Below are 115,343 nucleotides of genomic sequence, written 5' to 3'. Positions count from 1 at the left end.
TCAGCATCGAAGATGCTCAAGCACTCAGCAAGAAACATGAGCTTCGTTGCCGAGTCATCGAAGTCGATGGCAAACCACGCCCCATGACACTCGACCTCCGACCAGATCGACTCAACTTCCACGTCAAAGATGGAAAAGTCACCAAAGTCACCCGTGGTTAATACCCGCTCGCACACAGCATCTCAACCATTGCGCGCATCGCAATAAAACTCCGCGATTAATTCAATTTACGCAACCAAGGTTTTAGTCTTAGATGCGCAGGTCAATTCTAACTCCCCCCAACAACTGAACAACATTATGGCTGAAAATTACTTCAACACACTTCCGCTTCGCCGCAAGCTCTCTGAGCTTGGCGACTGTCACTTCATGGACGCATCTGAGTTTGCTAACGGCACCAAAGCCGCTGAAGGCAAGAAAATCGTAATCGTTGGTTGCGGTGCTCAGGGTCTCAACCAAGGCCTCAACATGCGCGACTCCGGTCTCGACGTGTCCTACGCACTCCGCGACGCAGCAATCGCTGAAAAGCGCCAGTCTTTCCTCAATGCCTCTGAAAACGGTTTCGCCGTTGGCACTTACGAAGAAATGCTTCCGACTGCTGACATCGTGATGAACCTTGCTCCAGACAAGCAACACACATCCGTAGTCGAGACAGTAGTCCCACACATGAAGGAAGGCGCTACTTTCTCCTACGCTCACGGTTTCAACATCGTTGAAGAAGGCACACAGATCCGTAAGGACCTCACCGTGATCATGGTGGCACCTAAGTCACCTGGTTCTGAAGTACGCGAAGAATACAAGCGCGGCTTTGGTGTTCCAACACTCATCTCCTGCCACGTTGAAAACGACCCAAGTGGCGAAGGCATCGAGATCGCTAAGGCTCTCTGTGTAGCACAAGGTGGTCACCACGCAGGTGTACTCAACTCATCCTTCGTTGCTGAAGTGAAGTCCGACCTCATGGGCGAGCAGACCATCCTCTGTGGTCTCCTCCAGGCTGGCTCCATCCTCTGCTTCGACAAGATGGTAAAAGAAGGCATCGAAGAAGGCTACGCATCCAAGCTCATCCAGTACGGCTGGGAAACCATCACCGAAGCACTCAAGCACGGTGGCATCACCAACATGATGGACCGCCTCTCCAACCCTGCAAAGATCGTTGCTTTCCAACTTTCTGAAGAGCTCAAAGGCCTCATGCGCCCACTCTTCTACAAGCACATGGACGACATCATCTCCGGCGAGTTCTCCTCCACCATGATGGCTGACTGGGCAAACGACGACATCAACCTCCTCACATGGCGTAAGGAGACTGGTGAAACTGCATTCGAGAAGTCCACTGCATCCGGCGACATCTCTGAGCAAGACTACTTCGACAAAGGCATCGTCATGGTGGCTATGGTCAAGGCTGGTGTTGAGCTCGCTTTCGAAGCCATGGTTGATTCTGGCATCCAGCCTGAGTCTGCATACTACGAGTCACTCCACGAAACTCCACTCATCGCCAACACCATCGCACGTAAGAAGCTCTTCGAAATGAACCGCATCATTTCCGACACAGCTGAGTACGGTTGCTACCTCTTCTCACACGCTGCAGTGCCACTCCTCACTGACTTCGTTGAAGACCTCAGCCTCGACGTGATCGGCAAAGGCCTCGAGTCCTCAGACAACTCTGTCGACAACAGCCTCCTCGTTCAGGTGAACGCTCTCATCCGCACCCACGAAGTGGAAGAGACTGGCGAATTCCTCCGCGAAGGCATGGCCAACATGAAGAAGATCGTTTAATCGACCTTCCCATCATTCTCTACCAAAGGGCATCGCAGCAATGCGGTGCCCTTTTTTATTCCATCGCAGAGACACCCTTCGCTCTGCCTGCCCTTGCACCAACAAAAAAGCTCCGCCGAAACCGACGAAGCTTTTGCATCAAAATCTAGAGAAGCGTGAATCAATCTACTTCTGAACTTCCGCGTAGGCCCAGTCGAGCCATGGGATAAGCGCCTCGAGGTCCTCGCTATTCACGGTAGCACCACACCAGATACGAAGCCCTGCAGGCGCATCACGGTAGGCACCGATGTCATAGGCAGCATCCTCAGCAGCGAGTAGCTTGACCATCGCCTTCACCTTATCGGCATCGAGATCGAGGCTGAGACAGACAGAAGTGGAGGACGCAGTGGCTGGATCCACCGCAAGGTTGCTGACCCAGTCGCGCTCAGCCACGAACTTGTCGATCACCGCCTTGTTGGCATCCGCACGGCCAATCATGCCAGTGAGACCACCGATGGAATCCGCCCAGTCGAGCGCATCGATGTAATCCACCACAGCGAGCATCGATGGTGTGTTGATGGTTTCACCGCGGAAGATACCCGCATTGATAGAGTCGCCTTTGAGGAGACGGAAAATTTTAGGAAGCGGACGATCCGGCTTGTAGGACTCGATACGCGCTACTGCCTTCGGGCTGAGGATCACCATCCCGTGACCACCTTCACCCCCAAGCACCTTCTGCCAGGAATACGTAGTCACATCGAGCTTCTCCCATGGAAGGTCCATCGCAAATGCTGCAGAGGTCGCGTCACAGATCGTGATGCCCTCACGCTCGTCCGAGATCCAGTCGACATTGTCCACGCGCACCCCTGAGGTCGTACCATTGTAGGTAAAGACCACATCGTTCTCAGGCTTCACCTGAGTGAGGTCTGGAAGCACGCCGTAGTCCGCTGTGATTTCATTCACTTCAGGGAGCTTGAGCTGCTTAGTGATGTCAGTGAGCCACCCCTTACCGAAGGACTCCCAGTGGCAGACGTCCACCGCACGCCCGCCAAGTGTGTGCCAAAGAATCATTTCCACCGCACCAGTGTCAGAAGCAGGCACGATACCGATGAGGTAGTCATCTGGCACATTGAGAATCTTGCGTGTCTTGTCGATTGCCTCCTGCAGCACAGCCTTGCCAATGGCCGAGCGGTGCGAACGACCGAGACACTCAGTCTTCAGATTAGCCAAGCTATAGCCTGGTCTCTTGGCGCATGGGCCTGATGAAAAATACGGGCGATCTGGTGTGGTCGTTGGTTTTGACATTTTCTTGAATGGTAATGCTTGAAAATCGAAATTTTGCTAAAGAACTGCTACTTGCTGAATCAACCTGCGTCAATCTTGAGTTCCAGCAATATTGCTATTCCCTCAAATTACCAAGGCTTCAACTATCGCCACCTCTCACTTTGCGCGTAGCGCTCGTGCTTCGCTAGTCACTCTCGGACTGCGGTGGCTCGACAACGCAGCGTGGAGGTACTTGGTTCAACGCGCGCGGTGCGGAGCCAGCCCCAACGGGGCGCCCCATACCAGCCTAGGGTCAGGCGCAGCCGCAACCCTAGGCTTCCTCCCCACCACCATACAGAGCCCTGAAGGGGCGACATAAATACCACCCTCTAGCCACGTGAACTCAAGTCACATCAAAACATGACAGAAATCACGTGCGATAATTCCGCCTCACTTGATTAACAGCTAACATGATAGGGCGCAAATGTGGGCACCAAACCTTCAAATCGCGTGGCCCGAAGGCTCTATACGCGACAACCCTTAATTAGCGCTTGAAATGCTAACAACTAGTGTTTACAACACTAATATGAATCAGCATGAGCTTGATCAAAGTCTACAACATCTCTCGGACCTTCTCCATTTAGAAGGTGTCAATGAGTACCACATTGTCGTTTGCGGTGGGTCGGCTCTCATTGCATGTGAACTAGTTCTCCGCACCACGAAAGACATAGATATTTTAGCGCTCATAAGAGATGGCAAATTGAGTAACCCCGCACCGTTGCCAGAAACTCTAGTCAGTACAGCAAATAGAGTGGCTATTGACCTGGGACTCCCTGATGACTGGCTAAACAATGGTCCAAGTAGCGGGCCCGGCGGACTCTTTCAGGTAGGACTCCCCGATGCGCTAGAAGACCGCCTAACGATGAAGAGCTACGGAACTAATCTGCACGTATCCTTCGTAGGACGCCTCGATCAAATCTGCTTCAAACTTTATGCAGCGGTAGACCAAATGGGCAGTTACCACGGCCAAGATCTAGCAAAGCTAAACCCAACACTCGTTGAACTCGAATTTGCGATCACATGGGTCAAGACTCAAGACAGCTCAGAGGGGTTCCTGAGCATGCTCAAACTATATTTAATGGAGGTAGGTCACGATGATGCAGTTCAATACATATAAACAACAATGGCTCGAATCCATTCTACAGACACTTTGGACCGACTGGGCCAAGCTCGGAGTCGCAGGCTACACAGCGAGCTCACCCAAAGGCACAGTGGATCATATCATCGACCCAGAAGCACTCATACTGATCACCAACACCTTTGGCCGCTGGGATGCCCGACTCTTTGATGAAATGCTGTCGTGGCTAGCCCTCAATGGAGACCTCATCAATGTCAAACGACTACAGGGATTGAGCAAAAAATTTCCCTATCCAGAAGTACTCAGCGCTATTGCAGTGAAGACATCCCCACACCACAGCGCATGGGCCCGATTAGAAGCTAATCATGCGTCTCGCACGAAACTCTTCTACCTCACTCCCGCCAAGCCACTCCCACTCCCAGAAAATATCGACCCAGAATTTGAACACGCAGGGCTACTCAGAGCACCATTCCATGATCGCAAGATGGCAGCAGAATGGACCCCACATGAACCAGCCGCCAGTGTCCTCAAATTAAGATCGCTCTTCGGCATCAATGCTCATGCTGAAGTCCTCAACTACTACGCCGACGGACGAAAAGTGCACGCCAGCAAAGCCGCCAAAGACCTAGGGTTCTCACAACGAGGCATCCAAGAAATCCTCACTCAAATGACCCGAGGCGGCGGCATGAAGACATTCACCGATGGACGAAAAAAACTCTTCCAAATCAATCCCCTCACCTGGACCGGACTCCTCCCCGCAGACCTTCAATGGAAAAACTCCACAAGCTGGGGCGCGCTGCAATGCCATCTCTGGTCCTTGCTGCACCACGTAGACACCCCGAAAACTCTAGTCCTATCCTCAGTCATTCGGAGTGCACAAGAATCCACAGCCACACAATTCCCAGAATTCTCAGACAACGCACTCTCCAGCTTCAAAGCAGAAGAATACATCGAGCAATGGCTTCAATGGCACAGATCAATCACAGAGATTACTGAATAGCCCCAACAAATCATCGGGACTCCGAACCCAGAAATCTGTAGTCACTGTGATCGCGTGCGCCACAGGCCTTATACGCGAAAACTCCCAACTTCAACTGTCGGGCCCAGCCCGACCACCACCTTAAAAACCCATCCAGCTCGCCCTCTGAGCCGAAGCAATGCTCAGCTCTCCATCCCCAAGCTTCCCATTCCTGAACCTGACTCTCTAGAACCTCACATAGGATTTCCAACTCATCCAAACCTAGGGTGCATTCTACATTTTTATCTACCATCCCCCATCCTAGGGGAAACCTAGGTTTGAAGTGTGAGCACAATAGTAGGTGATAAGTGATCGTTAGTTACGCTACGAAGTGAAACGTAATTGCAAATTTAGATTTATGTAAAAGGAGCCTCCATGCTCATAAATTTCACCATATTTGTGTCTAGTCGTTGATGGGGTCTCAAACTTCACATTATGCAGCAAATAATCCTCAAAAAGATTTTTTCGAAGTAGGTGATAAGAAACTAACTCTCCATCTTTTTTTACTACAATATACCCCCCAGTGGCCTCGTGAATTCCGTCCCATTGTTTTGCGGTCATCATCCCTAGAGCAGATTCGGTTAAATACCGCTTAAGCTTATAGGCATAGAACGAAACTGAACTACAATCACCTGGATAATTCAGCGGATTTACAACATCTAACCTGGAAACAATTTCACCAAGCTGGGTACCCTCTCCCATATAATAGTAGCGCAATGCTTCACTGAGAATGTGGGTTAAATCTCGATCCAGCAATAAAAGGTTATTTTGATAGTGGTCTCCAATCACTCTATCAAAATATAGTGTCACTCCACATTCCTTAAGTGCCTGTAATCTGTCTCTCACCTTTGAACGTGAATCAATCTCATTAAGCTTCAGCACAGTCTCTTCTGAAAGATCTCCACTCAATCTGTAGCGGAAGTTGGTGTTATCCTTGGAGGCGTTCACTAGCGTACTTGGAGAGCCTAACTGCGACTTCACACTAAAACCTAACTTCAAGTCGGTAACAGTATGATGATCATGAATCGTGACATCAATATCAGCCTTTTTCGATGAGTCCGCCTTAACAGAATCTATCGAAAGAGCTTTTAACTTCTCCAAAAGATTACTTGATACGGTCTCTTTGCCTTTAAGTTGCAAGATTTCTTCGAGAAGAAGCGCCGAGCACGTAGAAAATTCATCAATTGCTTTATTCGCAATATGTTTACCATCAGAATGAATACCTATTACACCACCCTCCCTAGAGTAAAACTTTTCAAATAATACGTCCCCCACCTTTTCACCGCGTGAGACAGCTACCACCCGATAGGGCTCATCATGAGAAGGAGACAAATCGTGAGCCCCTTGCACTAACCTTCCATCAGCCAATAACTTAATTAAGACGTATGGTTCAGACCACTCTCCTTTGTTGCCCCTCATGAAAACACCCTTCCAACAATGTTTTTTGCGGTGGCTTTGATAGCAGGCACAGCCACCGAATTACCTAACTGTTTGTATGCACTTGCATCCGCGACAACTATCTTGAATTCATCTGGGTACCCCTGAAGACGCGCCCACTCGCGTGGAGTCATCCTACGGATGCCTTCTCTATTCACCTCACCTTTGATTTTAGTAACTGGCGTGAAATTTGTAAGGCGGTGGTCGATAACGAGATTCCTCTCTCTACCCATTCCTCCGCAAACAACTGCATTAGCAACGCCATTATCTGAAATGATTTCATAGCCGAAACCATTACCTTTTGCTGCATGTCGTTCTTTGTGAGCCCTGAGTGTAGAAAGATACTGAGTGGACATATAGTACTTCACCGAAACTTCATCGCTCTCTTTGACGTCAGCAAACTTAGGCGTAGTACCGATGCGTTCAGGGTATTCAAACGTCTTAACTCCTGTATCAGTTCTAAAACCAACTATAAAGATACGCTCTCTGTTTTGCGGCACCCCATAATCCTTAGCGTTGAGAACTTCTGGATCAGGAACAAAGTAACCTAAATCTTCACGCAAGGTCCGTAGAATCGTTGCTAAGGTTTGTCCTCTCTTGTGGCTGATCAGGCCCTTAACATTCTCTAGAAAAAAAGCCTTTGGTTTCTTCTCCTTAATGATCCGAGCAACATCAAAAAATAATGTTCCCCTAGTATCTTCAAAACCTCCACGCTTGCCAGCTATCGAGAATGCCTGACACGGAAACCCTGCACATAAAATGTCATGATCAGGAATTTCCCTTTCATCAATTTTAGTAATATCTCCATATGGAAAGTCACCATAATTTGCTTCGTAAGTCTTCTTTGCCGAGGGATCCCATTCACTAGAAAACACACATTCCCCGCCCAATTCTTGCATAGAGATTCTGAAACCTCCAATACCCGCGAACAGATCAATAAACTTAAACCTAGGGTTCTTAGGAGCAGGGAATGGTATATCTAACCCTTCTAGTTCTAGTTGAGATTGAAATAAATCGCCCTCGGAAAGTCGACAACTTGGTTCAGCTTGCAATCCCACATGTGATCTTAAATCTGCATGGCCATCACTACTAAGCAACGCTGGCTTGCTATTGGGATGATCAAGGAAATGAGTCACGATCGCTCGTTTCTCTTCTGCGTTTTCGAGCACCTTAGATTCTAGAAGTTGATCTAGAATTTTACTATATTTGAACTTAGGCACTCGTAACCTCCTTAACTAATTCAGCTAGGTCAACATCAAGAGCCTTCGCTATCTTGAGGCTTGATAGAACTGTTGGATTTCTATCTCCACGCTCTACACCACTGACATAGGTACGGTCTAGACACGCTTGGTGCGCTAATTCCTCTTGGGAGATGCCTTTTTCTTTTCGAATAAGTCGTATATTCTCGCCAAGTCTAACAAGAGCTGGTTCTTTATCCTTCATCATTAAGGATGCTAAACTAACCTAAATGATGACTATAAGACCACGGACTATAAGTATCATTTTACAAGTATTTCACTCATGAATATCGGAAATATCACGCAGAATTCCATTCAATCGATATGGGACAATTTTGGCTGGATGCTTATTCTGGCTGTGGTGATCTTCGTGCTAAAGGAGATCTTTAGCCTTCCGACTATTAAAGGTCGTATAGGCGAGGGGTTGGTGAATCGTAGTTTGAAGAGATTGCCTACAGCAGATTACAAAGTGTATCACGATCTCTATCTGGATAGGCCTGATGGCGAAGGCAGCACTCAAGTAGACCACCTGGTGGTATCCCGATTTGGCTTGTTTGTGATTGAGACCAAAAACTACCAAGGTTGGATCTTTGGTGATGAGAAGCATCGGCAATGGACCCAGCAAATCTATCGCAAGAAATCGAAATTCCAGAACCCCTTACACCAAAACCAGCTGCACATTCGTGCGCTAGAATGTTTTTTAGGCCTCGAACGAAATCATTTCCACAACATCATTTACTTCACTGGCGACTGCACCTTCAAAACCAAGCTCCCAGCCAACGTGATGAAGCGAGGGCTCCTAGCATTTATCAAAGCTCATCAAGAAAAAACCCTCAGATCAGACACCCTAACTGCGTCGCTCAAGCAGCTCGACGAGCTAGTCGCCAGCTCAGACAAAAAGCAGCTTGCGATATCCCATAAGCGACAATTACACGAGAGGAGGCATGCATCGCCAAAGAGTATTACTCGCAAACAGAATGTGTCATCACAAACACAAGGCGTCTCACAGGCCAAGCGTGCAGGCACGCCCCTGAGCAGCAACCGTCCGCCAGACAATCTACAGATAGTTGAGGATGAAGCAACCGCTCAGACAGCTGCCCCACTCTGCCCCAAATGCCAAATTCCCATGCTCCACAGAGAAGCCAAACGCGGTGCTAATGTCGGAAAACAATTCTGGGGCTGCGCCAACTTTCCAAAATGCAGATGCACAAGTTAAGCCTACCTACCTGATGCAGGTCCCCACTAGTGGATGCCGAGGAAACCTAGCACGCGTGTTTCGAGCATGAATTGTGGCTTCCATGGGGTGCCACCATCGATGAAGCCGACGTGGCCGCCGCGTGGGTAGAGTTCGTAGGTGATCTGATCGCTGAGCTCCTTCTCATGCGGGACGACTTCATCGGTCATGAAGGGATCGTCGATCGCGTGCATGATCAAGGTGGGTGTGCTGATCGCTTTGAGGAACTGGAGTCCACTAGAGCGTCGATAGTAATCGTAGACATCGTCGAAGCCATGCAGTGGCGCGGTCACGGCATCGTCGAAGGCATGAAAGGTCTTGAGCTGGAGCAACGCGTCTCGGTCGAGCGGCATCGTGCCTTTCAGGCTCGGGCGCTGGATCTTTTCTTCCGTCTTGGCCACGAGGCGCTTGATCAGGTGACGTTGGTAGACCTTGGAGAATCCATATTCGAGGCGCTTGGCACAGGCTCTGAGCTGCAGCGGAGCTGATACCACCACCGCTTTGGATATACCTGAATCCTCCCCCGTTTCACCAAGATGCTTGGCGAGGACATTGCCGCCGAGGCTGTAGCCGACGGCCATCACTTCGGCATCGGGCATCGCCTGCTGCACCGCGGCGAGGCTGACACGAAAGTCCGCGCTCTCGCCACTGTGGTAGCTGCGCGCCAAGCGATTCGGCTCTCCCGAGCATGATCGATGGTGGTGTAGGACAGTGGTGACTCCTAGCTCTTGGCAAGCCCGCATCAGGCGCATCACGTAGGGTGAATCTGCCCCCCCTTCTAGCCCGTGCAATAACACGAGCACCCGCTCGGCGCCGGGCACCTCACACCACCCGAGGTCAATAAAATCTCCGTCATCCAATTCGATCCGTTGCTTTCTCAAGTCCGGCCCACTGGCTGGAAGTAAGGTCGGCAAGATCGTCTGCACATGCGGGCTCCTCGCCCACCAGGGTGGCCGAAATGAGCTCAGAAGTGTCTGTGGAAGAGCTGTCATCAATCTTAGGCGCCTTGCACAGAATCTCGCACCCACTGGAGGTAGGTCTCGGCTCCACCATCCAGAGCCAGCTTAATCACCTCTGGGCATTCGTAAGGATGTAGTTCGAGCACCATTGCCTCCAGCTCAGCATAGGCTGCCGGCGTGGTTTTAATCACAGCAGTGACCTCTTCTTCGCGTTCAATCTTTCCTTCCCATTGGTAGATCGACTCCACCCCCGGCAGGAGGTTGACACAGGCGGCGAGCTTCGCCTCGATAAGCTTGCCTGCAATCTCTCTCGCAAGATTACGATTCGGAAAATTGACCAATACCAGCTGCACCTCCATGCCCAGCAAGCTAGACGATGGCAGCGCCTGCGACTAGGCCAAAATATCGCCAATCACATGCGCCTTGTGCACCCCGGTGAGCTTTTGCTCTAGGCCTTGGAATGGCACGGAAAGTTTGCGATGGTCGTAGCCTAATAGATGCAGGATGGTGGCATGCAAGTCATAGGTGTGCACTGGATCTTTGACCACGCGGTAGCCAAGCTCATCGGTCTCACCATAGGAGAAGCCCTTCTTCACCCCTGCATGACCCCCCCTACCATTGCGGTTCAACATTGGTCGAATGCCGTCGCCAATGCTAATTGGATAATCCTTCGGATAAGATGATATTTTCAGATGAGGTTGACACTAACCGCTCGATCGCCTTGTATAGGCGCTGTGCCAATTTGACGCACAACAAACGCTATGAAAGACGGCTTTCTCGACAAGCTTATCACACGCTTAGACCGATTTTCCCCGAGCGAGGTACAAAACCTCGTCTCACGTTTGGTGCGTGAAAAAGGCTTCTTAGAGAATGTGTTTGAGTCGCTACGCGAAGGGATTTTCATCCTCTCCACCGAAGGCGTCATCACCTATGCCAACGACTCGGCCTGCCAATTCTTCGGGATCGATCACAGCAAGCTACAAGGCAGCCACATCCAACATGCGATTCGCGGGCTCAAGTGGGAGAACATCGCCAACCCAGAATCCACCACGGTACGCGACCTCCAGGTCTTCTACCCCGAGCAGCTCACGCTCAACCTCTACACCTCACCCATCATTGGCAACATCGAAGGCAAAGATGAGCACATTGGATTTGTGATTTTGATTCGAGACATCACCCAGTCGACCCTCGAGACCGAGGAGAAGATCGAGTCGGAGAAGCTCAACATCCTCACCATGCTCGCTGCTGGCGTTGCCCACGAGATTGGCAACCCACTCAATTCGCTCGACATCCACCTGCAATTACTGCGCCGCAAGTTAGCCAAATCAGCAGCAGCCGACGACGAGACATTGCAGCAACTCCTCGACACCGCCCAACAGGAAATCAAGCGTCTCGATGGGATCTTGAAACAATTCCTCAATGCCGTGCGCCCGACCACGCCCGTCCGCGAGCCCAGCCAGCTCCACCAGATCCTTGAGCGCACCCTCGAGTCACTTGCCGCAGAACTTTCCGACCGCAAAGCGAAGGTCACCTTGGATCTCGCAGACAAGCTCCCCTTACTCAACCTCGATGCCAACCAAATCCAACAGGCATTCTACAACCTCATCCGCAATGCAGCACAGGCACTCCCCGCCTCAGGTGGCGACATCACCATCCGCTCACACGCAAGCGATAGCGAGGTGGTTCTGAGCATCTGCGACAACGGCTCTGGGATCTCCCCAGAGCACATGGGCTCAATGTACGAACCCTATAAGACAACCAAAAGCTCCGGCACCGGCCTCGGGCTCCTCGTGGTGCGCCGCATCATTCGCGAACATGGCGGCGATCTAGAAATCCAAAGTGAGCTTGGCGTCGGCACAACCGTCAGTATCCACCTGCCCAGCCGTGACCGCACACCACTCTTGCTCACGGACCACGACGACACCCCCATCATCGACTTAGATCATTCACACTAATGCAAACCGACGCCACACTTCTGATCGTAGATGATGAACGCGCCACTCGCGACGGGCTGCGCATGGCCTTAGAGGATAGCTTTGATTGCTATGTCGCCTCCGACATCCGCGAGGCGATGAACCTCCTCAACCAAGAACCAATGCAGGTGGTGCTCACTGACCTGCGCATGGGAAGCGATAATGGCATGGACCTCCTCGACGAGATCCTGAAATTACCCAATCCCCCAATCGCCATCATGATGACCGCCTACGGGTCAGTCGACACTGCCGTGGAAGCCATGCGCCGCGGCGCCTGGGATTTTATCACCAAGCCACTCAACATTGATGAGGTCGAGCTCATGATAAAGCGCGCGCTCCGCACCCGCAAACTCGAGTCACAAAACCTGGCGCTAAGCCAAGAAAACAACCAACTCAAAGACGCCCTCAAACACTCGAACCCACAAGGAAAACTCATCGGCAATTCCATGGTCATGCAGGCGGTAAAACGCTCGATCGAACAGATCGCCCCCAGCAAAGCCACCATCATGATTGAAGGTGAATCGGGAACAGGTAAAGAAGTCGTGGCCAATGAAATCCACCGCCTCAGCAAGCGACCCAAAAACACAATCGTCACCGTCAACTGCGCCGCGCTCTCACCACAACTACTGGAAAGCGAGCTCTTCGGGCATGAGAAAGGCGCCTTCACCGGCGCCACCACGAAACGTATTGGACGCTTCGAACAAGCCAATGGAGGCACCATCTTCCTCGATGAAATTGGCGAAATCGATGCCGCTACTCAGGTCAAGCTCTTGCGCGTGCTCTCCGAACGAAACATCGAACGCGTCGGCTCAAGCACCTCCATCCCAGTCGACGTGCGAGTCATTACCGCCACCAATAAAAATTTAGCGCAATTAGTGCAGGATGGAAGCTTCCGCGAAGACCTATTCTTCCGCCTCAACGTCGTACCCATCCAGCTGCCAGCGCTCAGAGAACGGCGCGACGATGTCCCCCTCCTGGCCCACGCATTCCTCAAACAACTCGCCCACGAGAATGACAAAGCCATAGACCGTATCGACGAAGATGCCATGTTAGCGCTCATCGCCTACCCATGGCCGGGCAACGTCCGCGAACTACGCGCCGCCATCGAGCACGGGGTTGTAATGTGCAATACCAACTCAATCAGCAGACAAAACTTGCCGTGGCAGATCCAACAATTTGCACAACAGTCGGCACCCGTCATCGACATCAACGACGACACAAAGCATTCGGAAGCTCACCCAGCCCCCGCTCTAGGCGTCGAGAAATCGCCTCTAGCAGCATCAAATACTTTCAATTTGCATGAGATTGAATTAAGCACCATTCAAGCGGCATTGCGCCAAACCCAAAACAACCGCACAGAAGCAGCTGAATTGCTAGGGATCAGCAGACGCACCCTCCAGCGAAAAATCAAACAGCATCAGCTCTAAGCATCCATTTCCCGACACATGAACAATCTAGTAAAAAACCACTCTCAGGCATTGATAGGCCGCGCAATCTTCGTGATCGCAGCACTTTCTATCATGCTCTATCACGTCACCTTCAACTTCAACGGCCTGACCAGCCCAACGGGTATCGACCAAGCTCAAGTAGCACGTGAGGTAGCCCAGGGACAAGGCTACACCACCAAGTTCATCCGCCCCCAACAGGTCAAACAACTGCAAGATCACGGCAAGGAAATCAATTTCCACCAAATGCCAGAGACCTACCACTCACCACTCAACATCCTAGTAAATGCCGGTATCCTTAAAATGATCGGCGCGGACGACATAGAAAACTACCTGCTCGGTCCGAACGATAAGTTTTACATCCCAGATCAAGCGATCGCCATCACTTGCTCGATTTTCTTCCTAATCGCCATTGGCATCAACTTCCTACTGATTAGTCGCATCTTTGATACCAAAATTGCAACAGTCACTGCGGTGATCATGCTCACCTCCAGCGACTACTGGGCCATCGCCCAGTCCGGCTTACCTCAGATGCTCATGCTCACCCTATTTTCGACAGCCATGTACTTGGTGTGGAAATCTGTAGAGCGTCAGAAAGCAGAACTAAACCCCACCTTCACCGCCACGCTTGCAGCCTTTTTCTTTGGCCTCCTCGCCCTCACTCACTGGCTCACGATTTGGATTTTCATCGGCTACCTGATCTTCGCCATCTTCTATTTCCAGCCTCGCGGTGCGGTGGCTCTCGGGTGCGCCACACTATTCATGGTGTTCATCGCCCCCCCGATCGTCTACTACACGATGCAAACTGGTGAACCTCTCGGCACCGCATTCCATGCAATCCATGGTGCTCAGGGCGCTGCCGATGTCGCCATGCGCCAGATTGACAACGTGAGCTTCAACGTGAAAAACCTCCTATCGGCGACACTCCACGAAGCATTACGCCAAGTGACCGAACTCGCCACCTACCTCGGCGGTCTCGTGCTAGCTCCCGCTTTTTTCCTCTGCCTGGTTCACCCATTCAGAAGGGCAACCATCGCAGACTTCCGCTGGGGCATCCTCTTGCTTTGGGTATTCGCCGTCATCGGCATGTCCATCTACGGCCTATCCAAGAGCCCCCTGGAGCCTAACTTACTCTACGGTCTCTTCGCTCCATTGATGACTGCATATGGGATCGCCATGGTAAGCATCATCTGGAGCCGCTCACCACTCAGCACCCAAGGTGGCGTCCTTGGCAACACCCACCTGATTATCATCGCCATCCTCGCGGCTACCCCTCTCTTCTTAAAAGTAAAAAACCAAGTGCGCAGCCGCAACGAAAGCCCCGTCGTCAATGGTGTCCATGCCTTCAGCTTGAATAGCCAACTACGAGCAGTGACAAAGGAAACGGACCTCATCGTCTCAGACCAACCATGGGCAGTGGCTTGGTACGCAAACCGCAGCGCAATCTGGACACCGATCAACTCAAAAAACCTCACCGCACTTGAAACCGTAGCCGAGAGCCGTGGTTCATTGATCTCAGGACTCCACGTCACTGGCGTCAGCTACCGCGGCCTCGACATCACCCAAACACTCTACAAAAACAGGGACCTAACGGCCCTTTGCATCGCGCCATGGATGGCTAACTTCACCCAGGTTCGACAAAACCAACTCCTCGCCAACAACCCAGCTATCGCACCATTGATCGGTCCAAGCCAAGGTAGCTACAAGTACGTCTACCCACTCATCAGCGCGCGTTTCGAACCCTCATTTTATTACGCACGTGAAGATGTTTCCCGCAATTGATTGACCAATCAAAGAGCATCATCCATCCTTCAGCCATGGCGAAAAAAGCTGCTAAACCCTTTGAATCATCACTCGCTGAGCTTGATCAGCTTGTGGAACAAATGGAATCTGATCAACTCCCTCTCGAGGAACTCATCAGCCACTACGAACGTGGTGCAGAACTTATCAAACAATGTGAATCCACCCTGAAAGCCGCAAAAATGCGGCTTGAAACGATTCAAAATACTGGCAGCAATAGCCCTGCAGCAAACGAGCAGCAACCTTCTACCCAATCCACACTTGCATCCCAAGATGACGACGAGATCAGACTCTTCTAACCCCGACAACGCGCTCCCGCGCTTACTCGCTAGCATCCAAGGTCCGGATGACCTCAAAAAACTCCAACGCGATGAGCTCCCTGAGCTTGCTCAAGAAATCCGCGATGTTCTCATCTCTCGTCTATCAGTCACAGGTGGCCACCTCGGGCCAAACCTCGGCGTGGTCGAATTGAGCATTGCACTCCACTACGTATTCCATTCACCAGAGGACAAATTCACCTTTGATGTTTCCCATCAAGGCTACGTCCACAAGATGCTCACTGGCCGCGCCAGCGAAATCCACACCATCAGAACCTATCAAGGTCTCAACGGCTTTTTACTGCGCACTGAGTCTGAGCATGACTGCTACGGTGCGGGACACGCTGGTACCGCCGTATCATCCGCACTCGGCATGGCTTCCGCTCGAGACCTCGCTGGGAAAGACTTTGATGTGGTCGCAGTGGCAGGTGATGCTGCCTTCACCTGCGGCACGACCCTAGAGGCTCTCAACAACATCTCTGACGCCACCAAAAAGTTCATCTGTGTACTCAACGACAATGAATGGTCTATCGATAAAAATGTTGGCGCTCTGGCCCGCTATTTCAACGATCTTCAAACAAGCTCCACCTATTCTTCTGTACGCGTCAAGACTGCCGACATCCTAGAAAAACTAGGCGGCTCAGGTGCTCGTAAATTTGCACACAAGATCGAACAAGGTGCCAAAAACCTCCTCGCCCCAAGTGTCGTCTTTGAGGAATTTGGCATCCGCTACTTCGGGCCGATCGACGGCCACAATGTGCAGCTACTCGTCGACACCTTCGAATACTTACGCGACCAAGAAGAACCTGTCATTCTCCACATTATTACAGAAAAAGGTCGAGGCTACACTCCAGCACTAGACAACCCTGGGAAATTTCACGGCCTCGGTGCCTACAAGATTGAAGACGGCTCCACCGCTGCAGCCTCGCTCCCGACCTACTCAGAGGTATTCGGCCGAGCCCTCACCGACTTCGCCAAGGCTGACGAGAAAATCACCGCCATCACAGCGGCTATGCCCGGCGGCACAAAGCTCGACATCTTCAAAAAGGAGCTCAACGAGCGCTACTTTGATGTCGGCATTGCTGAGGAACACGCCGCACTCTTCGCATGCGGCCACGCCTGTGAAAAGCTGCGTCCATTCCTCACCATCTACTCCACCTTCATGCAGCGCGCCTACGACATGATCATCCATGACATCGCGCTACAGGAACTCCCCGTGAGAATGTGCATGGACCGCGCTGGCCTATCCGGTGACGACGGCCCCACCCACCACGGACTCTTTGACATCGGCTACCTTCGTCACATCCCAGGTATCATCCACATGCAGCCGAAGGATGAAGAAGAATTCGTCGACATGCTCTGGACCATGGCACAATACGACGACGGCCCAACCGCCATCCGCTACCCCCGTGGTGCAGGCGTGGGAGCCAAGCCGAAAGCTGAGCCACAATTACTCACGATTGGTGAAGCTGAGCTCGTACAACAAGGGACAGACGTCTGCCTTATCGGACTTGGCAACATGTTTGAAATGGCAGAACAGACCCGCGACATCCTCGAAGCCAAGGGCTACTCAGTCACCCTCATTAACCCACGCTGGATCAAGCCACTCGATGCTAAGACCATCTCAGAGCAAGCTTCCAATGCCAAGGTGGTCTGCACCTTCGAAGACCACGTCCTCGGCAATGGTTTTGGAGCCAGCGTGATCGAGCTACTGCATGATTCAAACATCGACACTCAAGTCGAACGCATCGGCTGGCCAGATGCATTTGTCGAGCACGGCAAGATCGACATCCTGCGCAAGCTTCACGGTGTCACGGTCGAAAACGCAGTCGACAAAGTGCTCAAGCACGTCTGAGACACATTGCTATCAATTTCATCAGCCCGGCAGCTCACAGAGTTTGCCGGGCTTTTTTTCATTTATCTCGATGCGCGGCGGATTCTGGAGCATGACGGCTCGGCGTTCGTTAGAAGGAGCTTTTCAGCATTTTTCTCATTGGCAAGATCCCCCACTCCAGTACTCTTTCATCTGTGAGCTATCAGGTATTCGCTAGAAAGTATCGTCCCAAAACCTTTGAAGACGTCCTCGGCCAGGATCATGTGATCCAGACACTGCGCAACGCAATCGAGCAAGACCGACTCGCTCATGCCTACTTGTTTGTTGGGCCACGTGGCACCGGCAAGACCTCCACTGCGCGAATCCTCTCCAAGGCACTGAATGCTCCCGGTGGCCCAAGCATTCGCTTCGACCCAGATTCAGAAATCGCTCAAGAGATCGCCGAAGGCCGCTCGCTCGACGTCATTGAAATTGATGGTGCATCGAACAATGGCGTCGAACAAGTACGTGAACTGCGCGACAATGTCCTCTTCGCCCCGAGCAAGTGCCGCTTCAAGATTTACTACATTGATGAGGTGCACATGCTTTCAAATGCCGCCTTCAACGCACTCCTGAAGACACTGGAAGAACCACCAGATCACGTCAAATTCATCTTTGCCACCACCGAACCCAACAAGATCCTACCTACCATCATCTCACGCTGCCAGCGCTTTGATTTGCGCCCGATTGGCACCGAAACAATTGCGCAACAGCTGCAATTCATCGCCTCGAACGAGGGCGTCACCCTCTCCGACGGCGCTGCATGGGCTGTAGCCAAAGGAGCCGATGGCGGCATGCGTGATGCTCAATCGATGTTTGACCAACTCGTCGCCTTCTGTGGCAACGACATCAACGAAGCCAATGTACTCGATGTCTTTGGTTTCACCTCGCGCGAGACCGTCGCGACGCTTTGCCAACACATCCTTGGCAAGAACACCAGCGGGGCACTCCAAATTCTCAACGAACAAGCTAAGGCCGGTAAAGCGCTGAATCAGCTACTTGACGAGACGATCAGCTGCCTGCGCGCACTACTGGTGGCTAAAGTCGATGCCAATGCGACCAACGAAGGCATCCCCCAACAACTCTGGGACACACTCCAACAAAGCTCGAAGCATTGCAAGACCGAGCAACTCCTTCAAATCATCGATATTTTCGCCGACACCGAAGCGAGAATGAAGTGGGTCACCAACAAAAAGCTCCACTTTGAGATGGGAGTGATTAAAGCCGTTCAATCGCTGAATAACATCCAAATCAGCGATGTGATCAAAGCTCTAGCAGGAGCCCCAGAGCAGCCACCTAGCCCCTCAGCTACGGCTGAAACAGTAGCGCACACCGAAGCAGCTGCCGAAGCACCAACTACTGAGCAAAGGTCAGAGTCGGAACCTCTTACCCCCCAACCGGAAGCGCCAACAACGGCCACCACTCCTGAGGTAGCCAAACCCACTGAAGCAATTCCCGAATCACCCACGGAAGCACCTGCGCTCCCACCACAGGAAGACCCCGCTCCAGAGCACCGTGCAGCAGCACCTAGCGAATCCAAACCGGAGCCCGATCAAGCAAGCGAACAACCAAAACGCCGCACCACCAAAGAAACCTTTGCCGCATTCGATAACCTCATCGAGAGCGCTCCCGAAGTCTCAGAGCAGCCCCCCATGCCAGAGCCTCAATCTGCTCCTGCACCGCAGGCCACCAGCCAATCGTCTTCCAAGACTGAAGCTAAGGCTGACCCAGCAGACGAATCATCCCCAACATTTGACGAGGATGCATTTTACAGTGACCCACTCATTAAAAATGCACTTGAAATTTTCGAAGCAACCATCAAACCAATCAAGTAAATGAATATCAATAAACTCATGAAGCAGGCCCAGCAAATGCAGGCTGGTATGCAAAAAGCACAAGAAGAACTCGCCCAGAAGACAGTAGAAGCACAAGTCGGGGGCGGAAAAGTAACCGTCGTCGCAACTGGTGCTGGCGATGTCGTAGATATCAAAATTGACCCAGCCATCATTGACCCTGATGACACAGAGTTCCTTCAAGACCTCGTACTCAAAGGCGTGCAAGAAGCGATCACCAAAGGCAAGGATATGGCTCAAGGTGAGATGTCTAAACTTACTGGCGGCATGAACATCCCAGGCCTTGGCTAAGACCCCCTAGCAATCCCAAGCTCTCACTACGAAGCACGCAGTTGACTGCGTGCTTTTTTTATCGTTGCAGCTTGGCCGAAAAAAAGCCTGCACCAATGATGATGCAGGCTTTTGCAAAATGTGTGGTGAGTCTGGGCTTAATAGACGTCGCGGCAGTAGCGTTTGTCCTTCTTCAATTGCTTGACGAAGTCCACTGCTGCATCCTCGCTGAGGCCACCGTGTTGCTGAGCAATCGTGTGAAGTGCCGCGTCCACATCCTTAGCCATGCGTGATGCATCACCACAGACGTAGAAACTTGCTTCATCTTCACTGAGCCACTTCCAAAGTTCTGCACCAGTTTCTAGCATGCGATCTTGGACATAGATCTTTTCCTTCTGGTCACGTGAGAATGCTGTGCTGAGCTTGGTGAGCACGCCAGCTTCCTGCATTGCAGTGAGCTCATCCTTGTAGAGGAAGTCATCTGCTTCGTGCGGGTTGCCAAAGAAGAGCCAGTTGGCACCAGAAGCCTCACTCACTTGGCGCTCTTCGAGGAAGGCGCGGAATGGAGCAATACCAGTACCCGGCCCTACCATGATGACTGGCTTAGTGCCATCTTCCGGTAAACGGAAAGCATTGTTGGAGTGCAAGAACACCCCTGGCTTCACGCCACCAGAGCGGTCGGAAAGAAACGTAGAACACACGCCACCACGGTCGCGGTACTTACTGTGGTATCGTACGATACCCACCGTCAAGTGCACTTCATCAGGATGCGCGTTCGGGCTTGAAGAAATTGAGTAAAGTCTTGGTTGAAGCTTCTTGAGGGCTCCAACAAATTCTTCAGCATCTTCGAAGTCTGCGGGATGGTCAGTGATGAGATCAATCACCTCGCGTCCCCAACAGAAATCGTCGTAAGCAGCTTTATCATCGCCTTCAACCAGAGCGCGCAAGAATGGAGAACCACTACGTTGCTGCCAATTCTGGATGAATGTCTTGTTGAGATTGCGAATATCGTACCCTTGAAGGAGAGCATCGCGGAGTGGGCCTTCGCCACCACCAGGAAGCGGCACTTCATCTGTCGGCTTGAACGGAAGATTCGCAAGAATCTCATCTACCAATGCCTCATCATTGCGTGGGTAGACACCCAAGGCGTCGCCCACTTCGTACTCGAGCCCTGAACCCTCGAGCGATAGCTCGATGTGGTGGGTCTCACGCGGTGTGTTTGGCGTGTTGAGATTCTCATTGTGTAAAATGGCAGACGGGAATGGGTTCTTCTTGCTGTAGCCTTCTTCAGAGAGGTCATCGGCTTCAACAGCCACAGGAGCAGCTGAGGCACCAAGTGCATCCATCACCCCCTTCTTCCACGCGTCGTACGGTTCGTCAAAGTCAACATCACAGTCCACACGTGGCAAAATACAGGTGGCACCAAGCTGAGCAAAACGCTCGTCAAATTCGATACCACACTTACAGAAGTCCGGGTACTCAGTATCACCGAGTGCCAGCACTGAGTAGTTCACGCCTTCTAGGCTAGGAGCTTCATCACTGAGGATCCACTCGTGGAAATCTGCTGCATTGTCCGGTGGCTCACCATCACCATAGGTGGAAGTGATAATAAGGACATTCTGCTCCTGGGCTAGCTGCGCTTTATCATACGAACCAAGGTCATTGAGCGTCGGGGTGAAATTCATTTTACCCATGGCCTTAAATAGCTTCTTGCCGAGAGCCTCGGAATTACCAGTTTGCGACCCCACAAGAATGGTCACGGGTACAGCCGGAGCTGAGCTCTGGCCATTGAGTCCGCGCCCAGAAGTTAGGTCGTTGATGAAGTTCCCAACCAAACCATTGAGCCATTGGCGCTGTTCAGCATTAAAGGGTGCATCATCAGGAATATAATTCTGCTGTGACATAATAAAAAAATTCTCTTAGATTTGTTTCGCTAAGGACGCACAAAATGCTGCAAAGATTTCCAGCATGCAAGCATTGATGCACAATAATCGCGCATTATTTTGGCTCCAGCACCCGTGAGCGCAGAAATTCAGCCAAACTTATGAATTTTTGAATGCCTCGGCCATAAAACTAGCCGCAATAGATTGCACCCGCTTTAAAACTAAGGGCACTTGACTCCTACTTTGCCTTGCGCGGGCGTGTCCCCATAATCAAACGAGTCGCCACGATCGGCAAGGCGGAGATAGCTAAGGCTGCCAAAGCAATTTTCACCCCAGGATAGACTCGTGCCTTCCCTTTGGACAACCCCTCAATCGCCTCTGAAACCACCACCTCTTTAGGAGTGTAGAAGAATTCATTGCCAGGGATCTTGTTGGATTGATCACCTCGCATCGCGACCTTCCCAAATTCGGTGTGCACTGGCCCAGGACACAGAGCGAGCACGTTGATGTCGTGCCCTTTCAGCTCCAATCTCAAGGCTTCAGAAAAGCTCGTAACATAGGCTTTACTGGCCGCATAAACAGCGAAATCAGGAATTGGTAGAATGCTTGCCAATGAACTCACATTCACCACATCTCCTCCACCATGAGCAATCATGTCCGGAAGCACTGCCCGAGTGATGTGCGATAATGCCGTGACATTGAGCTCAATCATGCGCTCAATCTTAGGCCAATCAGCTTGGGCAAATTCGCCGTAATCCCCCATCCCAGCATTGTTGATTAACAAATCAGGCCTGGCGCCATGATCTTGCAATAACTGGATGAATTCCTCGCGGCGTTCGCGATTCACCAAATCCACAGTAAAGTGAAGCACATCCAAGTGTGGATTGATGGCTTTGAGGTCGCTTGCTAGCTGAAGCAAGCGTTCCTCGCGGCGCGCGATCAATATCATTTGGTCGCAGGAATGTACCAATTGCTTGGCAAATTCCTCACCGATGCCGGCGGAGGCACCAGTAATCATGACGGATCGATAATGGGGTCTATCGTGCATGCTTGTTGGAGGGAATTCGTTTGATGACAAATCTGTCATTCAGAGCCAATTATGCAGATGGCTGCTGCGCATTTTGGTCTACTTCAACAATGCGAAGTGGGATGCGAGTAATAAGCTCTTCATCCACGCTGATATCGATGGAGTAAATACCGTCCTCAGGGAACTGAAGCCCCTGAAGGTTAAGAATGAGGTTGCGTGTCATGAATGGCACGTCATCTGGAAGGTCGATTGGCATGTCAGCCACGATTGGCATTTTTTCGTCGATCCCCTGGCCATCAGCATCGATGATGTTCACGGTGAACTTGTGTTGGCCACGATCTTCTGGGGTGATGCAGAGACGCATTGCAAGGCAGCAATGTGGGTGCACTACTGGCATTTGCGGTGCTGCAAGAGTGTCAAATGTTCCATTGATTACCATCTTGCCGTTGTAGTCAGCAGCGAAGTCACAGAGAGTTGCAATTTGAATATCCATAATACGTTTTTACTAAATTGATTGATGCCCCATAAAATAAGAGCAAAGTAGCTATGCCAGATTTCACTCCAAGGTAAAGCATCAGTTTTAAGATTTTCAGAGACGATGGGAGGATGACTTTTTCCTTGAGTGAATTGGCTTTACCTAACATCTTCTAAATAAAGATGAATGGCCTATCAGCAGCTAATCAGACATACCTATTACCCAATCATTTATGAAATTAAAAACCACAGCCCTCGCCGCATTTTCTCTAAGTCTCAGCCACCTTGGTGCTGAAAGCATTGGAGTGAACACCAAGGCTGCCAACTACAAAACAGGCACACTTGATGACTACCGTGACTATATCGAGCGTTCAGTAAAAGCCTACCACCCTGAAGCGGCTAAGGCGTTCTCGCTCGACAACTTGATGGATTTGATTGGCATCCCAATGAGCACTGGCTACGCACAATCGTCCACACCTCAGGGCACTGAGTGGATCAATGCCTCACAAATGAACATTGGCAACAACTACAATGGTATCTTGGCCTTGATGTTTCAATCTAAACACCAAGAGCAGGTAGTTTCTAAAATAGCTCCTGCAGGGAGCGACGTCGTCTTCCAAATCCCGCTCAACATGGCTCAAGTGGAGCCCCTGATCCTCGACATGGTAAAGCTTTTTAGTGATGAAGAAACCGTCCAGGAGGTGAAAACTTCCATGCAAGAAGCCGTTCCTGGCATGGACATGACCACCGAAGAGTTGCTCGCTAAAATCGATCTCCGTCTCAGCATGGTGCTAGATTTGGACCCGACTAAACAACTACCAACCCCGATGGGAACCTTTGACACGCCCAAGCTCATGATCCGCTTAGACGGTATCACATGGATTTGGGAAAAGTTAGGCCCTCAAATCATCGGTGGCTCTGGTCTCCCATTCTCTCTCGACGAACAAGATGGTGTCCTCAGCTACACAATACCCGCGGAGATGGCACCACAGTTTATGGGATTTCTCCCAATCATTGTTGTCGACAAGAACAACGATCACATCTGGATTTCAAGCACTCCAGAATTCTACAAAGCATGTGCATCAGGCAAAAATACGCTGGCCGAGAGTACTGACTATCTCGAAACCATGGATGGTATCCCGAAGAACGGCATCATCAGCTCCTACCTCTCAAAGTATAGCTGCGACTACATCAGCAAGATGTTAGCCGCCTTTGAAAGCAGTGGTATGTTCGAGGGCGCAGACGCAAACACACAAGCACAACTGAAGCGCGCCACTGATCTACTTTCTAAGGTGCAGCACGGCTTTGCCTCCACAGTCGTAACCAACGCACAAGGCATCCTCACTGTAGAACGCCATGTGCAAAACACCGACCAACAACTTCTCCAAGCACTCTCAGATCTTAAAGAGCTCGAGGCGCTTCATTCCCAAGAAGCGGAGGCTACCGAAGAGACGCAGAAAGCGGAGAGCGAATAAACGTATCCACGGCGAAAGTCACTCCACAGAGCCTACCGAGATGCTGACATCCTGGTAGGCTTTTTTTAGCTCCTAAGCTCCCACCTCGTGGGGCATGACACGCCAGCAAAGTACAGCAACGACAAGCAGCCGAATCGAGTCCCCTGCTGCTGTGCTTCAGCGGCCCAAATTCATCATCACTGACATCCCGCTCACGCGAATGAGGTTCACCTTGTGTGAGCTATCTTCTGCTGCCAGCTCTGCAGGTTCTGTGGTAAACGCTCCAACTTGTGCCGTTGCTGGCACAGGCGCCTGCGCGCTGGCATTGACCGTTTGGCCATCCACCTCAATGGTGAATGAAAGGAAACCAAGCCCAAAGGCTTCATCATCAGGATCCACATTTTCCACAGTGAACGACTTCGACTGAACGATAAAAACGGGATCCTTATCAGCCTTGGTGACCCCAGCAACCTGAGCATCACCATCACCCCACATCTGAGCAACCCCAATCTTGACATCCTTAAACACCGATTGAGGCTGAAAATTTAATGTCGCCTTAAGCGTCTCACCCGGATCGATGATTTCTGTTGAATCGTCATCACCACTCACCCCGATCAAAAAGGTGCTGGGAATAATGCCATCCTTGGTCTCAAAATCCACAGAGAAATGAGCCGTTTCATAACCCTGGCCTCCGACCGTACTCAGGTCGACCGTGTAGGCATAATGTAATGTGAGCTTCCCACTTCCATAGTTGGTCTGTCTCACCAATTTAAATTGGTTCCTACCATCGCCCGGGTCTCTCGTCTTGTTGTCATTGAACAACATATCGGTCGGGGTAAAGGTGGCTGCAGTTGCGAGAGTCGAAGCAAGCACGCCTCCTATCAATGGTGAAAATTTCTGCATGGTAGCTTAACTTACGCCAAGCAATGGATGGATCCATCGGATCTCACATAAATTGAGGATGGATTCAAGGCATGCACTGCAAAGCCTGATTCGGGCGAACCATGCCACAATTCAATACTCCCTTGTATCCCTATTCCTTATGAGTTCTCTAGACTCAGAAAAACAAAACCGCCTGAGCACCAAACAGCACTCAGGCGGTCACATTGATTCCCTTCAGGAATTATGCCTTTTTAAGAAGTGTCGAACCAGTCATCTCTTCGGGCTGGGCGACTCCCGCCATATCCAAGAGAGTCGGCGCGACGTCGGCAAGGATTCCATCCTTAACCACAAATTGATCGGCATCTTCAGCAACATATATCGCATGCACGAGGTTCGTAGTGTGCGCAGTATGCGGCGAACCATCGGGATTGATCAGCTTTTCGCAGTTGCCGTGGTCAGCGGTGATGAGAAGCTTGCCGCCAAGTCGAAGTGTTTCCTTCACCACGGCCTCAACACCTTCATCAATCGTCTTGCATGCTTTTTTACAGGCCTCAACGATACCGGTGTGTCCAACCATGTCTGGGTTGGCAAAATTCAAGATTACCAAGTCATAGTCTTTGAGACGCGCTACCAATTTTTCAGTCACTTCTGGAGCACTCATTTCTGGCTGCAAATCATAAGTTGCCACTGCTGGGGAGGACACAATTTGACGATCTTCACCTTCGAATGGTTCCTCAGCCCCACCATTGAAGAAATATGTCACATGTGGGTACTTTTCAGTCTCAGCAATACGGAGCTGCTTGAGCCCAGCCGCTGAAGCAACCTCACCGAGCACATTGCTCATGCTGCTAGATGGATACACCACCGAGCAATCGTATGATTCATCATACTCCGTCATAGTTACGAAATGCACCTTCGGGTGCACCTCTTTGTCAAAATGATCAAATGCCTCACCGTCAAGAAAAGCATTAGATAGCTGACGAGCTCGGTCCGCACGAAAGTTGAACCAGAAAACCACATCCCCGTCATTGACTCGTTGGGTGTCAGCATCGTCGAGGATCAAGGGCTTGATAAATTCGTCAGTCTCACCAGCCTCGTACTTCGCAGCTAGCACCTCGCTAGCTGGAACATCAATCTTCTCACCTCGCCCAAGCACCAATGCATCCCAGGCTAACTTGTTGCGCTCCCAGCGCGTGTCACGATCCATCGCAAAATAACGTCCTACCACGGTGACAATCTTGGCATTGGTACCGGCAATCGCTTCCTCCAATGCCTGCATGTAGCCAACACCACCAGTAGGCGATGTGTCACGACCATCGGTGATCGCGTGAATCGCAATCTTTTCAACGCCCGCTTCATGTGCCGCTTTCACAAAGGCGACTAAGTGCTCTTGGTGGCTGTGCACACCTCCGTCAGAGACCAAGCCCATGAAATGTAAGGTCTTACCTTTGGCTTTGGCAAAAGCTTCTTTCACGGCATCCAATCCAGGCATTTCACCATCACTGATCGATTTATTGATGCGCGTGAGGCTCTGATAAACGATCCGTCCTGCTCCTAAATTCAAGTGACCCACTTCGGAGTTCCCCATCTGCCCATCTGGCAAACCCACATCCATGCCTGAGGCACTAACGAAGGCCTTCGGGTAGCGTTCCAACAACTGGTCGTGGAATGGTGTGTCAGCGAGTATGGTGGCATCCCCATCCCGGGCGGCGGTTTCTGTTCCACCTGGGTTCACCCCCCAGCCATCGCGAATAATGAGTACTACTGGTTTCTTAGCCATGTTGCTGCGCTTATAGGACTAGAATGCAGAGTAGAAAAGCAGAATCCTTGCCTCAGGGGATAGATCCTTGCATTCTGCCGATTGCTGACCAATCCTGCACCTATGCACGGTCAAATGCTCCTCCTTGGCATCAAAGGGTTTGAACTTACCACCAATGAAATCCACTACCTTAGCAAGATCCAGCCAGGGGGTTTTGTCTTGTTCAGCAGAAACATTGAATCTCCAGAGCAAGTGCGATCACTCACCGACTCCTTAAGAGAGATCTGTGACATCCCTCCGATCATCGCTATCGATCAAGAAGGTGGCCGCGTCACCCGAACCAAAGGCATCACCCCCATCCCACCGTCTGCAGATGAAATGCGCCGCGCTGGCAAGATTGATGCTATCGCGTGGCATGGTATCCAAACTGGCCAGATCCTCTCACAATTAGGGATCAATATGAATCTAGCTCCCGTATTGGACATCAGCTATGAGCCCGACTCAGATAATGCGCTGGCTGGGCGATGCTACGGCCTCGATGCACAGGAGGTCATCAACAATGCAGGCGTGTACAACCGCAATCTCAGACGCACCAAAACTCTCACCTGCGGCAAGCACTTCCCATCCTGTGGTGTTGCTGATGTTGACCCACACCACAAGCTACCAATCTCAAACAAGACCATCGATGAGATGCTGGCTAGCGACCTCATCCCGTACACCGCACTCTGGCCAGAAATGAATGGCATTCTGACTGGGCACACACACTTTTCCGCCATTGACCCTGAGCAAGCCGACCTGCCGGGATCACTCTCCTACAACGTCGTCACCAAACTCCTACGTGAGCAACTCGGCTACAACGGCCTCGTCATCACCGATGACCTCGATATGGGCGCGATCATCAACACGTACGGCCGTGGTGCCGATGTCAAAATGGCCATCGAAGCCGGCAATGACATGGCCATGATCTGCCACCAAACAGACACTGCAGAGCGCGCACTCGAAGCCCTCCAAGAACTCCCATACCACATGACCAAAGCCACCTTCAAGCGGATCAAAAGAGTCAAAAAGAAAATACCCAAAACCTACCCATTCAGCCAAAGTCGTTGGGACATCCTCAAAAAGGAGGTCATGGATCTCCGTATCGAAGTCCTCGGCGAAGAGAATGCCCACAAAGAAACTGACACCCGCTCGAACTCACGCAGCCCGGTAGAGGATTATTAAACGCATTCCAGATCATCGTAACATCCATCCAAAAATTCAGTGAAGTCTAACCGCACATCCGGCTCAGTCGCAATGGACGACTACCTCGAACAAATCCTCCACCTCATCGAGGAAAAGGGATACGCGCGCCCGGTCGACATCTCCAAGAACCTTGGGATCTCTCAAGCCTCCGTGACCAACATGCTCCGCCGCCTCGACTCAGAAGGCTTGGTGAACCATGAAAAGTATCGAGGTACGATTCTAACCGAGAAAGGCCGCACGATTGCCGATGCAATCATCACCCGCCACGCAGCACTGACTGAGTTCCTCAGGCTATTCGACATCGATGAAAGCACCATCTACAACGATGTGGAAGGAATGGAACATCATGTTTCAAAGTCAACCCTCAACGTGATCACCTCCATCGTCGCTGAGCTCAAGGAGAATCCAGATCTGCTAGAGCGCTTGAAACGAGCTCAGCAAACATCCTAGTGCAACAAAAGTTAGCCCACCAATGCATCAACCCATTTACATCTGTGGATCGACTGCCAGTGGAAAGTCTGCGCTCGCAATTGAGATTGCCAAGAGGCTCGATGGTGAAGTCATCAACGGCGACGCCTATCAGGTGTATCAAGGCCTTGAAATCATCACAGCCGCCCCTAGCGCAGAGGAACTAACTCAGGTACCGCACCACCTATTCTCCGTCATCGACACAGGTGAAGAATTTGATGCCCAACGCTACCGAGAACTCGCACTTCCGGTGATAAAGGACGTACAGGATAGAGGTAAAACCCCGATCGTCGTTGGCGGCTCTGGTATGTATCTAAAATTCATCACCCACGGCCCATCACCTGTGCCCCCTAGCGATCCCATACTCCGTAGTGAGCTCGAGGCGAGAAGCGATAGCGCGTTAATCGATGAATTACAACGAGTCGACCCGGAAGGCGCAGCTGCCACCAACCTTCAAAACCGTCGCTATGTCATCCGAGCGCTGGAGATCTGCCTACTTTCAGGCAAGAAAATGTCTGAGATCAAGAATGATTGGAACGCAGAAAGCGACGCCATCAATGCCACTCTCCGTGGGGCGCTTCTGCAATGGGACGCTGAAGCACTGCGTCAACGCATCCGCCAACGCACAAAGATCATGCTAGACTCAGGCGCTATTGAAGAGGTTAGACAACTCATCGAGCCGTCGCTCACATGTGAGAAAGCCATCGGCATCCGCCAGATTCGAGGCTACCTCAACGGCGAAATCAGCCTACAAGAATGCGAAGACCAGGTTTTTTATGCCACCTGCCAGTACGCCAAACGCCAACGCACTTGGTTTAAAAAAGAACACTGGCTCACGCCACTCCCATGCGATGACAACGTGCACACTGGCCAGCTCGCCGACCTCATAGAGTATTGAACATAGACTATTTGTGTTCAGTCAATGGGCTGCTAACCACGAGTACATGTGAAGCGACTACGACGCTGGACACGTGCGGGGCATAGCGAGACGAATGCACAGGACTGTCTTGAGCATCGACCACCAAGCACGGACTTTTCTTGAGCCCTTTGTCTTCACGCGAGCAAATATCATTCGCCCAATAGTCACGCGTTGGCACACACAGTCGCCCTTCGCACATTCTTCCACCCCAAGGGTCGCAGTATTGAAACCCAAGCGAACGTTCCCCTTCCGACACAGCCGTCAGAGTCACGACATGGCTCGCAACCACACCCCAACGGTACCCACCTCTACGTTGGCTGATCTTTTGGAAACGTGAAAATATCAAAATCGGAGTGTAGCCAAATTCTAGCGATTGATGAGTCACCTTGAAGAAGTGCTCCGACAATGCCTGATAAGTATCTCCCTCGCTTCGAAACAACGAGATTAAGGTCAGCTTCGGTAGACCCAGTGAAGTGTGAAGCTCGTTGATTCCATCACGGAGGTCATCGGGGCGGATACCATTCTTCATGTCCCAGCGCCGCTTGCGATAAGAATAGGAAGAGAAACGTTTAAAGTACTTTCGATAATGCCACTGAAACCTCTCCTCTACCCCAGCGGGAATCGATTTAAAATGCTCCTGCCACGCGTCAGAACTTAAACGCTGCGCATTCATCAAGCTCACAATCCCACAGGTGTTTTCCTCCAGCTCCAGTTGGTCGTAGCATTCAAAAGCTTCACTCATGCAAAGCCCAATCAACCAAATCCATAGAATGCGTAACACCCCACCATTGGGCATCATTCTATGCTCAATAGAAAGAATATTCACCCAAGCATCTCGCGGATGCCACCAATGAGGCTACGACAGTAAGGAACCACCTAGCAAATCTCATCTCATGTAAACCAATTAATATAACACGCCTCAACTCTAGCCATCCGGGTAACAGGCACAATAGGCGTGTAGGCAGATACTCGTCGCCGTCGCTACATTGTAACTGTAAGGAAGCCCCCACACTGGTATCTCTACCACGTGGTCTAAGATATCTAAGGTTTCTTGGTTCAGCCCCTCGCGCTCAGACCCCACGACCAGCACCGTCTTGTGAGGGAATGGGAATCCCAGTAAAGGCTGAGAATTCGTAGTTTGCTCAAGCCCCACCAACTTGTAACCTTCCTGCTTTAATTTTCTCAAACTGGGAATGAGCGTCCTCCTCGTGGTGAGGTTGACATTCTCGGCCCCATCACGCGCTATCTTTGGATTGATTTTAGCATTGCCAGTGGCAATGACCTCGGTAAGCCCCAAGCAACCAGCCGTGCGGACAATCGTTGAAAGGTTCGCATGCGTTCGCAGAGGTGATAAAGCAATAATTAGCGGGCGAGCTTGCTGAAGTTTAGCCGGTGGCTTATGGCGAATGTGCTCAAACTTTTTAACTTCACTCATCAAAGCCTACCTCGTTCAAAGATCGAGGTGAACCGTTTCTCATTGTTATCATCTTTCCAAAGTAAGCATCGATCCAACAATAGATAGCAAAATAATTGTTTATTTACCGCCTCGGCGGTATTCGATCAAACACGGTTCGCCCTCCAACTCGATATCAACATTGATATGCTCTATTTTTAGGTCTTCGAGTAAGTCACTCACAGCGCATTTGGTTCGGTATATCTCCTCACGGGTACTACCTTCCTCCATCACAATATGCGTCGAAAACACATGATGCTCCCCCTCAAGCGTCCAGCAATGTGTGTGATGAGATCCCTTCACCCCCTTGAGTTTTTGAAGTTTCTCGGTAAAGGATTCCAGATCAAACCCTGCTGGCGCGCGTTGCAAGAAATACCCCAAACTTTGCTTCAAATTGCGTACCACATTCCACAAAATAAATAATGAGAGCATGATGGACAACAAGGGATCAATCTCAGGACGATCCCACACCATCAACAACCCAGCCCCAACCATCACAGCAATCCAACCAAGGACATCTTCAAATAAATGCCAGCGCGCCATTTTTTCATTCATCGTTTGACCACCACTCAACTTGTATACTGCTAGGCCATTGAATATAATCCCCAATACTGCCATGCCTAGCATTCCTAAAGCGTGGACTGGCTCAGGGTTCGCAAGCCGCTGCAGCGAGCTGAATAGAATGAATGCCAAACCAGTCAGCAACACCCCACCAGTCACCAATGAACCCAGCATCGAAAAACGCCTGTATCCATAGGTGAATTGATTATTCGCCCCCTTGGTAGAAAGTTTTTGCAAATACCATGCAACTCCCAGTGAAACGCAATCACCAAAGTCATGCACCGCATCTGCTAAGATCGCTATGCTATTGGTCCATAATCCCCCAATGACCTCAATCAAGGTGAAGATCAAATTGAGAAAAAACACCAACCTCAGACTCTGAGTAGCATCGTGGTGATGGTGGCTGTGTGACATCACCCTCTAAAGTATCCCACAATGTCACCAAGCTCAAAACTAATCCCCCACACCAATACGCATTCTGACACTTCTGTCACGCTTACCCATCTTGACATTGTTGCATGAATTCTATAATTCCAAGTTCATGGAATTGTGTGATGCAGTGAATCAGCTGGCAGCCTTAGCTCAGGAGACTCGATTGGAAATCTTCAGGCTCCTGGCACGCCAGAACCAATCAGGGTTGGCCGCAGGCGACATCGCAGAATCGCTGCAAACCCCAGCCAACACGATTTCCTTCCACTTAAAAGAATTAGTCACAGCTGGCATGATTCAATCACAGCGCGACGGGCGCCACGTCTTTTACAGCATCAAGGCTCAAGGCCTGCGCGATTTATTAGCATACCTCACCGAGGATTGCTGTGGAGGTAACCCAGAAATGTGTCACCCCATAAACTAAGTTTCCAAACTATTAATCACGATCATACTATGAAAAAAATTGGCATCAATGGCTTCGGCCGCATGGGGCGCCTCGGCTTCCGCGCAGGCTTTGACAACTCCGACTATCAAATTGTTCAAGTCAACGAGATAGGTGGCACACTAGAGACATCGGCACATTTGCTGGAGTACGATACCGTACACGGTCGCTACCAACGCGACATCTCGCACAGCGGTAACGAGATCATTGTGGATGGTCAAAAGGTACAATTTAGCCAACACAAAGCCGTTGCAGACGGCGATTGGTCAGCTTGTGATATCGTCATTGATTCCACTGGTGCACACCGCACCGTAAAATCCCTCGAACCCTACTTTGCACAAGGGGTGAAGAAGGTTGTTGTCGCAGCTCCAGTCAAAGACGAAGAAGCACTCAATGTCGTGATGGGGTGTAATGACGAGCTCTACGATGCGGCAAGGCACCGGATCGTGACAGCAGCATCCTGTACCACCAATTGTATCGCGCCTGCAATCAAAGTAGTTCACGAAAACATCGGAATCGTTCGTGGCACCATCACCACACTCCATGACCTCACCAACACGCAGGTGATTGTCGACGCCCCGCACAAAGACCTAAGGCGTGCTCGTTCAGCCGTCAATTCACTGGTACCTACCACAACAGGGTCTGCCACCGCCATTACCATGATCTACCCTGAGCTCAAAGGTAAGCTCAACGGCCACGCGGTACGTGTGCCACTCCTCAACGCATCTCTCACCGATTGCGTCTTCGAGCTGAGCAGAGAAGTCACCGTTGAAGAAATCAACGGACTCCTCAAAGCTGCTGCAGAAGGCCCACTCAAAGGCATCTTAGGCTATGAGGAAAAACCGCTTGTCTCAGCGGACTTCACCAATGACACCCGCTCGGGGATCATTGATGCCCCTTCCACCATGGTCGTCGATGGCACCATGCTTAAACTATACGTTTGGTACGACAATGAAGTGGGCTACGCGAACCGCATGATGGAACTCGTCGAGAAAGTCGCCCATTCTCTCTAAAGAAGTCCGAGACAATCGATCAAAGATAAGCCAATCGATACACCATGAACAAGTCGACCTACGCCTTGGTGACCCTCGCCTATTGGGTTTTCATGCTCACCGATGGAGCTCTGCGCATGGTGGTGCTGCTGCATTTCCACGCGTTAGGCTACTCGCCGGTACAATTGGCATTTCTCTTCCTGCTTTACGAATGTGCAGGCATCGTCACCAACTTGATCGGCGGCTGGGTTGGCTCTCGCTACGGTCTCAGGCGCACACTCTTTATCGGCCTAGCACTTCAAATTGTGGCTCTTTGTTCACTCACTGTGGTCGATTCTAGCTGGACTGGAGCACTCGCCGTCGCCTTTGTGATGGGCGTGCAGGCACTCGCAGGCGTTGCCAAGGACCTCACCAAAATGAGCTCTAAGAGCGCCGTGAAACTCATCGTCAATGACGAGCAAGACTCTGATGGAAAACTCTTCAAGTGGGTTGCGGCACTCACTGGCTCAAAAAATGCCATCAAAGGCGTGGGCTTCTTCGTCGGCAGCTTATTGCTCACAAGCTTGGGCTTCGATAGCGCACTCTACATCCTAGCTGCAATGCTAGTCGCGGTACTTGCTGCCTCGCTGATTTGGGTAAAAGGCAGCTTTGGCCAGTCCAAGAAAAAAACCAAATTCACCCAGCTTTTTTCAAAGAGCTCGGCGATCAACCGCCTTTCATTTGCCCGTTCTTTCCTGTTCGCCTCGAGAGACGTTTGGTTTGTCGTGGGCTTGCCGATTTTCCTGCACGATGTTCTTGGTTGGGATTTCTGGCAAGTTGGTGGATTCATGGCATTTTGGGTGATCGGATATGGTTTCGTGCAGGCCTTTGCTCCGAAGATCACCAAGAGCCGATCGAAAAATGCGCTGACCCTTTCACATACTGTGCATGCCGCAAAAGTATGGATTTTTGCTCTCTGCGGTATCTGCGCATTGATGGCTCTGGCCGTTAGCTACGATTTTCACCTCACCGTGACTTTGATCGGAGGCCTCTGCATTTTTGGTTTTATCTTTGCAATCAATTCCTCAATCCACTCCTATTTGATCCTCGCCTACACAGACAGTGATGATGTGTCACTAAACGTTGGTTTCTATTACATGGCCAATGCTTGCGGTCGTCTACTCGGCACTTTGCTATCGGGTGCCATGTATCTCCTAGCAGGACTGCCGGCCTGCCTCTGGACAGCTGCGGGACTCACCCTTGTGGCAGCGGTCAGTTCACTACGACTACCAGCCAAGCTTAACTCATAAGTTCGGCTCCCTGGTGGTGGTCATGGTTCAACGCTCGGGGCTCTATTCTTAGTTGCCATCTGTGGTTGCGGGGCTCAGCATGCCCCCACCATCATGCATTCACCATTGAAACGGTTTATCCTAGCATTTGTTAGCTACTGCGCGCTCATCCTCCCCACGCACGCACATGTGGTAGAACAGCTATTCCTAGATTTCCAAGCTGATGCAGAACGCTGGGAGATCGAGCTGCGCTTTGACGCAGGCTATGCCCTGCCTGAAATGCGAGCCAACCAGCAAGCACTTCAACCAAAATATGAATGGCTCGAGGCACAATCGCCAGCAGCACTCGAACGCCTCAAACAGGAAACCGAAAAGTACATTCGTGAATGTTTGTCTTTTGGATGGGAAACAAATCCCGACCAGCCGCCCCTCGTGCAGCCCTTCAGCACAAAGTACCCAGCTTGGGCCACAACGCCGCCTACCTTTGAGCAACGTTTCACCGATGTTGGCTATGCTTACTACAGTGTGATCCTTAAGGGAGTGCTACCAGATGAACCTGGTGGGCTTATTCTAAGCATCGCAGATGGTGATCACCCAGACTTCGTCCTGGGCTATGACCTAATGGGCGAAGACCGCGTACTCACCACCTTCCCTGGACAGTCAATTCTGATATGGAACCACGAGGCCTCAGTTCCCCCGATACAGGACAGCTTCTATCACTTCGTTCTGTATGGTTTTCGACACGTCATACCAGATGGCCTAGACCACGTTCTTTTCATCGCAGCGCTATGCTTCATCGCGCTGCAATGGCGACCACTTCTGGCACAATCTCTCATCTTCACCCTCGGTCACAGCATCACATTGGCTCTGGTAATCATCGATTGGATTCCAGCACCTAACGCCATCACTGGCCCATGGATTGAAGCCTGTATCGCCGCTACCATATGTTATGTGGCCATTGAAAACCTTCGCTCTACCAAGGTGCAACTGCACCGGCTACTCACCGTATTCCTCTTTGGTCTCATTCACGGCCTTGGTTTTGCGTCGGTACTCAGCGCTGGTATTCGCAACTCAAACTCCGTTGTTCTTCCTCTCATTGCAGCCAACCTTGGAGTAGAGCTCGGGCAAGTCGCGGTGATCGCTAGTATCTTTCTCCTGTGCTTCGCCATCCGCAACAGAACAGCCTACCTTTGGCTTCGTAAAGGCGCCTCGCTCGCGATCGCCGCGATCAGTGGCTACTGGCTCATCGAACGTGTCATACTCGCCCTCAACAGCTTCTAAAAAAACGAGGCTAGAGAACAAGTTTGGGTTGCCGCCAATAGGGGTTTCATGGCTACAATGCAGCTGTGGACTTACTTACCATTACCCAACTCAAACAAAACGCTGGCGACTCCCCCATTGCGGCTAGTGTGGATGCGCAGCTTCAATCTTGTGTGACTAAGACCACCAAATCGGGTAAGCCATATTTGGAGATCACACTCGCTGATGCCACAGACCAATTCACCCTCAAAATCTGGGAAAACCTTCCACAATTCCATAGTGCTCAAGACCTCCCTGCCGAATCCTTTCTGCGCCTGTCTGGTGACTGGACACAGAATCAATACGGATTGGATGCGCAACGGTGGGATTTTCGGCCACTCAATGATAGCGAGACGGCCGACCTACTCACAGGCGACCCAGAAACAAGTCTCCGCCAGCAAGTTGACTGGGATGCCATCGTAGCATTCTGTGACGCCATTGCCGATCCTCGATTACATGCTCTCACCCAACAATTCATCGAGCGTTATGCAGTCCAATTCCGCCGCACCGCTGCAGCTCGTAAAAACCACCACGCCCGTCGTGGGGGGCTAGTCGAGCACGTCGCGCAAATGATGCGCAGCGCTCAGGCTCTCTCCACGGTCTACCAAGACCTCAACCTCGACCTCCTGATCACAGGCATTCTTTTTCATGACTGCGGAAAAATGTGGGAAAATACCTACCCCGAAAACGGCTTTGCTCAACCCTACGATCTTCAAGGTGAGATGCTCGGCCACATTCCCTTGGGGATTGACTTAGCCAGCAGGCTTTGGACTGACCTTGAACAACAGCATGCAGCACAATGGAGTGAACTCTACCCGCTTAACTCAGAAGTTCGCATCCACTTACTTCACCTCATCGCTAGCCACCACGGCACCTATGAATTTGGTAGCCCCACACTACCTCGAACCCCAGAGGCTATCGTGCTGCACCACATCGACAACATCGATGCCAAATTTGAAATGTTCAAACAAGCCTACGAAGTTGCCCCCGAACTAGCTCCCAATATCCAACAGAAGCAATTCCCTCTTCCTGCCAATCTTGTGCAACCTCTGGCGCAGTTCCCTCATAACCAGAATCAGGCAAGCGACACAAATGATTCAGCTGTATCCCCCCCTCTCGAGGACAATACCAACGACGCAACAGCTCCTGAACACGCCCACACGATCGAAGCCGATCCAGCCCCGATCGCTCAGCAACCTACACCAATCAATGACGCAGCTTCTGGTCACGCCCCTGAGGATGAGGACCTAGATGAAGATGACCTCAACCACAAGCCCTTCGACGGACTACTGTTCTAACAAGATTAGTTCAAGCTCAGTCACCCCCATTGACGGTAGTGCGCATCACCTCCCAGCTGGTCCCTCTGTGTGATCAGCCGTGCCCCTAGAAATAGGCTCATTTTCAATAAATATAAGCCTCATTGACTATCTTATTACTTAATTCATTTCGGAGTAAATCCTTGATAAACCAACGTTTGAACCAAAATCTAGCAGATTGATATGTGATTAAATAACTTACATTCTTGATTTTTAAATCAATTTTCTGCATAGTACACGTTATCAATTGTTTGAACCTCCCATGCACATTAAAGCCCTCCCTTACGACCCAGCTTGGACACATGCTTTCGCAAGCGAAAAGCAACGTCTCATCGATCTAGATATACTCGGACTCGACGCGATTCATCACATCGGCAGCACAGCTGTTCCCGGCATCACAGCCAAACCGGTCATCGACATTTTATTAGAAGTTCGTGCCCTAGAATTGCTCGAGCTCCATCACAAAGACTTCAGTGCACTCGGCTACGAGGCCCTCGGAGAATTCGGAGTCCAAGGTAGGCGCTACTACCGCAAGATCGGAAAAAGTTTGAGCATTCATATTCACGCCTTCCAATCAGGAAACCCTCAGATCGTCAAAAACATCGCGTTTCGCGACTACTTACGCCAGCACCCCAAAGTGCGTGATTCATACAAAAGCATTAAAACGAGGGCCACGCACAAGAACACTCGAAGCAACGAGCATTATGGTGGCGGGAAACATGACTTCATCCAGCACCATGAAAAATTGGCGCTGAAGTGGTACCAATCCTGACACCTCTTCACTCCTCCCATGCACAAACAAACCCACCTCCCACCCATGCACACACAATTAGAACAAGTAGTTCCTCTCGGGCACTCACTTGGGCAATACCAGCGAATGTTCAAACTGACTGAGGACGACCTCAATAAGAAACTTTTGGGTGTCGCCGATGGCCCATCTAGCTTCAATGCCGAACTGACAGCAGCAGGCGGCCAAGTCACCTCAATAGATCCTATCTACGCCTACACTGGCGAAGAAATTGAATCCCAGTTTCAATCCTCATTCGACCCAGTAAGACAGCGACTCACTCCCAACCCTCAGGATTGGGACTGGTCCTTTCAGCCAGCCCCAGGGCTCATGCAAACTAGGCGCACGTGTGCCACTCGTTCATTTGTAGATGACTTTAAGCTTCCAAGCTCGACTGATCGTTACAAGGTGGGAGAACTCCCTCAACTACCAGTGAATACTGCGCAGTTCGATATCGCTGTGTGCTCTCACTTTTTGTTCTTTTACTCAGACCAACTCAGCTTCCAATTCCATATCGACGCCATCAATGAAATGCTACGCGTGGCCCGAGAAGTCAGAATTTTCCCCCTCACCACATTAATGCTGAACGTCTCACCCTATATCGAAGGTGTCTTGCTCAACTTCATCACTGAAGGGTATGAAGTACTCATTGAAGAGTCCGATTACACACTGGTGGACGGCTACAATCGTGTGATGACCATTCGACACAAAGGCTTTGCAAATTAGCACGAAGATAAACGCAACAATTATGCATTTACACTTGCGATGCTGATGCTTGCAGGTTAATTGCAACATTGTGAGCGAGCTGGTAGCAACAACGAAGTCAAAACACTGGAACGGTGATCACTGGGGGGCTTTTGCCTCAGTACTGTGTGCGATTCACTGTGCCCTCACCCCTGTTCTGCTGATCGCAATGCCTCACTTTGGTAAGATTTGGTCTCACCCGGCATCCCATTGGGGAATGGCTCTGATCGTCATCCCTCTGGTGCTCTCAATGACCATTAAAAACTTCAACAAGCACGGGCGTAAATGGGTTGTTGCAACTAGCGTCATCGGGGTCACTCTCATCATTCTTGGTGCACTAGCCCCATACTTTGAGTCCAGTATTCCAGGATTGAGTCTAGCACTCACGGAAGCATTCACTGTCCACTTAGGCTATGTGCCAGCAGAAATCTCAGCATGTGTGGACCAATGCTGCCCATCAATGCATGTGGATGACAGCAATATCAAAACTCTAGCGATCCCTCTCGCCAGCATCATTACCACACTGGGAGGCATTGCTTTAATCGCAACACATATTGGCAATCTCTGCGCCTGCAAGTGTTGCAACACAAAAGCATCAACATAATGATCCATGTTGGCGATGAAACAACTTGCTAAGATGATTAAGATGCGTCCCTGCGTCCTGATCTCAGGATTCCTTGGTGCAGGTAAAACCACCTTCCTTCGCAATACTCTGAAGTCGCTTGTCGAAGCCAAGATTGAAGCAGACGTCATTCTCAATGATTACTCAAATGCCGAAATCGATAGCGAAACCCTGAGAGACCATAGCTCTTCCGTCAAGGCACTCGCAGCCTCTTGCGCCTGCTGTGAAGGAATGGAGTTCCTCAATGACATGGTAGTCGAGGTGGCGAACTCAGATCATGACATTCTACTCGTCGAACTCAACGGAACGGCTGACCCTTTGCCGATTCTTGAGTCACTCACACTTTTGGAAGATCGCTTCAAGCTTCATCCACGCTGGCACGTCTGTGTGATAGACGCCCGTAGTTACGGCAGACGGTCTCACCACAACCGGCTCGAGCTCATTCAGCTGGAAACCGCCAGCCATTACTTCATTTCCCATCACGATGCAGTAGATGATGCTCGCCTCGCAAAAGTTAGAGCTAAAGTACAGGAACGCAACCCAAGTGCCGAAGAAATTGATTTCAAACATTTCAGTCAATCGGTCATTGAGATGGCCAGCCGCAAGAAACGCTGCATGGCTTCGAGTCCAGACGCAGCATCCACAGCGAAAGCAAAGCATCGCCCAGATCATCAACTAGCCCACGAGTTTACAGCCTGCCAATTCCGGTTACCTGAACCCATCGATCCAAAATTGATCGAAGCTTGGTTCAAGAGCCTCCCTGAATCAGTCATGCGCGCCAAGGCTCTGATCACTCCCACGCAGCCTGGTGATAGACGACTACTCTATGAAAGGATCGGCATGCAAATGCCCCCCAAACCTTACACCGTCTCGATGCGCTACAAGGTCCCCAGCTCTGCGGTACTCATTGGTCCGGACCTAGACCTTGAAGCACTCGCCCAGTCTGCTAGGTCAATGGTGGGTGATGCATGCGAACTCGTCCTGTAACCTTCTGAGTTTCTTCAAATTTCCCGAAGGCTGCCAATTTCCGCTTCACAGCACAGCGATACAAGCTCACACTCCCCCCATGCAAATACACAAAGCGGTTTTCAACACCAGTGCTCCTGACCTCGAATCTTGCCCAGATTCTGAGCTTAGAGAATTTGCATTTATCGGTCGCTCTAATGTCGGTAAGTCTTCATTGATCAACATGTTGACCAATCAACGCAAACCACTCGCTGATGTCTCAAAAACACCCGGGAGAACGCAATTGATCAATTTTTTCACCATCAATGATAAGTGGAGTTTGGTAGATCTTCCTGGCTATGGTTATGCCAAAGTATCCGGACAAAAGCGCAATCGCTTCAATGAGTTCGTATCCGACTACCTCCTAAATCGTGAAAAGCTTACCTGCGTCTTCATTTTGGTAGATTCACGACTCAGCCCGCAGACGCTTGACCTCGAATTCACACGGTGGTTGATGGAGTCTGAAATACCTTTCGTACTGCTCTTCACTAAAGCTGATAAAATGAAGCCCGGTGCAGTCCAACGCAACATCGATGCCTTCCATGATGCCATGAGCGAATGGTGTGATGGACTTCCCAGAACTTACGTAACTTCCGCTACCAAAGCACAAGGAAAGAAAGACATCCTAAACTTTATTGGACAAGCACTCGAAGCCACATTCTAACACACCAAAACATCTTCATGATGGTACAAAAAAGAAGTTGCAGATGTTTGTTAGCAGGTACAAGTTAGTAGCCTATGAAATTGCAATTAGCTCGCATGGGCACCCTATTTGCAGCCGGTATTTTAACCACTGCTACCACTCTCACACCTGAAGCATCAGCACAGGATACTGACAAAAAAGAAGCCAAGCAGAAAGTTGCCAGTCTGGATGTTGGATCTCAAGTACCCGAGCTGAAAGGCATCACCTGGCTTCAAGGAGACCCGGTAGCAACATTTGATGAGGCTGGCAAAGTCTACATGCTGGAACTCTGGGCTACCTGGTGTGGTCCATGTGTACAAATTATCCCTCACGTCAACGAACTACACCAAAAGTATGCAGACAAAGGACTCGTAATCGTTGGAATGAACGTCTGGGAGGACGATATCAATACTCCAAAAAAGTTTCTAGCAGACCAAGGTGATAAAATGTCCTACCGTGTTGCCTTCTCAGGCGGCAGCAATAGTGACTTTGCCAGCACGTGGCTCAAGCCAGCAGGAGTTCAAGGAATCCCCCACGCCTTGATTATGAAAGATGGGAAAATTATTTTCAAGGGTCACCCAGGAGGCATCAACCATGCGATGATTGAATCCATGCTCGATGGCTCATACGACCCAAAGAAGGCAGAATCTGAGTTGCAAGCGCAACAGAAAGCAGCGGAAGAACTTCGCGCTGAAGTCATGCCACTCTTCCAAAAAGAAGATTGGGATGGTGTTCTAGCCATCGCTGATTCCTTAGAGGACTCAAACCCAGCTAAGCTGCAACTCAAGATCACGGCGATTTCACAAAAGGGAGACTGGAAGGCCCTAACGGACTTACGCAGTGAGATAGTAAAACTAAATGACCCTAAACTCAATGTCTCAGAGCTCGACCAAAGCTCCGCACTAATGATGCCTGACAGTGAGGACGCCAAACCCTACGCTGCACTCGCACTTAAAGACCTTAAGCTCCCAGAAGATGCTGAAAGCCTCGAAGAAAAACTACACCTCACACTTGTTAGTTCTAGACTCAACTACCTTGCAGGTAACCTCGAAACGGCACAAAAACAAATCGACGCAACGATCGCGTTACTCGCTGAAGTCGAGCACCCACAAATGAAACAACAACTCGGCACCATACTTCCACTCGCCAAAGAAGCACTTTCAGGTGGTAAGTTCCCAAGCTTCATGGAACTCAGCAAACAGCTGGGACAATAGCAACTGCGGCCTATGCCAGAATTCTCAGAGCACGCCTATTGACGAATGTCTAGGCGTGCTTTTTATTTACATTGTGCCAGCAAAGAAGAAAAAACATACAATTCTCGTTGGTAAAGCGCTCATTAAGGAGGTGAACCGCAGAATTCGCTTGGCTCGCGCGCATTGGGACGCACACAACAATAAAGCCTGCCGCAGAGAAAGAGATCGCGCTATCGCTCTCTATGAAACGCTCAGCGCAGAAGAGAAAGAGAGAGTCCCGCAGGTGCTCAGAGTCTGGCTACGCTACCGCAGCGAGAAATACTTTGGACAGCATCGCACTCCTCCGAAAAAGCCTTAACATCTAGTGCTTTTTCTGCTGGGCTAAATCAAACCAATTCTCACTGGGTGATTTTGAGCTACTGAGTGATTCATGCTTAAAATACACTTCATTCGCCAACTTTTTACTACGTCCCTTATTCAGCCAGATCAAACTCACCCCAGGATTTGATTGATCCTTGGCAAAGCGCGCATCATGAGTCTCCGCTAGATGACGCATGAGAGAAATGGCACGCGGCGCAATCACCGAAACCCCAGAGCTTGCACCATAACCATGAATCACCCGCAACGCCTTACAGCGCATTTCAATCGCTGTGCGTAAACCCAGAATAATAAACTGTTCAGCCTGATCCCAGGTCTCTCCATGGTGAGCAACATCAATCTCGTGGATTGCTCCCCGTCCTTGAACCTCACGTGGTGTGCCGCACTTCGGGCACTGAGAAGCGTCTCCCATCGGAAAACTACATTGGATACATTCAGCCATAGCTGTCAATTTTGAAGCCAAGAACTAGCCAAGTAGAACCAGGTTCGCAACTCAAAAACCCCAGCGGACTCCGACACCACCGTGTACAAAATCCTTCAATAAGGCGTCACCATCTAAGTCTTCGTTGCGCCCAACTTGCCAGTTTGAAGTCACATGGCCAAACACCGCCCAGCCATCCCTGAGGTCGTACTCCACAGTCGCACGCAGAGCTAGATGGTTTGCACCATCATGTCCTTCAGGAATATACCCCTGGTTCACCCCCATAAACGCGGCTATATTCCCTGCGACCTTTTCTCCCAACTCAATATCTTTCTCAACAGCCAACTCAATGAAGCTACCTTCGGCTAAAAACGAGTAATACGCATCTGCTGCTACAGTTAGCTCCAGAGGCAAATCTACAAGAGCTAGCCCAAGCCCAAGTTCATTGTCTGACTCTGAGGCGAAGGGAAATTGGAAACGCGTGTATGCAAAATAATACTCTAATTGTTCATACTCTCCGGCATAACCAAGGCTAAGCTGCAATTCATCGTAGTCACTATCAGGAGACCATCCGTACCAAATTCCAGTGAACAAATGATTCCAGCCCAAAGCAAACTCAGCCATGGCTAGTGAATCGCCGTCTAAGGCGTCTCGGCCTTCAGACCAATAATGGCTATCCCACGCCAATACCGCCTCACCTTCAAAGGAACTGCCGCTTAGCTCATAACCCACAGGTTTGATCGTGTCAGGCTCATCAGCACACAACTGAGAACCCACCATGAATAAAGACGTTATCAAGCCAGGGAAAGTAGATCGAAATGGCAACATAAGGATGTGAATAAAACTTTAGAAAACTCTAAACACAATAAATAACAGAATCCACCCTAAATCCACTATCATTGCATCACATCGAGTCCGTCTTTCTCATGAATAAAAAAACCAACCTCACATCAAGCGAGGTTGGTACAGCGTTCTCAGAGCTTAGGAATTAGCTTAGATTCCTGGCCCATCAATATTACTGATCCACACCGCCTGGTATGGATCGAGCTCAATGAACTCGGTGCCTTCAACTACTTCATTACCAGTCAGAAGGTCGACCCATGTCTCGGTAAGAATGAGATTGAGTTCTACTACCGGGATGGACTGTTTTCTATCTGAAATATTATGCACAGCGAAGACTGACTGAGTACGGTCAAGGCTCTCCCTCCAGAATGCCAAGACACCCTTTCCGAAATGCAAGGTATATTGAGTTGCATTTGGGTGGAAGGCTGGCTGCCTACGGCGCACTTTAATCATGTGCTTCAGCGCATCAAAAACCTCTCGATGGTGAGTCTCACCAGCATCCAGTTTCTCCTCCAATTCATCAGCTCGCCAATTGTGGCGATTGATGGAACGCAGTTCACCAGTATTGGCAACGCCTTGGAGGTCGTTTTCAGTACCTACGAGGCTGTGAATGTAGAAAGCTGGCACGCCTTCGAGAGCTAGCATGATAGTATGCGCACAAAGGTAGCGCTGCACCTGCCATTGATCTCGAGCGCCACCTATCTTCCCTGCCATTGCGCTGAATAGTGAAATGTTTGCCTCATACGGTTTTAGCGTACCATCTGGCATCTTACGCATCGAAATCTCACCACCAAACGAGCAAAGTGTGTCGGTAAGACCCTTCAGCTCCTTCTCACTTAACAAACCTTCTGCTGGTCTCAACCCGATGCCATCATGTGAAGCGATGAAATTAAAGTAAGAGCGACCGCGTCGAGCCGGCGGCATCGACATCATCCAGGTCTTCAAATGACGACAATCCCCACTGAGCAATGTGTTCACTAACAATGGCGGAAGTGAGAAATTATAGATCATATGAGCCTCGTTATCATTGCCAAAGTAGGAAAGATTCTCCTTATTAGGCACATTGGTCTCAGTGATCACAATAGCTTCAGGTTCCAGCGTCTCAAGCACCACGCGGAGCAACTTAATGATTTCATGAGTTTGCTCTAGGTGCACACAAGTCGTACCTGATTCTTTCCAAAGAAACGCGATGGCATCCAGTCGGAACACCTTCACCCCTTGATCCAAATAAAGTCTGATGATCTTGATGAACTCCATCAACAAATTGGGATTCTTGAAATTAAGATCCACCTGATCAGGGCTAAAGGTACACCACACTTCTTTCTCACCCTCATTGGTTTCGTAAGTGGTGAGCAATGGATGCGGTCGAGGCCTTACCACATTGGAAATGTCATCATAATCATCTCCCATGACAAAGTAATCTTTGCCAGGGTTCTCCCCTTTGAGGAAGTTTTGGAACCATGGTGACTCACTAGAACAATGATTGATCACCAAGTCTGCCATCACCTTGAAATCACTGCTCAAGTCTTTAATGTCAGACCATTGCCCGAATTCCTTTTTTACCTTGGTGTAGTCCACCACCGAGAATCCGTAATCGGATGTGAATGGGCAAAATGGTAGGATATGAACCCCACTGGTAACCCCACGTAGATGCTCTTTAAAAACCTTCTTCAAGGTCTCTAGTGGCATTTCACCTTCGCGCACAATCGAATCAGCATAAGTAATTGTGTAAACATCACCCTGATCCCATTTATCGCCTATCGAGTGAGATTCTAATGCTGCTTTCTTTAAGCCAGCGATGTCCATTACCTCATCAGTAAGATCGTCGACATTGTGGTCAGAATAAACGCGCTGAATATGGCGCTTCACCTTCTGGCGCACCTGCTGCACTTTCGGATGATTGCTTTGATCGTAGCTTGAAGAACCAAATTCCTCCATATCCGCGTCAACCGCATCAATAATCTGCTCCATAATATCTGGGAAGGCTGACTGAACGCGGTTCCAGCTGGGCATGAACGGAGTCTCCATCGATTTCTCAGGATTCAGGAAATCATGACCAGCCTGCATCACGGTCTCGGCAAAGTTCTCTACCGCAAGCCCTTCAGTGTGGCGGTCATACTTCAAGCCATTGATGACGGCATCATTGTGGTAGCTATCCACCATATCTAAGGCAATACGGTAATACGCAGCCTTGATCGTTCGAATGCGCTCAGGAGAAAAGACCTCCCCTTGTGTCGCCATCTTGCGGTATAAGGACTTTGCAATGTCGTTACTCATCTTCGAAAGCCCACGAGTCTTATCTTCTAATGACAAGTCTTGGTGCTTGTGATCATAAATATCAGCAATGTCTACCTGGCAAATTTGATTGTTGGCGTAGTTGCGGTGCATCTCCGAAAGTGTGCCCATTTCCAAGCCCCAGTCTGAGGGGATGCGGATGTCTTCAATCACATCCTTGGTAAGCGAGAACTCACCCGCCAGCGGATATCGGAAACTATCCAAATAATTGAGATAGTCATTGGCCCCACATACCTTCTTTAAGGCTCGCAACAATGGAGTAACCAAAAGTCGGCAAACGCGCCCATTCATCGCGTTATTGGCCACGCGTGCGTAGTAGCCTTTACAAAATTTGTAACTGAAAGATGGATTGGCCACAGGGTAAATCAAGCGTGCCAGCATATCACGTGAATACGTCGTAATGTCACAATCATGGAGAGCCACAGCGTCTGCCTTGTTTGATGCTAACAAATAACCGAACATGTACCAAACATTGCGCCCCTTACCGGGTTCCTCGGGTGCAAGACCTTTCTCCTGCAGCATCGCATCGATCTTTCGCATGCGTGGCCCATCATTCCAAATCACCTTGGCTTGCTGGGGTAGTCGGCTAAAAAACTCTAAAGCAAACTTGTATTGATCTTGATCTGCGCGGTCTAGACCGATGATTACCTGCTCAAGGTATGGCACCTGTGCAATCTCATCGATGATCTTCGATAGCGCAGGCCCTTCAAGTTCAGAAAAGAGTGATGGCAACACCAAGGCCATCGGCTTACGCTTGGCGAACTGCACGAGTTCTTGCTCTAACTCCTCTAGAGGGCGGGAGTTTAGCTGATGAAGTGTCGTGATGATACCGTGTTGATGAAAGTCTCCCATTGTGTCTCTATCTAGTTAGATTTTTTGTTTTATAAATGTTATTTCAAGATCTCTATGATCCCCTGTCCCCAGCCTGTCGAGCCGACAAATCTGGCGTAAATCGTATTTGGATTATTCGGTTTGATGTGTGGTCCATCCGCATGCGGGATCACAAGTGCTACATCAGCAGCTTCCAACATGGCTAGATCATTCTGGCTATCACCAACGGCTATCACCTTCCATTCTACATCTAGATCTGCGGCTTGAATTCGCTGCACGACAGCCTGCATACCTACTACCTTATCACTCATGCCCATCAAGTGGATGAACCGCCCCCCACGGATGGCACGAATGCTCTCAGACGTCAGAGCCTTGGTAAAGGTGTCCCACTCGGCCTCGTCCCCATGCCAATGGATCGGCTCAGTAGCCATGCGATCCATTGCAAGAGCAGCAGCTTCGGAGCTCAATCCGGTATGTTCGACCACATCACACACCTGCCAATCAGCAAACCCTTCAAATTTGTAGCCATGGGTATCACGTAGCTTGTGCGCGACCTGTAATATCTCATCGCGTGACTTTCCTAAATTTTGATAGGCATACCCGAAGGAATCGAGTGGATCACCTTCATGCACCATGGCGGACCTCCCCTCTAGAGCAATCAAACCACCATTTTCAGCTACAAGAGCCTGGCATTCATCTAACTCGGAAGCTAAGGCCCGAAGCTCCGCATAAGTTTTACTGGAATTCATCACCAGTGGGACGCCCATCTGACGCATGGTAGTAAGAGCGCCTTCCGCTCCCGAATAACTATAATCCTCATCTAGAAGTGAACTATCTAGATCTGTTACTACCAAGTATCGAGTATTTTGCTTTGTCCCCATAGAACGATTGTGTGTTTCCAGTTTCTATCAACCAGACCACTTATAGGCTATCAGCAACTAGCATACCAACTCGTACTAACATAAAAACAAATTTGCCACAAGATTGGCTTATTTTGCTCCATCTACAAGTAAATGAACAGAGCACGCTGTGCTGTGACATCGTGATTCAAAGACCCTTGAACCTCCACATCAATTGCGGCTTGCAAATCAAGGATCTCCACGTAATCTGCCCGCCCTATGAGCGAGCAAAACGCACAGCCACAATCGACCGAAGCAGAACTCATCGCAGTCCGCACCGAGAAACTCGAAAAACTCCGCGAACTGGGCATCGATCCATTCGGTGGTAAATTTGACATCACCATCACTCCAGGTGATCTCAAAGCAAACTTCGAGGACGGCAAGCAGGTCACGATTGCTGGTCGCCTTCTCGCTATCCGTGATATGGGTAAATCCGTTTTCGCCACCATTGGCGACGTTCACGGCCGCATTCAGATTTATCTCAACAAGAAAAGTCTCAACGAAACAGAATGGGCTGCTTGGAAGCTCATGGACATGGGTGACTGGATTGGTATCGACGGTGAAACCTTCACCACAGGGAAAGGTGAACCTTCTGTCAATGTATCCAAACTTACGGTGCTTTCCAAAGCTCTCCGCCCAATGCCTGACAAATGGCACGGAGTGAGCGACCGTGAAACCAAATACCGCAAGCGCCACCTCGACCTCATGTCCAATCAAGAGAGTGCAGACCTATTCGTGAAGCGTTCTCAGATGATTGCTGAAATTCGTAACTTCTTGCACGAGCGCGGATTCCTCGAAGTCGAAACTCCGATGCTCCATGATGTTGCCGGCGGTGCTGCTGCTCGCCCATTCGAGACTCACCACAACGCGCTCGACATGCCACTCACCATGCGAATCGCTCCTGAGCTCCACCTCAAGCGCCTTCTCTGTGGTGGCTTCACCAAGATTTTCGAATTGAACCGCAACTTCCGCAACGAAGGTATTTCCCGCCGCCACAACCCTGAATTCACCATGCTCGAAGCTTATTGGGCATTCTCAGATTTCGAGCAGATGGCTGACCTCGTGGAGGAACTCACTTGCCACCTCGCTGAAAAATTCTGCGGCGGCCTTCAAATCGAACACAAGAATGAGGAAGGTGAAGTCGTACGCACCATCAACCTCGAGCGTCCATGGAAGCGCGCGCCGTACCACGAGCTCATCAAAGGGGTCGCCGGCGATGATTGGTTTGACCTCTCTGAAGAACAACACCGCGCAAAGTGCCAGGAACTTGGTATCGAGATATCCGATAACATGGAGGACTATGAAATCACCCAACAGGTCTTCGAAAAGCTCGTCGAAGAGCACAGCTTCGATCCATGCTTTGTCACTCACGTTTCTAAAGAGCTCATACCACTTGCTAAGATCAACCCTGAGAACCCTGAAGTGATAGACGTCTACGAACTCATCATCAACGGTCAAGAAATCTCACCCGGATACTCCGAACTCAATGACCCTATCCTCCAGCGTCAGCGCTTCGAGGAACAGGCCGGCGGTGAAACCCAAAACGTAGACAACGACTTTGTCGAGACGATGGAGTCAGGCATGCCTCCAGCAGGCGGCATCGGGATCGGGATCGATCGATTGGTCATGATGCTGACCGGTGCACCTACGATCCGTGACGTTGTACTCTTCCCTCAGTTGAAGAAAAAATAATCAAGCATTTCATCAAACTTGTAGGATCCCCATCGATGAGGCATCGGTGGGGATTTTTTTATCCTTCAAGCATCAATAATAAACGTTTCGCACGCTCACTATCAGAATCTTCCTCCAGGAAATAGCGCCGCATGCGTTCATCCCCCACTGAGTAATGTGCTATCACATTGATCACCCCCTCCAGGCTGTCAATCGAATCTAATTGTTTCAAAATCTCTCTACGGTCGTTCTTCACAAACTGCGTAATCTTTGACTCAAAACTGTCTTTGAGGAGTGAAATGATCACCTTAGCATCATCGGGAGTCTCACGAGTCATTTTGTGATACACCGCACGTGGGTATGACGGAGATTGCTCCCACGACACAATTCGGATGCGTTCTCGAGCTGCCACAATGAGGGCCGATCGACCATCTGGCAGAGCCTGATTGATCACTACTTCCACCACCACCGCTGTTCGGGTCGGAGCCTCCGAGAGCCGACCATCTACAACTGGTAATACCCCAACGATGAACTTCCCAGTACTAGCTAGGGCATCCTTGAGCATCTCTCGATAACCTGCCTCAAAGATATGCAAAGGCATCGCATTGTTGGGAAATACTGAAACGCCGGGCAACAAGATTGCGCCAGCTTTGAGATACTGAGCTTCAACGACCATGCTCTACTATGCCCCAAAATAGAAGATTTTCCAATAAAGATTGAGCACTACAGGACCTAGCTAGCGAACCCTAATGCGTAAGCGAGTGCCACTCCAGTGGGAATAACCATAATAATATCCTCCCGTCCTCCAATAGGGGCTGGGATAATAATCACAATCGTACCACCAGTCTGGATAGTACCCCGATGTAGAAGTCCTTCCTCGGCGCTGATAAAAACGACGCTTCCCCCAGCTGGCACGCACAGGAAAAACCAATGCTGTCTCTTGCCGAGCCGTCGCCTTAGTCTGCTGTTTTTCCTGATCTGACTCTTCCAGCCCATTCGCAAACTTGACCACATTTCCATGGGCATCATACCATGGGGCTTCATCAGCCACAGCGAGGCCTGCCAAGATAGAGAAAACGATGGGATAAAAGGCTTTCATTCTGCCCCAAGATACACCAAACAATGCGCAAGCTGAAACAGATTCTCACACCATGCGACCACATAAAAAATTTGTCCCTTTCCCATTCGAATACCACCAAGAAATCGAAGTCACGGTCGAATCCCTCACCAATCTAGGTGTCGGTGTCGCCAAGGTAGATCTACCAGAGGCACAGCGTAAAGAACTTGATTCAGATGCCAAGTGGGTTGTGTTTGTGCCTTTTGCACTCCCTCAAGAAACGGTCAAAGTACGCATTTTCCGTAATGATAACAATTGCTCTCAAGGTGATTTGATCGAAATCATCGAGCCATCACCTCACCGTATCGAACCGAAATGCCCACTCTTCGGGGAATGCGGTGGTTGTCAATACCAACACTTAGACTACTCGACGCAATTGGAGTGGAAAACCCGCCAAGTTGGGGAACTACTCCAACACATGGCAAAGATCGACCACCCCGTCCAAGCTGCCATCGCCTCCCCCCAACAATGGAACTACCGTTCCAAACTCACCCCTCACTTCAGTAAACCGAAGAATGGGAAGATTGAAGCAATCGGTTTCCTACGCAACGGGCGCAGAAACTCAATTCTCGATGTGCCAAAGTGCCCCATCGCCATGGACCTGATCAATGATGCCATGCCCGAGCTTCGCCAACAGGCTCACCAAAATGCCAAACAGTATAAAAAGGGTGTCACCATGCTCATGCGCGCCACGGAAGGACGCGTAGAAACAAATAACCGCGCGATCGCTACAGAGCATGTCGGTGACCTCGCCTTCAACTTCCTTGCAGGAGATTTCTTCCAAAACAACCCATTCATCCTTCCAGCATTTACCGAGTACGTCGCCAAGCAAGCCTCTAAGCATAACGCACAATACCTCGTAGACGCCTACTGCGGCTCTGGGCTCTTTGCCCTCACACTCGCGTCGAGCTTCAAGCAAGTTGCGGGTGTCGAAGTCAGCGAGACTGCCGCCGATTGGGCACGTGCCAATGCGCGCCAAAACAACATCGAAAATGTGAGCTTTTTAGCCTCTAGCGCTGAAGCAATTTTCGCCGACATCAACTTCCCAGCCGACGAAACTGCCGTAGTCATCGACCCCCCACGCAAGGGCTGTAATGAAGAATTCCTCAGACAGCTCTTCGCTTTTGGTCCGTCCCGCTGCGTCTACGTATCCTGTAACCCCTCAACCCAGATGCGCGACCTTCAGCACTTTATTGATGCTGGATACATACTGGAAGAAGTGCAACCATTCGACCTCTTTCCTCAAACGCGTCACCTCGAATGTGTCGCTGTTCTCAGTAAAGGTTCCTAGACCCAACACCATGACCCGCATTCTCTTCGTTTGTCTCGGTAATATTTGCCGATCCCCTGCCGCCGAAAACATTCTGCGTCACTTAACACATGAACTTGACTGCGCTCAGTCGTTCGAAATTGACTCTGCTGGCACCGCAGGTTGGCATAAGGGGAAAAGCCCAGACTCACGGATGAGTGCCACCTTAACTGAGCGCCAAGTCCCTGTGACTGGATCCGCTAGACAGTTTTCTAAAGATGACTTTCAGGCATTCGATCTCATTCTTACCATGGATGATGATAATTACTCAGCAGTCACTTTCATGGATCAAAAGGGAAAATACTCGGATAAAGTAAAGAAGTTTACCAGCTTCTGTACCGAGCACCAACATGCTCAAGTTCCCGATCCATACTATGGCGGTCAAGAAGGTTTCAATCTCGTGGCTGACATGCTAGAGGACGGCTGCCGCGAGATCATCAGACGCTATTCTCCTATTGCCAAAGATTCGCAGGAATAAGTTTCCCCCTTGCCACATCGTAGCATAGGTCTCATGAATGGTAGTATGAATTTCCTCACTCGTTGCGTCTACGCTGGCGCTATCTCGACGCTATGGTATTTACCTGCCCTAGCTGAAGACAGCAAAGCTGATACACCGCCGAAAGTCGAACAGCTCAGTGAGTCGCTTTACCAAATGGGTAAGATTCAATTCAACAGTGCCAAGAAAGAGATCTACATACCCTGTGTCTTGAAGCACGACAAAGTCATTATTGAATACGTTCTGACTACTGAAATGGGTAAAGTGCATGAGACTCTCTTTCTCACTGACATCAAGCCGTTCAACCTCAACGTGGTCCTCAAACTCCTCAGCTTTCAAGCGTCCAAGGAACTCTTCCCAGTACTCGATAAGAATTTCGTGGCTACCAATAAATTACACGAAGCGACTGAAGACGAAAAACGCCATTCTCGCTTCACCGTGAACGTGAGCTGGGAAAGCGATGGCGACACCGTCAACTTTCCTCTAGAAGAATTGTTCCTCCACACTGACGGCTCAGGAGCAACCATGCCACCTGCGCCATGGATTTACGGAGGATCCTACATGCACCGCGGCCGATTCAAGGCCGACATCAATGGCGATATTATCGCCATTTTAACTGACCGAACTGCCATGGCCAATTACTCTGGCGAGACGAGATCAGACGACACCCTATGGGTTCCAAATAAACCACTGCTTCCAGCGGTCGGAACTCCAATCACTCTCACACTGAAGAAAACAGAAACAAACCAATAAACTGAACACCATGATCAGCAAATCACTTCGCAATACCCTAGCTGTGAGCCTTGCTGCTGTTACTAGCCTCTCAGCAGCAACAAACCCTGAGGCTCCCTACCTCTCCCTCAAACTCGAAATGGAACACGCCATCGCCAAAGGCAATAAGTTCCTCAGGGAAACCCAAGAGCCAGAGGGCTTTTGGCGCAACAAAAAGATCCCAGCATACACCGCTCTCGCACTCACCGCCGCACGTCGCTCTCCCAATGCAGTGGATAACGACGCTCCTGAGGTAAAGAAAGGCTACGAATGGTTGGTCGCACAACAACATAAAGATGGTGGCATCTACGTCAAAGGGCTTGCCACCTACAACACCGCCACCAGCCTTACCTCCCTCGTCGCCTCTGGTCAACCCGAGCACAAAGAAAGCATCTTAGCCGCACGACGCTTCCTCATCAACCAGCAACAAGATTGGGATATCCGAGGTGAGACTGACAATGTCAATGACGGAGGAATCGGTTATGGTGGATCCTACCCGCACTCCGACCTGTCCAACACTCATTTCGCTGTCGAGGCAATCAAACTCAGCGAAGCATATGCTAAAGACACAGAAAAGCGTCAGCCAGAACTCAACTGGGATGCAGCCATTCAATTTATCTCGCGGACTCAGAACTTAGAGGAAACTAATGACCAACCAGGCATTAGCAACGATGGTTCATTCGTATACTTCCCTGGTAACTCCAAGGCTGGAACCCAAACTGAAAAAGATGGCCGCGAAACATTACGGGGATACGGCTCCATGTCGTACGCAGGCCTCCTGTCATTCATCTACGCCGACCTTGATGAAAACGATGTACGTGTTAAAGCTGTGAAACAATGGCTCAATGACAACTACACCCTAGATGAAAACCCTGGCCTTGGCCAACAAGGCCTATTCTATTACTACCAAGTCATGGCAAAGGCTCTCAACGCCGCAGGCATTGACACCCTAACAATCAGCGACGGGCAGTCGGTAGATTGGCGCAAAGAACTTGCTGGCCATCTACTCGGACTGCAAAAACCTGACGGTTCATGGATTAATGAAAACTCTCGTTGGTGGGAAAATGAAGCCGAACTCACCACTGCCTACGTCATACTAGCACTGGAGCAAATCTACGTCTCTATCCCACACGCAACGAAGAAATAATCCACTCCAACATTTCACACCAAAGCCAGCTATCTCAGAGATAGCTGGCTTTTTTTATTGATGATTCAGCCAATAAAGCAATGAGCTGTTAGCATACCACATTAAAATCAATACAGACATATCAAGGTAATTCAAATTTGGTAATTATGCAACCAGCCAATAAATTCTAGAACATCACGTCGCCACTGCGAATAAATCATAAAAATTATGACACATAATCATCATGAGTATCACATTTTTTTTCTTGAGTACCGCCCTCCTACTAGATAAGTGAAAGATATACTAACAAGTAACACTATGAGACTCCTTCCAATCCTTTCATTCATCGCTCTCCCACTCACATTGAGTCAATGTGAGCAATCTACGAAGACTGATACTACAGAGACTTCGAAAAAACCTAGCCTCCCACAGTCTTCCGACAATTCTTTGATTGAAGCGGATGCTGATTATATCGAATTCCCGCATCGAGCCATCTTAAGCAACAACAAAGGGAAGTCACTAGAAGTCAACATACTCGGACGCAGCAAGGACACTGTAACATTCTCAAAAGTCGGCTCCTCCCAAATTAATGAGTATCCCATCACTGAACTCAGCGATGAATCAGTTGAACTTGTGGAACGCTTTCCTGTGATAAAATACCGACCCACCACCGACGCATCATATGAAGACAAACGCATTTCATTTTTAGAAAAGAAGTGTGCCGAATTAGAAGCTGACATGGAACGCTACGCGCGTGGTTCATTCAAATACAAGTCGATTTCAAAAAAGCTAGCTGCCACTGAAGCAGAAATTAGCGATCTTAAAAAATAGTACTCAATTTCCCAAATTAACATGTTCAAATATCTTCTCATCCTCGCATGCTGCATCGCATTACCAGCATACCTCTACTACAATCAAGAGCCAGCTGAGGACACTCCGTCCTTGGAGCTTCCTTTATCATTGGATCTTGAATATGATGGCGAGCTAAAACATATCACAATACTTTCACATTCAAAAAACTACATCGAATTCCTCGATGAGAATCACAATAAATTTAAAGGTAAGAAACTACCTCATATTATCCACAAGAACGAGTTTAGTGACAGCTTGCAAGACACATTGAAGCCTTACAAAAGAACCTTGAATCAAGGCTATTTTCCTTCTGCAATTTCTATCGAAAAATCTAATGGAGAAAAGGTGATCGTTAATGCTCTAGCAAAAAACAACACCCACCTATTCTACTCCCTAGAAGTCAACCATTCAGAACTTTCTATTCCAATTGCTGAGCTCAGTGATGAAACTGAAGCTCTCCTTCATTACTTCCCTAATAACCGCAGGGATGAAAAATCGGCCCCACGTCGACGTGCGAACCTTCCATACAAAGCTACTCTATCTGCTACAAATGGAAAAGTCGTAGACACCGTCATCTATGTTCGCACAAAGGATGAAATTGTCTTTAGCATCAATGGGCGTTATGACATCTATCAAGCTCCAATTTCAAAGCTTTCTACTGATTCTCAAGACATTGTAAATCAACTACCCATCAACAACAACTACAAGGGTGACATCAACAATCACCGCAAACGCTATGAATTTGTTAAAAAGCGTTTAGATTCAAAGCTAGGCGATCAATCAAAGTTTGAAGAAGGATCACTCAAGTTCAAAGCCATCCAAAAGCAGGTTGATAAACTTACCAAACAGCTTGAAGATATCACACAGGTAATCGACGAGGTGATTAGTTAGTCTCAGTACATCAATCATTCTTTTCACTTGATGAAGCACTGATCTTAAAATCAGTGCTTCTTTCGATTAAGTATTGATCAATCCTGTGCTCTTGCCCATCTTCCCGTCATGGCAACTGAACACATCGACGTCAACTACGTGGCTAATCTTGCCCGACTCGAACTCACCGCTGAAGAGGCTGAAACATTCGGCAAACAACTCGATGAAATCTTAGGCTACATCGACAAGCTCTCTGAGCTTGATGTTGATGGTATCGAGCCCACAGCACATGCGTCCCCTGTATTCGACCGTATCAGAGATGATATCGCCCACCCCGGCCTTGAGCGCGACGCTTTCCTTGCCAATGCCCCGGATACAGCGAATGACCAACTTCGTGTACCAAAGGTCATCGAATAACGCGGTCTTCTAATCATCAACGAACAGCTAGATATCCATCTGTTACTTTTTTTCCAATAGACATGCTCTCTAACGAATCTATCACCTCTCTCCGCGCTAAACTTAGTGCCGGAGAAATCACGCCAGTCGAAATCATCGATGCACTCGAAGCATCGATTGCCGAACATGACAGCACCGTAGCTGGCTACATTTCCCACGACTTCGATGCAGCGCGGGCTGAAGCCGAGCAGGCTGACCTCAGCTTGCCTCTTGGCGGCATCCCGATTGCGATCAAGGACAACATCAACGTCAAAGGGCAAGCTCTCACTTGCGCCTCCAAATTTCTCGATGGAGCCTTTGATTCACCCTACGATGCCACCGTGATCACCAAATTGCGTGAAGCTGGTGCTATCCCACTCGGGCGTACCAATCTAGACGAGTTTGCGATGGGCTCCACCTGTAGCAACTCCGCCATCAAACCCACCAATAACCCACATGATCCGACTCGTGTTCCCGGTGGTTCCTCAGGTGGTTCAGCTGCAGTTATCGCCTCAAACACTGCGATTGCCGCATTGGGCTCCGACACCGGTGGCTCAATCCGCCAGCCAGCGTCGCATTGCGGCATTGTCGGGCTCAAGCCCTCGTATGGCAGAGTGTCTCGCTACGGTCTCGTCGCATTCGCTTCATCACTCGATCAGATTGGTCCAATGACTAAGTCTGTGGATGACGCGGCGCTGCTTCTCAATGCCATCACCGGATATGACCCAGCGGATTCCACCTCACTGGACGACGATAACACAGACTTCACTGCCAATATCGACCAAGGCGTGGCTGGAATGAAGCTCGGCATCCCGAAAGAGTACTTCAGCGAATCTATCGATCCTGCAGTCAAAGCCGTATTTGACGATGCTGCCTCCAAGTTGAAAGCCGCTGGAGCGGAGCTCGTGCCGATCTCCCTTCCTCACACAGAATACGCAGTGGCCACCTACTACATAATTGCCCCAGCGGAAGCTTCATCAAACCTTTCTCGCTTCGACGGAATCCGCTATGGCAACCGTGCCGAAAACCCAGAAAACCTCATCGACCTCTACCGTAAGTCTCGTGCTCAAGGCTTCGGAGCCGAGGTTAAACGTCGTATTATCTTAGGCACCTACGTTCTCTCATCAGGCTACTATGATGCCTACTACACCAAAGCCCAAAAAGTACGCACCCTGATCCGCAAGGACTTCACCGACGCTTTCAATGAAGTGGATGCTATCATCTCTCCAGTGGCTCCCACACCTGCGCCCAAGCACGGCGAGAATGCTGATGACCCACTCCAAGAATACCTTGCTGACATCTGTACGATTGCTGCCAATCTTGCTGGGATTCCCGGTATCTCAGTGCCGGCGGGAACTACCCAGTCCGATTCTGGATCCACATTGCCAATCGGCTTACAAATCCTCGGTCCAGACTTAGGAGAAGCGGCTATTCTCAGAATCGCCAAGGCGGTGGAGAATAGTTAGTCCTCCTATAGCCCCAGAATGTTCAAACAAAAAAGCGAGGGCTAGAACCCTCGCTTTTTTTTCATTCCTAGTCGCTGTCTATCACTTTTCAGCTGCAATGACGGAAACCTCCACGAGAAGTTCAGGTCGAGCCATTCTCGCTTCCACACATGCTCGGGCTGGCGCATGACCTTCAGGCACCCACGCATCCCAAACCGCATTCATCGCTGCAAAATCTTTCATATCACGAACATACACAGTAGCGGATAGCATGTGCTCACGATCCGAGCCCGCTTGCTCAAGCAAAGCATCTACCTTCTCAAGCATCGTCTGTGTTTGCTCTTCGATCCCTTTACTGGCGTCGGCACAGACTTGACCACATAAGTAGATAGTTCCGTTGTGCTTCACAATACGACTCATGCGTTGTTTGACTTCTTGGCGTTCAATTGACATGCCACGTTTCTACATCTAGCGACGTCTTGCTCAAGGAAGAATCTCCACTCCGATTATTTCAATTCCGCCATTGCCACGCCCTACCAATGTCCTAGGCTGTTTGTATTAATAGTGACCTATCAGTTTCTATCACATGACTACACCACCGCCGCACCTTCAGAATGTCTACCTGAATCCAGAGACTGCCCTACTTGACTCAACAGCACAGCACCTGCTAGCTCACGGGGATTCATTGAAAAGCTGTATGGTGGTCGTGCCCACCAGCAACTCAGGACGACAACTTAGACAAGCCCTCCCTACAATGGCGGGCCGAGCCATCCTAGCCCCATCAGTCGTCACTGCCGATACGTTCTCAGCCCCACATAAAGACACCAAGGTCGCTTCAAAAATCCAATGGTGGCACGCATGGTCCACCATACTTCGTCGAAGCTCCGAAGAGGTTCTCAGCCCACTTTTCCCAAACTTGAATGGGATTCAACGCGATTTTCGCTGGGGACTAAAGTCCGCTCAACGATTCACCAAGCTTAAAGACGAAATTACTTCTGTCGACCTAGGCTTCAAGCAAGTCGCTGAATATACTAATGAAGACGCCGAGCGCTGGCGTGCATTGGCATTCTTCGATCAACAAGTAAAAGAACTTCTTCACCATTGGCAGCAACATTGCCCAGCAGACGCCAAACGTTACGCAGCAAGTCACTGGAAAGCTCCTCTTGGGGTCGAAAAAATTATCTTAGCGGGCGTGAGTGACCTCCCGGTATTGGCTCAACTCGCGCTCTCAAAAACCGAGACTCCAGTCGAAATTCTCATACAAGCGCACGCACACGATGCCCAGCACTTCGACTATTGGGGGCGTCCAGCCCCAGATTATTGGTGCAGCAAAGTGCTACCTATCGAGACATCGCAAATCAGCGTTCACTCGGATGCCACGCAAGCCTGCGAAGCGGTACTACGTGACTTGCAACAAGTTGATTCTGTTGATCTAGCACTTACTGTCACCGATCGCTCCCTCGATACTCTCATGCGAGACAAGCTCCAACAAGCTGGTTGGTCTAGCTTTTCTCCCGAAGGAAAACCTGTGTCCAAATTGGGTCTCTGGGATTTTCTTAAAAGACTTCGTAAAGCGATATCTCAAGCTCATAGCTTTCAAGACATCCCAAACATTCTTAAAGCCCCCGAAGCCAGAACCTTACTCTACTCGCTGCAAAAACCAGTACAACTTGCTATAGAAATTGACCAACTCGCTAGCCGCCACCTTCCCCAAACATTTTCGCATGCCATTCATCATGCAAGTGGTCATCTCGAAGAAACTCTCACAGAACTCCAGGGCTTACTCGTCACCATCAATGAAGGCTCACCCGCCCGCGGCATGGAATTACTTTTCGACCGTATCGAGCGCTCAATTGACTTTCCCCAAGAATTGATCGATCCCTTCATCGACGCAATCGAATCCATCAAGGACCTCGAAAAACGTAACCTCGCCCCACATGCTGCAGAAGCACTTGATCTTATTTTAGCAAGTTGCGAAGGCATTAAAGTCGCAACAGAGCGAGCAGGCACCGTCGTCGACCAAATTGGTTGGCTTGAACTCCCCTTCACCCGTGAGCCAGAGCTCAAGCTGCTAGGCTTGCATGAGACATGTGTTCCCGAACGCCCTCACGATGATGGATTCTTGCCCGAATCACTGCGAACGAAAATCCAGCTCTATAGCCGCCAACAATTAGAAGCTCGCGACTCGTATCTATTAGAATCATCTATCCAAGCCCGAACGAACCATGGTTCAGTTAGCATTTTCGTTGCCCAAAGCAGCCCAAATGGAGAAGAAAGACAGGCATCTCGACTTCTCATGCGCTGTGGCCTTGAGGAGCTACCTTCACGCGTCCAACATTGCTTCCCTGAAGAATCAGAGGCAAAACCGAGGCTCCCCGCTTACCATGCTGGAGATTGGATCCTCAAATTAAATCAAAGCATCGAATGGCCAAGCGAACGTCAACTCACCATCAGTCCAAACCGACTCAAAGACTACCTGCTCTGCCCCTTCCGTTTCTACCTCCAACAAGTCGAATCATTCAAACGATTGGAATTCGATACGCAGGAGTTAGATAGTGCTCAGTTCGGCACCCTCGTCCACGATGTACTGGAAGAATTCGGTAAAAGCCCAACTCTCCGAGACCTTGATGATGTGGAATCCATCAGCAGTAGCTTCTCCAAGATCTTGGACGATCTATTCAAACAACGCTACGGAGACGAGCCTTCATTGCCTCTCAGCATTCAGAAAGAAAGTGCCTTACAACGCCTCCTATCTTTCGCACCACAGCAAGCTTCCTTCCGAAGTGAAGGATGGCGTATCAAGCACGTGGAGCTCGCCATCGGACTCAATGAAGAGGAAATCCCGTGGCAACTTCATGCCACACCAGTACGGATGCGTATCGACCGAATCGACGAAAACGAGCATACTGGTGAAGTTCGCGTGATCGACTACAAGACCTCAAAGAAAGCAAAGGAACCGAATACCGAACACCTTGAACCGATCCGCCACGGCGACTTTGGGGAGCATGTGCTGGGCGCTCCAATCCCTCCCGCAGGAAAAAGCCGACTAGAGCGACGCTGGAAAAACCTCCAACTCCCCCTCTACGCAGAGTTCGTACAACAATACTTGGATTTGGAACATCTACCAAAATTAGCATACATCTCCTTCCCAGCAGCCAGTACGGACACCGGAATCCGGCCCTGGATAGAATATGATGAGGCGCTCCATGAAAGCGCCATGGAATGGGCCAAAAACATTATCACTGCTATCAAACACGGACACTTCCCGATCCGTGATTTACCATCTAACGCTAGATCTTGGGATCGCTTCTCCGCGCTGAGCACCGAACCACTAGAACACGTATTCGAACTCGCAGACTAACTTCATCACGATCACCATGTTTTCAAGTCTCATCATCGAAGCTTCTGCTGGCTCAGGTAAAACCTACCAGCTTTCCAACAGATTCATCGCTTTGCTTGCGCTAGGCGAAGCACCAGAAGACCTCATCGCACTTACCTTCACACGAAAAGCTGCTGGAGAATTCACGCGCCGTATCCTTAATCGTCTAGCAGTTGGCGCTAGCAGCCCAGAGGAAGCTGCAAGTTTAGCGGAGGAGTTACTACCCACACTCCAAGGTGAAGCAGCCAGCAAGATGCCAGCGATCACCACACAAGCTCACCTTCCCAAGCTTGATATGACTGCATTCCGTGAGCTTCTAGCGAAGCTCATCCAAGCGCTCGATCGACTTCAACTGAGTACCCTTGATAGCTTTTTCACGCGTCTCGTCCAATGCTTCGGCCCTGAACTTGGTTTGCCAGGATTTGAAATGCTCGATGAAGAAGCCTATGATCTAGCACGCGAGGACACCCTCTTTGAAGTGCTCAATGGAAGTGGTTTACGAGCCCGTCAGCGCAGCCATTTCCTGAGTGCCTTTGCTGTGGCCAATTACGGCAATGAGGAGTCACGCGTGCGGGACTCAATCATCCAATTTATCCAAGAACACCACGAGCGCTACCTCCAAAATGGACGCTTCGAAGCGTGGGGCAATGGACCTGCACTCTGGCATGATTTCGAAGATTGGCCAACACACACACCTGAGGCTTTTACTGCGCTCGCTCAAGTGATCTCAGAAGAGTCCGAAGCTGACTTCGGCCACAAAAGCATGAACAAGGCTCTTCGCAATATTGCCCATGCAAGTACCCAATACTCACCTGGCACTCCATTACCAAAGGAACTAGCAGGAAACCTAAGCAAGTGGACCGATGGTGCCCAACCTGGCCAAATCATCACTGTCAATTACTACAAAAAAGATCGCGAATTCTCCCTCCGCCTTAGCAATGCCTTGCTCGATCTACGCGACTTAATCCGCATTGCCGAGATAGAAGTCTTTTTGAAGCGAACTCAAGGGATCTGGGCTGTCGTTAGTGCTTTCGAAGCACAGTATAACAAGCAATGCCGCTCTCAAGGGCGTGTCAGCTTCACTGATCTCACTTTACTACTGCAACAACATGCCGTGCTAGCACGCCAAACTGGCTTCAATGAGCTCGCATACCGACTCGATTCGAAATTCAAACACTGGCTACTCGACGAATTTCAAGATACTAGCCGACGCCAATGGGACGTCATCGAACCAGTCATTGATGAGGCCGCTAGTGACGTCGAGGGTGAACGTAGCCTCTTTCTGGTGGGCGACACCAAGCAATCTATCTATGGGTGGCGCGGAGGTGAGCCCAGGCTTTTCAATGAGCTCAGAACCAAACAAGATTGGCTTAGGCTCCACAACTGGACGATGTCGCAGTCATGGCGCTCTAGTAGCACGGTGTTAGATTTTGTTAATTTGATCGGAGATCCTGAAGGAGTAGGCATCAAACAAATGCCCAACGCGATGCGCCAACGTTGGAATTTTGAGCAACACCGTGCGGCGCGCCAAGTGCAAGGCGAGGTACGTATTCTTCAATTCCAAGAAAGGCGTGGCGAGGATCTCCCTGCGCGAAAGTCCGCCTTCATCTCAGAGATGAAGCGCCTCAATCCGATAGCTCGGGGCCTCAGCTGTGCCGTACTTGTCTCATCCAACAAACAAGTTCAAGAATACACTGGGCTACTTCGCGAGCATACCGATCTGGCGGTTGAGGCCGAAGCCGCAGTTGGCATCGCCACCGACTCCCCCATGGGCTTAGCCATACTAGATTGGTTCAGATACTTAGTCTCTCCTGGTGACCAGTTCGCGCGACGTCATATCGAATGTTCTCCACTATCAGAATCTATCAATCTGTTTGGTGAGCACCCGTCGGCCCAATGGACGCAAGCATGCTCAGAAATTAGTAGTGAAGGAGTGACCACACACCTTCAGAAACTCATGGGGCAGCTGCCTGAAACATTTCACCTCGGTGACTTCCAAGAGCATCGATTAGAATCTATCTTTCATTGTGCGCGTGGCTTCGATGAACGTGGCGGTTCACTCGAAGAGTGGTTGCGTGTGATAGAAAACAAACAACAACGTGAAGCATCTGCGGAAGGTGCGATCCAAATCATGACAGTCCACAAGTCCAAGGGGCTCGAATTTGATATGGTCTTCTTGCCAGAGCTTGGGGCATCCAATTATGACGACATGCGTAGAATGGGAATTCTCACTGAGGAGGACACAGAGCATCAACCGTCACATTTCATGCTCACACCAAGTAAAGGAGTCATCATGAGTGATGCAGTCCTGAGCAAGCAATATCAGGATTGGGTGGCGGACAATTGCTTTGAACGCGCTTGTAACCTCTACGTGTCACTTACCCGAGCCGCCCGTGCTCTATACATCTTCCTTCCTCCTCCAAGTTCCACAAAAAACCCGCTCAATGATGCGGAATGGATCCGCAACACCGTTGGTGACATCGAAGCGGAAGATGCACACTTCGAGAATGAAGTTGTTGGCCAAGAAATCTACCACCGAGGGACGCCACACTGGCTAGAAGCATTCCCACCCAAATCTACTCAGCTAGAGCTGGTGACACATAAAATCCAACTACCCTCGGCCACACCTAGGCAAGGGCGCCGCACAGCCTCTAGCGAGAAGAGCCAGTTCTTTGTCAAACGGAAGTCTCGCGCCAGCCGAGGAGGCAAAGAATTCGGCAATGAAGTCCACGCGCTTTTCGAAGGAATTGCTGAGCTCAAGCAGCACCCGACACTACCAAATAACGAAGCTGGTAGAGCAGTTGCTGCCTGCCTCAAGCTCCCCGAGTCGGCTCAGTGGTTTGACTCACAAAACCATATCGAAACACTGAGAGAACAAGCAGTAGAAGCAATCGACGCTAATGGGGTCTGGTTCTCCGGGATCATCGACCGTGTCCGCATCCATCGAGACCTAAACGGTAAGGTCACCCAAGTGCAAATCCTCGACTATAAAACTGACTCGGTCGACTCAGCTGCCCATCTCACCGAACGCTACCATAGCCAGCTCACTAGCTACGCAACGGCAATCGCCGAGATCTACCAGATCCCAACAAGCCAAGTCTCCTGTCACATCCTCTCCACCAAGCTCAAGCAATATATTCCAGTTTGCTGACCCCTCATGAGGCTCTGTAGGGTGATGCATGCCGTCACTCACTGATGCATGATCACGGGTGGAGCTGGCATGCTTAGGCTAATCAATTTCTCGGTAATCGACCTGAGTCTTTTTGGCTTCTCCCCCCTTGAGTTGTTCTTCTAACTGGGCAATTTGATCGCGGAGGTGCGCAGCTTTCTCAAACTCTAATTTCCCTGCTGCTTCACGCATTTCATCTTGGAGCTCAGCAATCACGGCTCTGATGTTGTAGCCAGTTCCTGGCTCCGCAACCTTTGAGCCCGAATCTGCGACCTCAGAAGCATTGTATTGCTGCAGGCTCTGCTGTACCGATCGCACCACGGACTTGGGTTCGATACCATGGGCTTCATTATGCGCGATCTGTAGCGTTCTTCTGTACTCAGTGATATCGATCAATTGCTGGATCGAATCCGTGACCTTGTCACAGAAAAGCACGCATTCACCATTCACGTGTCGAGCCGCACGCCCGGCAGTCTGTACCAAACTTGTTTCATTGCGCAGAAACCCTTCCTTATCCGCATCCAAGATACAAACAAGAGAGACTTCTGGTAAATCAAGGCCTTCACGGAGCAGGTTAATTCCGATAAGAATATCAAATTCCGCAGCCCGTAGCGCACGCAAGATTTCAACACGTTCAATCGCATCGATATCCGCATGCAGGTAGCGGGCTTTCAAGCCTACTTTCTCGAGATAGTCAGCGAGATCTTCTGCTGTTTTCTTAGTCAAGGTTGTGACAAGTACGCGTTCATGCTTTTTCACTCGTTCATGACAGAGCTCAATCGTTTTGTCGATTTGCCCTTCCAACGGTTGAAGGCTGAGTACTGGATCAAGCAAGCCTGTAGGTCGTATGATCTGTTCGGTTATGAGCGTGGCACCTCGTTTCTCAACATCAAACTCCTCCACCGTCTGAGTGGATGGACTCGGCGAGATCTGCTTGCGCAATTGCTTGATTGCCATGTTGGCAGACATTTCACCTTTCACCCAAGGGATGTACGCATTATTTTCCGGCCGAGAATTGAGCATTTCAAATGGCCCTGGAGTCGCCGACACATAGACTCGCTGGTTCGTCATTTGCATGAATTCTTCAAAGCGAAGTGGCCGGTTGTCCAATGCACTCGGGAGGCGGAACCCATGGTTCACCAACATGGTCTTACGACTTTTATCACCCTCAAACATCCCCCCAACCTGAGGCACCGTGGCGTGACTTTCATCGACTAACAACAGGTAATCTTTCGGAAAGAAATCCAGCAAGGTGTATGGCCTGGCTCCAGGGTCACGACCGGTGATGTGTCGTGAATAGTTTTCAATCCCCTGACAGAAGCCCATTTCTTGCATCATCTCGATATCATATTCGGTACGCATACGTATCCTCTGAGCTTCGATTAACTTTCCTTCTTTCTCAAAGGCATCCACAGTCTGCTTCATTTCCTTGCGAATCGCCTTGATCGCCTCCTTCATCTTCGGGGCCGATGAAACGAATTGCTTGGCTGGAAAGAATAAGTAAGTTGGCATATCGTCGCCACGCTTCTTTCCTGAGTTCGAAGAAATTTCACTAATACGGTCGATTTCATCACCAAAGAACTCAACCCGAATTGCAGTATCTTCGAGGTAGGCGGGGCGCACTTCAACCACATCACCACGAACCCGAAAATGCCCGCGCTGGAATGCAATGTCATTGCGTTCAAATAACAACTCTACCAAGCGTTGGAGAAATTCATCGCGGCCAATCTCTTGGCCGACCTGAATAGGCAACATCATCTCCTTATAATCGTCAGGCGAGCCCAAGCCATAGATACAACTCACCGAGGCGATGACAATAACGTCTTCACGTGTGATCAAACTGCCCATCGTACTCAATCGGTGGCGTTCGATTTCTTCATTCACTGCGGAGTCCTTCTCGATATAGGTATCTGAGGCCGGGATGTATGCTTCAGGTTGATAATAGTCGAAGTAACTTACGAAGTATTCGACGGCATTGTTAGGAAAGAAGGCTTTAAATTCTGAATACAGCTGTGCCGCGAGCGTTTTGTTGTGGCTCATGATCAAGGTCGGCTTTTTCACCTCCTTGATAATATTGGCCATGGTGAAGGTTTTACCCGAGCCGGTGACGCCGAGGATCGATTGGTGTGCATTGCCAGCACGAATCGACTTCACTATCTTGGCTATCGCCTGCCCTTGGTCACCTTGAGGAGAAAAATCGCTCGCTAAGTCAAACATCGCATTCAGGCTAATCCCAGATCCACGATCAAGCAACCACAAGCTATGCCTGCGACAGTCTAGAGCACAAATAACATCGACATTCCCCTAGGATAAAACCTATGAATTGATTGTTCTATGAAACGTGGCCTGTACCAACTAGCATCTTCCATCTTAATTGTTCTTCTGTCTGCTTGTGGCAGCAATGCCCCTCTTGTCTTTGATCTGATGCCAGCTCCAGCAGCTTTTACTGAGACAGGCATCAAAAGCGCAGATGAAAGCGATCACGTCAAAAAAGCCTCCGCTTATCAGATTTTCTATGCCACCGACCGGATGTCAGCAAAGCCTGATGATAGTAAACATTTCTTCTATACCAACGAAAGGGGCACCAACGTACGCATCGGGCGAGCTTCCGTCATGGCCGGAAAAGACGACCTCACATGGAGTGAAGTTCGCAACGTTTCTCTGCTGAAGTCACGCTCAGAGAAGTTCCCTATCAAGGTGAAAGCTGCCGACGAATACGGCGTTCTATCCTCCAGCATCAACCGCTACACCCAGATTGAAGATCATGAGCGAGCCGGCGCCGATAAAGCAACACGTCGCTATATCAATGAGATCAACGAGCACCTTAAGAACTCAGACAACGATACGATCAACATCTTTGTGCATGGCTACAAGGTGACCTTCGAGAATCCGGTGCTCACAACCGCAGAAATGTGGCATTTCCTCGCCTACGAAGGCGTCTTTATTGCCTACTCCTGGCCTTCCACTCCAAAGGCTCTCGCCTATGTTTCGGATACCGAAACGGCTCTCGTTTCCTCGCGCAACCTGCGCGACCTCATCCGCTTCTTAGCATCCTCCACCAATACCAAACGCATCAACATCATCGGCTATAGCGCTGGAAGCCGACTCGTCTCACGTACCCTAGGAGACCTTGCCATACAAGAACACGGCAAGACGCGTGAAGAAATCCAGCAAAAGCTCAAACTGGGCACCGTGGCTATCATTGCAGGTGACGTGGATCGCCGACTCATGGGGGGCTACCTGCTCGATGGCGCCGATCGCTTGATGAAGCAACTCGTGATCTACCAAAGTGACTCAGACAAAGCACTATCACTATCTAACTGGCTAACCAGCCGGAACCGGCTTGGCCAAGCATTTGACCTCAATGACCTCAATAAAGTGGGAGTTCAATACCTGCTAGATAACCCGCAGATTGTTATTGTGGATGTTAGTAACGCCGAAGCGGCACGAGCTGGCAACGGCCATGGTTACCTTCGTAAAAGCCCTTGGGTCACTAGTGACCTGCTCATAGCCTTGATGGAAAATGCCGCACCACAAAAGCGCGGCCTAGTGAGAAAGCAAGCTGGTGTTCCTCTCTGGACTTTCCCAAGCGATTACACCCAACGCCTCAAGTCGTTCCTCAAAGAGACTCGTCCCTCATTATTCGAATAAATTAGAGTACGATCAAACCAATCAGAGCCGAACTCAGCACGATTGCCCAGGTAGGTATCTTTTTGCTCCACAAGGCACTTCCTACTAGAGCGACAAAGAGTAGATCCACCACCGACTGCACCACTCCCGATGTCCCGAGGTGTAGTAAAGCAGCAGCCAACAAGCCAACTACCGCAGCATTGGCTCCCTGCACAGCAACCTTGGCCTTGGGCATTTGCTTGAGCCAGTTCCACATTGGCAATCCAATCACCAACAAAATCATACCTGGGCTAAAAATTGCTAGCGTCCCTAGCAGCCCACCAACGATAGCATTGCCGCCGATTTGGCATACTGCTCCTAAGTAAGATCCTAGCGTAAACATAGGTCCGGGTACCGCTTGAGCCATACCGTAGCCAGCGAGGAAGACTTCTTGATTCATCTGCCCCTGCCCGACAAATGACTGTTCTAACAAAGGCAGCACCACGTGACCACCACCAAACACCATGGACCCAGCTCGAAGCAGACCCGCCGATGCTGGATCCACAATTCCCTGCGACTGCAACAAAGGTAAGCTTGCTACTGCCACGACAAATGCTGCCGCCCCCACAAAGCTAGCTACCGGCAGAGGCGTCTTTTCGGCCGGCTCAGACGGCGTACTAGAGCGCAGGAGCATGAGCCCCATCAATGCTCCTATCAAAATAACCAGTGGCTGTGCCCAGGCATGCCCCACGACGAACAACACCGTCAAACTCACCAGCGCGATCAAGAGATGGACTCGCGTGCCACATAGTTTCTTAGCCATGTCATACACTGCCAAAGCCACGATCGCCACCGCTGCCAGCTTCAATCCATCAATCCAGCCTGAGCCAACACGATCGTTGATCGAGCTCAATCCCATCACCAAAGCAATCATCAACACGGCAGATGGTAAGGTGAAGCCCAGCCAGGAAGCAACACCACCTAGGCACCCTCCACGCCGATACCCAATCAAGGCCCCTAATTGGCTGCTTGCTGGACCCGGGATAAATTGGCACAGAGCCAGCATCTCTGCGTATTCCTCTTCATCCAGCCACTGAAGCTGCTCGACATAGGTGCGATGGAAGTAGCCAAGGTGAGCCACAGGTCCACCAAATGAACTCAGCCCCAACTTCAAAGACTCGGAAAAACATTGTATAAATTGCATTAGCCCTTCAGATATTTATCATTGAAGCTCAATATGTCGAAGTATGCAGTCCAAGCAACCTAAATTGTGTCTCTATGGTGGCACATTTGATCCGATCCACTTAGGCCATACCTTCGTCGCTCAAAAAATCGTCCAAAGCATGGGGATCGACCGCATGATTTTTCTCCCCTGTCGCCAGTCACCCCACAAAGAACGGGCTACACAATTCAGCGACGCCCAGCGTCTCGCGATGTGCCAAGCTGCCACTCAACAGCTCCCTTGGGCTGAGGTAAGCGACTTCGACCTCACCGCCCCATCTCCATCGTATTCTTGGCGCACAGCCGAACATTTCAGTAATGCCTACCCAGAACACCAACTATTTTGGCTCATGGGAACGGACCAATGGCAGTCGTTCGATCGCTGGGCAAGGGCCGATTACATCCAGTCCTTATTACACATCATCGTCTACAACCGTGACTCTAGAGAACAGAAAAGTACCTCTTCTCAATCTTTTCAAGTTGATGGAATCGTACACCAGGCCTCTGCGACACAAATCCGTATGGCACTCACAAAAAATGAGAGCAGTCCATGGATTCACCCATCAGTACTCCCATTGATCAAAAAATTTGCTACTTCATCGCACTCCCCTCTTGATAAATCAAATGAACTAAGGTCATAGTAACCCAACTAACATGATGAATCGTTTACCATTATTTTCTGCCATTGCCCTCACTGGCCTCTGCTCATTGGTTTCTGCTCAAGAAACTACTGAAATCACCCCAAAGGCTACCGAGGCAACCGCTCCAAATATCAACCCGGCATATCAGGAAGCTATCGACGCCTTCAGTAACCTTCCTGAAAAAACTCGCTTCGAGTTCATGAAAAAGCGCAAGGAAGCGAACATCTTGTTTCAGAACAAGCGCATCATCGAAGCCCTTGAACAGACGCGACTACTCCAAGAAATTTTCCCATCTGATCCAGTAGCGATTAACCTCCGTGGCGCGTGCTACGTAGAAATTCGCGACTTCGATCGCGCGCGTGAAATGTTCCACCAATCGATGGCAATCACCGGCCCAACCATCAATGTCATCTTCAACCTCGGCGAAGTCGCATTCGTTTCCTCCGAGTGGCAAGAATCATTGAATAAATTTAGCCAAGCCCTCGAGCTTGCTCCCGAGAATGCCATTGGCATGCGTCGCTTGATTGAGTTCAAGATCCTCCTCTCACATATCGGCCTATCGAATGACCAATCACTCGACGAAGCCACCCGTGAAACTCACAAACAAACCGCTCTCGAAATCTCAAACAGGTACGATTATCGCGACGATTCACCATTCACCTACTACGCCAAAGCTGCAATCCAGTACTCCAAGGGCGATACATCAGGCGGTCTCAAAGAACGCCTCAAAGCACTACGCGTCTACTCAGCATCACCCCAAGCAATTTCATCATGGGAAGATACGCTCACCGAATTTGGCTACGTGAAGAGCTACTACGGTAATCGAGATGCACCAGGCGAATAAGTCAGTCCTACGCATCTAAAACAGTTCTCATCCGGTCATCCTTGGCCGGATTTTTTTTGCCCTGTCATGTGGCTAAAACATTTCTAATTGCCTAACCTCCTCTTCGTCCGCCAGCTTGACCCCGACTCCCAGTAGGCGCACACCTTTCGCCCCTGCACGCGCGAAACCCTCTTCCAACAGAACATCGAGCAAATGAGAATCGATAGTGCTCGCAGCGCGCTCCACCGTCGTTTGGGTGAAATCAGCAAACTTCAATTTCACCACCAAAGATTTGATATTTCGCTCAGTATAACGCTGCCGATACACCACCTCTACTTCCTCCGCGAGTCGCCGCAATTCCGGTAGCAGGGCCAGAGCATCCGTGGCATCAGAGCTAAATGTCGTTTCCTTACTGATCGACTTTCGGCTGCTGCGTTCGCGCACTGGCCGTTCATCAATCCCACGGCAGAGCTGGTAGAGGTCGAGTCCCCATTTGCCGTAGCGCTTTGCCATCGTCACCTTATCAACCTTTTGTAAATCGCCGCAGCACTTGACTCCTTGCTGGGAAAACTTCTGCTGCATTTTTTCCCCCACTCCCCAGAGATCCTTCACCGGCAGATCGCGCATGAATGCATCCACTTCTACAGGCGTCACCGTGTACTGACCATTTGGCTTATTTCGATCACTCGCCACTTTAGCAATCAACTTGTTTGGACCAATGCCAGCCGAAGCAGTCAACCGCGTCTCCTCGTAGATCTGATGACGGATCTCACGTGCAATTGAATTCGGATCAGATTCCCAATGGCTCACATCAAGATAGGCTTCATCCAGTGAAAGTGGCTCAATCAGGTCGGTGAAACGACCAAAAATTGCCCGTACTTGAGCCGAGACAGATTGGTAAACCTCCATCCGCAAGGGGACCAAAATGATTTGCGGACACTTCTGCAGCGCCATAAAGCCAGGCATCGCAGAATGCACCCCATAGGCTCGCGCTTCATAACTAGCTGTACAGAGCACGCCACGACGGCTCCCGCCCCCCACGCCGATCGGCTTGTCACGCCATTCTGGATGGTCGCGCTGCTCCACTGCAGCATAGAAGCAATCCATATCAATATGGATAATCTTCCGGCTATCTAACCAATCGTTCATTCTGTTTTCTTGCAGCTCTGCGACTACTAGGCTAAGGCTATTGGCGATGAAACGCTTCACATTTATCTTACTCGCCCTCGGCGCCTCTCTTGGCGCTCTCTCAGCGGAACCAAAAAACACAGCCCCTGTCAAAGATATCCGCATTGTCATGGTCACTGACCAAGGTGAAATCCACGCAACTCTCTATGCATCCAAGACCCCCATCACCGTGGCAAACTTCCTCAACCTCGCCAAGCGTGGCTACTACAATGGCAACCACTTCCACCGAGTGATTCCAAATTTCATGGCCCAAGGCGGAGACCCCACCGAGACGGGTAGGGGTGGCCCAGGCTATCGCTTCGACGATGAAATCGTGTCTAGCCTAAAACACAACAACCCAGGCACCTTCTCTATGGCCAATGCTGGACCAGGAACCAATGGCTCACAATTCTTCATCACCCACCGCCCCACCGCACACCTCGATGGTCGTCACACGGTCTTCGGCAATGTCACCAAAGGTCTCGTGGTTGTGAAAAAGCTGACAGGCAAGCTCTCTGGCCGTGGCTGGAAAACTGACGGCAAAGGAAGTGAGATTCTGGAGATCAAGGTACTTGACGACACCGCACCTCTCTTCAAAGCACAAGCTGCCCGCATCGCAGAGTGGGATAAAGTACTTGATCAACGCGCGCCGCGCAAATAAGGCAAAGCAGCTCCCCCCATGCTCCTGCGTCAACCGCACCCTTGCCTCAAACCATGAACATCTGGATCCCAGCACTCTTCGCCTTTTTATTAGGCTCCATCCCCTTTGGCCTGCTCATAGCCAAGTCACAAGGAATCAACATCCGTGAGCATGGTTCAGGCAACATCGGAGCGACCAACGTGCTGCGGATCGTCGGCAAGCCATTCGGAATCTCATGCTTTGTACTGGATTTCTTCAAGGGATTTATCCCAAGTGCGGTGGGACTTAGCCTGATCAGCTACGTCGGACACCAGCACGGCATCAGCTGGGGATTCCTCGAACCCTATGCCACAGAATTTCCAGCTGAACAGCGAAGCACCGCACAATCGTTTCAACTCATGGTCGGCCTCTTGGCTATTCTCGGTCACAACTACTCCCCTTGGGTCGGTTTCAAGGGAGGGAAAGGTATCGCAACATCTGCCGGTGTATTCTGTGCCTTCGCTCCAGCCTTGATTCCAGTCCTAGTCGTCGTTTGGTTGCTATTCTTCTTGATCACCCGCTATGTTTCAGTGGCCAGTATAGCAGCTTCGATTGCACTGCCAGTCGCTGTGATCTATGGCTCATGGTACCATGGTAAAATTGCAAACGGCACCTGGAACCAACCCTTATTCTACTTTTCCATCTTCATTGGGCTCATGGCAGTGTACAAACACCGCTCCAATATCAAAAACCTGATGAATGGCACTGAACACAAATTTACTCCTAAAAAGAAACAACCTAAGTAATGCAATTTGATCCATCACAATCAGCAGTCGTTCTGGGCTGCGGATCCTGGGGCACAGCCCTCGGCATCACGCTCGCCGAATACTTCCACACGGTCACCTTAGTTGGTCGTGACGACGATCAAGTAGCTGAGATCAATGCTTTCCACACCAACGCAAACTTCCTCCCTCGGATCACGCTACCCACAAACATCCAAGCAACAACAGACTACGCCGTCACAAAAGACGCATCCTTGATCCTCTTTGTCGTGCCTACTTCTGCCACTCGAGCCGCGGCTACTGAGCTAGCTAAAGTTGGAATCCCATCCACCATCCCACTGATCTCCTGCTCCAAGGGCATCGAACGTGGATCCGGCAGCCGAATGAGTGAAATCATTGCCGAACTATTGCCCCAAAACCCAGTAGCAGTCCATTCTGGTCCTACCCACGCTGAGGAAGTATCCACCAAAATGGCCACCTGCGCGGTCGTTGGCACCCCCGATGAACAGCTCGCAGAAGAGCTACAAAAAGTCTTTACCACTCCCTTCTTCCGCACCTACACCAGTGATGATGTCGCTGGCATCGAGCTTGGTGGCGCACTCAAAAATGTCTTCGCCATTGCTGCCGGAGTCATCTCAGGCATTGGCCTAGGAGACAATGCAATCGCCGCCATGGTCACGCGTGGCCTTGCAGAAATGACCCGACTTGGCGTCGCTCTAGGAGGTAGGCCTGAAACATTCGCTGGCCTCTCTGGTGTCGGCGATCTCATGGTAACCTGCTATTCCTCACACTCGCGCAACAACCGAGTGGGTAAAGCAATCGGCAGCGGGGAAACCTTAGAAGAAGTGACCACCCGCCTTGGCATGGTAGCAGAAGGAGTCCCCAATACTCTCTCCATTTACGAGGCGGCAAAGGCGCACAACATCGACACACCCATCATCGATGCCGTCTACCATATCCTCTACGAAAATAAATCAGCTGAGGAAGCTTTAGTAGAATTGCTCACGCGCGATCTCAAACCTGAGATGGAATAAAAGGCTCTATCCCGCTCCAAATCTAAACATGCCAAGTGATCGAATCACTTGGCATTCTTGTCTTTTACCAATGAATTGAACTTACTGAAGCACGCCTTCATACTCCTTGGTGAACACATCGCGGCATGCATCACAACAGCATCGCTTGGATTCAGCCTCGCATGCTTCACAGCAAAAGTGCTGTGCATTACACATCTTATTCGCGCAGTTCACATACCGTTCCGTCTCAATGTCGCAATGCACACAACGTGCAACAACATTCGGATTCACCTGATTCACTGGCACACCAATGCGCTGATCAAAAACATAACACTGACCATCAAAATCTTCCCCCTTCACCTCTGGGTCTTTACCGTACTTTACAATTCCCCCATGAAGCTGACTCACATCTTCGAAACCTTCCTTCACCAAAAAGCCGCTGAATTTTTCACAACGAATCCCACCGGTGCAGTAAGTTAGAATCTTCTTTCCATCAAATTTTTCATAATTGTCTCTGATCCACTGCGGAAGATCACGGAAGGCTGGCACGGGCGGACGGATCGCACCCTTGAAGTGGCCTAGGTCCCATTCGTAGTCGTTACGCGCATCAATAATCACCGCGTCCGGATCACGGATCGCCTCACGCCATGCCTTTGGGTCGAGATACTTCCCAGTGCATTCATTCGGAGAAAAATCTTCCTCACCCAATCCAAGAGTCACAATTTCATCGCGTGCCTTGACCGACATTTTAGGAAAGACATGACCTTGCTCTGGATCAATCTTGAACTCGATATCCTGAGTCATTGGATCAGCATACATGGCTTCCATGTATTGCTTACAATTCTCAACAGTCCCGGAAACCGTGCCATTAATCCCCTCAGAACCGACAATGATGCGGCCGCGAAGTTCCAGCTCATCGCACAATGCCTTGTGCGCATCACGGTACTCTTGTGGACTCTCAATGTCCGTGTAAAGATAGTAGAGTAGTACTTGATAAGGTGCCTCTTGCATAGGCCTGCGGTAACCAATGATTTCCCATTATTCAATGCAAAACCACCATGATTAGACTGGAAAAATGATACCTGAAATACAGTGCAGATGTCGGCTAGCCCATCAAGATTTGACACTCCTCATTCGATTACCTGATAAAATAAGCAAAATAAATTGGGATTAACTTAGCACCCAAGTTACTCTCATCAATGTTATGAAGATAAAACTCGCATGGATCACAGGCCTCAGCGCCTTTGTCATGGCGGCATGCTTAACCCCAGTGCAGGCTCAAGATGATACTAAGGCTAGCGATGTCGCTAGCACAGGTATCGCAAAGCAAATTGGTGGGAAAGTCATGTCCCTCCAAGACGGAACCTACAAGCCGACAACCATCAATTCCGAAGTCACTCATTTTGTCGTGTATTACGGCGCAAGTTGGTGACCACCATGCCGCAGCTCTGCTCCACAGTTGGTGGACACATATAAGAAAAAAATCGCAACTAACGATAAAGTTGAACTCATCATGGTGAGCTATGACAACTCAATAGACGACGCAGCCTCATGGGCAAAAAAAGAATCGATGCCCTGGCCGACACTCCTCACCTCCAGTAAGGAAAACACCCGATTGGTCAAGGAACCAATCCACGGAGTACCAAGCTACCGCCTCTATTCTAACGATGGTAAACTCATCGCAGAAGGGAAAAAGGATGTCTTTAGCGAACTAAAAAACATCAAATAATACACATCCTATTGATGCTCATCAATCAGCCTCACGCGCTCCGTGCCTGTGGGGCTTTTTCGTGCCCACAGGCTCGAACCATCCAAGCACAAAAAAAGCGACCCGCTTGAGAGTGACCTGGAAAAACCCAAAAACCAGTAACCACATTCAACCGGGCCGCCTATAATTGTCGCGACAAGCGCAGTAAACACCCACAATAGCCACACGTCAACCCATTAATCAAAAAATAAGCAAAATTCATATACTAACAAGGTGATCGGGCATTCCAAGATGCATCATTGATCCATGGTGACTTCTTGAAGGTTTTTGAGATTCTCCCCCATCACCGAAAAAAAATCTCCACGCATTGGGCGATTCCCGCAGGGCCGATAAACACAACTTTGGATTCCCATTTTTTCTAAGCTTGAGACGACTTCGGGCAATGGTTCCCCTTCCCACAGCATCACTTGGGCTGGGTGATGCTGGAGTAGCTCCTCCAGCTCAGTCCACATCTCTGGTGTTGGGAGGACATCTGGCTCCCAATGCACACTTTCTAGCTGCAATTGATAGCGGCGAGCTAGGTACTGAAACACTGGATGTGAGCCCACAAACAAAGTGCCTTTTAATCGCTCAAACACTTCTTCCTGCGTGGCATCAAACTCGGAAAGAGATTGGTTCAACTCTTTCACATTCGAATCAAAGGCTGCTTGTTGCTCCGGCCATCGCAGCACCACTGCTTCATGAATTGCAGTCACTTGAAGCTTAGCCAGCTGTGGGTCTAACCAAGTAGTGATCGCAATTTTACTGTGTGAATGGTCGTCTCCTTCACCGTGGCTATGAGCCGAAGTATGTTCTTCAATCAAGCGGTCTCGATAATTGCTGTCGGTGCTTAGCAACTTTGGGCGTGGTAGGCTGGCGTTCTTCACCCACTTCGCATAGCTAGCTCCATTCAATAGAATGAGGCTTGATTGCTGGACCTTAGCGATGTCCTGACCACTTGGCTGCCAAAATGCCGGATCACCATCTATGCTAGGGAAGTAAACATCCACCGAATCACCAACAATCTCTTGAGTAAAGAAGGCCAAAGGATAGTTCACCACACTGATGCTGGGCTCGTCTGATGACTCAGTCGTTAACTCCTTGGTGCAATGGCTAAAAAATAGCGTAAATGCAGCGAACAACAATGACTTATAGAAGTTACTCATGATTTCAGAGGATAAGAGATTGAATGATTTGAGGGCCATAGACAGCCACTATGACGGAGAGGAGAATAGCTAGAATACTTCCTAGTATCAAAATACTGCCAATTTCTAGGCTAAGCAATATTGCCACTTTACCAGATTCAGCGCCAATCAGCTTCATCGTCAACATCTCGCGTTGTCGTAGTTGAGCCGACAGAAGAAACACCAAAACCATCGTCATGCAGGCCGAAATGCCTGCGACCCCAAGACCGATTAAGACAAAAACTTGAACGGACGCAATGGTCTCCAATAAATCCTCCATCACTTCACTTGCTTGCACGATTTGCACCAGGCCATCCTTCTCTAGATAGCGGCCACGCAACAATGTAGCCGACTTCGCATTCGTTGGAATGGCAATCACTGAGGAAATTGGGAAATCCGCCACACTCCCATGAAAGTGAAATGAATGTATATTCTTCTGCGTGATCTCGTTGTAGGTCTTCACTGAAGCATTCGCGACAATCTTCCCTTCTTCCTTCTTTAAGATTGATGATGCCGCTTCAGAACTCTCCATGTCCATGTGCCCGTGCGCCAATCCCTGAATCACCCATGTCGTTTTTAAATCCGTGAAAATAGCACGGTCATCGGCATTTCCACTAGATTCTAAAATACCAACCACCTTCATTTTTAAGGGATAGACACCTGCAAGATCAAACACGCTTTCAGGACTAGATATCACCTTATCTCCCACGCTCAGGTCTAACTCATCTGCTACTGCACTCCCGATCACACATTCTCCTATCGTCGCAAATTGCCTCCCCTCAGCAAAGCGTGAAGTTCGAAATGAAAAGTAATCAATACTAGTCCCTACAATAGCAAAGCCAGCAGACTGGAAACGAATGTACATTGGGATCGCATCCGCTAGGCCACTCTCAACTACTCTTTCGCTTTCTGAATAGGCAATAGGTTCTGGAGACTCCTCGCTAAAGTACAAGGCATTCAGGGTTAATTCCAGTGAGCTCCCTTTTGCACCTACCAACAAAGGCGTTTGCTCAGCCCGTTGCCTCAGAGCCTCTCCACCCTGCTCCACGACCAACTTTAACCCAGTAGGTAAAAAAACAATCATTGCCACAGAAAGGATCAATATCAATGACTTGATCCGGTGGTGGAGCAAATACTGCCAAGCTAAATATAACGAATCACGCATCTCCTCAACCTTGCTTCAATTCCAGAAAATCAATGCAGTCGTCGAACCGCTCCAACAAGTGTCGCTCGTGTGTCACACTGATCAAGCCTGCACCACTCTCGTGCACGTAATCAAAGACAACATCTAACACTTTATCAGTATTCTCTGTGTCTAAATTGCCTGTAGGTTCGTCTGCCAAAATCATTTTGGGCTCCGTCAACAAGGCCCTGCAAATAGCCACACGTTGCCTCTCACCCTGCGAGAGTTGGCGTACGGGACGTTTCATCTTGCTCCCCATCCCTACACGCTCCAACAGCAAGGCTGCTCGTTCCTTGACCTCATGAGTCAAGCTCAAGGCACTACTGATACGGTATGGCAATAAAACATTATCCAAGACATTCAGGTAGTCTAGTAGCTCAAATTCTTGAAAAATGAGACCGATATTCTTCAATCTGAAATCCCTACGTTCGGTCTGCTGCATTTGATGCACCTCTTCTCCTAGGGTTCTCACTGTCCCACGACTCGGTAGCTTAATCCCGGAAATCAGATGCAATAGAGTCGTCTTACCACAACCACTCGGCCCGACGATCGCACTTGCTTTGCCAGCTGCTATCGATAAAGCATCGAGCTTCAGTCGATACTCCCCAGTGGGGTACTGAAATTCTAATTGTTCGATCTCCACCATCTAATAAACCCTTTCTTCTTCGTGAACTTCCACATCAGAAATTTTCCATGTATTCTCATCCACTACCAATACAAGTGTCGCACGATACGCATTCTGTCTGTAGTGCGTGTGCCCAAAGTGATTGACTGATCCACGCACCTTCCATTGCGCAGTGACTGCTACGCCATCTTCGCTGCGCAGCACATTGCCGACTTCACCCATTTCGATTGCTTCCACACGCGCTCTCGCACCGCCACGTTTTTCTAACTCCAGAGCCTTGCGTTGATCGAGATAAATCTCTCTCAGCTGCTCCCCCTCGACACTCTTGGCCAATTGATCATAAATCATTCCCTCGCGACGGAAATCAAAGGACCGATAGACATTCTCTAATAGGGATTCGACTACCTCTTCCGCCTCAGCCGCATCCAAGGGACTCACCCATGGGTTCTGAACACGCACGATGGGAAAGCTCAAAATCCCGATTCCCACCAGCGCGAGACTCAAGTTTGGCTTGCGTAGAAATACAGCAAAGAGGCAGAGCAAACTCAACGGCGCCCACTCGGGCATACTAGACTCCGTGACTCGCACCTGCGTTTGCTTGATCGCATTCCCCGTATCTTTCCACAGCACCTCTAGATTTTCTGAGCCCAGCGTATACCCTTGCGTGGTAGACGGAGTCATCACCGAGCACGGCACCGCAGTCCCTTCGAATGGAAGCTTGCTCCACTGCAAGCCAAGCTCCTCCACTGGCGCATCGACCAGATAAGAAAAACTCACTCCAACAATCGCAGTTTCAAGATTCTCTACCACTGCTTTTGTACGCGCATAGGCACCGGCTGCCCCGAGCGTTAAAAAGTCTGTCTGCTCGCCGTTCGCTTGCACCAACTTACCATTGATTGAAAACTGCTGGAGAGATCCCACATAGCTCTGAACTTTTTGTTTAAAATTCTCTAACTCGGCGACTCCAATGAAACGAGGATCTGCCAATTCTAGCCCTAACTCCTGCTGCATCGACTTGGCTGAGCACATCACCTCGACACGTATTTCGTAAGGCTCCACGTTGATAAAGCACATCACTGGCTCATTAAGGCGTCGAGGTGCGGCTGCTTTCGCACTAGGGCTCACCCGCTGCGCGATCTCCACTGTCGCTTTGTCTTTCTCAGATATGGGTGGATGCAGATACCCCCACAACATTCCAGCAAAGACACCTGCACCTAGCGCGAGCTCGATCCAGCGTTTTTGCTTCTGCATCGCCCTTCCTATCAGCCCACCAAGCACAGTCAGCGACAAGGCACTGAGACAAGCACCTAGAGAGTACAGATGGCTTTCCCCAACAGGTTGCAGGAATCCACTCAGAAAAGCTGCGATCGCCACAATCCCCGCCACTCGCTTCCCGTCACAACGGAGAACAAATAACGCCGCCAAACCAGTCAATACCACCAGGCTCACCTGATTCAAGGCATGGTCGACAAAATCGCCCAACACTAAAAAAGCCAACACGCCACTACAAAAAGCCAACAAGCGTGCGCGCCAAGCCAGCCCCACCATCCCAAAACCAATCGCCAACCACGCCAGAGAAAAAGCCCAAGTCGTCCATCCCCCTTGTAACCCTTGTAGTACATCACCCCATGCCGAGCTAGGCGACCCATCCATCTTCAGATCGGCCATCACCACGGGAATGCCCACTAGGTCATTCAAAAACATCGCACTCGTTTCCGTGCCATTCTGATCCGTAAAATAAACCAGTGCCCCAGTGCGTCCCCATGGCAGCAAAAGCACATCCTCAGCATCTAACATGCGGTCACCACTGAATGAATAGGAGACATGTAACATCGCCCCACGTTTGGAATACTCAGCTCCCCCCCCTTCAAACCCATCTGGGAAAATCGGCTCTGAGAGCACACTCTGCAATTGCGGAGCCACGTCCACCTCCACAGAATATCGCTGCTCGCTAAGCTCAAAGATACGCGCAGTGATCAAGCCCGCATCATCAGCAGAAACGACAGCTGAAAGTAGAAAGAAATGCAACGCACACAGCGCCTTCAAGACCACCCTACGCATCGCTCTCTGGAACTTCGATTTCGTATTTATCCCGCAGCGCCTTCAAAGCGGCATCCTGTTGCTGCTCGATTTGCTCAAACAACCATGACTCTTTAAGATAAGGCTCGACTTCTTCATAGCTCAGCTGACGCGCCTCGTTCTTGTTGATCACGCGCACATAATGCGTCCCCACACGTGAACGCACAGGCCCGAACCACTCGCCGACAGCTTGGGACTCCATCGCCTCCGCCATCTCTCCACCAAAATACATCGCCACCCGCTCGCGCCCTTGCCCACGAAAGAGGTGACCATAAGAATACACCTCGCCCAGCTTGATTGGTTCATCAGCCACCTCTAACTCACCTATAAACACTTTGGGGTCTTGAGGGACTTTTTCTGAAACATGAGAAAAGTACACCTGCTCATAATCATAAGACGGCTCACTTAGGAACTCGGCTTTCTTTTGCTGATAAAACTCCTGAAGTTGCGTCACCGTCGGATCCGCAACACTTGGTGTCAGCGCCGAGCGCATCAAGGTCAACAACCGCTTCCTCACGCGCGGGTCGGTCTTATCATAGCCTACTGCATAGGCTTCGCGCAGCATGACTTCCTCATCGATAATGTTCTCAATTGTCTGAGCTCGGTTTTCCTCCGTACTCTTCTTACCAGAAAGCTCCTCGTCGCGCTTCAAGTACGCCTGCACCACCTCCGCCCGCACCTCGATCCGCTGCTTTTCATCAATATCCCTAGAACTGATGTACGCAAATCCTAGATAAATCATACTACCTAACAGCACGTAGTATAGCACAGGCTCTTTCAAAAATCTCATCATCTAACTTGCAAAAAACTAGCGGATCCCCTCTTCGATTCAACTTAATTCCCTTTAATAGAGAACCACGATATCAGAGCTACCACAGCCCTTAAATAGCACTAATTATTTCTAACAAACCAGAATAAAGCCCGTGCAGCATTCCACTGCACGGGCTTTTTGGTTTAGATAAATATCTCTATTTCCCTATGGCTTACCACTCACACGTGGGTTGATGTAGTTCGGGTCCATGCCCTTCTTCTTCATCGAAATACCAGTCAGGAACTGGAGCATCACACGGCGACAAAGGCGCGCTGTCTGCTGCCCTTTGTTATCGTAGAATGGGTTAAACTCAACCAAGTCGAGTCCAACAATACTCTTTGTAGCAGCAAACTTGCGCAAGTGCGGGAACAACTCGTTAGGTGTCATGCCTGTTGGCTCACTGGAGCCCGTTCCTGGGGCATAAGACATATCAAACACATCAATATCAAATGAAACATAAACCAGTTCAACATCTTTGAAGTCTTTGTAAATTTGCTCAAAAATAGCATCCACGCCGTCGCGACGAATCTCGTGGAGGTGATACACTTTGCCGCCTTCTTCTAGGATTTCATCATAGAGGTCTTCACCAAAGGCTGGGCTCCCCATACCAAACTGCACCACGTGCTTACCGTCTAGCAAACCTTCATCGACAGCCATATTCATGTAGCTACCAGAGTGATAGAATGCGCCAAACTTACCCGTGCCACGATCGAGGTGCACATCAAAGTGAAGGAAGCCCACCTTCTTCTTGCCGTAGACATCGACAATACCACGATAGGTTGCATTTGGAATAGAGTGATCACCGCCAATAGCAAAAGGGATTGCACCAGTCGATGCGATTTCTCGTGTGACACGACGAATCTCCTCAAGCGTATGAGCTTGGTTATAGGGATTAATCCCGACATCACCATAATCGACAGCTGTAAGATTTTCAAATGGGTTGAGCAATGTTTCATACTCAATCCAACTGAGCGGGAATTTAGGGTCACCATAGGCACCCCAGTCACGCGTGTAGCGGATCTCAGCGGGAGCCCACATGTTACCAGCAGAGTGCGGTAGTGCTGCAGTCGCTGCGCCAAAAATAGCAACATCAACCTCGCCAGCTACCAGATCTTTCTTCTCTAACGCAACAGGAAGTTGGAAAAAGGTCTTAATCCCCACTGGCTCTAACTGGACATCATAGCGCTGAATATCAATCGGCCCAGCTTTACGCTCTGGGTTTCGCTTGGGATCACGTTCGTCACGCCAGACGTTCGTCGCCTTATTTTGCTCAATCTTCATCCGGGTCGGATCTTTAAGATCAACATGAGGCATTGGAACTAGCTCTTCCTTCGGAGCCTTCTCCACGATTTCTTTATGGATCTGCGCTGCAGCAGGCAAGGCTGCAGCCAGAGCAAATCCAGCACTAAGTATTTTGGATGTGTTCATTAGGGATAGTAATCTAAGATAGAACACAACACTACCTCACCTAACAATTTGCGTATATACACATCCTATCATTTTAGCCTATTATCCCCCCATAAAAGTTCCTCTCCTATGACCAAACATGAAAACTACCCCACGCGTCCAAACTCTACACGCTAAGAGTATCGACCACTTCGCTGACGCCTTCGGACCAGATTGGCACACCGAATGCCGTCAACTTAACTCAGGACCCTTTTATTTCGAAGAAACCCATGTCGACCTAGACGGCGTCAATCTCTGCTGGGATACATTTGGTGCCAGCGTCGCAGCAAAGCAAACGCGCCTCTCCCCAGGGTTCACTCTCAACCTCATCCTTTCCGCGCCATCTCCAGCACTGGTGAACTGCAGAGAAGTTGGTCTTCATTCCATCGTTCTCGTCACACCTAACACCCCCCTTGAGTACACTGCTCCTGAGGGGATCCAAGTACTCACAATCGACGTCGACTTCGACCGTTTCCCATTTGATTTTGACAATGCCCTCCCCCATCCTGTCACAAGTGTTGATCCTACTTTAAAAGACAAGCTCGTGACTCTCAGTTCCGATATCACGGAAAGTCTCAAAAGCAACACAGCGTCCACTAGAGAACTCAATGCCTATAGTGATGAAGTTCTCCACCTTCTTACCTTCCTTCTCGAACCCTACTTCAGCCCTAGCCCGTCAGAACAAAAAGAGATAGCCAAGGCTCTCCGTTCATCGGCAGTACTTGAAGAGATGAAATCTTACCTTAGAGACTTGAGTCGTAGCTCCCCACCATCCATTAGCGAAATGGCTGAACAACTCTCGCTCTCAGAGGCCACAGCTTACCGCCTCTTCAAAAATTGGTGCACCATCCCACCCTACCAATTTCACCTTATCGAGAAGCTTCACTGCTTCCGTACCCGCCTCATAGAAAAACCTGAGACCTCAGTCACCAATGCTGCTCTCGAGGCTGGGTTCTCCGACTACAGCCGCGCTATTCAACAATACCGCCACTTTTTTGGAGAGACGCCTTCTGCAACGCTCCGCCTCCTATTTTAAAACTCCATTTCAGACGCAGAATCACCGAGTTTCCTTGTACACTATCAGTTTTTTTAGTAGAAATTCTGTTAATTATATAGTGAGGTAACATAATGTACAAAAAAGCAATTCTCTCCAGCCTGTTAATTTCACTCCCCTTAGCAGCACAAGACTCAGCAGATGAAATGGCGCGTAAGTTGCAGAACCCGCTGGCTAACATGCGCGCTCTGATGACCGACAACAGCATTGGCTTTAACACCGGCGCCACTGATGACACCTCCTTTAGCTTTCAGCTCCAGCCCGTCTACGCCATTGATTTTAAAGAACAAGGCTTCACCTTCATCCCACGTGGTGTCATTCCAATACTAGGCGTCGAACCTGGCACCAACTTACCTATTCTTGAAGAAGAACGTCGTGACCGCAGCAAATCGACATGGGGACTCGGTGACTCGATCTTTCAGGCATTCGTGGCTCCACACTCAGAGAGCTCTATCAAGTGGGGTCTAGGGCCACAGCTCTCCCTTCCTACATCTACCGACCGTGCACTCCAAGGCCCTGGCTGGGGCGCTGGTCTAGCCGGTGTGATCACCACCAACCTCACGGAAAACATCTCCTTCGCGGGCATCGTCGGCAACCACTGGGGCTTCGACGGCAACTTCAACGTCATGTCTCTCCAACCCATGGTATTCTACAATGTTGCGGCAGTACCAGGAATGAGCATCGGCTACAATGCCACCATCGCCGCCGACTGGAATGCTGACTCAGACAATCGCTGGACAGTCCCACTCGGCTTTCACCTTGGCCGCACCTTCGATCTCGGTGACGGCATGGGCCTCGATATCTCAGGTGGCCCCTACTATAATGTCGTACGCCCTGACGGTGCTGCTGATTGGCAATTCCGTTTCGGTGTCACTCTTCTCTTTCCATAAGTCACCATCTCATTTGCAATGAAAAAGGTGTCGCCCAAAACTAACTCCATCTGTTATATTTACCCCAACTCATTCTATTCCACTAAATCCATGAAAACTGTATCAGCACTCACCGCTTCACTCACAGTATCTCTCCTCAGCCAACCTCTAAGCGCTGCTGAAAAGTTCGATCCTAAGACTGAAAAAACTCTCATCGAAATGCTCCAAGAGACCCCAAATGCTGTCCCTCTAGATAGCCGTGACCCCACTCTCGATGTGCGCAAGCTCCGCCGCGACCCTAACAATAATCCGAAGCGCGAGCCCGGTCCGATCAATATTCAGAAAACTGTCGGTGGTCTCGCCTACATGGGTATCCCTACTTTCTTTCGCCTTCCAGTCGCACTCGGCCCAGAGGATTTGAAAGCTGGGAAAGTCGAAGTCGCTTTCTTTGGTGCTCCGATTGACATGTCCACGGGACAAAGGGGCACGGCGTATGGACCACAAGCCGTGCGCACTGGTGAAATCGTCGGTGGCTGGGGTGAAATCTCCCCACTTTCCCATCCCGTTGCTGGTGATGTGGACTTCACCAAAGTCCTCAACTGTGTCGACTATGGCGACGCACCTGTGGATATTTTCTCAGGCGAGCGCAGTGTCCTTCCAGTCTACGAAATGGCAAAAGAAATTGCAGAAGCTGGAGCGATCCCAGTCACAATCGGCGGAGACCACTCACTGATGTACGCTGATGTCGCAGCAGTTACTGAAGTTCACGGTAAGGGCAAGGTCGCAGTCGTCCACTTTGACGCCCATTTCGATGGTATCCCACTCCTCTTTGGTCACTACCTCACCCACGGTGCTCCAGTGCGTCGCGTGATCGACGAAGGCCACGTCAAAGGCGAGCACTTCATCCAAATTGGTCTCAACTCAGTCAAGCCTGGCGCCAAAGACCTCCAGTGGATGCGCAAAAACAAAATGAAGTACCACTTCATGAACGAGATCGATGAAAAAGGCTGGAAGGCAGTTACTGAGCGAGTGCTCAAGGAGCTCGAAGGCGGGCCAGATAAGATTTTCATCTCTATTGATACTGATGTTCTCGATCCTGTCTATGCTCCTGGCATGGGCACTCCTGAGCCAGGTGGACTCACCGTTCGTGAGCTCTTCCCTATGCTGCGTGCGGTTGCTACGGCTAAAGAAGTCGTGGGAATCGAGCTTGTGGAAGTAAATCCAGTTGCTGACCCAACCTACCGCTCCAAACAAGTCGCTGTGCGTATTTTGCGCGAGACACTTACCGGAGTAGCACTTCGGAAAAAAGGAATCACAGACCCGTTTTATGTGGACCCAGAGTGGGCCGACCACGGAGCTGATGCTCCTGAGAAAAAATAATCACCCTTCCCAAAAAGCCATGTCCCACAAGACATGGCTTTTTCTTTCCACGACACAAACAGTCGAAGCTGCATCTCCCGCAGCGAACAAAATTTGATAAAACAACAACATCCAACATCTTATGAAAACATCCACCCTTCTCACCACTCTCAGCATTGGAGCGCTCACTCTGAGTTCCGCTCTCGCTGAAACTGATCAATTCGCCACAGCCGCTGAAATGGGCCTCATGCAGGGCTTCCCACCAGCTGCAGATAAAATCGTCGACCGCTCCAGCCTACTCAAAGGCCCTGGCAATCGTTGGTCCTACCTCAACATGCGCAAGCTCTACCCGAGCGCAGGCGTTAAAAATGCGAAGACTGCTGTCCCTGTGGAAGTGAAGATCGACCCCGCGATCCAATCACTCAAGGTGAACAAGCCCAATGACAAAGGAGCGAACACCGACCAATCCGTCGACATGGACACCTTCCTGCGTGAAACCTATTCCGACACCCTCGTCGTAGTGAAAGGTGGCAAGGTCGTCTATGAGAAATACCTCAACGGCATGAATGCGAACCAGCCCCACCAGATGATGTCCGTCACCAAATCATTCGCTGGGCTCTTTGGCCTGATGGCCGTCGCTGACGGGAAAGTAAGTGAAAGTGACCTAGTTGCTAAGTACCTTCCTGAACTCAAGTCCTCCACCGCCTTTGGCGACGCCACCTTTGGCCAAGTGCTCAACATGACCAACTCCATAGACTTCACTGAAGACTATGCCGACCCAGAATCCGGCATCGTGCACTACGCGGGAGTTCTCGGTCTCATGCCCCAAGTGCCCGGCAAGAAATACGCCAGCAGCATTTACCAATACTTGCCAACCCTCATGCTGGATAAAAAACACCCGAAGCACGGTGAACTCTTCCACTACCAAACTCCTAAAACTGATGTCGTCAATTGGCTGACTAATCGCGCCACCAACAAATCCTTCGAAGACAACATGCACGAAGTCCTCTGGTCGAAGCTCGGCACAGATGGTGAAACCTATGTGTTGTTAGACAAAAATGGAACTCTCTTCGCTGGCGGCGGACTCAATGCAACTCCCTACGACCTCGCTCGCTTTGGAGCAATGATGACGAGTGGAGGCAAGTTCAGTGGACAACAAGTCGTCACAGCTGAAACCATCAAAGCGCTCTCAGACGGTGGCAACCAAAAGGCCTTCGCCTCCGGACCTAACAGCTCAGGTAAAATGGCAGAAGAACCTTGGAGTTACCGAGCTCAATGGTGGGTCAGACACGCCAAGGGTAAAGAAGCCTTCACCGCCATCGGCGTGCACGGTCAGTGGATCTACTGCGATGTCCACCGCGGCGTTGCCATCATCAAACAATCCTCACAACCAGTCTCAGCTAGCGACTACTTCGACGCCTACAACCTGAATGCCTTCGATGCCATCATCGAGTATTTGACCAAGTAAACGCTCATCACTCTCTACACTCATGGGCCAAGTCGGAAGTCTCACCTTTGGCTGGCCCATTTTCATAACCTCATTCCTAACTAAAGCTAAGAATAGCTATGAACAATAAACGCAACTCCGCTCTCCTTGTAGCACTCGCCACCTCCTCCATTTTCGGCACCTCGGCAAATGCTGAAACGAAAGTGACTCTAAACGAGTTTTATCGCCCATTCGAGCTTTCTGAGATCACCGCCAAAAACATGCAGACCTGGCCGTATTACCGCTATGTTTCCATGAACTGGGACGATTACGGCCTCTTCGGTACGGTCTCAGTAATGACAGCCGAGAAGCCAGCGAAGTTGACCATCGCAGACAGCACCTTCGACATCCAGCAACAACTCTCAGAGCATCAAACTTTCGTCGAATCGCTCACAGCCACGCAGACCAAGGGCTTCATGATTCTCAAAGACAATGTCGTGCTCGGTGAGTTCTACGACAACGGCTTTAGCCAAGACCAAACACAGCTGCTACAATCGTCTTCCAAGACCTACGCGGGCATTATCGCTTCCCAACTCATCGACCAAGGCAAGCTGGATCCCAAGGCCACTGTCGAAAGTTACCTCAGTGACTTCAAGGACTCAAAATTAGGCCTAGCCACTATCCAGCAAGTACTCGATATGCAGTCAGGTCTTTTGCCTGCGAGCGACTACCACGTCCCTGGCGGTGAAGCCTTCATGTTCGAAGCCGAGCAAGGGCTAAAAAAAGGTGAGACTATTGGCCATCGCAACGCGATTATCAACACCAAAGTTCAGAATGCCCCCGGTGAAATCTATAACTACAACGATAAGAATACCGACCTCTTAGCCTTGCTCGCCGAGGGGGTTACTGGTCAGCATTTCAACAAATTACTTTCCAAGCTCTTCAATGACTTCGGAGCGAACAGCAACGGCTCGATCGCTCTCACAGTCGACGGCTCAGCTAGCCCGTCATACGGCATTAGCTGCACCCTGAGAGACTACGCGCTCTTCCACCAATGGATCGCTCAAGGTAAAGCCCCTAAGAGCTTTTATGCTTCCATCAAAGACATCGACAAAGATCTGTTAGCCAAATCAGAAAAAGGCAAAGGAATGGCAGCCATACTTAACACTCCTATCACCTACGCCTCACAGGGCTGGTACCTACCAGAGAAGAAACTTCTTCTGACAATCGGTTCCTACGGCCAAATCGGTTTCAGCGACCTCAAAACTGGAACTGCTATCGTCTGCATGCAGGACTGGGAGGATAATAGCGTCACCGAGAAATTCATAGCAAATGTCCATCGGGCCGAATTCATACTCAAACAACTCCACAAGAAATAACCCAAGCCGAACAACCCATCATGAAAACACCATTCACGCGTCGTCAATTCAGCAAAATCGGTCTAGCGACCACCGCCGCTATGGCATTCGGAGCACACCGTGCTTCCGCTGCCGAGCTGACCCAAGAAGAGCTTTGTTATATGTCAGCGGAAGAGCTTATACCTCTTTTCAAAGCACAGAAACTCTCACCAGTCGATGTACTCAATGCCCAAATCGCACGCTTTGAGGCTGTAGGGAAAAAGACCAACTCTGTCACCTACACGCATTTTGATGCTGCGATGGAGCAGGCAAAAGAATCTGAAAAACGCTACGCAAACGGCACAGCCCGTGCTCTCGAGGGGATCACTGTTGGAGTTAAAGACGAACACCACGATGCTGGTTGGATTATCACACGTGGTTCTACACTTCTAAAAGACAATACAGAGGAGCACGCCGACCCAATCGTCACCAAGCTTAAAGAAGCCGGTGCAGTTCTGAGCATTCAAACCACCGTGCCCGAGTTCTACATGACTGGTGTGACCTGGTCTAAACTCTGGGGCGTGACACGTAATCCTTGGAATACTAACTACGCTGTTGGTGGATCGTCTGGCGGCTCTGGTGGTGCGCTCTCTGCTGGCTTGTGCACGCTAGCAACAGGCTCCGACATGGGCGGTTCCATCCGCCTACCTTGTGCCTACAATGGCCTCTACGGATTTAAGCCCTCTCATGGTCGAATCGCATCCAGCGAGATTTTCTCCTACTTTGCGACTACTGGACCAATGGCGCGTAATTTTGATGACATGATCTCACTGATGAATGTCATGTCGGGTCAGACAGAAAATCTTCCTGCCACATTGCCGAAACTCGTGATGCCGCATCACTATGAATCGATCAAAGGTATGCGCATTGCTCATGTTGGCTCCATGGGACTTGCCCACCTCGATAAAGACACAAAATCTACGATGGCAGCATCCGTGGAAAAATTACAGTCTCTCGGTGCCACAGTCGATGAAGTGAAAATCGACCTCGATTGGCAAGAAATCGTTGCCAAGTTTATCGGTGGGGTCATGGCGGGGGCAATGGGTGCGGGCTTGGCTCTCAATATAAATAACATCGGCGAAATGACATCCTATGCTGGCTACTTTGCGAAGAAAGCTGCGAGTGGTGACTATGGCTCCGCGGCGCGCGCTGAATTCGAACAACTCGTCGCTTCACTCTACAAAACAATCTCTGAAGCCACTTTCAATAAAGGCTATGATGCCATCGTGATGCCATCACTCGCTACCCCCCACGTTCCGGCTGATTACGACCAAACGGTTGAAGGCTTTAAGTTAGAGGGTGTGGAAATGCACAAATCCTTCATTCTAGCACTCACCGTTCCTTGGAACGTCCTCAATTGGTGCCCAGTGGTGAATGTGCCCACTGGCCTCAGCTCACAAAACATGCCACTCGGCATGCAGATTGTCGGTAAACCCTACGCCGACGAAAAAGTCTTCCAAGTGGCTCACGCCTGGCAACGGGTCGACCCTAACTTCTTTAACGGCGATAAACTTCCAGATTTTCGTAGCTAATACCCTCTATCTGCAACAATATAGACTAGGAAAACTTCGTAGAAACGAAGTAGTATCTACCTCACACATCGGCTCCCGATGCGGAAAGTCACCACAGAAAATCAACAAGCAGCCGCCGATATCCTCGCGGCTGCTTTTGCGTCCGACCCTTTCATGCTTTGGCTTTCTCCTAAGCCAAATTTTCTAAGCACACTCTACCCTCTGATTCTTCCAGCCCTATTCGAGAAAGGTGTGTGTTACATGACGGCGGAAAATGACGGTGTCGCCATATGGATGACTCCCGGCCAACAGCTCAAATTCCCCCGCTCACTTTCTACTCTCATTCGCTTCACCCGAGCGGCTGGCTTCTCCGCACTATGGAAGCTGGATAAACTCTTTTTTTCAAAAGGCATCCCCACGCCCACAGAGCATTATTACTATCTCTTTCTTCTTGGGAAATCACCAGAATCACAGCGTAATGGTGTCGGTTCTGAATTGCTCAAACATATGTTAGAACGCTGTGATGAAGAACAAGTCCCTGCGTTCCTTGAGAACTCCAACGTGAACAATCTCCCCTTCTACCAGAAGCACGGATTTACTTTGCTCGGCAGTAAACCCGTTGTGCCGAACGGTCCAACTTTATGGTACATGTGGCGTGAACCCAACACTTTGGCATGAGCCGACAACTCTGCTCTAACAATGAGAAAAAATACACCAGTCATCTCACTCACTTCTTTTAGCGCATACCGGCTCTACTATTCTCGGGGCGTCTGCACATGCTGATAGCAAAGTGACCCATAACGATTTCTACCGCCCGTTCGAACTTTCTGAGATCACCGCCAAAAACATGCAGACCTGGCCGTATTACCGCTATGTTTCCATGAACTGGGGCGACTACGGGCAATGGTTCCCCTTCCCACAGCATCACTTGGGCTGGGTGATGCTGGAGTAGTTCCTCTAGCTCAGTCCACATCTCTGATATTGGGTGGACATCTGGCTCCCAATGCACCCTTTCTAGCTGCAATTGATAGCGGCTAGATAAATACTGAAACACAGAATGTTAGACCTCAAACAAAGTAGCTTTTAATGGCTCACACACTGCCTCAAACACTGCTTCCTGCGTCGCATCAAACTCCGAAAGAGATGTTAGATCTGCTAGAGAGTGTTGCGCTTAGCGCTTGATAGTAAGGATCCTCACCTTTAAATCAGTTCTGAATAATACAACATAGAACAATATGATACAGTTTAATTGTAAAACCCGCCCCGCCCTCTTGAGAGAGAGAGGAATAAAGCCCGCATGGGCACACAGCGGATTGCTTTCTTTGGCAATCGGTTTGTCGGCTCTTAATCCGGCATCTGCGGCTGATCAGTCCGGCCTTACTGACCAAACCTGCAATATCATCTCAGACGGTGATCAAGTCCGTATTCTCGCAGGCAATCTGACCAGAACCATCAACATCAAAGACAGCGATGTTTATACTGCTAGTATCTCTGTTGCCGGCGAGCAAATCATGGAGGGAGCAAATGAGCTTTCTTTTCGAATAGAAAAAGCCTTCCCAAACCGCTGCCCGGTAGGAGTGGATGCTAAATCAGGAGGTTCAATAACCCAAAAAACATCTGTGTCCAATTCTACCGACGCTCTTGAGATCAAAGAAGAAGGCGGCAAGGTCCTAGACGGAGGTGTTAAGTGGCAGGAACCGAGAGATTTCTCCGGTAAAACCTGGGGTAAGGTTTTCAACTTAGTCAATAGCCAGTGCTCCAGCCCTGAACCGGGTACCACGCAGCTAATGATTAGGGCAAGGGCACTTGATGATGCCACTCTTAAAGGAGTCTCGGTAAACATATTTTACCAAGTCTACGATGGTTACCCGGTTGTACGTAAATGGGTCGAAATAATCAATAACGGCTCCAACTGGATCAAGCTAAGCAACCTGGTCATCGACGACATCAATCTTAGAGATGATTATCTAAACCAGACTTTCCTGACACCTTCTGAACATGGTGCGGTTTCAAGTATCATTGGCTTTGGTAATTCGGCAAAGACCGCCGGGGCGATCTTTGCTTCGGAGGTACCTTCAGCACTGCGGTCGATCGAAGATAACGGTGCAATGGGTTATAGCAATGAGCATTTCGAGTGGGTTTTGGGACCCTCAGAAAAGTTTGAGAGCGAACCGGTATTTCTCTATGGGTACAGTGGAGAGGTTGTGAAAACCATCTCAGGCACTTCCCTCCCCCTTGACCGTGCTGTCGAAAAGCCGTTCAAGAAGTTTCTTAAAAAACATATCGGCGTGGCGTCGACCGATGGTGAGATACCCGCCCCGCTATGGTGTACATGGTCAAACTTTGGGCATAACGTTACTGATGAGATCATCCGTGAACAAGCAGACATTGCTGCAAGGGCTGGATTTGCAGCTTTGCAGATCGATGACGGGTGGCAGAAAGGCAGGCTTGGCGTAACACCCGATATAAAAAGATTCCCGGATCTTTTGGCTACATGCGAGTATGTCCGGTCCAAGGGGCTTAAGATCGGGTTGTGGGTGTCGTGTTTCAGGCTGCGTGATTCTGATGATCTTAAGGCTCTTCCCGAAGCAGCAACTGTTCCGGAAATACGACGCCTCGACGGTGTTGCGATGAGTTTTTCCAGTCCGTGGAGCACGTACTTCGGCAATCAATTGGCTTACCTGCACGATTACTACGGTGTAACATATTTCAAGCAGGACTTTACAAACATTAAAAACGGAGATTTTGCCAAAGGTCACTACAGCAGAAGTAAAAAAGAATCTTTGCTGAGAGGTTTGCGAGGACTGTTTGAGTCACAGGACGTTCTTCGGGCACAGGTACCTGGCATTGCCAACCAGGTCACTCATGAGATTTACTGGGGAACGCCCGGGGTTCCATGCGACCTGGCTGTAATAAAGCACGCTACTTCGTACCACGTGCCTCCTAACGATTACAGCGGCGTGGGTCATTGGAAACAAAGGGCCGGCGCAACGGCCTGGTGGGACAAGGTCGATCCTAAGGAACAGGCTGAAAAGCTGCTGGAAGGATGTGCCAAGGCTAGAAACAGGTTTTATCTGCACAGAGGATTACCGCTTGAATGTATAGAGTTCTACGGCGCGGCAACGGTGAACTGCAAAGGCAGTTTGACCGGCGAGATCCAGGACAGACAAATCTGCAGCTGGCTTCTGGGGGCACCTACAGTATATGCCGGGGATCTGGCTTCTCTGACAGAAGAAAACATCCAACGATACCACGATAGATTTGAGATTATCAAAAGGCTAGAAAGAGAGTATGGCATATACCGTCACTTCCAATACAGCGGCGTACCTGCTCCGACTGACGAGGACTGGCACTGGTGGGGTAAACTCAACGAAAACGGCGAAGGTGCGGTTGTCGTAATAAGAGGAAACGGCGGCGAAGAAAAACGGGCGATCAATATCCCATGGGTTGCCTCCGAAGAGAGCTATACAGTAAGGACATTGTTCACTGAAAAAGAATTAGGCACATTCAAAGGCTTAGACCTGATCAACGGCAGCTTGGAAGTTGCATTACCAAAATACGGACAGGAAATTCTGGAAGTTAAGATAAAATAGACCAAGAAATCGTCACTACAATAGTGAGTGGATCCGTAATGAACCGGATTGATAAGCTAGCGATGTCACCGGAGTATTTTATCGGGGGGGATTGTGTCTTTGTCCTCGCTGGACGCCAGGAGGCAGCAGATAAGAGTATGGAACCAAACCTTCCCCATGCACTCTCTATCTCCTTCGACGACGTGAACGACTGAATCGTTGTTCTCCGCGGACATCCGCAGGCTCTGACGCCCAACATAGACCTACTTGCTACCAGCGGTATGCTCTTTACAAGTGCCCACTGCCCATCCCTTACATGTAAATCCATCGCGTAGCACACAAAAAAGGGGGCCACAAAAATGGCTCATTACGTCATTATTGCAGTCAATTCGGCAAGCAACTTTTGTTGTCATTTTGGTTTGTACAATAGATACTCGGCACAGTCGAATGACTGTTTGTGAATCAATTACGCATCCTTGAGGCTAGTCAATTATAAGAATTACGGAGTCCCCCCTTTTGTCATGTGCCTTGGAGAAAATTACCTTGTGAGGCGCGGTATAGCAGATAGGGTCCAATGATGGGCAAGCCTGATGTTCCTCGTGTGGCGTTAATTGTTGAAACCTCCCTATCGGTAGGTCAGGGGATACTCATGGGGATTAGCGACTATGTTAAAAAATATGGTCCTTGGTCGGTGTATGCGTTTCCCCATGCGCTTGACCAGGCTCCGCGGCAGTGGTTCAAGCATTGGAAGGGAGATGGAATCATCGCACGACTTCAAAATGAAGAGATCCGCGAGGCAGTGATGGACAAGGGTGTGCCGGTCGTTGATGTTCTGGGGGTTTGTCGCCCGCCGGAAGCAGCGCTTGTGCATGTGGATGACAATGCCATCTCAGTGATGGTGGCGGAGCATTTCATTGAGCAGCGGTTTCGTGAATTTGCCTACATCGGATTGGAGAAGGAAAACTGGTCAGTGAACCGGGAGCGTAGCTTTCGGACAAGAGTAGAGGAGGCCAGAGGTGGTTACCGGAGCTTGTTGTTGTCGCGTGAGACTTTTGAACAAACGGCGTGGGATGAGTTGGTGGAGCTGGTTGCGAATTGGATTGCCAAGTTGCCCGTATTTACTGGGATCATGTTGTCCAGTGATGCTGAGGGACTGTTGGTGCAGGAGGCATGCCGCAGGGCGGAAAGAATCGTCGGCCAGGATATCGGCTTGGTGGGTGTTGGCAACGACCCGACACTATGCAACTTGAACAATCCGCCTCTCTCCAGTGTGGATGTGGATATTGAATCTGTTGGGTATCAGGCGGCCTCATTGCTGGATTCGATGATGGCAGGAAAACAGGGACCGAATGAGCCCTTGTGGATCATGCCGAGGCGCGTGATAGCCCGAAAATCCAGTGATTTCGTCGCCAGCCCGGACGAGGATCTGGCGAGAGCGTTGCAGTATATCTCGTCCCACTATGCCGAGTCGCTGAGTCTTGACACCATCGCGCGACATTCGGGGCTGTCCCGGAGTTCCTTGCAGCGGAAATTTCGTCAGATTTTGAACCGGACCGTTTTTGAGGAGGTGACGTTGGCTCGAGTGCGTGCGGCGATGGAACTTCTACAAACAGATATCTCCATTGATGAAATTGCAGAGCTCACAGGTTTTGGTTATGCGCAAAGCATGGGTAGGGTGTTTCGGAAAAAACTGGGCCACTCGCCCAAGCACTACCGGAGATGGGATCGGTGACTGGTCGAGAATGCCACTTATCGTTCGATGTTTGATCTTCTAGGCTCTTGGTTGACCCGATATTGGCAGTCATATTCTGGGGCATGAGAAGGCTATGTCTAACCTCCTCCGTCATCACGGCTGCGGCAGAAATCACCCTCCTTTTTGCCGGGGCTTCTGTGCATGGCAGTCCCCTCAAGGGAAGCTTCGAGTCATTCGACGGAGGGACGGTGGGCGTAGCCAAAAACTACACCGCAATAGCCGCAGATGATGGCGAAACCCTCTTCGTCCGGATTCGCTTGCTCTGTGGTGATGCCAGCCCGGCCCACTAGGCATTGATTGACAATGTGACAGTTTCTACCGGTCATCAAGTCAGGCGCAGACACGGCTCTGAACTACGTGCTCGACGAGAATTCTGATCCGCGACTTTTCACTCGCTTGGCCTACAGCGATGCCTTGATGGCTAGGCTGTCTTTGACGGTGACGGTGTTTCTAATTGGGACGAAATTCGACCTGGAGGAACCTCAACAGATCCATTTGTTCATCACTAGACAAGCCAAATTGACCCTTATTGATCGATTAATGACCTTTAAGGTTCTTCATTAAACCCTGTTTTCATGATGCTATTCTTTAACTGCATATGCCGTAGCGTTTTATAGGTAGAGCAGAAACAAACAAAAAGACAACAACCCCAGTTAACAATGAAAAGGCAACTAATAGTACAACTCAGCCTGGCTTCGGCCATGGCATTATCATCATCTGCTGCGATCACAGCTTTATCCAATGGAAGTTTTGAGACCTTCACCGGGTCCTCTACAACATACCAGTATGGCGATGTGACAGGTGGATGGACATACTCTGGTACGCCCGGTAGAGCTAGTCTTCTTGCTCCTTACGATGATGGGATAGCCACAAATCCTCTCACTCCTTATGGCTCAACATGGCTCTTAGTTGACAGTCGTAGTGATCCAGAAACAATCACTCAGAGCCTTGGTACCATTGTGGGCGGCCAGGGTATCACTATTAGTGCTTTGATCGGTAGTGTTACCAACGAGAGTCTCGCAGATTTCGAAATCGGGCTCTACCGCTCTAACACCATTGGTGGAGGGACAGCAGACACCTTGCTCCACGCCCTTACCCTAGCAGATGTCACCGATCCAGGCCTCGGAGGAACCTACGCAGCGACTTCAGCTGGTTATACATTCGTTAGTGAAGATGTCGGGAAGGATTTGTTCATCCTGATTCGCTCAACTGATCCTGACACAGGTGCTAGCGTGGAGCAGACACTCATCGATAATGTCAATGTCAATGTCAATGTTGCGGCTGTCCCAGAACCTAGCTCTGCAGCTCTTCTCGGCCTCGGAAGTTTAACTTTTATCCTGCGTCGCCGGAGGTAGGCACCTGAATAGAAATCCCCTCCCTACACAAAGTCTCAATCCCGCATTCCACAACGGAGTGCGGGTTATTTTTAGATATAGGGCTCATTCCGTAATTATTGTAATTAATTCGGTAAGCAACTTTTGTTGTCGTTCTGTTTTAGCCACCAGGTTCGAAGTACCCTCCCCCGGCACATTTTTTCAATCGCTATTTTCTTTTTTGCCATTTCGTCTGCGGCGAGCCATTTTAATTCGTCGCCGTATTTACGAATGCCAGCAGTGTGTCGCGGATTTCGCCGGTAGTTTCCAGCGCACTGAAGATGTCGAGGCATGGCGTTGCCATCATCAAGCAATCTTCAAACGATTACTTCGACGCCTACAACCTGAATGCCTTCGATGCCATCATCGAGCACCTTTCGAAATAGAAACCCAAATCGAACACCCCATCATGATAACCCCATCCACGGGGTGTCATTTCAGTACGGTTGGACGAACGACTCACGCAGTGATGGCATGTGGAGCTCTCGCATAGAATAAAAAAAGTTCCAGATCAGAGGATCCTTATGTCATATTGTCTAATGACTAGGTATAGATTATAGACAACCATGTGCGCGGCTCCTACCAACGACTTTCTGGATCAATCCTTCGTTTCTGAAATATCAGAAGCTCAGAGCGCATTGCGCTCATATATTTTGAAGCTCACCGGCAACCACCACACGGCCCAAGACGTTCTTCAAGAAACCAACATTGTGCTCTGGCAAAAACGGATGGATTGGGACCCCACCACCACATTCCTCAAATGGGCGTACCGCGTTGCTTATTTTCAAACAAAGGCACATTTTCGAGATCAATCGCGCGAGCAACAACGCCTCACCTTCAATGACAGCCTTCTGGACTTACTGGCGAAGGATGAACCACAATATGATACGGAAGCCCCACTCCAAGACGCTCTCGACCATTGCTTATCTAAAATGGATGAGGAAAAAAGACGTCTATTATTGAGGCGCTACCAACCGGATTCATCCGTCGAAGAACTCGCCGAGGAAACTGGACAATCCGCGAATACTTTGTCGCAGAGCCTGCGTCGCTTGCGCACCAAACTCTCGCAATGTATCCGCAATCAAATTCAGACAGCTTAATCACACACTGCCGATACCATGAACAAGATCGATAAATCATTTGAATCGCTCGTCTGGCAGTATCTCGACCAAGAGATCAGTCCTGATGACTTTACCATTCTGCAAGAACTACTAGCCGATAGTGCCGAACATCGCTTGCACTACCAACACCTCGTCGAGATCCACAATGGGCTTCTCATGCGTGGGCAAAGCACGCCCCATGAGAATATTGATAGGGTCAACGCCTACGATGTCTTGATGGAGCAAAAATCAGCGCGTCATCCATTCAGGTTAGCTTGGGTAGCCGCCGCGGCGGCGATCGCCCTGCTCCTCACATTTTTTCCATGGGCCGACTTTGGTCAGCAATTGGATGTGCAATATGTCGCGCTCAGAGACACCGATATCCGTGGCTCGCAAATCACTGAAGGTGACTTTGCCAACACCCAGATGATCCACCTCATGCGTGGTGCCGTGGCACTCGAGTTTCCAACTAAAACCACCGCAATCATCGAGGGCCCAGCTTGGTACCAGGTCGATTCCGATGGTTCCATTGTAGTTTCTTCAGGCACCATCACCATTCACCACGAGGGAGCACCCGGCACCTTCAAGGTCACCACCCCGCTTGGAGACCTCGTCGACATGGGAACCAAGTTCGGCGTCACCATCGGTAACGGCATCACCAATTCCGCAGTGATCACCGAAGTCTATGAAGGCGAAGTCATCTACGACCATCCTGAGAAGCCATTGAGCATGCAACAAGGTGACGCCTATGCGATCGTCGGTAACAACAAAGAACAGTCGATCCGCTCAGATCTCGGCGGGCGCCCCGTGAAGGTCACAGGAACATTCACACTCAACAAAGGACAGCAGAACCTCAAGCTGAAGGAAAACCTCGCGCTCGGCAAACCAGTCACAGCCAGTAGCTACTACAGCCAGACCTCAAATGGTGAAGTCTTCGGCCCCGAAAACCTCACCGACAACCGCATGGCGGACTCTGGCTCCCCGTGGAATTGGTCATTCTGGCTCGCTAAAAACGGAGAAGCTGGCGCCGTCACAATTGACCTCTTAGAGCTCCACAACATCTCACGCGTCTCAATCCAAAACACTCGGAACCGCCACTTCAATGATCGAGGGCTCAAAGACATCCTCATCGAAGTCTCTGCCGATGGCAACGAGTTTCACTTGGTTCAAGAAGCGACTCTGGCGCAAATTCACTCACAGTCGCCAGAGGCATTTGCGTTTGAAAACTTCAGCTTCGATCCTATTGAAGCGCGTTACGTCCGCATCACTGGAACCTCATACTACCATGCGCACGGCGGCAATGGCAGCGGCGGGCTCAATGAAGTCCAAGTTTTTGAGTAAGCCGCCCCCATGAATCAAGGATCCAAAGAAAAAATATTACTTATTTCTAAAAAACATGACATCACCGTGTCATATCGAAGGATGTTTTGGTGTAATTCATAATCACACGCTTCTCTAACGCGTGACCCGCACTGACCAACTTCGATATCATGCACGACAAAACCTACCAAGGCAACCGCCACCAAGCATGGCTCGCCATCGCCTCGCTTAGCCTATTCCTGAGCCACGCACACGCAGGAGATGATCTCGACTTCAACCGTGACGTGCAGCCGATCCTCTCTGACAAGTGTTACTTCTGCCATGGTCCCGATGTCGAAAACAACAAGGCAGATCTGAGACTCGATATCCGGGAGAGCGCAATCGCAGCTGGTGCGATCATTCCAGGAGATTCCAAGAAGAGTCCAATCATCCAGCGCATCCTCACTCAGGACGCGGATGACATCATGCCCCCACCCGACGCCCACAAATCACTCACCCAAAAAGATAAAGACACACTCATCTCTTGGGTCGATGCTGGAGCGAAATACGACAAGCATTGGTCATACCGCAAGGTTAAGAACCCGGGAGAAACATCCATCGACGCCATCGTTGTCACAGGCCTTGAAAAGAAAGACCTTAAGCTCTCCCCTAAAGCCAAAGACGAGACACTGCTGCGCCGTGTATTCCTTGACACCCTAGGCCTCCCCCCCACCCCTGAGCAGGCTGAACTGTATTTATCAAACCCAAACAAAGCTTCATATGCTAAGCTCGTAGACACACTTCTGGCCTCGCCACACTTTGGCGAAAACATGGCAACCGATTGGCTCGATGCAGTTCGCTTCACCGACTCAGTCGGCTATCACGGGGATCAATACCGCGACGCCTCCCCATACCGTGACTACGTGATTCACGCCTTCAATACCAATAAGCCGTACGATGCATTCGTGACTGAGCAAGTTGCTGGCGACCTGCTACCAAATGCCACCATCCAGCAACGAGTCGCAGCGAGCTTCAACCGTCTCAACCAAATTAGCCAAGAAGGTGGCATTCAGGATAAAGAATACATCAAAAAATACCAAGCGGAGCGCATCCGCACCACTTCCACCGCGTTACTGGGTTCAACCCTCGCCTGCGCGGAGTGCCACGACCACAAATACGACCCATTCACCGCAAAAGACTTCTACGCCTTCGGTGCATTCTTTGCCGACATCCTTGAGAAAGGTGCTTGGAACGGATCAGGAAAATACCAAGAAGAGGACATCAGCAACTACCTAGCAGGCCCTGATGTATACGAAAAGCCAGGCATGGGGCCGACCTTGAAAGTACCAAACCGCACCTTCCTCCACGATGCACCCATCTACGAGGCCGAGCGCGCAAAACGTCTCAACGCCATGCACCAAGGCACACCTGCGGCGAACCGCAGCTTTGATCAATGGCTGCAGCGTAAGGAACAACTACAGCGTCAAGGCGTACCAATTGCCTACCCAGTGCAGTCGCCTGACAACTATCAACACACCCAGTTATCTCCCGATTTCAACATGTCCAACGGCGCTCGCTTCGTATTCAACGTCAATGCCGGCAAAGTCGATCTCCGCCACCTCAATCGCATCGGCGTGAGTCTCCAATTCCCAGATCATGAGTACATTTTCTACTGGGGATTCCACGCTGCTGACCCAGATCAACCAAAACGCTCACGACACCGTAAAGGCGGCATGCCTGCCGTAGATAAAGTGGTAGAGCTCGCCTTCAACATCAACGAACTTCGTCCAGCACACCGCAGCCAGAACCCTAGTAAAATCACCTTCCTGTCAGGTCAGAAAGATACATACTCGGACACAAACGCATTTAGTAATGTGCGTCTTGAAACCATTCGCCACCAAGTGCCTGTCGGTTTACTCAGCCAGCACAATAGAGACCTTCTAGAAAAACACCTTGCCGGCACAGCCACAGATGACGAGACCCTCCAGCTACGTCATGGCTACTTGGCAGACCACAGCAATACCGCCGACCAAACGAAGCTCCAACTCGCCTACCGAGCAATCAACAAGTACCTCGATGGAGTCCGCGAAACACCAGCCACGATCAGTGCTAAACCTAGAGAAATTAAAGTCCTCCCTCGTGGCAATTGGATGGATGAAACCGGAGAGGTTGTACTCCCAGCCACCCCACACTTCCTCGACCTCAAAATCAGCGCCACAGAAGACCAACCACTCAATCGACTCGACCTCGCCAAGTGGATGGTACACCGTGACAACCCACTCACAGCGAGAACCTATGTCAACCGCGTATGGGCTCAGTTCTTTGGCACCCCACTCTCGAGTGCTCCTGAGGACCTTGGCCTCCAGGGAGAGTACCCCTTGTACCCTGAACTGCTCGATTTCCTCGCCTACGAATTCATGGACTCAGGCTGGAATGTGAAGCATCTGGTGAAGACGATCCTGCTCTCGGATGTTTATCAGCAATCAAGCAAGCCAACTCCCGAGCTAGTCGAGATGGATCCTTACAATCGCCTGCTTGCCCGCCAGAGCCCACGTCGTCTCAAGGCCGAAAACATTCGAGACAATGCGCTCGCGATCTCAGACCTCCTCGTGACTCGCATCGGAGGTGCCAGCGCACGTCCATACCAGCCGACAGGCTACTATCAACACCTTAATTTCCCGCGCCGCACCTACAAAACAAACACGGATGAAAACCAATACCGTCGCGGCGTATACACCCATTGGCAGCGCACCTTCCTCCACCCGATGTTGATCGCTTTTGATGCCCCTAGTCGGGATGAATGTGCCGTCGCACGGCCACAGTCGAACACACCACTACAAGCACTCAACCAACTCAACGACCCAAGCTTCCTCGAAGCTGCAGGAGCCCTCGCAACGGGAGTCATCGGAGCACACCCAGAGAGTGATAAAGAACGCATCGAATACGCATACAAAAAGGCACTCACCCGAGAACCCAATGCAATCGAAATCGATAGCCTCAAGCAGTTCCTGATGCGGGAGCGCAATCGCTTTTCAGCCTCTCCTGATGACGCCACAGCCTTCCTCGAATCCGCAAAGTTTCAGCCAAACGATTCGATAAGCACCACAGAACTCGCCGCATGGACCAGCCTGTGCCGTGCATTGCTCAACCTCCACGAAACTATCACCCGCTACTAACATGAACCTTTCTGACTTCAATAAAGTACAAGACTTTTCCAGCCGTCGCACCTTCCTCAAACGGTCGCTATCAAGCCTTGGAGCCTTCGCCATTGGCGATCTCTTGGCCGGATCTGACGGACAAAATATTTGGAAAGGCACCTTGGGAAGTGGCACCCATATCCAACCGAAAGTAAAACGTGTGATCCACCTCTGTATGGCTGGAGGCCCTTCGCACCTCGAGACTTTTGATTACAAGCCAGAGCTGGAAAAACTGCATGGCCAAGCGATGCCTGAGTCTTTTACCAAAGGCGAACAACTGGCTCAACTCCAAGGATCAGCACTGCGTGTGATGGGTCCAGAGTTCGGTTTCGAGCGTCACGGTGAATCTGGGATGATGATCAACAACCAATTCCCCCACATCGCCAGCGTTGCTGATGACATCGCAGTCGTGCGCTCGATGTACACCGAACAGATCAACCATGACCCAGCGCACACCTTCTTCAACACCGGCTCCATCATTCCTGGCCGCCCCTGCATGGGAGCCTGGACACTCTACGGCCTCGGTAGTGTTTCATCAAACCTCCCAGGCTATGTCGTGCTTACCAGCGAAGGCGGCGGCCAAGCCCAGCCTATCTCATCGAAGCAGTGGCATAATGGATTCCTCCCAAGTAAGTTCCAAGGAGTTCAGCTGCAATCCAAGGGCGACCCAGTCTACTACGTCAACAACCCGAATGGTATCAACCGCGATGCCCAAGGGGATCTCATCAACACCATCAATGGCCTCAACCACCTCCACCTCGAGGAAAGCCATGATCGCGAAATTGCTGCACGTATCGCACAGTACGAACTCGCTTTCAAGATGCAGGCCTCCGTCCCTGAGCTCACCGACTTTGCCAATGAACCACAGCACGTACTCGACCTCTACGGCTGCCAGCCCGGCGATGGCAGCTTTGCATCAAACTGCCTCATGGCTCGTCGCCTCGCTGAACGTGGTGTTCGATTCATCCAGCTCTACCACCGCGGCTGGGACCACCACGGTGGCCTCAAACAAAACTTCCCAGTTGCCGCCAAACACGTCGACCAAGGGACCGCAGCTCTCATCAAAGATCTCAAAATGCGTGGCATGCTAGACGACACACTCGTCATCTGGGGTGGTGAGTTTGGCCGTACTCCGATGGCACAGGGCACTGGCCGCGACCACCACATCAAAGGTTTCTCTGTATTCTTCGCCGGTGGTGGCATCAAAGGCGGCACGGTTTACGGTTCCACCGACGAGTTGGGCTACGCTGCCACCGAACACCCGACCTCCATTCATGACTTGCACATGACCATGCTCCACCTGCTCGGAGTGGATCACAAGCAACACACCTTCCGCTTCCAGGGACGCGATTTCCGACTCACCGACGTGCACGGCCACCTCATCAAGGGAATCCTTGCCTAACTTCATAGCACCTACCATGCAAGCGCACCCTAAATCATCACGAGCCGTTCTATCCCTCTGCGGCATAGCCATTGCCGCTATCGCTGGGGCAACGATCTGGGCAAAGACCGCAGAGCCTGGCAAGCTTCCGCCAATACTCGAGGTTGGAGGCAACATGCACCCGCTCTTCCTTCACCTACCAATCGGAGCCTTCATGTACCTGGCGACCGCCGAGGTCTGGCGACTATTCACCAAAACCAAAAGCATCCCTGGCGCCTACCCAGTGCTCCTTTTCGGCACCGCCAACTCTGTGCTCGCCGCTCTCGCGGGCTTGCTCCTATACCAACAAGGCGAGTACAGTGGCGAGCTGGTCGATCAACACCTGATCTGGGGCGTCGTCTTCGCCCTGTGCTCAGTGATCGTACTGATCGCTGCAACTGCCAAAGGCAGTGACTCCGGCGCCTACCGCAGCACCATTTTAGGGTCGGCAGCAGCGCTCACCGTCGCAGGCCACTGGGGTGGTCTCATTACGCATGGCGACCCTCTCAAGCCGATTCTCGCCAGCACAAAAACGGAGCAAGACTTCTCTCAGGTCCCGCTCACCAGCTATCACGTGGTCGATCGAATCTTTGAAAATAAATGCTACAGCTGCCACGCCCAGGACACCAAACAAAAAGGCGGACTGCTCATGGATAGCTATGCAGCACTCATCGCCGGAGGAAAGAAAGGCACCTCACTCGTCCCAGGAGACATCAAGGAAAGCCGCCTCTCCTCCTACGTGCACCTCCCATTGGATGACGAACTTCATATGCCACCCGAAGGTAAGCCTCAACTCACTGAGGAGGAGATCAGCTTTATGGACCAATGGATTGGCTCTGGTGCTCCTGAAACCCTAGAGCTCGCATCACACGACTTTCCTTCTGAACTCACCACATGGGCACTCGCCTACATGGGCGCGCCAGTCATGCAGCAGGAAGCCACAAAGCTTGCTGACGATGAACCAAGTGTGGATGTGCTAGCACCACACATCGCCAAAGTTGAAGCCGTGATTGAAAATAGTATCTTCCGCCTCGGCCCCGGTGGTGAGGCGCTCACTTTCACCGCTGTGAATGCACGCAACGCTATCACTGATGAAACACTCGCAGCACTCCACCCGCTGGCTGATAGTCTCATAGAAATTGACCTGTCTGGATCGAATGTTAGCAGCCAAGCTCTACATCACTTGTTAGAAAAATCGGTGAACTTACAGCGATTGAACCTCTCAAACACCACTGTAGACAGCACTTGGATGCCTGTGGCTACCAAGCTGCCATCCTTGCAGAGCCTCATCCTCTTCGGTACCGAACTCGATGATCAAGATGTGAAGCAGCTCGCTAAAATGCAGCAACTTGAGAAGCTCTACCTCGCCGGCACCGGCATCAGCGAAAACCAAGTGACAGCCCTGCGCAGTCGCTTGGCCACGGCGGAACTCATTGCCGATGACTACCTAGCTTCACATCAACCAGTCAGCAAGGAGAAGATTGTCGCAGCTAAAACCGCCCCATCGAGTGACACAGACACATCCTCGAAGTTCAAAAACCTTGCTCTTGATGCCAGCATAAGCGCGGATTCTTTTTACCATCAGGGCACCGAAAGCTTTCCTGCAAAAAATCTGAACGACCAAAGAGAAGCAGATTCCGGAAGCTCAGGTAATTGGAGCTTCTGGTTGGCCGAAGATAACAAAACTGGCACCGTTACCCTTGACCTGCAACAAGCCTATCGGGTGAGCACAGTCGAAATCCAAAACACCCGCAATCGCCATTACGCAGACCGTGGTCTAAAAAGCTTCACCCTAGAGGGCTCCTTGGATGGCAAAAACTATACCAAAATCCTCAGCAGCGACTTAGCTCACCCAAGTGAAGCCAATGGCAAGGACTATCCATTCCACAGCTACACTCTTGATAAGTCACCACTTCGCTATCTGCGCATTGTGGGAGAAAGCCATTATGGTGCCAGTGGCGGATTGAATGAGATTCGTGTGTTTGCCAAACCATAGGCGATCCTAATCCAGTTTAACAACACCATCACCCGAAACACAAAAGCCTAACTCACAAGAGTTAGGCTTTTTAATGCATACTTTTCCACTCCTCAACCTCCAGACTAAGAGCCTCAAAAGATCAGACTACGATAACGAAGACAGGCTCTGACTCGTTGCATCATCATCAATCCATGCCACCAGTGATAGAACTGGCAACTCGATTGATATTTATTGCTTCCCATCGCCTATCATTCTGTCGTTAATTTCGGCATGTCGAATCGAGTTAGACCATGGTATTGGCCAGCCAAAGGCCAACCAGAACGCACTGAGCCATTCACCTGGATTATCCAAGATGTGATCGCTGCCTCATGGTGGCCAGATCCCTATGTCTTTGATATTTATAAAGATGAAAACGTTAAGGCTGTGGTCAATTGTTGCGAATTCGACAACCGCAAAGACGTTCCCAAGCAATTTGATTACTATCACATCCACGTCCCAGACTACGGAGTGCCTACCGATGATCAACTAAATCGCTTCATCGAGATCATGGACAAACATCATGCCGCTGGCGAATCCGTTGTCATCCACTGTGTCGCCGGATGTGGTAGAACTGGCCAATTCATCGTTGCATGGTGCTCCAAAGCTGGGCTCATCCCAAACAACCTCAATCCAGTAGAGTGGATTCGAAGCAAGAGACGTTGCTGCCTTGAAACTGGAGCCCAAGAACAATGCGCTAAGCGCCTCTACAAAAAATACCATTCCTAATCGCGGGATCCTGACCTCAAAGAAGCGCACGCTTGCCACCACACAAACATGGAAACTCTTGCAATAGCCATAGGCTCACTTGTCCTCTACCTCATCGCCTACAACACCTATGGCAGGTGGCTCGGACAGAAGATTTTCAAACTAAGTAAAGACAACGTCGCTCCAGCACTTGCCCTCGAAGACGGCAATGACTACGTACCTACAAAAAAAGGCATCGTATTCGGCCACCACTTCACCTCAATCGCCGGAACAGGCCCAATAGTCGGTCCCGCATTGGCTGTCATGTGGGGATGGCTACCTGCATTAATCTGGGTACTTGTCGGATCTATTTTCATTGGTGCAGTACACGATTTTGGAGCACTGGTGGTGTCGATGCGTAACCAAGGAAAAACCGTGGGCGATATTGCGGGCGACGTCATCACGCCCCGAGTACGAACCCTCTTCCTACTCATTTTGGCTGTCGCTCTTTCCATTGTACTTGCCATCTTCGGCTTAGTCATTGCCGTGGTATTCCGCAGCTTCCCTCAGTCAATCACCCCCTGTTTGATCCAGATCCCTCTCGCTATTGCCATTGGCTTTTTTGTGCACCGACGTGGACTCAACATCTTGATACCTTCCATTGCTTCTCTGGCTATCATGTATCTCTCAGTAGCCTTCGGCAATGTAGGCTTTCTGGAATCTTGGAATAGCACTCTAGCAGCTTGGCCTATCATGACCTGGGTCACCACACTGCTCGCATATTCCTACGTAGCCTCCGTGCTCCCAGTATGGGTCTTATTACAACCTCGTGACTACATCAACTCACTGCAGCTCATCTCTACCATTGCACTCGTAGTGCTAGGACTCGTCGTTGCAGGATTCGTAGGTGGAGCTCCCATTGAAGGTGTCCGCCCAGCTTTAGAGATCGTCGCGCCAAGTGTGGAGCCAGATATTTCAGCCAAGCAATTACCACTCATCTTCCCTTTCCTTTTTGTCACCATCGCTTGTGGCGCGGTCTCAGGCTTCCACTGCCTCGTTTCATCCGGCACTTCATCGAAGCAGCTCGAATGCGAGACTGAGGCTCGCTTTGTCGGTTACGGCTCTATGCTTACTGAGGGATTCCTCGCTGTACTGGTTATCCTAGCATGCGTCGCAGGTCTAGGACTGGGCCTCCATAAAGGAGATCAATTACTCACTGGTGCTGCAGCTTGGAATGCGCAGTACCCAGACTGGGCAAGCTCTAAAGGACTCGGCCCCAAAATTAGCGCCTTTGTCACTGGTTCCTCCAACTTTCTTCAAGCAATCGGAATTTCAGCTGACTTTGCAAAAGCCCTCATGGGCGTCTTCGTCGCCTCATTCGCCGCAACCACGCTCGACTCAGCTTGCAGGCTCCAACGTTACGTGATTCAAGAACTGATGGGCTCAATCATCCACAAAACTCCCTCAGAAGCGCCCAAAAAACAACTTAAAGAGTTTCTAACTAATAAACACACCTGCACCATCTTCGCCTGTGTGATCGCCTGGTGGATGGCCTCCCTCCCAGCAAGTCCAGGCGCCTCAGGCTTATTCGGTCAGGCTGGGTCTGGAGGAGTCATTCTATGGCCACTATTCGGAGCCACCAACCAACTACTCGGTGGGCTAGCTTTCCTCGTGATCTACTTCTGGATGCGTAAACAAGAGATGCCTACTTGGTTCCTCGTCCTACCGACGATCTTCATGCTCATCCTTCCCGCTTGGGCGATGCTCTATCAGATTTTCGTAGCGGCCATCGGTTCCGAGCTTTCATGGATCGAGCAAGAACGCTGGCTGTTAGTCGGCATAGGAGGTCTCACACTCATCCTAGAAGCTTGGATGATCTTCGAAGCAATGACGCGACTAAAGGCGATCCAAAAAAAGGCACCGCCTCGAGCGTTATAACACACGCTTGATACGCTTCACAGCGATCGATAAGATCAATGATACGGTAATCATTGAACTCAACGTAGTATACCCAATCGCCCATTGCCAGTGCTCGACCAGTCCGCTTCGCACCTCAACCACATCCAATTGTCCAAAGCTAAATAGACTTGGGATCGAACTAGCTGCAAGCACCGCTGTGATCATCCCTAAAATGCTTCCTAACACTCCTATAACACACAGCAGTCGAAACACAGCCAGCCCCCCTTCTGCACCATACACATTCGGACATTTGCTCGACCTAACATGCTTAAAAAGGCAGATCAAAACTTGACCGAGAGGAAGTGTGATCGCAAGAGCCCAAGTCCAACTAGCAGCTATAGCTCCAGCATGCTCCGCATCCCCATTTGATGCGAGTAGCCCCATAAATCCAGCCAAAGAGCCAGTAACAGCTCCCAGCTGCACCAGAACTACAATGTCTTTTTTGATCCCAGTACTGATTTCTAAGCGATTCATTTCTTCAACTTTTTCATTTGATCAACAGCACTGCGCCATTTCTCCAATTCAGTTCGACCAACTTTGCTAGCCCCCTCAATGTGTTTAGCACTACTTCGGGTTTCACCCACAACCTCATGCATCTCACGTGGCAAATCTTTGATGCCCGCTAAGTGTAAAATCACTGTGTTCAGTTTTGCCTTTACTCCCTGAATCACTCGCTGCGTGCGTTTCTTAACATTCAAGAATTTACGAGCAAGCCACCCCTTTGCTCGGTCAAAGAGCCCAGGCTTATTGTTTTCAGCACGTTGTGCGGTGGTGCTTTGTGTTGAGGAGCCTTGACCTTTATACATGGACATTTCCTGAACTGGATCCTGAGTCATTGATCTCCCAGCCTCAGGAGCAAGCTCAGATCCACCAGAGGAAGGTATGTTTAAGGCAGTTTCAGCCTTGGCAACTTCAGCTTCCTCTTTATCCAATGCACTTTGACTAGCTTCAAGTTGGGAGTCGAGTGACTCCGAGCGATCCAAGGTCTGAACCCCAGCTTCTAATTGACCACGATGACCACTCAATGCTCTTAAGTCTTTCCCCCCAGCTTCCATCGAACTGATCGCATGCGAAGCTTCATCAGCGCCTCTCTCAATAGAGGAATTAAATGATTCTGATCGCTGTATCTCTACCATCATATGATCCCCTAGCTCTCCATCATTAAAAAACTGAAGTGTTGAACCAAGGTTATTGGCATAGCCTAGCTGTGCTTCCTTTGAATTTTGATGAGCAATCGTGGAGACCATTGCCCCCGTTCCGCCAAACTCCCCGATAGTGTCACTCACTACAGCCCCAATGTGTCTACCCTTGTCGGCTCCACTTAGCGCTTGGCTAGCAAGTACACCTCCACCACTTGCTGCTGTGAGCCCAGTACTAATTCCTCCGGTGATCACACCCAACAACCCATACCCCAATTTGGCACAATCTCGGTAAAGAGTCGGCCGAATCCTTGCTTTGTCTTCATCTGGAAGTGCGCGCATTCGCTTCACATTGTGCCGTATCAAAATCCCCTGTAATACGGTCATCACAGTATGAGCAGCAAGTGACACCATTCCTGCAATAGCGCCAATTGGCAGGCAGGCTGGCACCCCAAAGCCAATGAGATTAAGCACCAAAGCGATGATACCGCTAACCGAGCCAATCAAGTGCATGATGCGTGAAGCCGTGTCAATTTTCTGCATCACCTGACCAAGCCCATCGGAGCCATACATATTTTGCTTAATGATAGCAGCCTTCTCCGCTGAGAGCCTCTCCATCGTCACATGCTTGGCTGCGTCCTTATAACGCTTCAAATAGCTGTTCCTAACTATGCCACCTACAAAGGCTCCAGAATCAAACGGTAAATTGGTTTGATGCTGAGCAATTGTCCACGCATCTTTTTTATCACTTTCCGTCGGAATATAAGTCTCCGATTCTGTGGAAGGTGCTATCTCCTCTCTCCTTTCCCCATCCAATAAAGGAGTCCTATTGTCACTTTGTTCAGAACCAGATCCTTGATTCGTTTTACCCTTCTCCTTTGCCCCCCCCTTAGCTTGAATAGGCGAAGGATCATCACATCGAAGCTCAGTGCGCCCCCTCACATCGGAATCCCCATGACGCGGAACAATAGATTCAGCTGATTGCTGAATCTGAACACGTTGAGCTACCGAACGTGGGCTATTTGACAGTTGCTCTCCAAAACCACTAGTTTGATGGCTGCGAGCATTCTCTCGTACCATCCCACCATATCCACTTGATGAGGAGCGCCGGTCTTCGACAGGTAACGACACTCCCCGACTTGGGACAGCTACCTTATTCGAACTTGGTTCCTTTTGCACTTTCACTCTCATGCTTACCTACAACTACCCACATTCTAACAACAAACCAACAAAATGATAGATAGCCGTATAATTGCCTTCGCTTGACCTCTTCTACATGAATGGCAAATCGCATTGGATCATGCATTCTCAGGAGAGTCATGTATGAGTCACCACCTCTTAACCCTCGATTGTTAGGTCGCCTACTCATTGCTCCGTAGCAACTCCTTCCTTTTATAATTTGATGCGACACGAAAAAACCTCAGGCTGAATCCAACCTGAGGTTTTTAGAATGTTCATGCGGATTAATGCATGTTTTAGAACTTGTGTCTGTATCCTAAGCTCACGATGTCATCGTAGAAACGAGGGCGGTTATAAGCCCCCACTGGAGCGACATTGCTCAATGGATTAGCGAGGAGGTTGTAGCGGTAGTATAGCACACCCTTATCAAAGACTGGGAAGCCCAGCTCGAAGAGGTGGTTGGCCACAAATTCATCTTCAAAATCGAACTTTTCATTGAGGTAGAGGAATTCAGGTCTCCAGAATGCGTAGACACCATTCTCGAACTTGTACTCTATTTGGAATTCCAGTGAACCAGCTGAAGTCTTCAAGAAAGAGTTGTCGCCATCATGCAGAGACTCATACCATGAAGCTGTGGTGTAGAGATTCAAATTCGTCCACGGGCTCCATGCACCGGTAAGTTTAGGACGCACAATCCAGGAATCACCCCCGAGGTTCTTCTCGGCATCTCCGGTTGGGATCAACTGATCCAAGCCAAGTGATGCAGCACGCACACTCCAATTATTCTGAGGCTCTTTATCGTAAAACCTCCAGAGGTAATCAATCTGCGTATCGCCAAAGCCACTGGTATCAAGGTCGTCTAATTTGTTCCATGTGTAGCCAATTTCAGCCCCAATCATCATATCCTCACGGAATGCCCAATTGCCCCTGAGGCGAGGTGCGTAACCAGTGAAATTCGTGCTATTCCTGTTCAAGTTCTGACTTTGATCAATCATATCAAAGCGAAACTCAGCAAAACTCTGAATCCTTGTAGGGTCTGAGCCTGTCCAAACTTGGTTTGACCGTCCCTGCCCGAGTGGACCAGTGAACCAATTACCAAAAGTATCACTCAGAGAAGCTTTGGCTCCGCGATTGTCTGCATACGCGTCGGGATCATGATCAGAGAGAGAAAACTTAAAGCCATAGTAACCATCCTTGAGGTCCGGCTTGACCTTCAAATCTTTATTACCAATACGGTACGGAGTCGTATGGATGTATGCGGACAAGGTACCAATAGCAGCACCACCAATGACGTCCCATGTATCGTGTACGTCGGCATTCACACGACTGTATGCTGTAAGGCCAGCAAGACCATAGGCCGGAATACCCCACCCCCAACCATAGCGACGCTCAATAAACGCTGCACCAGAAAAAGCCCCTGCTGTGTGCCCAGAAGGAAACGATTGCGTACCGTTAGAAGGGCGTGTTTTGTCTACCACAAACTTAATTGCAACCTGCGTACCTAAACTAGTTCCCATTGTTTTCAACCACTGCTTAGACCCCTCCCAATCACTGTCACGCTCAAACAACGTGGCAATACCACCTGCACCTGGGAGCGCAAATTGAAGAACGTCACCGATATCTCGGAGCGTATCTTCGGATTCGGCTTTCACGGCCTGAGCACTTGAGCCAAGAACTAGTGCTGCGCCAAAAACGCCCGCACTCTTCTGACTCACCTTTCGCAGTTTATATAGGGATGACATAGGAATAATTAATGTAGGTTAACTAACAAAGACTAGCAATATACTACTTGTCCATAAATGTCGAGTACTCACTCACAAAGTCTAACAGAACCACAAAGACCAATCTCTTAGTACGCTCCAGTCTCACATCGAGAAGGAACTTCGACACACCGTATCAAAACTTCTTCACCTTCCTGATAATGACAACTTCTTCACCCTTCTTGGCTGTGCCATCATGGCTGAATATTTGAGAGTGATTTGCCTTGATAGAGTTTATTGTCAATAACCTCGTAATTGTGACCGCTCACTATCGGCAGGAATAATGAAACAGGAACCTGAAGCAGATAAGAACATGACAAAGATTGCACTGATTCCTCACCCTGGCTTGGGAGATGCCATTGTTGTTCAAGTATTAGCGCACAATCTGAGCTTGAATGGGTATCAAGTACACACACACCACCAACTAACCTCGACACTCGACAGATACTTTGCGTCATCAACTGCGCTCCCTCCTCTAGAGCCCCATCAATATGACGCCTATGATTCAGTCATCCACGTCTCAGCCAGCAAGCAACACCTTCATTTAGAGCTCTGCCATGGCGCTGAGATTCCCAGCTTCCTTCGTCACATTGCCATCGCTCGGCAATCAGCAACCAGCATATGCTATGCCCTTCCCCATCACTCCCCAAATCAGAGCATGGCTGAAAACATCTTCGCAAGTCTCAAACATACCCTGAAACTGAAAACTACTGAGAAAAGTCACGGCTTAGTCGATTTAGATTTTGAATACAGGAAAAGCAGCATGCGTGTGGCAATCCATCCCACCAGCTCAGACATTGCTAAAAATTGGTCACCGCACAAGTACCTACAATTGGCCGAGAAGCTAGAACACATCGGAATGCAACCCCACTTTGTACTCTCACCCACCGAACAAAAGTTTTGGAAAGAGGTCTGTGATTGTCGATTTCCCACGCCAGACCTGAGCATCCCTGAGCTCGCTAAATTTCTCTATGAGTCAGGCTACTTCATTGGTTCCGACTCAGGCCCCGGCCATCTCGCTTCTATGCTAGGGGTTCCCACTCTGACGATTTTCCCAAGAAAACGCAGTAACTACCAATGGCGACCTGGATTCGCTAAGAACGTCATAGCCGCTCCGGCTTCTAGATTAAGTCTTGGCAAGGCTCGCTACCACCGTCGTTCCTTGCTATCAGCAGATCGTGTGATGCAGTATTTTATGCACTTAGCTGAAGAGGAATACTCAATCAACACAGCACCAATCCCAGCAATCAAGTTGCTAGGCACAAAAAAGCCCGATCTCAGCGTTAGCTAAGACCGGGCATATAACCTGGCGACGACCTACTCTCACAGGGCCTATCGCCCAACTACCATCGGCGCTAAAGTGTTTCACTTCCGGGTTCGGAACGGGACCGGGTGGTTCCACTTTGCTATGGTCACCAGAGACCGCACTTCGTGCGGAGTGATCAGTGTGAAGTAAGAAGTGTGAAGTTCTTAGTCACATCACTTTTTGATGGCTCAAAAAGCGGTCTCTATTGGCCTTAGCTTTCGCTTTGGTTTAAGTAAGTTTTCGA

102 protein-coding genes, 1 rRNA gene and 1 pseudogene (1 of these 104 running past the window's edge) are annotated in these 115,343 nt (G+C 50.1%); 69 read left to right on the top strand and 35 right to left on the bottom strand.

Annotation, left to right across the window (positions count from 1 at the left end):
- Both F454_RS13635 and ilvC read left to right on the top strand, forming a co-directional pair.
- On the top strand, positions 1 to 161 hold the end of the coding sequence (locus F454_RS13635; RefSeq protein WP_018968667.1) for a hypothetical protein. It extends 412 nt beyond the left edge of the window; 161 of the gene's 573 nt are visible here — the last part of the coding sequence; its start codon lies off the left edge, out of view; the stop codon is at positions 159 to 161.
- A gap of 136 nt (positions 162 to 297) precedes the next feature.
- Positions 298 to 1,770 carry a ketol-acid reductoisomerase gene (ilvC, locus tag F454_RS0100535; RefSeq protein ID WP_018968666.1) on the top strand — a complete coding sequence of 491 codons (1,473 nt, stop codon included), beginning with the start codon at positions 298 to 300 and terminating at the stop codon, positions 1,768 to 1,770.
- 165 nt (positions 1,771 to 1,935) lie between these two features.
- Here the strand turns inward: ilvC and F454_RS0100530 are convergent, their stop codons facing one another.
- On the bottom strand, positions 1,936 to 3,054 hold the full coding sequence (locus tag F454_RS0100530) for a phosphoserine transaminase (protein WP_018968665.1): 1,119 nt from the start codon (positions 3,052 to 3,054) through the stop codon (positions 1,936 to 1,938).
- Positions 3,055 to 3,790: 736 nt separating this feature from the next.
- Here F454_RS0100530 and F454_RS16215 point away from each other — a divergent pair.
- Together F454_RS16215 and F454_RS0100520 are read left to right on the top strand one after the other, a co-directional pair.
- Positions 3,791 to 4,189 carry a hypothetical protein gene (locus tag F454_RS16215; protein ID WP_205618969.1) on the top strand — a complete coding sequence of 133 codons (399 nt, stop codon included), beginning with the start codon at positions 3,791 to 3,793 and terminating at the stop codon, positions 4,187 to 4,189.
- Positions 4,167 to 5,150 carry a hypothetical protein gene (locus tag F454_RS0100520; protein WP_156817053.1) on the top strand — a complete coding sequence of 328 codons (984 nt, stop codon included), beginning with the start codon at positions 4,167 to 4,169 and terminating at the stop codon, positions 5,148 to 5,150. The genes F454_RS16215 and F454_RS0100520 overlap by 23 nt, the downstream gene beginning before the upstream one ends.
- 342 nt (positions 5,151 to 5,492) lie before the next feature.
- Here the strand turns inward: F454_RS0100520 and F454_RS0100510 are convergent, their stop codons facing one another.
- The 3 genes from F454_RS0100510 to F454_RS16735 are packed head-to-tail and all read right to left on the bottom strand — an operon-like array spanning position 5,493 to position 8,048.
- A complete protein-coding gene (locus tag F454_RS0100510) occupies positions 5,493 to 6,587 on the bottom strand; it encodes an HpaII family restriction endonuclease (RefSeq protein WP_018968661.1) in 1,095 nt (364 codons plus the stop codon).
- Positions 6,584 to 7,774, bottom strand: coding sequence for a DNA cytosine methyltransferase (locus tag F454_RS0100505; RefSeq protein ID WP_205618968.1), 1,191 nt, complete (start codon positions 7,772 to 7,774; stop codon positions 6,584 to 6,586). The genes F454_RS0100510 and F454_RS0100505 overlap by 4 nt, the downstream gene beginning before the upstream one ends.
- Before the next feature lie 43 nt (positions 7,775 to 7,817).
- Positions 7,818 to 8,048 carry a helix-turn-helix domain-containing protein gene (locus F454_RS16735; RefSeq protein ID WP_026292611.1) on the bottom strand — a complete coding sequence of 77 codons (231 nt, stop codon included), beginning with the start codon at positions 8,046 to 8,048 and terminating at the stop codon, positions 7,818 to 7,820.
- A gap of 78 nt (positions 8,049 to 8,126) precedes the next feature.
- On the opposite strand from F454_RS16735, the gene F454_RS0100495 reads away from it, so the two are divergent.
- Positions 8,127 to 9,059 carry a nuclease-related domain-containing protein gene (locus F454_RS0100495; RefSeq protein WP_018968658.1) on the top strand — a complete coding sequence of 311 codons (933 nt, stop codon included), beginning with the start codon at positions 8,127 to 8,129 and terminating at the stop codon, positions 9,057 to 9,059.
- 26 nt (positions 9,060 to 9,085) lie between these two features.
- Here F454_RS0100495 and F454_RS0100490 read toward each other — a convergent pair whose 3' ends face one another.
- The 3 genes and pseudogenes from F454_RS0100490 to F454_RS0100480 form a co-directional block, all read right to left on the bottom strand.
- Entirely contained in the window at positions 9,086 to 10,069 is a 984-nt protein-coding gene (locus F454_RS0100490) for a hydrolase (RefSeq protein WP_033367057.1), read from the bottom strand.
- Between the two features lie 5 nt (positions 10,070 to 10,074).
- Positions 10,075 to 10,395: a divalent-cation tolerance protein CutA gene (cutA, locus tag F454_RS0100485; protein WP_018968656.1), complete on the bottom strand. Its 321-nt coding sequence runs from the start codon at positions 10,393 to 10,395 to the stop codon at positions 10,075 to 10,077.
- 33 nt (positions 10,396 to 10,428) lie between these two features.
- Positions 10,429 to 10,635, bottom strand: a pseudogene (locus F454_RS0100480) (DUF1501 domain-containing protein); the annotation flags it as partial.
- A gap of 162 nt (positions 10,636 to 10,797) precedes the next feature.
- Between F454_RS0100480 and F454_RS0100475 the strand changes: the two are divergent.
- The 7 genes from F454_RS0100475 (at position 10,798) to F454_RS0100445 (ending at position 19,588) form a co-directional block, all read left to right on the top strand.
- The gene (locus tag F454_RS0100475; RefSeq protein WP_018968654.1) at positions 10,798 to 11,991 is read left to right on the top strand and encodes a two-component system sensor histidine kinase NtrB; all 1,194 of its coding nucleotides are present in this window, start codon (positions 10,798 to 10,800) and stop codon (positions 11,989 to 11,991) included.
- Positions 11,991 to 13,436 carry a sigma-54-dependent transcriptional regulator gene (locus tag F454_RS0100470; RefSeq protein ID WP_018968653.1) on the top strand — a complete coding sequence of 482 codons (1,446 nt, stop codon included), beginning with the start codon at positions 11,991 to 11,993 and terminating at the stop codon, positions 13,434 to 13,436. The genes F454_RS0100475 and F454_RS0100470 overlap by 1 nt, the downstream gene beginning before the upstream one ends.
- 18 nt (positions 13,437 to 13,454) lie before the next feature.
- On the top strand, positions 13,455 to 15,236 hold the full coding sequence (locus F454_RS0100465) for a glycosyltransferase family protein (RefSeq protein ID WP_018968652.1): 1,782 nt from the start codon (positions 13,455 to 13,457) through the stop codon (positions 15,234 to 15,236).
- Positions 15,237 to 15,271: 35 nt separating this feature from the next.
- Positions 15,272 to 15,553 carry an exodeoxyribonuclease VII small subunit gene (gene xseB / locus F454_RS13630; protein WP_083912840.1) on the top strand — a complete coding sequence of 94 codons (282 nt, stop codon included), beginning with the start codon at positions 15,272 to 15,274 and terminating at the stop codon, positions 15,551 to 15,553.
- Complete coding sequence (gene dxs / locus F454_RS0100455; RefSeq protein ID WP_018968650.1) at positions 15,528 to 17,426, top strand: 1-deoxy-D-xylulose-5-phosphate synthase; 1,899 nt, start codon at positions 15,528 to 15,530, stop codon at positions 17,424 to 17,426. The genes xseB and dxs overlap by 26 nt, the downstream gene beginning before the upstream one ends.
- Before the next feature lie 173 nt (positions 17,427 to 17,599).
- Complete coding sequence (gene dnaX / locus F454_RS0100450; protein WP_018968649.1) at positions 17,600 to 19,279, top strand: DNA polymerase III subunit gamma/tau; 1,680 nt, start codon at positions 17,600 to 17,602, stop codon at positions 19,277 to 19,279.
- On the top strand, positions 19,280 to 19,588 hold the full coding sequence (locus F454_RS0100445) for a YbaB/EbfC family nucleoid-associated protein (protein ID WP_018968648.1): 309 nt from the start codon (positions 19,280 to 19,282) through the stop codon (positions 19,586 to 19,588). It abuts the gene before it with no gap.
- A 137-nt stretch (positions 19,589 to 19,725) separates the two neighbouring features.
- On the opposite strand, the gene F454_RS0100440 is transcribed toward F454_RS0100445, so the two are convergent.
- From F454_RS0100440 to F454_RS0100430, 3 genes are all read right to left on the bottom strand, one after another.
- Entirely contained in the window at positions 19,726 to 21,471 is a 1,746-nt protein-coding gene (locus F454_RS0100440; RefSeq protein WP_018968647.1) for a sulfite reductase subunit alpha, read from the bottom strand.
- A 217-nt stretch (positions 21,472 to 21,688) separates the two neighbouring features.
- Positions 21,689 to 22,498 (bottom strand): SDR family NAD(P)-dependent oxidoreductase, encoded by an 810-nt coding sequence (locus F454_RS0100435; RefSeq protein WP_026292607.1) that lies wholly within the window; start codon positions 22,496 to 22,498, stop codon positions 21,689 to 21,691.
- 49 nt (positions 22,499 to 22,547) lie between these two features.
- Complete coding sequence (locus tag F454_RS0100430; protein WP_018968645.1) at positions 22,548 to 22,970, bottom strand: DUF6941 family protein; 423 nt, start codon at positions 22,968 to 22,970, stop codon at positions 22,548 to 22,550.
- 214 nt (positions 22,971 to 23,184) lie between these two features.
- On the opposite strand from F454_RS0100430, the gene F454_RS0100425 reads away from it, so the two are divergent.
- Positions 23,185 to 24,426, top strand: coding sequence for a hypothetical protein (locus tag F454_RS0100425; protein WP_018968644.1), 1,242 nt, complete (start codon positions 23,185 to 23,187; stop codon positions 24,424 to 24,426).
- A 156-nt stretch (positions 24,427 to 24,582) separates the two neighbouring features.
- Here F454_RS0100425 and F454_RS0100420 read toward each other — a convergent pair whose 3' ends face one another.
- Both F454_RS0100420 and gpmI read right to left on the bottom strand, forming a co-directional pair.
- Positions 24,583 to 25,308 carry a hypothetical protein gene (locus F454_RS0100420; RefSeq protein WP_018968643.1) on the bottom strand — a complete coding sequence of 242 codons (726 nt, stop codon included), beginning with the start codon at positions 25,306 to 25,308 and terminating at the stop codon, positions 24,583 to 24,585.
- A gap of 220 nt (positions 25,309 to 25,528) precedes the next feature.
- The gene (gpmI, locus tag F454_RS0100415) at positions 25,529 to 27,067 is read right to left on the bottom strand and encodes a 2,3-bisphosphoglycerate-independent phosphoglycerate mutase (RefSeq protein WP_018968642.1); all 1,539 of its coding nucleotides are present in this window, start codon (positions 27,065 to 27,067) and stop codon (positions 25,529 to 25,531) included.
- Positions 27,068 to 27,169: 102 nt separating this feature from the next.
- On the opposite strand from gpmI, the gene F454_RS0100410 reads away from it, so the two are divergent.
- Genes F454_RS0100410 through miaA form a run of 3 tightly spaced genes read left to right on the top strand, consistent with a single transcriptional unit; the run spans position 27,170 to position 29,654 of the window.
- Entirely contained in the window at positions 27,170 to 28,267 is a 1,098-nt protein-coding gene (locus F454_RS0100410) for a glycoside hydrolase family 3 N-terminal domain-containing protein (RefSeq protein WP_018968641.1), read from the top strand.
- A gap of 39 nt (positions 28,268 to 28,306) precedes the next feature.
- Positions 28,307 to 28,738: a transcriptional regulator MntR gene (gene mntR, locus F454_RS0100405; protein WP_240471527.1), complete on the top strand. Its 432-nt coding sequence runs from the start codon at positions 28,307 to 28,309 to the stop codon at positions 28,736 to 28,738.
- Between the two features lie 22 nt (positions 28,739 to 28,760).
- Complete coding sequence (miaA, locus tag F454_RS13625; protein WP_018968639.1) at positions 28,761 to 29,654, top strand: tRNA (adenosine(37)-N6)-dimethylallyltransferase MiaA; 894 nt, start codon at positions 28,761 to 28,763, stop codon at positions 29,652 to 29,654.
- Positions 29,655 to 29,661: 7 nt separating this feature from the next.
- Here miaA and F454_RS0100395 read toward each other — a convergent pair whose 3' ends face one another.
- The 3 genes from F454_RS0100395 to F454_RS0100385 form a co-directional block, all read right to left on the bottom strand.
- Positions 29,662 to 30,417, bottom strand: coding sequence for a hypothetical protein (locus tag F454_RS0100395; protein WP_156817052.1), 756 nt, complete (start codon positions 30,415 to 30,417; stop codon positions 29,662 to 29,664).
- 183 nt (positions 30,418 to 30,600) lie between these two features.
- On the bottom strand, positions 30,601 to 31,110 hold the full coding sequence (locus F454_RS0100390; RefSeq protein ID WP_018968637.1) for a TrmH family RNA methyltransferase: 510 nt from the start codon (positions 31,108 to 31,110) through the stop codon (positions 30,601 to 30,603).
- A gap of 99 nt (positions 31,111 to 31,209) precedes the next feature.
- A complete protein-coding gene (locus F454_RS0100385) occupies positions 31,210 to 32,103 on the bottom strand; it encodes a cation diffusion facilitator family transporter (protein ID WP_018968636.1) in 894 nt (297 codons plus the stop codon).
- 127 nt (positions 32,104 to 32,230) lie between these two features.
- Between F454_RS0100385 and F454_RS0100380 the strand changes: the two genes are divergently transcribed.
- From F454_RS0100380 to F454_RS0100320, 12 genes are all read left to right on the top strand, one after another.
- Positions 32,231 to 32,542 (top strand): ArsR/SmtB family transcription factor, encoded by a 312-nt coding sequence (locus F454_RS0100380; protein WP_018968635.1) that lies wholly within the window; start codon positions 32,231 to 32,233, stop codon positions 32,540 to 32,542.
- 29 nt (positions 32,543 to 32,571) lie between these two features.
- On the top strand, positions 32,572 to 33,573 hold the full coding sequence (locus tag F454_RS0100375) for an ArsJ-associated glyceraldehyde-3-phosphate dehydrogenase (RefSeq protein WP_018968634.1): 1,002 nt from the start codon (positions 32,572 to 32,574) through the stop codon (positions 33,571 to 33,573).
- Between the two features lie 44 nt (positions 33,574 to 33,617).
- Entirely contained in the window at positions 33,618 to 34,841 is a 1,224-nt protein-coding gene (arsJ, locus tag F454_RS0100370; protein ID WP_018968633.1) for an organoarsenical effux MFS transporter ArsJ, read from the top strand.
- A 93-nt stretch (positions 34,842 to 34,934) separates the two neighbouring features.
- On the top strand, positions 34,935 to 36,101 hold the full coding sequence (locus F454_RS15375; RefSeq protein WP_018968632.1) for a HupE/UreJ family protein: 1,167 nt from the start codon (positions 34,935 to 34,937) through the stop codon (positions 36,099 to 36,101).
- A gap of 65 nt (positions 36,102 to 36,166) precedes the next feature.
- Entirely contained in the window at positions 36,167 to 37,417 is a 1,251-nt protein-coding gene (locus F454_RS13615) for an HD domain-containing protein (RefSeq protein WP_018968631.1), read from the top strand.
- Positions 37,418 to 37,697: 280 nt separating this feature from the next.
- Positions 37,698 to 38,207: a GrpB family protein gene (locus tag F454_RS0100350; RefSeq protein ID WP_018968629.1), complete on the top strand. Its 510-nt coding sequence runs from the start codon at positions 37,698 to 37,700 to the stop codon at positions 38,205 to 38,207.
- A 45-nt stretch (positions 38,208 to 38,252) separates the two neighbouring features.
- Positions 38,253 to 38,948, top strand: coding sequence for a malonyl-ACP O-methyltransferase BioC (locus tag F454_RS0100345; protein WP_026292605.1), 696 nt, complete (start codon positions 38,253 to 38,255; stop codon positions 38,946 to 38,948).
- Positions 38,949 to 39,018: 70 nt separating this feature from the next.
- Positions 39,019 to 39,570: a MerC domain-containing protein gene (locus F454_RS0100340; RefSeq protein WP_169334280.1), complete on the top strand. Its 552-nt coding sequence runs from the start codon at positions 39,019 to 39,021 to the stop codon at positions 39,568 to 39,570.
- A gap of 15 nt (positions 39,571 to 39,585) precedes the next feature.
- Positions 39,586 to 40,575 carry a CobW family GTP-binding protein gene (locus F454_RS0100335; RefSeq protein WP_169334279.1) on the top strand — a complete coding sequence of 330 codons (990 nt, stop codon included), beginning with the start codon at positions 39,586 to 39,588 and terminating at the stop codon, positions 40,573 to 40,575.
- A 79-nt stretch (positions 40,576 to 40,654) separates the two neighbouring features.
- Positions 40,655 to 41,257 carry a ribosome biogenesis GTP-binding protein YihA/YsxC gene (gene yihA / locus F454_RS0100330; protein ID WP_018968625.1) on the top strand — a complete coding sequence of 201 codons (603 nt, stop codon included), beginning with the start codon at positions 40,655 to 40,657 and terminating at the stop codon, positions 41,255 to 41,257.
- A gap of 74 nt (positions 41,258 to 41,331) precedes the next feature.
- Positions 41,332 to 42,489, top strand: coding sequence for a TlpA disulfide reductase family protein (locus tag F454_RS0100325; RefSeq protein WP_018968624.1), 1,158 nt, complete (start codon positions 41,332 to 41,334; stop codon positions 42,487 to 42,489).
- A gap of 55 nt (positions 42,490 to 42,544) precedes the next feature.
- Positions 42,545 to 42,826, top strand: coding sequence for a hypothetical protein (locus F454_RS0100320; protein ID WP_018968623.1), 282 nt, complete (start codon positions 42,545 to 42,547; stop codon positions 42,824 to 42,826).
- Positions 42,827 to 42,829: 3 nt separating this feature from the next.
- Here the strand turns inward: F454_RS0100320 and F454_RS0100315 are convergent, their stop codons facing one another.
- The 4 genes from F454_RS0100315 to F454_RS0100300 form a co-directional block, all read right to left on the bottom strand.
- On the bottom strand, positions 42,830 to 43,288 hold the full coding sequence (locus F454_RS0100315; protein ID WP_156817051.1) for a Smr/MutS family protein: 459 nt from the start codon (positions 43,286 to 43,288) through the stop codon (positions 42,830 to 42,832).
- A gap of 51 nt (positions 43,289 to 43,339) precedes the next feature.
- Complete coding sequence (locus F454_RS0100310) at positions 43,340 to 44,065, bottom strand: hypothetical protein (protein WP_205618967.1); 726 nt, start codon at positions 44,063 to 44,065, stop codon at positions 43,340 to 43,342.
- Between the two features lie 195 nt (positions 44,066 to 44,260).
- Positions 44,261 to 47,257 (bottom strand): alpha-amylase family glycosyl hydrolase, encoded by a 2,997-nt coding sequence (locus F454_RS16535; RefSeq protein WP_018968620.1) that lies wholly within the window; start codon positions 47,255 to 47,257, stop codon positions 44,261 to 44,263.
- A gap of 38 nt (positions 47,258 to 47,295) precedes the next feature.
- Positions 47,296 to 48,117 (bottom strand): HAD-IIB family hydrolase, encoded by an 822-nt coding sequence (locus F454_RS0100300; protein ID WP_083912821.1) that lies wholly within the window; start codon positions 48,115 to 48,117, stop codon positions 47,296 to 47,298.
- A gap of 237 nt (positions 48,118 to 48,354) precedes the next feature.
- Here F454_RS0100300 and lysS point away from each other — a divergent pair, with 237 nt between their 5' ends.
- On the top strand, positions 48,355 to 49,827 hold the full coding sequence (lysS, locus tag F454_RS0100295) for a lysine--tRNA ligase (RefSeq protein WP_018968618.1): 1,473 nt from the start codon (positions 48,355 to 48,357) through the stop codon (positions 49,825 to 49,827).
- Positions 49,828 to 49,885: 58 nt separating this feature from the next.
- Here lysS and F454_RS0100290 read toward each other — a convergent pair whose 3' ends face one another.
- Positions 49,886 to 50,482, bottom strand: coding sequence for an LON peptidase substrate-binding domain-containing protein (locus F454_RS0100290; RefSeq protein ID WP_018968617.1), 597 nt, complete (start codon positions 50,480 to 50,482; stop codon positions 49,886 to 49,888).
- Positions 50,483 to 50,957: 475 nt separating this feature from the next.
- Here F454_RS0100290 and F454_RS0100280 point away from each other — a divergent pair, with 475 nt between their 5' ends.
- From F454_RS0100280 to gatA, 8 genes are all read left to right on the top strand, one after another.
- Positions 50,958 to 52,214 (top strand): class I SAM-dependent RNA methyltransferase, encoded by a 1,257-nt coding sequence (locus F454_RS0100280; protein ID WP_018968615.1) that lies wholly within the window; start codon positions 50,958 to 50,960, stop codon positions 52,212 to 52,214.
- A gap of 10 nt (positions 52,215 to 52,224) precedes the next feature.
- Positions 52,225 to 52,710: a low molecular weight protein-tyrosine-phosphatase gene (locus F454_RS0100275; RefSeq protein WP_018968614.1), complete on the top strand. Its 486-nt coding sequence runs from the start codon at positions 52,225 to 52,227 to the stop codon at positions 52,708 to 52,710.
- A 45-nt stretch (positions 52,711 to 52,755) separates the two neighbouring features.
- The gene (locus tag F454_RS0100270; RefSeq protein WP_156817050.1) at positions 52,756 to 53,481 is read left to right on the top strand and encodes a YdjY domain-containing protein; all 726 of its coding nucleotides are present in this window, start codon (positions 52,756 to 52,758) and stop codon (positions 53,479 to 53,481) included.
- 10 nt (positions 53,482 to 53,491) lie between these two features.
- Positions 53,492 to 54,646, top strand: coding sequence for a prenyltransferase/squalene oxidase repeat-containing protein (locus F454_RS0100265; RefSeq protein ID WP_018968612.1), 1,155 nt, complete (start codon positions 53,492 to 53,494; stop codon positions 54,644 to 54,646).
- A 297-nt stretch (positions 54,647 to 54,943) separates the two neighbouring features.
- Complete coding sequence (locus tag F454_RS0100260) at positions 54,944 to 55,456, top strand: hypothetical protein (RefSeq protein ID WP_018968611.1); 513 nt, start codon at positions 54,944 to 54,946, stop codon at positions 55,454 to 55,456.
- Between the two features lie 21 nt (positions 55,457 to 55,477).
- A complete protein-coding gene (locus F454_RS0100255) occupies positions 55,478 to 56,368 on the top strand; it encodes a hypothetical protein (protein WP_018968610.1) in 891 nt (296 codons plus the stop codon).
- Between the two features lie 108 nt (positions 56,369 to 56,476).
- Positions 56,477 to 56,764 carry an Asp-tRNA(Asn)/Glu-tRNA(Gln) amidotransferase subunit GatC gene (gene gatC / locus F454_RS0100250; protein WP_018968609.1) on the top strand — a complete coding sequence of 96 codons (288 nt, stop codon included), beginning with the start codon at positions 56,477 to 56,479 and terminating at the stop codon, positions 56,762 to 56,764.
- A gap of 62 nt (positions 56,765 to 56,826) precedes the next feature.
- Positions 56,827 to 58,248 carry an Asp-tRNA(Asn)/Glu-tRNA(Gln) amidotransferase subunit GatA gene (gene gatA, locus F454_RS0100245; RefSeq protein ID WP_018968608.1) on the top strand — a complete coding sequence of 474 codons (1,422 nt, stop codon included), beginning with the start codon at positions 56,827 to 56,829 and terminating at the stop codon, positions 58,246 to 58,248.
- Between the two features lie 81 nt (positions 58,249 to 58,329).
- Here gatA and F454_RS0100240 read toward each other — a convergent pair whose 3' ends face one another.
- Positions 58,330 to 58,680 carry a RidA family protein gene (locus F454_RS0100240; protein WP_018968607.1) on the bottom strand — a complete coding sequence of 117 codons (351 nt, stop codon included), beginning with the start codon at positions 58,678 to 58,680 and terminating at the stop codon, positions 58,330 to 58,332.
- Positions 58,681 to 58,813: 133 nt separating this feature from the next.
- Between F454_RS0100240 and F454_RS0100235 the strand changes: the two genes are divergently transcribed.
- Positions 58,814 to 61,588 (top strand): PD-(D/E)XK nuclease family protein, encoded by a 2,775-nt coding sequence (locus F454_RS0100235; RefSeq protein WP_083912820.1) that lies wholly within the window; start codon positions 58,814 to 58,816, stop codon positions 61,586 to 61,588.
- Positions 61,589 to 61,604: 16 nt separating this feature from the next.
- Entirely contained in the window at positions 61,605 to 64,757 is a 3,153-nt protein-coding gene (locus F454_RS0100230) for a UvrD-helicase domain-containing protein (RefSeq protein WP_018968605.1), read from the top strand.
- Positions 64,758 to 64,835: 78 nt separating this feature from the next.
- Here the strand turns inward: F454_RS0100230 and uvrB are convergent, their stop codons facing one another.
- Positions 64,836 to 66,992 carry an excinuclease ABC subunit UvrB gene (gene uvrB, locus F454_RS13610; protein WP_018968604.1) on the bottom strand — a complete coding sequence of 719 codons (2,157 nt, stop codon included), beginning with the start codon at positions 66,990 to 66,992 and terminating at the stop codon, positions 64,836 to 64,838.
- 117 nt (positions 66,993 to 67,109) lie between these two features.
- Here uvrB and F454_RS0100220 point away from each other — a divergent pair, with 117 nt between their 5' ends.
- Positions 67,110 to 68,426: an alpha/beta hydrolase gene (locus tag F454_RS0100220; RefSeq protein WP_018968603.1), complete on the top strand. Its 1,317-nt coding sequence runs from the start codon at positions 67,110 to 67,112 to the stop codon at positions 68,424 to 68,426.
- 1 nt (position 68,427) lies between these two features.
- Here F454_RS0100220 and chrA read toward each other — a convergent pair whose 3' ends face one another.
- On the bottom strand, positions 68,428 to 69,588 hold the full coding sequence (chrA, locus tag F454_RS0100215) for a chromate efflux transporter (RefSeq protein ID WP_018968602.1): 1,161 nt from the start codon (positions 69,586 to 69,588) through the stop codon (positions 68,428 to 68,430).
- Positions 69,589 to 69,631: 43 nt separating this feature from the next.
- Between chrA and nadD the strand changes: the two genes are divergently transcribed.
- Together nadD and F454_RS0100205 are read left to right on the top strand one after the other, a co-directional pair.
- Entirely contained in the window at positions 69,632 to 70,246 is a 615-nt protein-coding gene (gene nadD, locus F454_RS0100210) for a nicotinate (nicotinamide) nucleotide adenylyltransferase (RefSeq protein WP_018968601.1), read from the top strand.
- A 13-nt stretch (positions 70,247 to 70,259) separates the two neighbouring features.
- Positions 70,260 to 71,090, top strand: a complete 831-nt coding sequence (locus tag F454_RS0100205; protein WP_018968600.1) for a tetratricopeptide repeat protein — start codon at positions 70,260 to 70,262, stop codon at positions 71,088 to 71,090.
- Positions 71,091 to 71,162: 72 nt separating this feature from the next.
- On the opposite strand, the gene dinB is transcribed toward F454_RS0100205, so the two are convergent.
- Entirely contained in the window at positions 71,163 to 72,218 is a 1,056-nt protein-coding gene (gene dinB, locus F454_RS0100200; protein WP_026292602.1) for a DNA polymerase IV, read from the bottom strand.
- A 46-nt stretch (positions 72,219 to 72,264) separates the two neighbouring features.
- On the opposite strand from dinB, the gene F454_RS0100195 reads away from it, so the two are divergent.
- The 3 genes from F454_RS0100195 to F454_RS0100185 are packed head-to-tail and all read left to right on the top strand — an operon-like array spanning position 72,265 to position 74,671.
- Positions 72,265 to 72,897, top strand: a complete 633-nt coding sequence (locus tag F454_RS0100195; RefSeq protein ID WP_018968598.1) for a peptidylprolyl isomerase — start codon at positions 72,265 to 72,267, stop codon at positions 72,895 to 72,897.
- Positions 72,898 to 72,950: 53 nt separating this feature from the next.
- Positions 72,951 to 73,661, top strand: coding sequence for a glycerol-3-phosphate 1-O-acyltransferase PlsY (plsY, locus tag F454_RS0100190; RefSeq protein ID WP_018968597.1), 711 nt, complete (start codon positions 72,951 to 72,953; stop codon positions 73,659 to 73,661).
- On the top strand, positions 73,661 to 74,671 hold the full coding sequence (locus F454_RS0100185; RefSeq protein WP_018968596.1) for an NAD(P)H-dependent glycerol-3-phosphate dehydrogenase: 1,011 nt from the start codon (positions 73,661 to 73,663) through the stop codon (positions 74,669 to 74,671). Before plsY ends, F454_RS0100185 begins: the two co-directional genes overlap by 1 nt.
- A gap of 81 nt (positions 74,672 to 74,752) precedes the next feature.
- Here the strand turns inward: F454_RS0100185 and trhO are convergent, their stop codons facing one another.
- Entirely contained in the window at positions 74,753 to 75,661 is a 909-nt protein-coding gene (gene trhO, locus F454_RS0100180; RefSeq protein ID WP_018968595.1) for an oxygen-dependent tRNA uridine(34) hydroxylase TrhO, read from the bottom strand.
- A gap of 193 nt (positions 75,662 to 75,854) precedes the next feature.
- Between trhO and F454_RS0100175 the strand changes: the two genes are divergently transcribed.
- Positions 75,855 to 76,082, top strand: a complete 228-nt coding sequence (locus F454_RS0100175) for a hypothetical protein (RefSeq protein WP_018968594.1) — start codon at positions 75,855 to 75,857, stop codon at positions 76,080 to 76,082.
- 30 nt (positions 76,083 to 76,112) lie between these two features.
- Complete coding sequence (locus F454_RS0100170) at positions 76,113 to 76,379, top strand: TlpA family protein disulfide reductase (protein WP_169334278.1); 267 nt, start codon at positions 76,113 to 76,115, stop codon at positions 76,377 to 76,379.
- Positions 76,380 to 76,654: 275 nt separating this feature from the next.
- Here the strand turns inward: F454_RS0100170 and F454_RS13605 are convergent, their stop codons facing one another.
- The 6 genes from F454_RS13605 to F454_RS0100140 all read right to left on the bottom strand — a co-directional run bounded on the left by F454_RS13605 (position 76,655) and on the right by F454_RS0100140 (position 83,707).
- Complete coding sequence (locus F454_RS13605) at positions 76,655 to 77,563, bottom strand: metal ABC transporter substrate-binding protein (RefSeq protein WP_169334277.1); 909 nt, start codon at positions 77,561 to 77,563, stop codon at positions 76,655 to 76,657.
- Between the two features lie 4 nt (positions 77,564 to 77,567).
- Positions 77,568 to 78,746 carry an ABC transporter permease gene (locus F454_RS13600; protein WP_018968591.1) on the bottom strand — a complete coding sequence of 393 codons (1,179 nt, stop codon included), beginning with the start codon at positions 78,744 to 78,746 and terminating at the stop codon, positions 77,568 to 77,570.
- Positions 78,747 to 78,750: 4 nt separating this feature from the next.
- Positions 78,751 to 79,410, bottom strand: coding sequence for an ABC transporter ATP-binding protein (locus F454_RS0100155; protein ID WP_018968590.1), 660 nt, complete (start codon positions 79,408 to 79,410; stop codon positions 78,751 to 78,753).
- Positions 79,411 to 81,450, bottom strand: coding sequence for a hypothetical protein (locus tag F454_RS0100150; RefSeq protein WP_018968589.1), 2,040 nt, complete (start codon positions 81,448 to 81,450; stop codon positions 79,411 to 79,413). It abuts the gene before it with no gap.
- Positions 81,443 to 82,210 (bottom strand): peptidyl-prolyl cis-trans isomerase, encoded by a 768-nt coding sequence (locus F454_RS0100145; protein WP_156817049.1) that lies wholly within the window; start codon positions 82,208 to 82,210, stop codon positions 81,443 to 81,445. The genes F454_RS0100150 and F454_RS0100145 overlap by 8 nt, the downstream gene beginning before the upstream one ends.
- Positions 82,211 to 82,444: 234 nt before the next feature.
- Positions 82,445 to 83,707: an agmatinase family protein gene (locus tag F454_RS0100140; RefSeq protein WP_018968587.1), complete on the bottom strand. Its 1,263-nt coding sequence runs from the start codon at positions 83,705 to 83,707 to the stop codon at positions 82,445 to 82,447.
- A gap of 118 nt (positions 83,708 to 83,825) precedes the next feature.
- Between F454_RS0100140 and F454_RS0100135 the strand changes: the two genes are divergently transcribed.
- The 21 genes from F454_RS0100135 to F454_RS0100030 all read left to right on the top strand — a co-directional run bounded on the left by F454_RS0100135 (position 83,826) and on the right by F454_RS0100030 (position 109,694).
- Positions 83,826 to 84,761 (top strand): helix-turn-helix domain-containing protein, encoded by a 936-nt coding sequence (locus tag F454_RS0100135; protein ID WP_018968586.1) that lies wholly within the window; start codon positions 83,826 to 83,828, stop codon positions 84,759 to 84,761.
- A gap of 92 nt (positions 84,762 to 84,853) precedes the next feature.
- Entirely contained in the window at positions 84,854 to 85,669 is an 816-nt protein-coding gene (locus F454_RS0100130) for a hypothetical protein (RefSeq protein ID WP_018968585.1), read from the top strand.
- 90 nt (positions 85,670 to 85,759) lie between these two features.
- Positions 85,760 to 87,028: an agmatinase family protein gene (locus F454_RS0100125; RefSeq protein ID WP_205618966.1), complete on the top strand. Its 1,269-nt coding sequence runs from the start codon at positions 85,760 to 85,762 to the stop codon at positions 87,026 to 87,028.
- A gap of 121 nt (positions 87,029 to 87,149) precedes the next feature.
- Positions 87,150 to 88,475 (top strand): serine hydrolase domain-containing protein, encoded by a 1,326-nt coding sequence (locus F454_RS0100120; protein ID WP_018968583.1) that lies wholly within the window; start codon positions 87,150 to 87,152, stop codon positions 88,473 to 88,475.
- Positions 88,476 to 88,573: 98 nt separating this feature from the next.
- On the top strand, positions 88,574 to 89,812 hold the full coding sequence (locus F454_RS0100115; protein ID WP_018968582.1) for a serine hydrolase domain-containing protein: 1,239 nt from the start codon (positions 88,574 to 88,576) through the stop codon (positions 89,810 to 89,812).
- Between the two features lie 20 nt (positions 89,813 to 89,832).
- The gene (locus F454_RS13595; RefSeq protein ID WP_018968581.1) at positions 89,833 to 91,362 is read left to right on the top strand and encodes an amidase; all 1,530 of its coding nucleotides are present in this window, start codon (positions 89,833 to 89,835) and stop codon (positions 91,360 to 91,362) included.
- Between the two features lie 78 nt (positions 91,363 to 91,440).
- Positions 91,441 to 92,019: a GNAT family N-acetyltransferase gene (locus F454_RS15370; protein ID WP_018968580.1), complete on the top strand. Its 579-nt coding sequence runs from the start codon at positions 91,441 to 91,443 to the stop codon at positions 92,017 to 92,019.
- 112 nt (positions 92,020 to 92,131) lie between these two features.
- The gene (locus F454_RS16210; RefSeq protein ID WP_018968579.1) at positions 92,132 to 92,293 is read left to right on the top strand and encodes a hypothetical protein; all 162 of its coding nucleotides are present in this window, start codon (positions 92,132 to 92,134) and stop codon (positions 92,291 to 92,293) included.
- Between the two features lie 283 nt (positions 92,294 to 92,576).
- A complete protein-coding gene (locus F454_RS0100095; protein ID WP_018968578.1) occupies positions 92,577 to 94,934 on the top strand; it encodes an alpha-galactosidase in 2,358 nt (785 codons plus the stop codon).
- 38 nt (positions 94,935 to 94,972) lie between these two features.
- Complete coding sequence (locus F454_RS16205) at positions 94,973 to 95,128, top strand: hypothetical protein (protein WP_018968577.1); 156 nt, start codon at positions 94,973 to 94,975, stop codon at positions 95,126 to 95,128.
- A gap of 359 nt (positions 95,129 to 95,487) precedes the next feature.
- Complete coding sequence (locus F454_RS0100085; protein WP_018968576.1) at positions 95,488 to 96,645, top strand: AraC family transcriptional regulator; 1,158 nt, start codon at positions 95,488 to 95,490, stop codon at positions 96,643 to 96,645.
- A gap of 83 nt (positions 96,646 to 96,728) precedes the next feature.
- Positions 96,729 to 96,956, top strand: coding sequence for a hypothetical protein (locus tag F454_RS0100080; RefSeq protein ID WP_018968575.1), 228 nt, complete (start codon positions 96,729 to 96,731; stop codon positions 96,954 to 96,956).
- Between the two features lie 411 nt (positions 96,957 to 97,367).
- Positions 97,368 to 98,021, top strand: a complete 654-nt coding sequence (locus F454_RS0100070; RefSeq protein WP_018968573.1) for a PEP-CTERM sorting domain-containing protein — start codon at positions 97,368 to 97,370, stop codon at positions 98,019 to 98,021.
- Between the two features lie 260 nt (positions 98,022 to 98,281).
- Complete coding sequence (locus F454_RS16200) at positions 98,282 to 98,425, top strand: hypothetical protein (protein ID WP_156817048.1); 144 nt, start codon at positions 98,282 to 98,284, stop codon at positions 98,423 to 98,425.
- 180 nt (positions 98,426 to 98,605) lie between these two features.
- Entirely contained in the window at positions 98,606 to 99,139 is a 534-nt protein-coding gene (locus F454_RS0100060) for a sigma-70 family RNA polymerase sigma factor (protein ID WP_018968571.1), read from the top strand.
- Between the two features lie 18 nt (positions 99,140 to 99,157).
- Complete coding sequence (locus F454_RS0100055; protein WP_018968570.1) at positions 99,158 to 100,480, top strand: discoidin domain-containing protein; 1,323 nt, start codon at positions 99,158 to 99,160, stop codon at positions 100,478 to 100,480.
- Between the two features lie 149 nt (positions 100,481 to 100,629).
- The gene (locus tag F454_RS0100050; protein WP_018968569.1) at positions 100,630 to 103,614 is read left to right on the top strand and encodes a PSD1 and planctomycete cytochrome C domain-containing protein; all 2,985 of its coding nucleotides are present in this window, start codon (positions 100,630 to 100,632) and stop codon (positions 103,612 to 103,614) included.
- 1 nt (position 103,615) lies between these two features.
- Positions 103,616 to 105,037 (top strand): DUF1501 domain-containing protein, encoded by a 1,422-nt coding sequence (locus F454_RS0100045; protein WP_018968568.1) that lies wholly within the window; start codon positions 103,616 to 103,618, stop codon positions 105,035 to 105,037.
- Between the two features lie 16 nt (positions 105,038 to 105,053).
- Positions 105,054 to 107,051: a c-type cytochrome domain-containing protein gene (locus F454_RS0100040; protein ID WP_018968567.1), complete on the top strand. Its 1,998-nt coding sequence runs from the start codon at positions 105,054 to 105,056 to the stop codon at positions 107,049 to 107,051.
- Positions 107,052 to 107,303: 252 nt separating this feature from the next.
- Entirely contained in the window at positions 107,304 to 107,798 is a 495-nt protein-coding gene (locus F454_RS0100035) for a protein-tyrosine phosphatase family protein (protein WP_018968566.1), read from the top strand.
- A 48-nt stretch (positions 107,799 to 107,846) separates the two neighbouring features.
- Positions 107,847 to 109,694, top strand: a complete 1,848-nt coding sequence (locus F454_RS0100030) for a carbon starvation CstA family protein (RefSeq protein ID WP_018968565.1) — start codon at positions 107,847 to 107,849, stop codon at positions 109,692 to 109,694.
- On the opposite strand, the gene F454_RS0100025 is transcribed toward F454_RS0100030, so the two are convergent.
- From F454_RS0100025 to F454_RS15365, 3 genes are all read right to left on the bottom strand, one after another.
- Positions 109,689 to 110,189: a hypothetical protein gene (locus F454_RS0100025; protein ID WP_018968564.1), complete on the bottom strand. Its 501-nt coding sequence runs from the start codon at positions 110,187 to 110,189 to the stop codon at positions 109,689 to 109,691. The two genes, F454_RS0100030 and F454_RS0100025, sit on opposite strands and share 6 nt — an antisense overlap.
- The gene (locus tag F454_RS0100020) at positions 110,186 to 111,508 is read right to left on the bottom strand and encodes a hypothetical protein (RefSeq protein WP_156817047.1); all 1,323 of its coding nucleotides are present in this window, start codon (positions 111,506 to 111,508) and stop codon (positions 110,186 to 110,188) included. The genes F454_RS0100025 and F454_RS0100020 overlap by 4 nt, the downstream gene beginning before the upstream one ends.
- Positions 111,509 to 112,329: 821 nt before the next feature.
- The gene (locus tag F454_RS15365; RefSeq protein ID WP_018968562.1) at positions 112,330 to 113,775 is read right to left on the bottom strand and encodes a phosphatase PAP2 family protein; all 1,446 of its coding nucleotides are present in this window, start codon (positions 113,773 to 113,775) and stop codon (positions 112,330 to 112,332) included.
- Positions 113,776 to 114,076: 301 nt separating this feature from the next.
- On the opposite strand from F454_RS15365, the gene F454_RS16725 reads away from it, so the two are divergent.
- Complete coding sequence (locus F454_RS16725) at positions 114,077 to 115,084, top strand: glycosyltransferase family 9 protein (protein ID WP_018968561.1); 1,008 nt, start codon at positions 114,077 to 114,079, stop codon at positions 115,082 to 115,084.
- Between the two features lie 13 nt (positions 115,085 to 115,097).
- Here the strand turns inward: F454_RS16725 and rrf are convergent.
- A 5S ribosomal RNA gene (rrf, locus tag F454_RS0100005) occupies positions 115,098 to 115,213 on the bottom strand.
- Positions 115,214 to 115,343 lie beyond the last annotated feature (130 nt).

It is taken from the genome of Rubritalea marina DSM 17716 (assembly GCF_000378105.1).
Classification (GTDB): Bacteria; Verrucomicrobiota; Verrucomicrobiia; order Verrucomicrobiales; family Akkermansiaceae; genus Rubritalea; species Rubritalea marina.
Note: the sequence above shows the minus strand (reverse complement) of the source record. Positions and strands in the feature narration are given on the sequence as shown.

Bases quoted from the DNA above. Each gene is read 5' to 3' on its own strand.
- F454_RS0100530 (WP_018968665.1), bottom strand. From the start codon at position 3,054: ATGTCAAAACCAACGACCACACCAGATCGCCCGTATTTTTCATCAGGC.
- F454_RS0100095 (WP_018968578.1), top strand. From the start codon at position 92,577: ATGATACAGTTTAATTGTAAAACCCGCCCCGCCCTCTTGAGAGAGAGA.
- nadD (WP_018968601.1), top strand. From the start codon at position 69,632: ATGCAGTCCAAGCAACCTAAATTGTGTCTCTATGGTGGCACATTTGAT.
- F454_RS0100115 (WP_018968582.1), top strand. From the start codon at position 88,574: ATGAACAATAAACGCAACTCCGCTCTCCTTGTAGCACTCGCCACCTCC.
- F454_RS0100220 (WP_018968603.1), top strand. From the start codon at position 67,110: ATGAAACGTGGCCTGTACCAACTAGCATCTTCCATCTTAATTGTTCTT.
- F454_RS13595 (WP_018968581.1), top strand. From the start codon at position 89,833: ATGAAAACACCATTCACGCGTCGTCAATTCAGCAAAATCGGTCTAGCG.
- F454_RS0100495 (WP_018968658.1), top strand. From the start codon at position 8,127: ATGAATATCGGAAATATCACGCAGAATTCCATTCAATCGATATGGGAC.
- F454_RS16725 (WP_018968561.1), top strand. From the start codon at position 114,077: ATGAAACAGGAACCTGAAGCAGATAAGAACATGACAAAGATTGCACTG.
- F454_RS0100335 (WP_169334279.1), top strand. From the start codon at position 39,586: ATGAAACAACTTGCTAAGATGATTAAGATGCGTCCCTGCGTCCTGATC.
- F454_RS0100435 (WP_026292607.1), bottom strand. From the start codon at position 22,498: ATGCACGATAGACCCCATTATCGATCCGTCATGATTACTGGTGCCTCC.
- F454_RS0100140 (WP_018968587.1), bottom strand. From the start codon at position 83,707: ATGAACACATCCAAAATACTTAGTGCTGGATTTGCTCTGGCTGCAGCC.
- F454_RS0100510 (WP_018968661.1), bottom strand. From the start codon at position 6,587: ATGAGGGGCAACAAAGGAGAGTGGTCTGAACCATACGTCTTAATTAAG.
- F454_RS0100155 (WP_018968590.1), bottom strand. From the start codon at position 79,410: ATGGTGGAGATCGAACAATTAGAATTTCAGTACCCCACTGGGGAGTAT.
- F454_RS0100425 (WP_018968644.1), top strand. From the start codon at position 23,185: ATGAAATTAAAAACCACAGCCCTCGCCGCATTTTCTCTAAGTCTCAGC.
- chrA (WP_018968602.1), bottom strand. From the start codon at position 69,588: ATGCAATTTATACAATGTTTTTCCGAGTCTTTGAAGTTGGGGCTGAGT.
- F454_RS0100175 (WP_018968594.1), top strand. From the start codon at position 75,855: ATGAAGATAAAACTCGCATGGATCACAGGCCTCAGCGCCTTTGTCATG.
- F454_RS15370 (WP_018968580.1), top strand. From the start codon at position 91,441: ATGCGGAAAGTCACCACAGAAAATCAACAAGCAGCCGCCGATATCCTC.
- F454_RS0100315 (WP_156817051.1), bottom strand. From the start codon at position 43,288: ATGGCTGAATGTATCCAATGTAGTTTTCCGATGGGAGACGCTTCTCAG.
- arsJ (WP_018968633.1), top strand. From the start codon at position 33,618: ATGAACAAGTCGACCTACGCCTTGGTGACCCTCGCCTATTGGGTTTTC.
- F454_RS0100025 (WP_018968564.1), bottom strand. From the start codon at position 110,189: ATGAATCGCTTAGAAATCAGTACTGGGATCAAAAAAGACATTGTAGTT.
- yihA (WP_018968625.1), top strand. From the start codon at position 40,655: ATGCAAATACACAAAGCGGTTTTCAACACCAGTGCTCCTGACCTCGAA.
- F454_RS0100300 (WP_083912821.1), bottom strand. From the start codon at position 48,117: ATGGGGACAAAGCAAAATACTCGATACTTGGTAGTAACAGATCTAGAT.
- dinB (WP_026292602.1), bottom strand. From the start codon at position 72,218: ATGAACGATTGGTTAGATAGCCGGAAGATTATCCATATTGATATGGAT.
- F454_RS15375 (WP_018968632.1), top strand. From the start codon at position 34,935: ATGCATTCACCATTGAAACGGTTTATCCTAGCATTTGTTAGCTACTGC.
- F454_RS0100185 (WP_018968596.1), top strand. From the start codon at position 73,661: ATGCAATTTGATCCATCACAATCAGCAGTCGTTCTGGGCTGCGGATCC.
- F454_RS0100290 (WP_018968617.1), bottom strand. From the start codon at position 50,482: ATGGTCGTTGAAGCTCAGTATCTCAAAGCTGGCGCAATCTTGTTGCCC.
- F454_RS0100130 (WP_018968585.1), top strand. From the start codon at position 84,854: ATGTACAAAAAAGCAATTCTCTCCAGCCTGTTAATTTCACTCCCCTTA.
- F454_RS0100380 (WP_018968635.1), top strand. From the start codon at position 32,231: ATGGAATTGTGTGATGCAGTGAATCAGCTGGCAGCCTTAGCTCAGGAG.
- F454_RS0100465 (WP_018968652.1), top strand. From the start codon at position 13,455: ATGAACAATCTAGTAAAAAACCACTCTCAGGCATTGATAGGCCGCGCA.
- F454_RS0100280 (WP_018968615.1), top strand. From the start codon at position 50,958: ATGCGACCACATAAAAAATTTGTCCCTTTCCCATTCGAATACCACCAA.
- F454_RS0100375 (WP_018968634.1), top strand. From the start codon at position 32,572: ATGAAAAAAATTGGCATCAATGGCTTCGGCCGCATGGGGCGCCTCGGC.
- cutA (WP_018968656.1), bottom strand. From the start codon at position 10,395: ATGGAGGTGCAGCTGGTATTGGTCAATTTTCCGAATCGTAATCTTGCG.
- F454_RS0100035 (WP_018968566.1), top strand. From the start codon at position 107,304: ATGTCGAATCGAGTTAGACCATGGTATTGGCCAGCCAAAGGCCAACCA.
- F454_RS13605 (WP_169334277.1), bottom strand. From the start codon at position 77,563: ATGAGTAACTTCTATAAGTCATTGTTGTTCGCTGCATTTACGCTATTT.
- F454_RS0100040 (WP_018968567.1), top strand. From the start codon at position 105,054: ATGCAAGCGCACCCTAAATCATCACGAGCCGTTCTATCCCTCTGCGGC.
- F454_RS0100260 (WP_018968611.1), top strand. From the start codon at position 54,944: ATGAGACTCCTTCCAATCCTTTCATTCATCGCTCTCCCACTCACATTG.
- F454_RS0100135 (WP_018968586.1), top strand. From the start codon at position 83,826: ATGAAAACTACCCCACGCGTCCAAACTCTACACGCTAAGAGTATCGAC.
- F454_RS0100440 (WP_018968647.1), bottom strand. From the start codon at position 21,471: ATGTCACAGCAGAATTATATTCCTGATGATGCACCCTTTAATGCTGAA.
- gpmI (WP_018968642.1), bottom strand. From the start codon at position 27,067: ATGGCTAAGAAACCAGTAGTACTCATTATTCGCGATGGCTGGGGGGTG.
- F454_RS0100445 (WP_018968648.1), top strand. From the start codon at position 19,280: ATGAATATCAATAAACTCATGAAGCAGGCCCAGCAAATGCAGGCTGGT.
- F454_RS0100275 (WP_018968614.1), top strand. From the start codon at position 52,225: ATGACCCGCATTCTCTTCGTTTGTCTCGGTAATATTTGCCGATCCCCT.
- xseB (WP_083912840.1), top strand. From the start codon at position 15,272: ATGGCGAAAAAAGCTGCTAAACCCTTTGAATCATCACTCGCTGAGCTT.
- F454_RS0100325 (WP_018968624.1), top strand. From the start codon at position 41,332: ATGAAATTGCAATTAGCTCGCATGGGCACCCTATTTGCAGCCGGTATT.
- F454_RS0100060 (WP_018968571.1), top strand. From the start codon at position 98,606: ATGTGCGCGGCTCCTACCAACGACTTTCTGGATCAATCCTTCGTTTCT.
- F454_RS0100520 (WP_156817053.1), top strand. From the start codon at position 4,167: ATGATGCAGTTCAATACATATAAACAACAATGGCTCGAATCCATTCTA.
- F454_RS0100255 (WP_018968610.1), top strand. From the start codon at position 55,478: ATGTTCAAATATCTTCTCATCCTCGCATGCTGCATCGCATTACCAGCA.
- F454_RS16735 (WP_026292611.1), bottom strand. From the start codon at position 8,048: ATGAAGGATAAAGAACCAGCTCTTGTTAGACTTGGCGAGAATATACGA.
- gatC (WP_018968609.1), top strand. From the start codon at position 56,477: ATGGCAACTGAACACATCGACGTCAACTACGTGGCTAATCTTGCCCGA.
- ilvC (WP_018968666.1), top strand. From the start codon at position 298: ATGGCTGAAAATTACTTCAACACACTTCCGCTTCGCCGCAAGCTCTCT.
- uvrB (WP_018968604.1), bottom strand. From the start codon at position 66,992: ATGTTTGACTTAGCGAGCGATTTTTCTCCTCAAGGTGACCAAGGGCAG.
- F454_RS0100240 (WP_018968607.1), bottom strand. From the start codon at position 58,680: ATGTCAATTGAACGCCAAGAAGTCAAACAACGCATGAGTCGTATTGTG.
- gatA (WP_018968608.1), top strand. From the start codon at position 56,827: ATGCTCTCTAACGAATCTATCACCTCTCTCCGCGCTAAACTTAGTGCC.
- F454_RS0100470 (WP_018968653.1), top strand. From the start codon at position 11,991: ATGCAAACCGACGCCACACTTCTGATCGTAGATGATGAACGCGCCACT.
- F454_RS0100030 (WP_018968565.1), top strand. From the start codon at position 107,847: ATGGAAACTCTTGCAATAGCCATAGGCTCACTTGTCCTCTACCTCATC.
- F454_RS0100045 (WP_018968568.1), top strand. From the start codon at position 103,616: ATGAACCTTTCTGACTTCAATAAAGTACAAGACTTTTCCAGCCGTCGC.
- F454_RS0100385 (WP_018968636.1), bottom strand. From the start codon at position 32,103: ATGTCACACAGCCACCATCACCACGATGCTACTCAGAGTCTGAGGTTG.
- F454_RS0100195 (WP_018968598.1), top strand. From the start codon at position 72,265: ATGAAACGCTTCACATTTATCTTACTCGCCCTCGGCGCCTCTCTTGGC.
- dxs (WP_018968650.1), top strand. From the start codon at position 15,528: ATGACGACGAGATCAGACTCTTCTAACCCCGACAACGCGCTCCCGCGC.
- F454_RS0100055 (WP_018968570.1), top strand. From the start codon at position 99,158: ATGAACAAGATCGATAAATCATTTGAATCGCTCGTCTGGCAGTATCTC.
- F454_RS0100410 (WP_018968641.1), top strand. From the start codon at position 27,170: ATGCACGGTCAAATGCTCCTCCTTGGCATCAAAGGGTTTGAACTTACC.
- lysS (WP_018968618.1), top strand. From the start codon at position 48,355: ATGAGCGAGCAAAACGCACAGCCACAATCGACCGAAGCAGAACTCATC.
- F454_RS16535 (WP_018968620.1), bottom strand. From the start codon at position 47,257: ATGGGAGACTTTCATCAACACGGTATCATCACGACACTTCATCAGCTA.
- F454_RS0100350 (WP_018968629.1), top strand. From the start codon at position 37,698: ATGCACATTAAAGCCCTCCCTTACGACCCAGCTTGGACACATGCTTTC.
- F454_RS0100070 (WP_018968573.1), top strand. From the start codon at position 97,368: ATGGCATTATCATCATCTGCTGCGATCACAGCTTTATCCAATGGAAGT.
- F454_RS0100345 (WP_026292605.1), top strand. From the start codon at position 38,253: ATGCACACACAATTAGAACAAGTAGTTCCTCTCGGGCACTCACTTGGG.
- F454_RS0100145 (WP_156817049.1), bottom strand. From the start codon at position 82,210: ATGATTTATCTAGGATTTGCGTACATCAGTTCTAGGGATATTGATGAA.
- F454_RS0100265 (WP_018968612.1), top strand. From the start codon at position 53,492: ATGATCAGCAAATCACTTCGCAATACCCTAGCTGTGAGCCTTGCTGCT.
- F454_RS0100270 (WP_156817050.1), top strand. From the start codon at position 52,756: ATGAATTTCCTCACTCGTTGCGTCTACGCTGGCGCTATCTCGACGCTA.
- F454_RS13600 (WP_018968591.1), bottom strand. From the start codon at position 78,746: ATGCGTGATTCGTTATATTTAGCTTGGCAGTATTTGCTCCACCACCGG.
- plsY (WP_018968597.1), top strand. From the start codon at position 72,951: ATGAACATCTGGATCCCAGCACTCTTCGCCTTTTTATTAGGCTCCATC.
- F454_RS0100205 (WP_018968600.1), top strand. From the start codon at position 70,260: ATGATGAATCGTTTACCATTATTTTCTGCCATTGCCCTCACTGGCCTC.
- F454_RS16205 (WP_018968577.1), top strand. From the start codon at position 94,973: ATGAACCGGATTGATAAGCTAGCGATGTCACCGGAGTATTTTATCGGG.
- F454_RS0100125 (WP_205618966.1), top strand. From the start codon at position 85,760: ATGAAAACTGTATCAGCACTCACCGCTTCACTCACAGTATCTCTCCTC.
- trhO (WP_018968595.1), bottom strand. From the start codon at position 75,661: ATGCAAGAGGCACCTTATCAAGTACTACTCTACTATCTTTACACGGAC.
- F454_RS0100150 (WP_018968589.1), bottom strand. From the start codon at position 81,450: ATGCGTAGGGTGGTCTTGAAGGCGCTGTGTGCGTTGCATTTCTTTCTA.
- F454_RS0100490 (WP_033367057.1), bottom strand. From the start codon at position 10,069: ATGACAGCTCTTCCACAGACACTTCTGAGCTCATTTCGGCCACCCTGG.
- F454_RS0100430 (WP_018968645.1), bottom strand. From the start codon at position 22,970: ATGGATATTCAAATTGCAACTCTCTGTGACTTCGCTGCTGACTACAAC.
- F454_RS0100120 (WP_018968583.1), top strand. From the start codon at position 87,150: ATGAAAACATCCACCCTTCTCACCACTCTCAGCATTGGAGCGCTCACT.
- F454_RS0100420 (WP_018968643.1), bottom strand. From the start codon at position 25,308: ATGCAGAAATTTTCACCATTGATAGGAGGCGTGCTTGCTTCGACTCTC.
- F454_RS0100475 (WP_018968654.1), top strand. From the start codon at position 10,798: ATGAAAGACGGCTTTCTCGACAAGCTTATCACACGCTTAGACCGATTT.
- F454_RS0100395 (WP_156817052.1), bottom strand. From the start codon at position 30,417: ATGAGTGAAGCTTTTGAATGCTACGACCAACTGGAGCTGGAGGAAAAC.
- miaA (WP_018968639.1), top strand. From the start codon at position 28,761: ATGCATCAACCCATTTACATCTGTGGATCGACTGCCAGTGGAAAGTCT.
- F454_RS0100390 (WP_018968637.1), bottom strand. From the start codon at position 31,110: ATGAGTGAAGTTAAAAAGTTTGAGCACATTCGCCATAAGCCACCGGCT.
- F454_RS0100050 (WP_018968569.1), top strand. From the start codon at position 100,630: ATGCACGACAAAACCTACCAAGGCAACCGCCACCAAGCATGGCTCGCC.
- F454_RS0100235 (WP_083912820.1), top strand. From the start codon at position 58,814: ATGACTACACCACCGCCGCACCTTCAGAATGTCTACCTGAATCCAGAG.
- F454_RS0100085 (WP_018968576.1), top strand. From the start codon at position 95,488: ATGATGGGCAAGCCTGATGTTCCTCGTGTGGCGTTAATTGTTGAAACC.
- F454_RS0100230 (WP_018968605.1), top strand. From the start codon at position 61,605: ATGTTTTCAAGTCTCATCATCGAAGCTTCTGCTGGCTCAGGTAAAACC.
- F454_RS0100080 (WP_018968575.1), top strand. From the start codon at position 96,729: ATGAGAAGGCTATGTCTAACCTCCTCCGTCATCACGGCTGCGGCAGAA.
- F454_RS15365 (WP_018968562.1), bottom strand. From the start codon at position 113,775: ATGTCATCCCTATATAAACTGCGAAAGGTGAGTCAGAAGAGTGCGGGC.